This window comes from Shewanella metallivivens, assembly GCF_028750675.1.
Classification (GTDB): domain Bacteria; phylum Pseudomonadota; class Gammaproteobacteria; order Enterobacterales; family Shewanellaceae; genus Shewanella; species Shewanella metallivivens.
Genome location: NZ_JAQQPZ010000006.1, coordinates 61765 through 177107 on the forward strand (window position 1 = coordinate 61765; position 115343 = coordinate 177107).

Genomic DNA, 115343 nt, shown 5'->3' on the forward strand with positions numbered 1-115343 from the left:
CACCGATTATTTGCCAAGCATCTTGGGAAGGCAGTGTTAGCCTAGCACCACAAGGCGATCAAGGTCATGGTTACGACCCGGTATTTATTCCACAGGGGTTTGAGTGCAGTGCAGCAGAGTTAAGCGCCGAGCAAAAGAATGCCCATAGTCATCGTGGTAAAGCCCTTGAGTTATTAATTAACGCAATGAAAGCTAAAGGTGTCATTAATGCACCATCATCAGGCGGCCAATAATGATTTTACAACTGCCACCATTGAGCCTCTATGTGCATATTCCTTGGTGTGTGCAAAAGTGTCCTTATTGCGACTTTAACTCTCATGGACAACATGGCGAGTTGCCGCAGCAACAATATATTGATGCATTGCTTGCCGATCTTCAGGCAGACTTGGCATATGTGCAAGATCGTAAAATTCATACCATTTTTATTGGCGGCGGCACCCCTTCGCTATTTGATGCCAGCCAAATACAGCGTTTACTAGACGGCGCGCGCGCATTAATCCCCTTTGAAGATGATATTGAAATCACAATGGAAGCCAATCCAGGCACACTCGAGCATGATGACTTTAGTGCATACCGCGCTGCAGGAGTCACCCGCTTATCGATTGGTGTACAGAGCTTTTCTAAAGATAAGCTTAATTTACTCGGCCGTATCCATAACGAAGATGAAGCAAAAATCGCGGCGCAAAAAGCTAAACAAGCTAACTATTTAAGTTTCAATCTCGACTTGATGCATGGGTTGCCAAACCAAAGCTTTGCAGAAGCGATGCACGACATCGATACAGCAACTGCATTAGCACCACCGCATTTATCTTGGTATCAATTAACCATTGAGCCCAATACCTTGTTTCACTCAAAACCGCCGCAACTGCCCGATGATGAAAATCTCTGGCAAATATACGAACAAGGGCAAAAGAAGCTTGCAGAATTGGGTTACGAGCAATATGAAATATCAGCCTATGCCAAACCCGGCTTTCAGTGTCGTCATAACTTAAATTATTGGCAGTTTGGTGACTATTTAGGGGTTGGCTGCGGCGCACACGGTAAAATAACGCTACCGCATGACAACCGTATTATCCGGACGGTTAAAATTAAACATCCTAAAGGGTATTTAGCCGCACAAAACTACACCTTTGAAACGGCTGATGTGATTGAAGAAGACCGTCCATTAGAGTACTTAATGAACCGCTTACGGTTAATGACACCCATTGCAAAAACTGAATTTGAACAACGTACTGGTCAATCTGCAGATGTCATTAAGGTTGGCATGCAAAAGTCGATAGAAAGAGGTTTATTAACAGAAACTGACACTCATTGGCAGCTCACCCCCAAAGGCCACATGTTTGTTAACGACTTACTGTCGCAATTTATTTAACCCGCAAACTCGTTTGTACCGATAAATTTGTACGATTAATGTGTATTAAAAGTGCCCATTCACATTCATTGTGGGCACCTACTCTCGCCTAATATTCTCTGCTCGCTCGCTCTCTGAACGACCAATAACAAAATACACACTTTATAACATTTAAATTAACACATTTAGCAAAAGCTTGATTAGGATGTCAGCCTATAAATTGTGTCGTTTAGGAAGATATTGATGTCCCTTAAAACTAAAACAACCTTAATTGCCGTGGCATTATCAAGCTTATTAACCACATACGCTGTTGCGCACTCACCTACTTCAGTCGAGTTGGCCCCACAAAGTAAAGCCGTGACCGCCAACACAGAGTCTGCTAAGGCAAACGCGCTATTTGAAGCCATCTTTATGGAAAACGTGATGGCCAATCCCGTTAACCAAACTTACTTAGGCATTAAGCAAGATTACGATAAATGGAATGATTTATCAGAAGCGGCTGCAGATGCCGACCTTGCTCGCGCTAAAGATCAGCTCGCTCGTATTAATGCCATAGATATTACTCAGCTCGATGAGCAAACCACCTTAAGCTTTGAATTACTCAAAGCACGCATAGAGCAAACGATTGCCGATGATAAATGGCGTTATCACACCTATCCGGTAAACCAAATGTACGGCGTGCATTCTATGGTGGCATCAATATTAATTAACCAGCATCAAATAACCAACGAAAGTGACGCTAAAGCTTATATCAGCCGCCTTAATGCCACCGAAACATTATTGGCTCAATTACAAACAGCACTTGAAATCCGTGCCAGCAAAAAGATTATCGCCCCTAAGTTTGTGTTTGCATATGTGATTGCAGACAGTCAAAACATTATCTCTGGCGCCCCCTTTAACGATACCGATAAAGACAATGCGTTGTGGGCTGATGCCAACCGTAAAATCAATAAGCTCGACATTAGTGAAGACAAAAAGCACGCCCTATTGGCCGAAGTTAAACAAGCCTTAATCACTAAAGTAAAGCCCGCTTACCAGCAGTTTATTGCTTATGCCAAAACCTTAGAAGCCCGGGCTGATACGCGTGATGGTGCATGGAAACTCCCAGACGGAGAAGCCTTTTTTAATAATGCCCTCTCCCGTACGACCACCACAGACATGAGCGCTGACCAAATTCATGACTTAGGGCTAGCTGAAGTAAAACGCATCCACAATGAAATGCGTCTTATTATGGAAAAGGTTAAATTTACCGGTACGCTGCAAGCGTTTTTTGCTTATATGCGTGAGGATAAACAATTTTACTACCCTGAAACCAAAGCAGGTAAACAAGCTTATTTAACCGAAGCCAAAGCATTAATCGACAATATGGAAACTCGCCTAGACGAAGTATTCAAAATAAAGCCCAAGGCGGCATTATTGGTTAAACAAGTAGAAGCTTTCCGTGAGAAATCTGCAGGTAAAGCATTTTACGATCAACCCGCTCCCGATGGCTCTCGACCAGGCACTTACTACGCTAACTTATATAAAATGGAAGCCATGCCACAATATCAAATGGAGGCGCTCGCCTACCATGAGGGGATACCTGGGCATCATATGCAAATAGCCATTGCCCAAGAATTACAAGGCATTCCAAAGTTTCGTAAGTTTGGTGGTTACACTGCGTATGTTGAAGGTTGGGGATTATATTCTGAGTACTTCCCGAAAGAAATGGGCCTGTACGCAGACCCCTATTCAGATTTTGGCCGCTTATCAATGGAGCTCTGGCGTGCATGTCGCTTAGTCGTCGACACAGGTATTCATGATAAAAAGTGGACTCGGGAGCAAGCCATTGCTTATTACGTCAATAACACGCCTAACGCTGAATCTGATGCGATAAAAATGGTTGAACGCCATATTGTCATGCCATCGCAAGCTACCGCATACAAAGTGGGAATGATTAAGATTTTGTCGCTACGTGAAAAAGCTAAAAAGCGACTTGGCGATAAGTTTGATATCCGCGATTTTCACACGCTTGTATTAAAAAATGGTCCATTGCCTTTAGATGTACTTGAAGAGCAAGTGGATAAATGGATTAAGCAGCAAGTTATTTAACAATAAAAATGCAGCGACCTAAGGTTGCTGCATTTTTTTATCTACTTTTTTAAACCACAAAAAAATAACCCCAAGTCAATGCTTGGGGTAACCAAAAAAACTAGGATGATGGTTTCAAAGCCGGCATTGTTTTAGTTTGAAAAAACCGTTGCCAGCACTGATCCAAAATTTGCATGGTTGCCGATTTGGGCATTCAGCTGAAAAGGGGTCATTTCTCAGAAGAATACATATTCAAATCATTTTGAATCAACTAACTACTATTGTATTGATATAAGAACAGACTGCAACAGCTAACCGACTATACTTCAGTAACCCATTGATTAATGGTTCACTAAAAAATGAAACGGTGAACTAACTAAATTACTGATAAATATCAAATAAAAACAAAGCCACAGGCATCCCTGTGGCTTTGTTCTATTATATGAACAATGTTTCCAGATTTACTTACGAAGCTTATATAAATGATCGAACTTAGCATCCCAATACGGCGGGCTACCGATATGGGTCTTTATGAAATCAATAAATGCACTGACCTTGGGAGCCAAGTGTTTACGACGAGGGTAAACGGCTTGCAAAGGTAAGTTATGGGTTAATTGCCAATCAGGTAATAATGGCACTAATGTGCCTTGGGCAATTTCATCTTCCATTAAGTAACTGGCAAGATACACAATACCCAAACCGCTTACGGCTGCAGATTTAAGCGCTGGAGCATTATCAACACGGAAATTACCTGATACCCCGATTTCACAATAATCTTCGCCCTTTTTAAATTGCCACATACTGTGTTCATGCCATTCGCCTTGATACACTAAGCAATTGTGTTCAACTAGTTGTTCAGGACGACTGATATTACCATGCTGGGCAATATAACCTGGTGATGCAACTAACAAAAATTGGCATTTCATTAATGGTCTAGCCACCATACCTAACGGCAATTGCTCGGACATCGTTAACAGTAAGTCTAAACCTTCACTGACGACATCAACTTTATGGTCGAGTAAGCTGACTTGCAACTCAAGCTCAGGATGGCGAGCCATAAAGTCTGGTAATGCCGGAATGATGTGCATAGTACCGAATGATTGCGAGATCCCAACTTTCAATACGCCACGGGTTGCGTCATTTAAGTTATGGACACTGGCAACAGCTTGTTCTGCATCGCGAAGTAACTCTTCACCTTGCAGGTATAACAAGTTACCCGCTTCAGTGAGACTTAAGCTGCGCGTTGTACGCTGAATAAGTTGAACACCAAGTTTATGTTCAAGATCTGCAACTTGGGTACTCACTTTAGATTTAGAAATGCCAAGACGTCTGGCAGCAGCACTAAAACTTCCTGCGCGTGCAACGTGAGTAAAAATTGCGATAGGTTCTAACAGTTCTAACATGAAAGTCGCCTTAAGCTGGTTACGACATTAAAAATTAGGTGTTTGTTGAGTCAGGAATAATATCCGTGTAGTGGCCTATTCCAAATTAAACATTCACGTCAACTCAGCTATATTCGAGGCCGTCTCACCACAAACAATAAGACATAAAAAGTCGCTATAGTTTGCGTAAGTCTATTCCCCTCAATATAACCACCTCTAAAGTAGAGTGCTTTTTTGTTATAATTTTTGTGAGTATAACAAAAAAAACGCCTATGGCTCTATATTTATAATTGACAATTTTTTTATCAGAACAAAGAAATGGCGCTATAGCGGCTGATGAGCGGTTTTAGTCAATAAAAAAAGCCCCTGTGTCTTGAAATAGAAAACAGGGGAAGGTCAGGTGTCTTTCAGGGAGACGGGTTGACTAAAAAAGCTTATTGAGTGGTGTCGCCGAGTTTAGCGAGAGTAAATGGGGCAAGTTCGGGTATGGCTTGGCGCGCTTGATTTTCTAGCACTAATAAACCTTCAAAATTGTTGCATACTTTTGTTGCACGAGCTTCAAGCCCTTGAGATTGTGACTCAAGTTGCTTTTCAATATCGTTGCCAACGTTATCCATTTTTTGTGAGAATGCATTCATCTTCTCTTCAAATGTGCCACCTTCTGATGACATGATTTGGCTGCCTAGCGTCATCATTAATGAACCCAATGAGCTGGTCACCATCTGCTCAATTTCTTGCTCAAACTCTTCATTAAATGTTTTTTCAATGGATGCTTCGGTAGAGCCTAAATAAAATTTATCGCCTTGCTGATATGCCATAGTATCGACACGTTGTTGAATACCAGACATTAATTTATCAATATGGGTGCCAGCAGCTTCGCCCAAAATCGGTGTCAGTGCCATATTGACCGCTTGCGTGGCAATCGATACTACATCGCCCACCAAGTCAATCACATCTGGCACCTGGCTAGAAAGCGCTTCTGAATACTGGGTCAGTAGTTTTTGTTGATTGTCGTTAAGCGTAATTTTTTTACCATCGACATACAGTTGACCTAACTCAACACGATACTTTTCTGTGCCGTTATCACTGATTTGTAAATTAGTGGGTTCAACCGTGACATCGTAATTAAGCGTAACATTACATTTTTCATCATTAAGAGACATTTTTGCCATGGCTGGGGTCCATGCTCCTGCGGTAAACAACACACTAGATAATGCTAAACCACAGATCAGGTTTTGCTTGGTCATGATAAAGATCCTTTTGCAGAATAATTAAGTCGAATATATCACTTACAAAGCACAAGTCATGCCAAAATAAATAAAGCATTGATTTATAACTGATTTAGTAAAAGATAGAAACAAAATAAGGGATATAAGCGATGAAAAACGGCAGTGTATTCGTAAAATAAACCAAAAAGTAGTCTATTTTACGAATCTCAATAATGATTAATTTTCAGTTAGTCTAGAAAATTGAGCGACCAAGTTGTTGGCTAATATGTTCTAGCATAGCGGTACCGGCAAGTGAGTTGCCATTAATATCAAGCTCTGGGGACCACACACAGATCGACATATCACCGGGTATAACAGCGATAATACCGCCACCCACGCCACTTTTGCCAGGCATCCCCACACGGTAGGCAAATTCACCAGCACCATCATATAACCCAGATGTGGCGAGTAAGGCATTTAATTGTCTCGTTTGTACAGGTGTGACTATCTCATCACCCGCGAGTGTTTTACCACGATTAGCTAAGTAAAACATAGCTCGAGATAAATCAGCACAATTCATTTTTAATGAGCAGTAATGAAAGTAGCTTTTCAGCACAGTATCGACATCACCATCAAAATTACCAAACGATTTCATTAAATATGCAATTGACGCATTGCGCGCACTAAACTGAAATTCAGAATCAGCAACGTCTTTGTCATAAGTGACACTTGGGTCTTGGCTTAACTGCCTCACCACTTCTAACATACGATGCTTAGGCGCGCCAAGACGGGCTTGCAGCAAGTCAGCAATAACCAATGCTCCCGCATTAATAAAGGGATTCCGTGGTTTTCCGCGCTCTAACTCAACTTGGACTAATGAGTTAAACGAATGTCCTGAGGGCTCCTTACCGACTCTGTTCCAGATTTCTTCTTCTGTGTATAAGTTTAACGCAAGCGTTAAGCTGAACACTTTGGAAATACTTTGAATAGAAAAAGGTTCAAGGTAGTCGCCTGCGCCAATGGTGGTACCGTCAATCGTCGTGATGGCTATACCGATTTTATTAGGGTTTACAGTAGCAAGGGCAGGAATATACCCTGCCACCTTACCTTTACCCAATAGCGGCCTGACTTTGTCTACCGCTTCTTGTAGTAATAATTGCTCTGGCAATTCAGTTTAACCCCACCAAATGTCATACAAGGCACTCACTTCTATGCCTGATACTGGTTTGCTCTGCCAAAATGCCTTTACTGCAGCGATGTCATCTTCAGTACATTTACCAATAGACTGGGTTGCAATGATGCCTTCCCATTCTTTATGGCCACCACCGTGGAACCCCAATTGGCGAGGTTCAATCACTTCATCAATAAACTGATCAACTAATGCATCAATATCTTGTTCTGAGACGGAACCGTCAAAGGTCCAATTGATATCGAACCCGAGCTCTTGAAACTCATCGACTCGTAGCTTTTTACGTAATCGACGGCTGCGATTTTGCGCCATAATGTGTTCTCCAGTTGCTAAAATTAAGCGATACGCTCAAACATGATATCCCAAACACCGTGCCCAAGACGATGGCCACGCGCTTCGAACTTAGTTAACGGACGGTGGTCAGGACGTTCAACCACAGTACCTGTCGTAGATTGATTTTTATAACCTTCAGCCACATTCATTACTTCTAACATATGCTCGCTGTAGTTTTCCCAATCTGTTGCCATATGGAACACGCCGCCAATTTTTAACTTACGGCGGACTAACTGGACAAAATCGGCTTGCACAATGCGGCGCTTGTGGTGACGTTTTTTATGCCAAGGATCGGGAAAAAACAACTGTAAACGTGCTAATGAGCCGTCAGCAATGCTGTGCTCCAATACTTCCATCGCATCATGATGGTATACACGCAAATTAGTCACATTGGCTTCACCTGCGTCGGCTAAACACGCACCAACACCTGGTTTGTGTACTTCAATACCAATAAAATTTTGCTCTGGTGCTGCGCTAGCCATTTGTACTAGTGATGCGCCCATCCCAAAACCGATTTCAAGGACAGTATCGGCATCACGACCAAACACTTCACTTAAATCAAGTGGTTGTGGCGTATAATCTAAACCCATTGCTGGCCAGTGAGCCTCAATCGCTTGTGATTGGCCTTTGGTTAATCGCCCTTCACGCAAAACAAAACTTCTGATTTTACGAATATACTTACCGTCTTCGTTAAACTCAGCTGTGGTAACGTCGCTCATTTCTGCCTCATTGCTTGCATAATTTATACGATGTAAGTGTTTACCGTTAGCGTACTAACGCCACTATTTACATCCACATTACGCTTTTGCTATCTGTAGTAGATCAATTTAAAATTTAGTTGGGCATTATACCTAAAGTCACAGCACATGTTTACGCTAAATTAGTCATCAACAAGTGATTCTGCTCAAGTGAGTATAAAAGCTAAAAATGGTTTGCCTACTTGTGTAATAAAATGGCTATAGATACACTGCGCCCATGAAAAAAAAGACGACATTTGCCGAGCGTATTATTGCTTGGTACGACCTAAATGGTCGAAAAACACTGCCCTGGCAGATCAATAAAACACCTTATCGCGTTTGGGTGTCGGAAATTATGTTGCAACAAACTCAAGTCGCAACAGTTATCCCTTATTATGAGCGATTTTTGGCAAGATTTCCCACGGTTGTTGAACTTGCCAATGCAGATCAAGATGAGGTGTTACATTTATGGACAGGGTTAGGCTATTACGCCCGAGCCCGAAATTTGCATAAAGCCGCTCAGCATGTGCGTGACACATTTAATGGCGAGTTTCCCACAGACTTTGACGATGTGGTTGCTTTATCTGGCATTGGTAAATCTACCGCTGGCGCAGTGTTGTCATTATCTCTTGGGCAACATCACCCCATTTTAGATGGCAATGTAAAACGTGTATTAGCAAGGCATGGCGCTATTGACGGTTGGCCAGGGGTCAAAACAGTTGAGCAGCAGTTATGGCAATTGACAGAACAATACACACCTGTGGAAGGTGTCGATAAGTTCAATCAAGCCATGATGGATATTGGCTCCAGTGTTTGCACCCGTAGTAAACCACTTTGCGCGCAATGCCCTGTTGCAATTGACTGTAAGGCGCAATTACGTGGTGAGCAAACTCGTTATCCCGGTAAAAAGCCGAAAAAAGTCACCCCAGAAAAGACTGCTTTTATGTTGGTTATGGTTAACCATAAGGGTTCGGATACCACTGTACAATTAATCCAGCGCCCACCAGCAGGTATTTGGGGGGGATTATGGTGTTTTCCTCAATTTGATACTGAAGTTGAGTTAGCTAATTATTTAGCACTTCATAATCTTAAAGTCTCAGAACAAGGTCTTGCTGGCTTTAGGCATACATTTAGCCACTTTCATTTAGACATTCAGCCCGTTTTAGTTGAATTAACATCAACGCCAGCAACGGGGATCATGGAACAAAACGCGACTCTCTGGTATAACATAGACCAACCAGCAAAAGTGGGATTAGCTGCGGCCACAGAGCGTATTTTGTCTAATTTAGCCGTACTTTTCACGACACATTCGTTTTAATCGTAATTAAGTTAGTAAGGAATCACCATGGCTCGCACAGTTCAGTGTCAACACCTTAATAAATCAGCCGACGGTTTGGATTTTCAGCTTTATCCAGGCGAGTTAGGTAAGCGTATTTATGACAATATCAGTAAAGAAGCGTGGGGCTTATGGCAACAAAAGCAGACGATGTTGATTAATGAAAAAAAACTTAACATGATGAATGTTGATGACCGCAAATTCTTAGAAGCACAAATGTTGAGTTTTTTATTTGAAGGTAAAGACGTCGAAATCGAAGGCTACGTTCCACCAGCTGAAGACGAATAACAGACCTAAACTCAGGATAACCATTAAATATAAAGCCGCTTTACTAGGGCCTGTTGATCTTTGCTGGTTGAATTTTGCTCGAGTTAAAAAACGTGTTAATCGAGGCGAATGGATTGATGCCTAGTCATCTAAGCAACTCTTTGTTCGCAAAGACTCATTCAACAAAGAGTAACACGTTTTTAGCCGAACCTTTCAGGCAGCGTTTGTTGGCCTTTTTACTGCGTTATTGACTTTTTATGTAGAATAACGACACCTCAAAGTCTCTGCCTTGTACAATTGGCCAGCAATTCGCTGCAAAAACAACTTTGAAAGATCAACAGGCCCTATCGGCCTTTTTGTTTTTTAAACAACTATTGCTTAATTCCTTCAACGACCAGATCAAGCACAACATTTGCTGATGCAGGGCCTAGATCCATTTTGACACCATAGTCTTTCATTGCAAACGTGGTTTTACCGGTAAAACCTGCACGATAACCACCCCATGGGTCTTTACCCTCACCAATAGCCTTTGCGTCTATGCTCAATGGCTTAGTCACCCCATTAAAAGTAAAGTCGCCATTAATCACAAATTGATTATTGCCATTATCAACAATCGAGGTAGATACAAAACTGGCTTCAGGGAATTTATCGGTATTTAAAAAATCTGCACCACGTAAATGTTTATCACGCTCAGCATGGTTTGAGTCAACACTGGTTGTATTGATTTTGACATTCACTTTAGCGTCGGCAATTTTAGCCTGATCAAAACTGAAGTTACCAGAGAACTCATTAAAACGCCCCACAACAAAACTGTAGCCCAAATGGCTAACACTAAATTGAATTGAAGCATGAGCCCCTTGTGTATCAATAGCATAGTCAGCCGCATTTGCAGATAAAGATAACAATAAAGATGAGCCTATTATTGTTGCAAGTAGATGTTTTTTCATTATAGCGTCCTTAATTGTATAAAATATGAGTTACGTGCCAATCACAATGGGTTATTGCCTTCGCACAGGTTTGAGCATCCTTGTTAACGTGTTGTCTTTATCAACTATGTGATGTTTTATTGCTCCTAAAGCATGAAACACCACCAAAGTGATTAATGTGTATGCAAGATATTGATGTACGATACCAGCCAGATCTGCTTGGTCATCTATAAATGCATTAGGAAATGGCACGGCAAACCAGTCAAAAATCCAAATATCCCGACCGTCTGCAGTTGAAATCATAATGCCCGACACCATGATGAATAACAGCAACATATACAGTAGTCTGTGGATCCATTTGGCTAATTGCTTTTCCCAGGTTTTGTGATGCTCAAGTGCATTGGGTGAAGCAGACAAGCCTCTCCAGACTAATCTGATTAAGATTAATCCCAATAACAGTAGGCCAATACTTTTGTGAATATGTGGTGCGGTTTGATACCAGCTACTGTAATACGTGAGATCGACCATCCAAAAGCCTAAACCAAAGAGTACAAATACAGCGATTGCCGATAGCCAATGCAACAAAATAGCCGTTAAACCATAACCTGAAGATGAATTGCTAAACATACCAATGTCCCTTAAATAGTTAACCCCATTTTAGTACGACTTTTAAAAAAGAAAATCACTTAAATTAGCCAGGTTTATTCTAAAAAGTAGAAAGATTGTAGCAACACAACATTATACGGTTTTACATTAAACCGCTTTGTTGCCATCTAATCGTCATTATGGGTACTGTGTTATACCAATCCGCCATAATGCTCGCCAGCTTATCCAGATAATGACCCTATTAAGATCACCTATCGATTGAGTCAAATAGTGATGGTTATTGCTGTGTATAATTGCAGTTAATTTAGCCATTATGGATATTAATAAATACTGTATTTGCCAAGCTTTGCTTTCACTTGTACAAATAAATGTGTGCTTTTGGGCTAAAAACCAACAAAAGCAGATAAAATTACAGCAGTTTGCACATTAACTAGCCGAACGATGAAAAACTTTTAAAAAGCACTTGCACGATAAAAACCATCACTATATTATGTGCGCACTCCAGACGAGACAGGCACTGATGACCAAGTTAGTCCCTAGTTTGAAGTAGTAAACTAACGCTTAGTTTAGTTGCCCGAATAGCTCAGTCGGTAGAGCAGAGGATTGAAAATCCTCGTGTCCCTGGTTCGATTCCGGGTTCGGGCACCACAATTTAGCCGGCATAGCTCAGTTGGTAGAGCAACTGACTTGTAATCAGTAGGTCCCGAGTTCGACTCTTGGTGCCGGCACCATAAAAAACAAAAAAGCCACTCATTGAGTGGCTTTTTTGTATCTAAAGTTTAAGTGCATTAAATACTCATACAAGTTATCTCATTGAAAATATAAAAAAGGCACTCAGTAGAGTGCCTTAGTTTTGAGTTTAATAAGCTAACGGGTTATTTTCCCTGCATTTCAACTCGAGCAAGACGGTTCACTTGGTTTAACGAACCTAAATGACCGAAGATTGGGCCTAATAAGCCGCGTTTTTTTAAGTCTAAAAACGCTTCGTCACTTAATTCATTTAGTTTTGCTTCATCAATAACATACAGCCCATTGATATTGCGCTTCTCACCTGCAACATCGACCGTTAATGTTTGGTTGATCAATAAACCTTTTTCATTTAAAAAGCCTAAAATACCGCGTGTGGCTTGGTCTTGTTCATAGTGACTAATCAAGGCCTTTTTACGCGTTTCTAATAATGGCGTTTCTTTACCATCGACAAATAATGGTTGACCGTCAGTTTTGCTAACCTCTTTCGCCTCTTCACGAATACCAATCCATACTTTATCTTTTACATCAGGGTTAAGTACTAACCCAAGTGGGTAATCGCGTACTACAGCAGGAATATACAAACCTTGCCATTTGCCGTCTTTAACACTTAAATTTTGGCCTGGCTTTAACCCTAGCATTGCAACTGATTGGAATTCATTGGTGTCGCTATTTTTAACAAACACAATTGGATATTCTGTCGCTGCACGGCTGATCTCATGTAGAGTAACGGGTACGATATGTTGCTCTGCCACATGTGAATAGTCGCTTGGTGTCAGCTTTAAATCACCATGTTTAGTTTGTTCTAATAACGTAATTTGGTTTTGCATCTTGGCTCCCTGAGGCACTGATTATCTTCTTTGACATACGTACAGCTTCAAGTCTATACGAGAGTTAACAACTCATTAATAACTGAAACTACCAAGTTCAATCTTAAATTCAAGTACATTTAGATTAAATTGCACTTATCATCATTAAACGCTGTTTTATTATGCAATATAAAGCCATTAACGAAACAAAACCGCGCTAATGCAATTTAAGCTTAGGTCGCTGCCAACGCAGCAACTTTTGGGCGATACGGTACACTGAAGCTGAAAACCAACCATATAAACTGGCTAAGTGACGTTGATATAACGAGATATACATAAGCCGTGCTACATGTCCTTCTACGAAAAAATCCCCTGAGCGTAAGTTACCCATTAAATTGCCTACGGCAGAAAAACGGCTTAATGAAACTAAAGAGCCATAGTCTTTATATTCAAATGGCTTTTCGGGTTGTGATTTCATTTTTAAACACAGGTTAGCATAAAGGCGGTCGGCCATTTGAGCAGCGGCTTGGGCGCGAGGTGGAACCGGTTTACCTGATGGCAATATTAGCTGTGCACAATCGCCTAGCGCATAGATATCACTGAGCCCTTTAACCCGCATGCACTCATCAACATCAATTTGATTACGCGGTGTTACAGGAAGTTGAGTGAAGCTCTCGAATACTTTTGGCCCTTTAACGCCAGCAGCCCACACTTTAATATTAGCTTTTATCACATCACCTGTTGATGTGACAAACCCTTCTTTAGTCACTTCTTTAACCTGAACACCTAAGTGCAGTTTAACCCCTAGCTTTGATAGTACAGTTTGTGCTCTAGCGCTTACTTGCTCTGGCAGTTGCGGCAAAATTTTGTTTGAGGCTTCGATAAGGTTAATGTCTAAATGATCTTTGCTAATATTTTGATAGCCGTACTCTTTAACGGACTCAATAACATGATGAAGTTCAGCAGATAGCTCGACCCCAGTTGCTCCAGCACCAACGATACCAATGCTAAGTTGATCCTGGGTTTCATTGAGTTGCAGTAAAGCATCCATCAATTTGTGGTGGAATACGTTTGCACTGTCGAGGCTATCTAAAAAGATGCAGTGTTTTTCTGCGCCCGGAGTATTAAAGCTATTTGAAACACCTCCTAACGCCAATACTAAGGTGTCATAAGCAATGTGACGCTCTGCAATGATTTGTTCACCTTCATCATTAAAGACAGGCGCTAATTGAATTGTCTTTGCAATTGGATCGCATTGCTCAATGGCACCACGGATATAGCGATAACCATTTTTAAGGCCATGATCACGGTATTGTAATCCTTCAATCGATTGATCAATAACCCCTACCGCTACCTCATGTAATTTGGGCTTCCAAATGTGTACGGTATTTTTATCAACTAAACTGATATCGACCAAAGAATTGTTACCAAACTTACGCCCTAATTTTGACGCTAATGCCAAACCAGCGGCCCCACCACCAACGATAACAATTCTTTGTTGCATAAATCCCCCAACCAAACATTACTTCACTCATTGAGCACACATAAAAAAAGGCCCTGATGGGCCTTATACTGCTTCGTCGTTTTCTTCACCGGTACGAATACGGATTACTCGCTCTACATCGGTAACAAATATCTTACCGTCACCAATCTTTCCTGTCCGTGCAGTATCAACAATCACATCGATAGCACGTTCTAATAGATCATCTTGGATCACAAGCTCAATTTTCACTTTAGGTAAAAAATCGACCATGTATTCTGCGCCACGATACAGTTCAGTGTGGCCTTTTTGACGTCCAAATCCCTTCACCTCAGACACAGTCATACCTGTGATACCAATCTCAGCGAGTGACTCACGCACATCATCAAGTTTAAACGGTTTAATAATGGCTTCGACTTTTTTCATTACATACTCCTGTCATCGGCAAAATTGTTGGTTAAACGTATGTCATTGTTGACGTTTATAGCTACCAAACTTCCTGCAAATATCTTACTTGAAACCACAACAAAATGTCGCTGCTATTTTGCGTATTTAGAAAAAGATATTTCACAGCAAAAGAATTGTTCATTTTCTATACTATTTAACCCACTGCAGGATGCTGCCTACTTATTTAGGGAAAAGTAACTATGACTCGCTCAACATTCACAAAAGGTTTTGGCCTTATCGAACTCATCGTAACTACGTTAATTATTATGTTGATGTCACTTATTGCAATCCCCTCTTTTACTGAAATACACGAACATACTCGAGCGAAGAGCAGTATTAAAGTCATACAACAGACCATCCAATTTGCCCGTAACATGGCGATAAGCTATGGCACGAGAGTCACAGTCTGTCCGATTGTCGATAACAAATGTACTTCTGACTGGCGAATTGGTCTCAGCGTATTTATTGATCGTGGTACAAAGAATCAACTTGATGCAAACGATAGATTACTACAGCAAACCTCAGCATTTAACGACAACGATTTTGTGGGTTACAACCGAGCAGCTGTTAGATTTCAAGCAGATGGCCTTGCCTCTGGCACTAATGGCACCCTGACCTATTGCCCTAGCACCATTGACAGTCAATATTCAAAAGCGGTGATTGTTAACCAAGCAGGGCGAGCAAGAATGTCCAAGAAGAAAAATATTAAATGTAAGCCAAACTAACTTTTTGTTTTGTCTTTAGTTAATAGTGAGATCGATATTATGAAATGACTGCGCCGCTAGACAATAAATAACCAATTAAACACTGTAATTCGTGCTGTGCTTCGTTATACTCTTCTTTATATAGTTGAGGATACACACATGAAACAATTACAGTCAGGTTTTACCTTAGTCGAGGTGATGGTTACGGTTACTGTAGCAGCTATCCTTCTGGCGGTTGCAGCTCCCTCATTCAATTCGTTATATGAAGGTATTAGAGCTAGAAGTGCCATTAGTACTATTGAATCATCATTTGTATTTGCGCGCAGCCAAGCAGTTAGTTATGGCAGTAGAGTGTCAATTTGCCCAATGACATCAACGTCATGTGGTAGCGATTGGTCTCAAGGTTTTAGCGTGTTTATTGATAATGGTAATGTTGGAACCATGGATACCACGAACGGCATTGCAGATACAGTATTGCGTAAAGTTGATGCGTTTAATAGTAACGACACAATTAAATCTGATCTAACTCGATATAGTTTTAACCCTGACGGCATGGTGACTAATGGCAACAGTGGTATATTTAGATATTGTCCGGGGGCTGCTGACAGCAGTGCTTCTGAAGCAATAAGCATGAACTCATCAGGACGTATTTCTAAAGTAACAACCACAGTAACGTGCAGTTAAAAGGCTTACCAATGGTAAGCCTGTATCCTTTATTAAATAGCTATTGCTATCTTTTTACCTAGTAAGTACGCGCATCATCAAGCTCACGAACTAAAGCGTCTTTAAACACCTTATCTTCAGTGAGGCATTCAACAATTCTTTTCACGATTAATCGCTCATTAGAAATTGTTGGTACATATTCAGCCAATAACGCACTTTGCTCCTCAATCAGTAGCTTAGGATCCCATGAAAATACTGCAATATTTGGCCCATTGGGTGTTTCTATATGGCATTTATACGTGACGTATGTTGTTTTACCAGATGTCGATTCTTCAGCTATAGCATTCATTGATAACAATAATGCTAACAAAGCAGTAAGAGATGTAATTATGTTCATTTCCAACACTCCGTAGGTGATTTGGTGCCTGTTGAAGTTAACGATATTGCAGCGCAAGCACTGTCACGAGTAGCTTGAACCCCCACAGCGGTAGCGGTGACGGTGTAATCATCACCACTTAATGTGGTGTCGACTTTATAATAAGTATTTTCTACGATCCAAGGGTCGGCCGAAAGCCCTAACTTAGTCATATCCGTGGTAAAACTACGATGGTCTAAATAATACTGCTCCTGCAAATTAGCGACATGCATCACTCCAGCTAAACCATCACCTCTAGCACCTTTTGCAACAAACTGTGTGTAGCTTGGGTAGGCAATAGAGGCGAGAATACCGACAATAACCACGGTGATCATCACTTCAATTAAGGTAAATCCTTGTTGCTTTATCATTAGTTTTACTCGTCCCTACTCATCAATATGATAATAAATTCTATTAACACCTAAACCACCACCAATACACTTATTATCACCATCAGCACAGCCATCATCCGGACCATCGACTTTAACCATGTCGTCAGTAGCTGAACCAACACCAATTAAGTACATATAGCTGTCAGATGAACCGTTATCAGGTATTACTAATTGCGGTGTATCGGGTACTCTTGCACCCATGGTTAAGTATTCTTGGGTATACGAACGTGTGCCTTTGTGTAAATCAAAGCCATATAATCGGCCTTCACCATAGGCTAAACATTGATTTGCAGAAGTGATACTGCCTGGTACATAAGAGGTAAAGTAAACCCTTCCTTGAATAATGGTTGAAGCTGATAGGCTTTTTTCACCGCTAGATCCAAAGTTATAGTACCAACCTCGCTTAGCGCCAAATGCAATATTTTCAGCTTCTGTTGTCGGCGCTGCTGACGACACATTATAAAGATTTGATAACTCGAGCGCAGCAGGGATTTCACGACCTGTTGCACCAGTAAATGATTTTGTCACCACATTTCGATCTTGCAACACAAAAAACTTATCAGATCGAGTAGTATCTAAAGGATGTGGTCTATTACCCGAACCCACAGTGACAGCATCATAAGGAATATTCTGATACGTTATACTGGTTGTCGTATTGTTTGAAGCATCGGTTACAGAAACTTGAGAGATATTAGTAAATACAGTCTGAGCAACCGCAGGCTCAGCAAAAAAGCGTCTGTCTGTGGCTTGGGTCGAGCCGCCCAAGCTAGCAAATTTAAATGCCGTCCAAGGGTTAGTTGAGTCAGTTGCAGAAGCGCTAGGTAAATCCATACGCCACACATTAGCCCCTGTATCAGTGGCATATATTCTATCGGTCAAGTTATCATTATTACTGTCTAATATTGCAACGCTATTTGGAATACTGTCTACAATACCTGGCAGTTGGGTTTTATTAGAACCAGATGCAGCGCCAAATTGATGGACTAAAGCGCCTGTTGCAGCATTTAAAATATATACACTACGCGCTGTTGTGTCATCCGTTCCTACACTGGCACCATCTTTATTTGAAGGATTGTAACCCCCACCGATAATCACTACTGGTGTAGCACTTGCCGATGAAGTATTACCGGCAGGAACCCCAGGAATAAGCGTCACTACAGGCTCAGCCCAAGATTGCCCCATATCACTCATACCAGCAGAGCTTGGATCCACTTTCCACATAAATTGGGGAGAATCAGGATTAGTAATATTTAGCGCATAATAAGATTTACCACCACGACGCATACCCACAAATAACCATGCTTTATCGACGGCCCCTGATGCATTACGCTCTACATAAGCCACTGGCGAACTGTCCATACCATAAACAGAGTGAATACCTGTTGGCACGTTAGCCCTGAGTTCACGAAGGTTTGGCAATAACTCTTGCGGCATAAAGGCCCAAGATTCCTCAACCGTATCACCGTTGTCTTTAAACATGTGCAAAAAGCCGGCATTGGTTCCCAATAAAATGCGGATATCTGGTGAGCCATCAGTACCGTAATTGATTGCAAGAGGCTTAGAGTGAAGCGGATCGCCCATAATATCAGCACGTTTGTCAGAGGTTGAATTATCATTATCCTCATCATCCACATCAATGCCCTTTGCCCAATCGAATAATTCGGTTAATTCAGACTTATCGACCCCCATAAAAATGGCTAATTCATTTTCACTCGTGATCCCAGGACTCGAAGCTGCATTTGATTTAGTAAACTCTTCGATTGAGCCATCACTACCAAAATTACCATATAAGGTTCGACTTGAAGTGTTTTGAAGTTGGGTTAGTGCACCACCGACTTCAACATTATTACCATCACCGCCACCACTCGTTGAGCTACATACAGAATTTGATGTCCAAAACGAGCAAGCTGAAGAGGCTAAATTACCATCATCACCAATGGCATCGTTGCCATTTTTATCGACAACATCTCCGCTGCCCGTCACCTTGAACTTTTTCAAGTTACCCACCCAACGTGGGCCTTCATTAGGTAAAAACATCGCATAATAAACTGAGTCTAGGGTTTGGGTTCTATCAAAGTTATTACTGGCAATTGAAGGGGAAGTAAACGTAGAGTTGGTCTCTAAAATATTAGAGAAAATCGTTTGCAATGCTTCTTGTAATTTTTCCGCATCGGAAGCAGTATAGGTATCGCCACCACCACGGGCAGCCGTTTCTTGTAAAAGATCTGCGACTGAATCTGCATCTTCACCAAAACCGATCGTGTAAGTCGATACAGTTTGGGTTCCATCAAGGCCCGTATTGACATCATTAGTGTTTAACCAACCAGCAAGAGCAGGTAAGTAGCTGCCAGAGTATTTATCTGAATTAGAAACACCAGAAAGAGCTTTAACTAAATTATCTGCGCCATCATCTCTAGTTGGCTCTCCATCGGTTATATAAATAACATAAGCTTTATCTTGGCAAACCTTACCCACAAATGGAGAAATATAACTGCCACCAGATTCTATTGAAGTGTCTCGCAAAGGTGTTCTACTTGGGTCATCATTACCGAAATAAACGCCACCACCTGAAAAGTATCGATAAGCCTCATAAAGGGTTTCGCATAATGGTGTCCAAGTTGTTGCAGTAAGTGAACTAATCGTAGACAGTAAATTCGGTTTATTTGTCTCATTATTAGTCGTAATGCCATAGACAATACGTCCACCATCATCGAAGTTAAATACAGACAACCCAAAGTCAACACTTGGCGTTGTTACGATAGTGTCTTCAATAACACGCCTTGCGACTTCTATTCTCGAATAATTGTGTTTCGATTTTGTACTATGATACCAATTTACATATTTTTCAGTAAACAGAGTTACAGGCTGGCCAATTCCAAAGTTAGTCAAAAGGGCTTTTTCTATTGCGGCATCGACTTCAGCGGTAGTAGACGATCCGTTAATCGGCGTATGCCGTTGAGGAACTGCAGATGTACCTAAGCCATCGACAGGAAAACCATTAGTTGCTGCACGGTTGATATAATCTCTTTCGGCAATATCTTCGTAACAATCTGTATATTGAATGCTTGTGCCATCGGTTAATGGCAGTTCTGACCACTCACCATTTTCACCAATATACTTATGCTCACGTATGTAGCCGGTGAACATGCCATAGTCTTCTAAATAACCTTCGGCGGTATTACAGCCATTAATCTCATTTAAATAATATTGGTTGCTTGATGCTAACGGCACATTGCTGGTGCTGCGCGAAAAAAATAGTTTGGTATCCTTCTTCAATCGCCCACTAGAATTGACATTTTCATTGCCACGTTCATAGGGGTCATCTGTATAAAAAGTCGAGCCCATACTTCCTGAAACATCAAAAATAATCAGTACCTGAGGTTTTGAGCCTGAACGCGCTGTAGACTCAAAAACGTATAGCTCAGTATCATCGGCGAAGCTGATGGACGAGTAAGCCAATATTGCAAACAGCAATGTGTATGATAATTGTTTTATAAACATGACTAACTCCCAGTTAACACTTCTTGTTCAATGCCCGCGACTACGGTAACTAATCCCATATCGCTGCGTCCAAATGTTGCAGCACTAGAAACTTCAACTCGACGGCAACTGATTAGATTGCCAGAACTTGCTGTTGCACTGCGTTTGCAACTCACATCGCCAGCATTCAACGGAGTCATAGTGCTTGATACTCCGAGTGCCGCATCAACCGTTGTTGATGCGACTGTCATTGTCGTCAATGTTGTTCCAGTATTGGCCGAAATAACCTTGTCCTGAGCACCTTTAGCTGACGCAACAGCTTCAATTCGTTCAGAACCGGCACCTGCCATTCTTAATGACTGAGTTGAATTAACTGCTAATGCCACGCCAATTAAGGTCATCAGCACTAAGACAATTAATGAAAAAAACAACACTATACCTTGCTGTTTTTTTTGCGATGTAATCATTGTTAACACCTTCTTAAATTAACAGAGCAACACTTCACGTTATAACGCCATATGAAACTAAAGGTTTATTAATATAGGGTTTTCTAAAATTATTGTACTCGACACCACTTTACGACGATATTTGTCATTCAGAGGGCCTATTGTTTTGTCACCTAATTCATAGGTATTATCATTCTTATAACTTTGATCTTCTTCATTTGCACGAACCAATAAAAATACTCTTAGCGCGACTAAACGTTGAAACAGTTCGTTGTCCCACATGAGAGTGGTGACATTTTGTGCTGGCATATAACTATCCGCAGTACCGTCACCATCACTGTCAAACCCATATAAAATACGCATATTTTCAATGCCTTCTACAAGCTGTTCTTCATTGTTCATGCCATTATTGATTGATAATGTACGCCGCCTTAATACGGGAATTGTTCCGTCATCACGAATAAAATAAACATGATGCTGGTATTCCCATACTCTACTATTTAATAAAACGGGAGCCGCACCACTGCCGTCAAAAAACACAATTTCACTCGATTCCGTCGCAGCGTAGTAGCGAGTAGATGTTAAGGTTGTGGCTGGTGGACCAATCAAACGTTTTATTTGGATAACATCAGTGTTGGTATTGGGAGAAACGCAAGCTAATGTTTCAGTACTCACTCCTTGTTCATATCCCCATAAACGACGAAAATGTGAAGGTTGGAGATTAGGAAAACTCGCATTATTCAAGCCTGCGCCAACACAATCTGCAGTAACAGCTGTGGCCGAGATAGTCGTATTGGTTCCAATAACAAAATCAGTACCGGTAATATCCCCCATAAAACCTAACTGGCTTAAATCACGCTCCATGATAGCCAAAGCAATACGGCCGTTTTCTTGTAATTGATTGAACTGACTCGTTGTGGTGACGTTACTCGATGACATACTGAACATGGTAAAAAGACCAGCCGTTAAAAACAAACTGATCAACATCGCCACCATTAACTCAACGAGTGACATGCCTTGTTGCTGTTTTGATACTTTTATCATCTTATAATCGCCGTATTAACGGCTAATGCACGCCGTCTATCACTACTACTGCCACAACTTCTTATAAAAGTAGACTGGCCATCTGTACCGTCTGAGGTCGCTCGCACACCTTTCCAAGTCATCACAACAGTAACATCCGTCCCTACAATGCTGATACAAGCCGTAGCAGAGTCGAGTCCACCTACATTAGTGTTATCGGATGATTTTTCACTTTCACCAGCAAATGCTCGTTCCCATTGAAATAGATCCCAATTTCTAGTTTCGGCATTTGTACATATAGTATTTACACCAACATCGACATCACAGGCTTTGGCGGATGAAATAGATGAACCGGTATAGGTACCAGCATAATTAGCGAGTTCGCTACTGTTGATGCGCATACGGTTGATAATATCGTTAGCGTAATATGAGGCTTGGGTTTGTTGAAAGGACTCAAAACTGCCTTTTTTGGCGACGAGATGCAGGTTAAAAATGCCAATAAGGCCTATCACCAGAATAACTAGTGAAACCATTACTTCGATTAAGGAAAATCCATTCCTTTTTGATGACATTAAGCCAAACCTCCATGAAAAGATAATTAAATCTTGGTCTTACCTTAAAATAACACACTTACAATTACTTTGAGCCATAGATAATCATAGCCGAGCTAAAAGTAATCAGAAAGGAGTAACAATAAATATTTACACTGATTTATAAAGTTACAATAAATTCACACAGTTATCTTATCCGTAACAATTAATCAGTATTATACTCTGTTTATCACACAAGTACAAAAAACCCGCAACTAACTGTAGCTGCGGGTTTATCATTTTAGATCAATCAATTAACTATCTTAATTCTGCAGGAACAGCAAAAACGGTATCTTCTTTTCGGCCTTCAACTTCGGTAATAACACTTGGCGCTAATGTAGCAATGGCATTAACAACTTGTTGAACCAATACTTCAGGAGCTGAAGCACCTGCAGTTACGGCCACTTTGCTCACATTATCAAACCAAATCGCTTCAACATCTGCTGCGGTATCAACCAAATAAGATTGCGTACCTGTTTTTTCAGCGAGTTCACGTAACCGATTAGAGTTAGAACTGTTTTTAGACCCCACAACAATCAATAAATCAACGTCAGCAGACATGCTGCGTACAGCATCTTGACGATTTTGAGTTGCGTAACAAATATCATCTTTACGAGGTCCTTCAATTGAAGGAAAACGTTTTTGTAAGGCTTCGATAATATCTAAAGTGTCATCAACTGATAGCGTTGTCTGGGTAACAAAGCACAGATTGTCTGGATTATTCACTTTCAACCTTTCGACATCTTCTGGTGATTCAATAAGATAAACGCCACCATTGGGGTTATCATATTGGCCCATTGTGCCTTCAACTTCAGGGTGACCTTCGTGGCCAATCAAGATGCATTCAATACCTTTACGGCTCGCACGTGTCACTTGTAAATGCACTTTAGTCACTAAAGGACATGTTGCATCAAACACCTTAAGCCCACGTACTTTAGCTTCTTTTCTTACCGCTTGAGACACACCATGGGCACTGAAAATGACAATACTGTTATCGGGTACTTGCTCAAGTTCATCAACAAAAATGGCTCCGCGCTGTTTTAAGTTTTCAACCACATAACGATTATGCACCACTTCATGACGCACATAGATAGGTGGTTCAAATAGCTCTAATGCACGCTCAACAATGCTTATTGCACGGTCTACTCCCGCGCAAAACCCTCGCGGGTTAGCCAACAAAATGCTTAGCTCAGGAGACGTAGGATCAACTTTCAACATATTCAGCCTTTTATTCCGTTATAACACTGACCACTTCAAGCTCAAATGTAATCGTGTGTCCTGCGAGCGGATGATTTAAATCTACGGTAATAGAATCACCTGCCGTGTCACGCACAACCCCTGGGATCTCACTACCTCCAGGACCTGCGAAGCTCACAATCACGCCTGTTTCAAGTTTCATGTCCGCCGGAAAACGACTTCGGTCCATATAATGGATTGCATCAGGATTAGACTCACCAAACGCATCTTGTGGCGCTAGAGTAAATTGGTGTTTATCACCTTCTTTCAAGCCTTTAAGTTGAGCTTCAAATGCAGGGCTTAAACTATTATCACCAATATTTAAACGAGCAGGTTTACCCGACGCTTTAGTGCTATCGGCTGTTGAGCCGTCTTCAAGCACGATATTCATATGGCATACAAGCGCATGGCTATCGTGTTTAGATAAATCATTCACGGTGAGATTGCTCCTCTGACGCTTTGGCTTCTGGTTTAAACGATTCCCAAATAATTAATATTGCACCAACAAAAATGCCGGCATCGGCGATATTAAAAGCTGGGTAATGGCTAGTTTTCCAGTAAAAATCAATAAAATCCACGACAAAGCCATGCATTAAGCGATCGACTAAATTACCTAATGCACCACCAATGACAAGAGTAAAAGCTAAATTACTGCGCCACATAGTGTGCGACTGTTTACGTAGCCAAATGGTTAATAAGGTACTGAAACCCACCGCAATAACGGTGAATAGCCAACGCTGCCAGCCACCAGCGTCGCTCAAGAAACTGAACGCTGCACCGTAATTTCTTACGTAGGTGAAGTTAAAAAATGGCAGTAGATTAACCGAATCATACAATTCGAAGTTAGTCAGTACCCATTGCTTAGATAGCTGATCGGCTAAAAACACCAATGCAGCTACCCAATACCAACGCAAGCCACTGTCTTTCCAAGTTAATGGCACAGAACTCATTATTAATGCTTCCTTAAGCGAATTCGCGTTGTTCGCCTTCACCTTCAATATTGGTCACACAGCGTTGACACAATGTTGGGTGAGCTTCAATGGTGCCAACTTCTTCACGGTAGTGCCAGCAACGCTCGCACTTGTGCGCATCACTTTTGCTAACCACTAATTTAAGTGAACTAAGTTCAGTTTCAATTGCGTCATCACCGGCGAGTGATATGTCTGCAACAGCCGCTTTAGAAGTCAATAATACAAAACGAAGCTCATCGCCTATTTTGGCTAACTGCGCTGCTAAATCAGCATCAGCAAATAATGTCACTTCTGCTTCTAATGAACCACCAATACGCTTATCACGACGTGCTTGCTCAAGTACTTTGTTTACTTCGTTACGAACCTCTAACAGGTTAGCCCAATAGTCGTCGCTTAAATCTGTGTCTAAGGTGACAGCATCTAGACCTTGGTACCATTCTTGAGTGAATACGTACTTTTCACGTTTACCCGGTAATAACTGCCACACTTCGTCAGCTGTAAAGCTAAGGATAGGCGTCATCCAACGTACCATTGCTTCCGCAATATGGAATAACGCAGACTGGCAACTACGACGCGCATGCCCTTCTTGCTTAGCGGTATATTGGCGATCCTTAATGATATCTAGATAAAAACTACCTAACTCAACTGAACAGAACTGCATCAGTTTTTGAGTCACCTGGTGGAAGTTATATTGATCATATGCTTCGATGATTTCTTTTTGTAACGCTGCTGCACGGCGAACAACCCAACGGTCTAACGCCACCATGTCTTCTGACGCAATCATGTCAGTTTCTGGATTGAACCCGCTCAAGTTTGCCAACAAGAAACGCGCAGTGTTACGAATACGGCGGTATGCATCAGCACTACGATTTAAAATTTCGTCAGATACCGTCATTTCACCGCTGTAATCGGTTGCGGCAACCCATAAACGTAAAATGTCAGCGCCGAGTTTATTGGTCACTTGCAAAGGTGCAATCACGTTACCCACAGACTTTGACATCTTGCGGCCTTTACCATCAACGGTAAAACCATGGGTCAGTACTTGTTTATAAGGTGCTTTACCGTTCATCGCTGTTGAAATCATTAGCGACGACATAAACCAACCACGGTGTTGATCGCTACCTTCTAAGTATAAATCAACTTCATGACCATGAAATTCAGGGCGCGCAGCAACCACTGATGAGAAGGTTGAGCCAGAGTCATACCATACGTCTAAGGTGTCAGTGACTTTACGATACTTATCAGCTTCATCACCGAGTAGCTCGCTTACATCAAGATCCCACCAAGCTTGAATACCTTGTTGCTCAATACGGTGTGCAACACGTTCCATCAGTGACACGCTGTCTGGGTGTAACTCTTCAGTTTCGCGATGTACAAATAAAGTAATTGGTACACCCCAGGTACGCTGACGTGAAATACACCAATCTGGGCGGTTTTCAACCATTTTTTCGATACGGCTTTGACCCCAATCTGGGATCCATTGCGTTTGTTCAATTTCTTTCAATGCTTGCGAACGTAACCCATGGTTATCCATAGAGATAAACCATTGTGGCGTTGCACGAAAAATAATCGGGGTTTTGTGACGCCAGCAATGTGGGTAACTATGACGATAAGGCACATGCAATAATAACGCGCCTTTCTCTTCAAGTAATTCAACCACATTCGCATTGGCTTTAAATACATGCTGGCCGGCAAAGAATTCTGTATCAGGCTTGTAAACGCCATTATCGCCAACAGGGTTTGCCACTTCTAAACCATACTTTTGACCAACCACAAAGTCGTCTTGACCATGGCCAGGTGCGGTATGAACAATACCAGTACCCGCATCCGTTGTAACGTGGTCGCCTAAAATAGCTGGGACGTCGAATGCGTAGAATGGGTGATTAAAGCGCATAAGCTCAAGCTCTGCACCTTTCACTTCACCTAAAATAATATGTGACTCTGCACCATAACGCTCAAGACAAGACTCGACTAACACTTGTGCTAAAACCAATGTGGTTGTTTCACCTTCTTTGGTAAATTCAACCAGGCTGTAATCTAACTCAGGGCTAAGTGATAACGCGCGGTTAGCAGGGAGAGTCCACGGCGTGGTGGTCCAAATAGCCATTGAAACTGGTTTGGCATAGTGTTCAACACCAAATTTAGCTGCCACGGCTGCACTGTCTACAGCAACAAAAGCGACATCGATTGCAGGTGAAGTTTTATCTTCATATTCAACTTCTGCTTCAGCTAATGCAGAGCCACAGTCGGTACACCAATGCACTGGCTTAACGCCTTTATGCAAATGACCACTGTCAATCACTTTTGCCAATGAACGAACGATATTCGCTTCAGTTGAAAAATCCATGGTTAAATACGGATTTTGCCAATCGCCTAATACCCCAAGGCGAATAAAGTCGTCACGCTGACCTTCGACTTGAGTTGCAGCATATTTGCGACATTCTTCGCGAAATTCTGCCGCAGAGATTTTAACCCCTGGCTTACCTACTTTTTGCTCTACTTTGAGCTCAATAGGTAAACCATGACAGTCCCAACCTGGAATATAAGGTGCGTCAAAACCTGACATGGTTTTTGACTTAATAATAATGTCTTTTAGAATTTTATTTACAGAGTGACCAATATGAATGCTGCCATTAGCGTATGGAGGGCCGTCGTGCAAAATGAAAGGTTTACGGCCAGTACGGCTGTCACGGATCTGTTGGTACAGTCCATCTTGCGTCCAGCGAGTTAACATTTCTGGCTCGCGATTTGCCAAATTACCGCGCATCGGAAACTCTGTTTCCGGCAAATTCAAAGTAAATTTATAGTCGCTCATTGATCCCATACCGTTATTAAAGCTGATTAGTTTCAGCTAGCATCGTTGCTAAACAAAGCGCGAGCTTCGTTTGCATCATTTAAAATTTGTTTTTTTAGCGCATCCAATGACTCAAAAGGTTGTTCATCACGGATTTTTGCTACTAACTCGACTTCCACTCGTTTACCGTATAAATCACCGGAAAAATCAAACAAGTGAACTTCTAATCGACAGGTTTGCCCATTCACTGTTGGTCTAAAACCCACATTAGCAACACCTTCATAAATATCACTGTCATCCCAATATAAGCGAACGGCAAACACGCCGCGCACCGGAACCACATTTCTTTTTAACGCAATATTGGCAGTAGGAAATCCAATAGTGCGGCCAATTTTTTGCCCGTGAGCAACACGACCGCTGAGTATGAAAGGATGCCCTAATAAGCGTCTAGCTTGCTCTAGGTTGCCTAATGCAAGCTGCTCTCTCACTGCAGTAGAACTGACTCTAAGTGAGCCCACCATAAAACTTTGCGTGCTCACCACAGTAAAGCCAAACTTTTTACCCGCAGCAACCAACATATTAAAATTGCCGACACGACCTTTACCAAAGCAAAAATCATCACCGACAACCAGATATTTAACACCGAGTTTTTTAACCAGTAAATCTTCAATAAATACTTCAGCGGGTTGATTGGCAAAAGCGGCAGTAAAGTTTATACACAACAATTGTTCGATTTTTAGCTCGTCGAGTAACCGAATTTTGTCACGTAAAAGGCTTAAGCGAGCTGGAGCATCGGCGCCACGAAACCGTTCTTGTGGCTGCGGCTCAAAAGTCATTACAGTGGCAGGCAATTGAAAGTGATGCGCCTTATTCACTAAATTGCTTATCACTTGGGCATGACCACGATGGACACCGTCAAAATTCCCGATGGTTAATACGCAACCATGATGAGAAGGTAAAATATTGTGTATACCGCGGATTAATTCCATTACGCTCAATTACTGCCAATTGTAAATCGGCAGATTATATACCCAAACCAATGTCAGATGCGAGTTTCCACCTCATATAATTCCACTCGTTTTATGGCTAACTCGGCTTGTCGTTTATCAATGCCAATATCAGTTTGACGTTGATTGACGTTTTATTTTCCAAGGTCGAACGCCCATCACAAGTAAACTCAATAAATATACAAAGGCACCGCCGACAATTAACTCTACAAGCATCACCATACGTTCAAATGTATGCCATTGCAGCCATTCATTTATTTGCGGCATAAAATAGATAATCATCATTGTCATTATTGCTGTGGCCACAATCACTTTAGCGGTAAAGAAAAGCGTTTGTCGGCTCATTTTGTACACTCCTGCACGATGAAGACCACGATACAATAAACTGGCATTTAACAATGCAGACAATGATGTTGCCAGCGCTAACCCCACATACCCAAACGGTATAGCAAATATTAAGTTAAACCCCATGTTACTCACCATGGCTATAATCCCGTATTTGACTGGGGTTTTGGTGTCTTGGCGCGAATAATAGCCCGGCGCAAGTACCTTAATCATCATAAAGCTTAACAGTCCACAACCATAAGCAACCAAGCTGTACGACGCCATTTCAACATCATTAATGCTAAATGCGCCGCGCATAAATAACACCATCAACATCGGCTTTGCTAATACTATTAACCCAAGCATTGCTGGCGTGCCTAACAGCAAAATGGCTTTAACGCCCCAATCCATTGTTTGATTGAAACCTGACCCCTCTGCATTCACATGCTTTTGCGATAATGCTGGCAAAATGACAGTCGCGATGGCAATACCAAACAGCCCTAAAGGAAATTCGAGTAATCTGTCAGCGTAATACAACCAACTAATCGAGCCCGTCATTAAAAAGCTCGCAATAAACGTGTCGAATAATAAATTGATTTGTGAGACCGATACGCCAAATAAGGCCGGCACCATTAAAGTGCGAATTTTGACAACGCCAGGGTGATTCCATCCCCAAGAGGGTTTGACTAGTGCTTTTTCGCGAATTAAGAAAGGGATTTGAAATAAAAACTGAATCAAACCGCCAGTAAATACCCCCCAGGCTAAACCAATTTCAGGATTTTCTAGAGTATGGGCATACCACATCGCGACCGAAATAATGGCGACATTTAAAAACACTGGTGTAAATGCTGACACAGCGAAGCGCCCACGGGTATTTAAAATCGAGCCCGCCAGAGCGGTAAAAGTAATAAACCATAAATACGGAAAAGTAATTTTGAGCATTAATGAGGCCAGCTCAAATTTTTCAGCATTGGGGCCATCATTTAACCAGTCTAAAAACCAGCCACCGCCAAAAAGTGCTGCTAACACTGGCGAGCAAATGACGCCAAACAACGTCACAATCGTCACCAACAAGCCCAAAGTACCAGCTACTTTACCGATCAGCTCCCGCGTATCCTCTGGCGTCATTTTTTCTTGATATTCGGTTAAAACGGGTACAAAGGCTTGAGCAAAAGCACCTTCAGCAAATAATCGTCTTAAAAAGTTAGGAATTTTATTCGCAAAGAAAAATACATCTGCGCTGCTACCTGCACCCATTAAGTTGGCAATGACTACGTCGCGAACTAAACCTAATACTCGCGAAATCAGGGTCATAACACTGACAATCAGACCTGATTTAAATAATTTTTTGCTCAAACAGCCCCCAGAGACTCAGTCACTTCAAAGAAAATTAATGGGATTTATGACAAATATTCGATTCTAGCCCTGTCACACCGACTAAAGAGCTGGTAGAATTGCGCCACATATTACACGAGTTGGGTTGAAGATAGGCATGCTAGGTTGGATTAATTTATCTTTATGATGAATATTCAATCGCAGTCGTTGACAAGACGATAAAAAGCAGGCATATTCCTCGGCCTTTAAAAGTATCAAATCCAGTTTTTAGGAGTTGCACCTTGGCTAATAGCAAGTCTGCAAAGAAGCGCGCGCTTCAGTCTGAAAAGCGTCGTCAGCATAACGCTAGCCGTCGCTCAATGTTACGTACATACGTTAAAAAAGTTATCGCTGCTATCAAAAGCGGTGACCATAAAGCGGCTACAGAAGCATTCGCTACTGCACAACCAATTGTTGACCGTATGGCGACTAAAGGTCTTATTCATAAGAATAAAGCCGCTCGTCAAAAGGCACGCTTAAACGCAAGAATCAAAGCATTAGTTGCTTAATTTTTACGATTTAAGATTTTAAAAAACCGGCTTAGGCCGGTTTTTTTATACCTTAAATTTAGCCAACCCCAATTCTACGGTAACATAATACCAATACGCATTAGAATGTGCTCTTTTAGCTAAAATTATCAGTGTGGTATTCGCGGCAGCCTCCTTTTGAGGGCATAATGTGCTCGACAACTATACCTACCATCCTATTACTCGCCTAGAAGACAAGAATTCCCGCTGAATGACCCGATAATGAGTGGAATGGGTAAAATACTTACGATGAGATCAATTGATTATTGCGCCATAAAATCCGTTGAATGTTATGGAATGTATAGGCAAAACGCGAAACGTCTTAATGAGTTTTCATTAAGACGTTCGTGAGGTGGTATTAATGACAATACATATTGTTTAGTACTTGGATCAGCTCTTTTACCTCATCACTCTTCAATGAATAGAAAACCGTTTGTGCTTCCTTTCTAGTACACACTAAATTATCTTTCCGAAGCCATGCCAAATGTTGAGATAAAGCCGATTGGCTTAGCCCTAATTTTTTATTCATCTCTCCGACACACATTTCACCTTCATTAAGAAGGTGACACAAAATAAACAATCTACGTTCATTTGCTAATGCTTTTAGCAACACTACTGCATGATCTGCTTGCTGCTGCATTTTTTCTATATTCATCACGAGTATGTTCTCCTAATCTAACCCCGCTCTAATATAGCGTTCCCTTACAAATAGAGTCGGGACATAAAGCACACTTTTTGGTAGATTGTTTTAAAAAATGAGACTTAGCTAAAATAATCAAAGGAAACTCATGAAACACTATCAAACAGCCAGCCTCGTCGGCGCCATTTTTGTCGCACTTGTTGGTTGCCAAAATATATTGCCAACCCAACCTTCCGCCCCCAAAGTAGTTATTAATAACTCAGATGATGCTCAAATTAGCCAACAACTGGCTAAACAAGCATTATCATCACGTTTGAGCTATGACATTGTTGAGTCGCTTACCGTTGAAGTCGGTCCAAGACTCTCTGGCACAGAAAAAGACATCGTCGCCGTTGAATGGGCCATGGAAAAATTGTGGTTAATGGGTTTTGATAAAGTGTACAAAGAGTCTGTTCAGGTACCTGCATGGTCGCGCGGTACCGCTTACGCGAGTGTTGTATCGCCTTATGAACAACCTTTAGTGGTTACCGCTCTAGGGGGCAGTATTGCAACACCAGTTAATGGTATTCAAGCCCCAATTGTGCGCTTTGAAAGTTTAGAAGAGTTAACCAATGCCTCTCCAGGGCGCATTGAAGGGAAAATTGTCTTTATCGACCATAAAACCGAACGCCACATTACCGGTAAAGGCTACGGAGAGTCCGTTGGCGGCCGTTCTCGAGGGGCGATTGCCGCAGCAGAAAAAGGCGCTGTGGCGATTGTTATCCGCTCTATTGGTACCGACCATGACAGAATGGCGCACACAGGTATGATGCGCTACCAAGAAGGTGTGCCTAAAATCCCTGCTGCAGCAATGTCAAACCCAGATGCTGATTTAATCAATGCCATGCTAAAGCGTGATCCTAAAGTAGTACTGTCATTAAACATGACCTCTGAAAACCAAGGCATAGCCACATCATATAACGTGATTGCTGAGGTGACAGGCAGCAGCAAGCCTGATGAGATTGTATTAATAGGCGCTCATTTGGACTCTTGGGATGAAGGCACAGGTGCAATTGATGATGGTGCGGGTGTTGCCATTGTGACTACAGCCGCCAAACTGATCCAAGATTTACCCCAAAAACCTGCTCGTACAATCAGGGTAGTGTTATTTGCCGCTGAAGAAGTCGGCATCGTAGGTGCGAAAGCTTATGCTGAGCAGCATGCAGACGAACTCGATAAACATTATATTGCTGCAGAATCAGATTTTGGCGCCGGTCCAGTCTATCAAATTGACTTTAACGTTAACCCTGCAACCTATGAGCGAGTAAAACAAGAACACTCTGCCATGACCTTATTTGGTGTTGAAATCGGCAACAACGACGCTTCAGGTGGCCCAGATGTATCAATATTACCAGCCTTAGGCGTGCCTGTGGCTTCGCTCAGACAAGATGGTACTGATTACTTTGATTATCACCACACACCTAATGACACCTTGGATAAAATTGATCCTAAAAAGCTCGCGCAAAGTGCTGCCGCCTATGCGCAGTTTGCTTACATGATGGCACAATCTGAGATTGATTTAAGACCGCTAAAGCAAAAAGAACAACAACACTAAAAATACAAGTGCAATAACGTTTAAAAAGCCCTCAACGACATGTTTCGTTGAGGGCTTTATTATTACCAAGGATAAACCTAAACGGCTCACTCACTTTGTTCAGCACGTAAAAAAACGGGCTCAGTGGGTGTAGATTGCTCTTCACTATAGTAGTAGCCATCAAGATCGAACTGGGTCAGTTGTTCGATACTGTTAGGTTGGGTATCGACAATATAACGAGCCATCAAACCGCGGGCTTTCTTAGCATAAAAGCTAATCACCTTAAATTGGCCCTTTTTACAGTCTTTAAACACTGGGGTAATAAGCGTTCCAGCAAGTTGTTTAACCTTAACCGACTTAAAATATTCGTTTGATGCTAAGTTGACAATAATATCATCGCCCTGTTCTTTTAATGCTTTATTCACTTCTTCGGTTATGGTTTCTCCCCAAAAAGCATAAAGATTGCTACCTTTAGGATTGGCCAGTTTAGTCCCCATCTCTAGACGATATGGCTGAATTAAATCAAGCGGTTTGAGCAAACCATACAAACCAGACAAAATGCGCAAATGCTGTTGGCTAGCGTCAATTTGCGCCTTAGATAAATGATCAGCATCGAACCCTGTATAAACATCTCCTCTAAATGCAAAAATGGCTTGCTTAGCATTATCAAGAGTAAAAGGGGGCTGCCAATCGGCAAAACGCGCGGCGTTTAACCCTGCAATGTTGTCGCTCACCTTCATTAAGCTGGCAATGTCCATTGGGGTTAATTCGCGACAAACTTCTATCAATTCTTGGCTGTGCTTTAATAAAGGAGCCTGAGTAAATGTATTAGTGATTGGAGGATTTTCAAAATCCAATGTTTTTGCAGGTGAAATTAAAACCAGCATAAGTTCGCTCCAAATAAAATCATAGCTTTATGATACTGGACTGATATAAAAAAACCATGCCGCAATGACATGGTTTTTTCGATTATCTTAATAGGAAAATTTTATTTTTTGACTGTTTCAGTGGAATTAGGCCAAATTTTCTCTTCTAACTGTTCGGCTAATTCAGGAAACTTGCTAGTGTCGAACTTAGGATCAATACCCGCATCAATTTGCTCACGGTAATCGTTAATAACTCTAACGGCTAAACCAGATAACAACACCAGTGCCACCAAGTTAACAATCGCCATCAATCCCATCGATACATCCGCTAAATCCCACACTAGGCTAATTTTAGCCATTGAACCAAACATCACCATACCCAAAACCACTAAACGGAAAATTGGTAACGCTTTTTTACTGTTACCAGACAAAAACATCACATTAGTTTCAGCATATGAATAGTTCGCAATAATAGAGGTAAAACAGAACAGCAATATCGCAAAAGCAATAAATGCTCCGCCCCAATCACCAACGTGACTGGTTAAAGCACTAATGGTTTTCGCAATTCCGTCTGAACCTGCTGCGGCATCACCTGATAATAAAATAATCGCAGCGGTGGCGGTACAAATCACGATAGTGTCAACAAACACCCCCATCATTTGCACAAAACCTTGCGATGCTGGGTGATTAGGATTGGGTGAGGCACTTGCAGCAACGTTAGCGGCACTCCCCATACCAGCTTCGTTTGAAAACAGACCACGGGCAATACCAGCTTGCATTGCTTGTGCAACACTATATGCGATACCACCTGCGGCCACTTCTTGCCAGCCAAATGCACTATTTATCACCAACATAAATACATCGGGAAGCTTTTCAATATTCATTGCCACCACCACAAACGCAATGGCGATATAAGCAACAGCCATCACTGGCACAATTAATTCAGAGGCTTTAGCGACTTTCTTCAAGCCACCAGTAATAACGAACGCGCTACAAATAACAATGCCAATACCAATATATAACGGGTCAAAGCCAAAGACTTGAGTCATAGCACCAGTAATCGTATTGGCTTGAACGGCGTTAAAGACTAAACCAAAAGCTAAAATTAAGAAGAATGAAAACAGAATCCCCATCCAACGTTGGCCTAAGCCTTTTTCCATATAATAAGCAGGACCGCCTCGATACTGCCCATCAGAGTCTTTCACTTTATAAACCTGGGCTAAAGTCGATTCAATCATCGCTGTTGCCATACCTAGTACGGCAATCGCCCACATCCAGAATACTGCACCGGGGCCTGCGGTACCAATTGCAACAGCGACACCAGCCATGTTACCTGCACCGACACGGGCAGCCATACTGGTGCAAAACACCTGAAATGATGACAGACCATGTTTACCAGGGCGACGACTGATGGCTAAGACTTTAATACCATGAACAAAGTGCGTTACCTGAATAAAGCCAAGACGTATGGTAAAAAACAGACCCGCACCAACCAGACCGTATACCAATAATTTGCCCCATAGTAGGCTGTTCATGAAGTTAACAATCGTTTCTAACATTGCCATATTGATTTATCTTCCCCGTTATAAGGTTATTTTTCTGTTTCAGATTTATACCTGAATATTTATATCGACATAAACAGACTAAGCACGTCACTGTGCAAACTGCTTTGCGTAAAACGTGTTGCGCATAAAGTTAATTAAACATTATAAAAGCTAAAGTATGTTGATTCATAGGTATTGTTTGCCGGAGAGCTTGAATGCTAAAACCATGTTATCTAATAGCGGTTTTGTTAAAGCAGATAACACGTGAAGGCAACACAATTAAAACAAAACCCACAAGTGAGCACCATCACACTTTACCACTTCTCTAATTAATGCTCTATTTATAAAACACCAATGAATCGTTATTAAATTTCAAGCTATTAGCACTAAAACCTCAAAAAGTGCGATCAAGGCGTAAAAATAATGCGTAAAAATTAGATAAAGGCCACATTATTGTAAGTAAATTACGAATACAGTGTTCTCCAAGAAAGTTAATTAAATATTTTCACTTTTAACCGAGGTCACTATGGCTAACTCAAATGAGATCACCGCGCTAAAGAAATACGTAAGAGCAACCAACTTCCTTGCTACTTCACAAATTTATCTAAAGCAAAACGTTCTATACAAACGTCCTTTACAGCACACAGATATCAAACCACGTCTTCTTGGTCACTGGGGTACCTGCCCTGGTATCAACTTCGTCTATGCCAATGTTAACCGTTTAATTGTTAAACATAAGCGTGAATTTATTTATCTTGTTGGCCCTGGTCATGGCTTCCCAGCAGTACAAGCTAACTTATTTGTTGAAGGTTCATTAAGCCACTTCTATCCAGAAACGATTCCTTATACCGAAACCGGTATTGAAGACATTTGTAAAAAATTCTCTGCTGCGTATGGATATCCTTCACATGCCAACCCTGAAGCACCAGGACAAATCCTAGAAGGTGGTGAGTTAGGTTATTCACTTTCGGTTGCTTGGGGCTCAGTACTTGATAATCCAAACCTTATCGCAGCCTGCTTAATTGGCGATGGTGAAGCAGAAACAGGTCCTTTAGCCGCGTCTTGGTATGCAAACCGTTTAGTCTCTCCAGCTAACAACGGTGCAGTACTGCCAATTGTACATATCAATGGCTATAAGATTTCAGGTCCGACACGCATGGGACGGATGAGCCATGAGGAATTAGATCTTGAGTTCCGTGGTTTGGGTTATCATCCAATTATTGTTGATGACCAGCTAGACACTGACATCTTTGAACAAATGACAGCAGCAATGGACTTATCATATGACATGATTAATGACATTCAGCGCCGTGCACGTTCTGGCGAAGATGTTGTCAAACCTCGTTGGCCTGTGATTTTAATGCGCACAGCAAAAGGTTGGACTGGTACATCTGAATACGATGGTAAAAAACTCGAAGGTAACTGTGAATCGCACCAAGTTATTGTCAATAACTGCGCTAAAGATAAAGGCCACCTTGCCGCACTTGATGCATGGTTAGCCAGCTACAAGTTTGAAGAGTTAGTGCAAACAACTGAAACAGGTGAATTAGTTTTTGATAAAGACATCATGTCGTTAATGCCACCAAAAGATCTGTGTTGTGGTCGCCAACGTTTAAGCTATGGTGGAGAAGTGGTTCGTGCCCTAGCCAATCCAGATTTAGCGAAATTAGGGTACGGTGCAGAAACACCACGTGGTCAACGCGGTTATTCAATGTTAAAAATGGGTCAATGGATGCGTGATGCATTCAAATTGAACCGTGACCAACGAAACTTGCGTATTTTCAGCCCTGATGAAACCTATTCAAACCAGTTACAAGCTGTATTTGAAGAAACAGACCGCGCTTGGCAGTGGCCAATTGAAAGCTGGGATGAAGACATGTCTCGTGATGGCCGTGTCATTGAGCTATTATCAGAAAACTTACTTTTCGGTATGCTACACGGTTACACCGTAACAGGTCGCCACGGCATGTTCCCTACTTATGAGGCATTCTCACAAGTTGTATCTTCAATGGCTGACCAATACTGTAAATATGTGCATGCGAGTCAAGGCATTCACTTCCGTAAGCCTATTCCTGCATGTAACGTAGTACTGTCATCGCTATTAGAGCGCCAAGATCACAATGGTTATTCTCACCAGAATCCATCGTTCCTTGGTGCCATGTTAGAAAAGCACCCAGATATTATCTCTGCCTATTTACCAGCGGATGCTAACAGTACCTTGGTTTATACCGAACGCGCATATGCTGACAGAGACAAATTAAACATTATTGTTGCGGGTAAAAAGTCATTACCGCAGTGGTTGTCATTAGAAGAAGCCCGTAAACAAGCTAAAGACGGCATCATGGTGTGGGATTTTGCCTCTGACGAGAACCCAGATGTTGTACTAGCAGGGTGTGGTGATTATGCAACACAAGAATGTATGGCTTCATTAGTATTAATTCGTGAAATACTACCAAGAGTACGCATTCGTTTTGTGAGTGTATCAGAACTTCACAGTAGCGGTTTAGGTAGCCTTAAATTCCAAAGTAAACCTTGGATGATGGACGAAGTCTTCACTCAAGACAAAGGCGTGGTATTTAACTATCACGGTTATCCAAACACCATTAAAAAATTAGTGTTTGACTATAAAGGCAACCGTCGCTTCCGTATTAAGGGTTACGAAGAAGAAGGTTCAACCACTACTCCATTCGATATGGGCGTACGTAACGGTACTTCTCGTTACCACCTAGTGATTGATATGGCTTATAAGTTGTTCCAACAAGGTGTGATTGATGAAACTCAACATGTTGCGATTACAACAGACATGTTACAACGCTTGGTTGATCACAAGAACTACATTAAAGCCAACGGTGTAGACCCTGAAGAAATTGAAAACTGGGTATGGACTCGTTAATTCAGTCAGTTAGCTAACAAAAATACGCCGTAAAGGCGTATTTTTGTATCTACAGCGTCAGAAAAACGACATTTTTGAAGTGTATTAGATTAACTTGTTAAAAAATAAAGGTTATATTTACTATTGTTCGCCAATCATTCACACGCCAAAACAAACCACGCTAACCATTGTTTTAAAAAGATATTTTGTTAAAAAGTCAATTTTATAACAGTGCCTTTATATTGACCATTACAAAAAATTAATCCTTTTTACTATAGAAAAACATCTAATTACAGACCATAATTGCGCCGCTGGCTAAAATACAAAGAATCACCACACTAAGTGTCAGCAATGCATGACCCTAACAACTCCGTTACATGCATGTATGGTGGAGTAAAATAACAATGGACTAAAAATTATGATGAAGAACACATTAAAAGTAGTATTACTCACCTCAATGTTGCCTTTTGCAGCTTCTGCCGCTGAAGAAATGACTCCTTGGTATATTGGTGGTGGTTTAGGCATTAACGATTACGAACAGAATTGCGACAACGCATTGACATGTGGTGACGATGACCCATATGCATGGGATGTGTTTGGTGGCTATTTATTTAACGAAAACATCGGTATCGAAGTTGGTTACCGTGATCTAGGCAACGCAGAATGGACTGGTACTAACGGCAACATGTATGACGTTGGTGCTACCGGTGTTAGCGTTGGTGTTGTTGGTTTTTATCCATTAGCTGACAAGTGGAGCCTTTCTTCTGAAGTAGGTACTTACAGCTATCTTCTAGAAAACGACAAAAAAATTAACGGCGCAAACTTGAGTGATTCAGGTGTTGGTTTATTTGTTGGTGCAGGTGTTGGTTATAACTTTACTGACAACCTAAAATTACAAGCAAAGTACCGTCGCTATGAAAACATGGATGCTGACGTATTAGATAACCTTAAAATGGAAAGCAACTACTGGGGTTTAGCACTTAGCTACCGTTTTGGTACTGCGAGCCCAGCACCTGTTGCTGCTGCACCAGTTGTTGCCGCTGTTGTTGCCGCACCTGGCGATGATGACAAAGATGGCATAACAAACAACATCGACAAATGTGCAGACACTCCAATGACTCACAAAGTAGATGCTACTGGTTGTACTGTTTATGAAAACGTAACATCTAAGTATGACCTAGGTGGTATTTTATTTGCTAATGATTCAGCTGAAATCCGTGCAGGTTCATTTGCTGATTTAGAAAAACTAGCAGACCACTTAAACAAATACCCACAACACACTGTATCTATCGAAGGCCATGCGTCTAACGTAGGTAAAGCAGAATACAACATGAAGCTTTCTGAGCGTCGTGCTGTTGCAGTAGCAAATGCATTAAACACTAAATATGGCATCAGCTCTAGCCGTATCAGCTCTGTAGGCTATGGCGTAACTAAGCCTGTTATGCAAGGTAGTTCAGCTGAAGCAAACCGTGTAAACCGTCGCATTGAAGCGATTGTGACTGGCACAGAAAAACGTCCAGTAATGCGTTAATAGTCAAAATAATACGCTAGACTTAAAAGTCGCTGCTTGCAGCGGCTTTTTTATTTTCAGAACAACCTAAAAACCAATACAACAGTGATTATCACTGACGTTGCGCTTTCTGAATTATCAATCAAGTTCAGCTTGGTTAACCAATTCTGTCTGTTTAGCAACAATATCAATTAAATTTGAGCGAAAATAATGGGCTTTTTCGTAATTTTTTTACAAATTAAGTTGGAATAATCCCTAAAATCGCTTCTAATAAAGGTATAGATCTATATTAATTGCTTATCGAGAGGAAAATTTCCATGGCCAACACACTCGCGCAACTCAAGTCATTCACTACCATCGTTGCTGATACTGGCGACATAGAGGCAATTAAGCGTTACCAGCCTGAAGATGCCACGACCAATCCATCGTTGATTTTAAAAGCATCTCAGATTCCAGAATACGCACCACTTATTGATGACGCGATTGCTTGGGCTAAAACACAAAGCAGCAGCATTGAGCAACAAATCGAAGATGCTGGCGACAAACTGGCTGTGAACATCGGTGTTGAAATTTTAAAATTAGTACCTGGACGTATCTCTACAGAAGTTGATGCACGCTTATCATTCGACAAACAACGCTCAATTGATAAAGCACATAAACTCATTAAACTTTACCAAGAAGCGGGTATTGATAAGTCACGCATTCTTATTAAGTTGGCTTCGACTTGGGAAGGTATTTGCGCTGCAAAAGAGCTAGAACAAGAAGGCATCAACTGTAACTTAACCTTACTCTTTAGTTTTGCTCAAGCAAGAGCGTGTGCTGAAGCTGGCGTATACCTTATTTCGCCTTTTGTTGGCCGCATTTTAGATTGGTATAAAAAAGACACAGGTCAAGATTATACCGCTGAAACGGATCCTGGTGTGGTTTCAGTGACCGAAATTTATAACTACTACAAGCAGCATGGCTATGACACTGTTGTCATGGGTGCGAGCTTCAGAAACATCGGTGAGATTATCGAATTAGCCGGTTGCGACCGTTTAACCATTGGCCCTGCACTACTTGAAGAATTAGCTAACACAGATGTGACAATTAGCCGTAAATTAGTGGCAGCTACCTCAACTGTTGCTGCGCCAACTGCGCTCACTGAAGAACAATTCCGTTGGGATTTTAATGAAGATCCAATGGCTGTTGACAAGTTAGCAGAAGGTATTCGTAACTTTGCCATCGATCAGGGCAAACTCGAAGTTATGTTAAAAGCAAAATTAAGCTAAACAGTAGGAGACTTTACTCGTGACCACACTCACTCAAAGTACTACGTGGAAGGCACTGCAAGCTCACACAAGTCAATTGCCTCATATGCGCGAACTGTTTGCTCAAAACCCACAACGTTTTGATCAAATGAGTGTTAAGGCGTGTGGGCTGTTTTTAGATTATTCTAAAAATCGCATCAACAATGACACGCTTGAGCTGCTTTTTGCACTGGCAAAAGAAGCCAACTTAACAGATAAAATCGCAGCAATGTTTAATGGCGATGTGATCAACAACACTGAACACCGTGCTGTGCTTCACACCGCTCTTCGCAGTAAAGCGGAACAAGAAATCATTGCTGAAGGCACAAACATCGTTCCTGAAGTACAACAAACACTGGCTAAAATGGCTGGGTTTGTAGAGTCTGTTCAATCAGGGCAATGGAAAGGCTACACAGGTAAAGCCATCACTGATGTTGTTAGCATTGGTATTGGCGGCTCATTCCTAGGACCTAAGATAGTCTCTCAAGCGTTAAGACCTTATTGGCATGCAGGGCTTAATTGCCACTTTGTCGCCAACGTTGACGCGACATCGATTTGTGAAAAGCTTAAAGGCCTTAATGCAGAAACAACCTTATTTGTCATGTCATCAAAGTCATTTGGCACTCAAGAAACACTGACAAATACCTTAAGTGCTAAGGACTGGTTCTTAGCACAAGGCGCGACACAGCAAGATATTGCAAAGCATTTTGTCGCTGTGACATCCAATGTTGCTAAAGCAACTGAGTTTGGAATGGATGCTAACAACATTTTCCCAATGTGGGACTGGGTTGGTGGACGATATTCTTTATGGTCGGCGATTGGTTTACCTATCGCGCTATTAGTCGGTATGGATAACTTTAAAGCCTTACTTGACGGTGCCCACCAAATGGATGAGCATTTTGCCAATACGCCTTTACCACAAAATATGCCAGTGATTATGGCTATGCTGTCTGTGTTATATGGTAATTTCCATGGTTCACAGTCGCATGTCATTTTAACCTATGATCATTATTTACGTGGGTTACCAGCCTACTTCCAGCAGCTTGACATGGAAAGTAATGGCAAATCAGTCACCTTAAATGGCACTGATGTAGATTACAGTACTGGCCCAGTGATTTGGGGCGGCGAAGGCACCAATGGTCAACACGCTTATCACCAATTACTGCATCAAGGCACAGCCTTAATCCCTGCTGACTTTATCATGCCACTTCAAAGCCACAATCCTTTGGGTGAGCATCATGATCAATTAGCTTCAAATTGCTTTGGACAAACTCAAGCATTGATGCAAGGTCGTACGTTTGAAGAAGCATTAGCAGAGCTCAGTAACAGCAAACTTGATGAGCAACAAAAAGCGCTGATCGCCAAACACAAGGTGATGTCAGGTAATAAACCAAGCAATACCTTATTAATGGATAAACTAACCCCTACTACATTAGGTGCATTAATTGCGCTATATGAACACCGCACATTTGTGCAAGGTGCGATATGGCAAATTAACTCATTTGATCAATGGGGTGTCGAACTGGGTAAACAGTTAGGTAATGATGTACTAGAACGCATTGGTGCGGACAAAGATGCAACAGAACTTGACAGCTCAAGCAATGCTTTGGTCAATTTATATCGCCAAGGTAAGCTATAAAAGCCAGCTAGAGTGAACCGATAAGACGCGGTTACTTAAAAATGCCGTTCAACTTGTTTGAACGGCATTTTTGTTTTTTTAGTTCCTTCAATTCACTAAATCGTGATTTTTTAGTAACGTAAATGCAACACAAGTGTTGCACCCTATAGTTGAAATATGATACTTATTTGTTGAGACATCATAATAACAAGGGAGGTTACCATGGATCGATTAGACTATGGTGGTGCGCTAGACGAAGTTGTTGAAAGACCAAGCCGCTCAAAAAGCTCGTCCAAAAAACGCAAATGGCGTGAGATTGAAGCCATTAAAGATAAACAGCGTTTGCTCAAGGAATTACAAGATATCGATAATTCATTCGATTTTGATGTTAATACGTTAGTTCTCTAATCATACTGCTCAATCTTTGATTGTAGCTAACATCACATAAAAAGAGCGCATTTAGCGCTCTTTTTGTTATAAACAAATAAGTATCATTTATATGGTATTTTCAGCTTTCTCGATGTAAGCCCGTAATTCTTCAAACATCGATTTATCATTGTCGTTGAACAAAGGGTCATCGACTAATCGTTGTTGGCATAATACCGCTACTCTATCCCAATCCTTATCGTCGAAGGTTTGCACAAACTTGGGGAAAATCTCACGCTCTTCATATTCCATATGAAGCTGCTGTAGCTGAATATAATCGCGCAAATCGCTAATTAGCTTTTCACGAGAAATCACCACATCAGACAAAATCATATTCAAACTATAAATAAGTGAGCCAGAGGCTTCCGCCAAACGATGATGCTCGTTATACAGCTGACCACAGTTAGCTAAACCCGCTTTATTGCTATAGTAATCAAAAATAATATCTTCAAGTGGATGGTGGCTATGTTCGGCATAACCTTGCATGTACTCAACAATGTCTCTAACAAGATTAAAATTCACCCCGTTTCCATCAGCCAATCGAGTCAACTTATTTGAAAGAATATTCAACAAAATGGCAATATGTTTATGATCGCGCATTAAACGTTGCAACATAACTTTCTCCCGTCATCTAGTTACAAGACACTCTATGTATAAATAATAGTCAAATTTAGCACTTTTACTAATCTACACTGAGATACACATAATGAGGTATGACGAAGATCATAATATTTGAATATAAAAAAACACCTAACCACAACCCTGTTGCGTGTTAGGTGTTAGAAAAGAGCTAAGACATTATTTTAATAAAGAAAACATATGAGTTTTCAGCCGCTCAAAATCGGCGTCTAATTCTGCAGATAATATGGGTTTCTCAACTACAGCGGCTAATTCTGGAGGTAAAGGCAAATCGATCGCTAATTGTTGATCAACCACATCTTTAAATTTAGCGGGGTGCGCTGTCCCCAAAAAGATACCACTTTCGTCACCCGTTAACCCTAGGGTTAATGCTTGCGCAGCAATAGCGGCATGAGGTTCAGACTGATAACCCAGTTGATAGAGCTCTGCTAATGCTGAAGTTGTTTCAGATTCGGATAACGCTACGCCCGTTACTAACGATAGCGGCCAGCCCATTTGCTCACAAATCGCTTCAACGCGCGGCCAATTGCTTGGTTCAGAGACATCCATGGCATTTGACATCGTTGCCACTGTTTTATGTGGTTGCCATGCGCCATCTTGTAAATAACGCGGCACGGTATCATTACTGTTAGTTGCAGCAATAAAACGTTTAATCGGTAAGCCCATTGCTTTGGCAAATAAACCGGCGGTTAAATTGCCAAAATTACCGCTTGGCACTGACATAACAATGTCATATTTGCCCGCTTTTTTCGCTTGAGCAACGGCTTCAAAGTAATAGCAAATCTGGGCTAGCAAACGGCTAATATTGATTGAATTAGCAGAGTTTAACGCTAAACCTTCACGAATATCAGTATCGTCAAATGCTTGCTTAACAAGGTGCTGACAGGCATCAAAATCTGAGTTGACTGCCACTGTATGAATATTCTTGCCCAGGGTAGTAAACATTTTTTCTTGTAGCTCACTGATTTTACCTTTTGGATAAAGCACCATCACATTGACTTTATCTAAACCATAAAATGCATCTGCTACCGCAGCACCAGTATCACCTGAGGTTGCAGTTAAAATGGTCAGTTTTTTATCACCTGCAAGTAAGTTGACACACTGAGCCATAAAGCGAGCGCCAAAGTCTTTAAAAGCTAATGTTGGCCCGTGAAACAGTTCTAAACAAGCGCGTTTATCATCAACATTCGCAAGGGGAACATCAAAGGTAAACGCATTATCAACGAGTTTATCAACACTCTCCTGCCCTAGCTCATCTGCGAGCCAAGCACCCAATACTTTTTTGCTTCGCTCAGCAAAAGGCAGCGCTAATAAGGCATCGACATCCGCTAATACCGGAATTGTCTTTGGGAAAAACAGCCCTCTGTCTTTACCTAACCCCAACTGAACAGCTTGGCTGAAATTTACTTCCTGTGACGGGTGTTTTAAATTATATAATTGCATTACGACTGCCTTTTTCAATTTCAAAATAATAAAGCGAATAGGTGATACTTACACGCAACGGGTGCCTAATTGATCTAATTTACACACATGAGCAAAACCGCCAGACTGAGAAATGTAATGCTTGAGCAACCAATCTTTTGCTTTCTCAGCTGTAGCAAGGTCATCAGTGACACTAAACAATGTCGGACCGCTACCTGATATACCGGTAGTTAACATGCCTAACTCAGCTAATGCTGAACGCGCATCGGTATAACCTGGAATAGCCGCCGCACGATATGGCTCAGCTAATACATCTTTAAGCATTTCAATGGCCAACGCGGCATCTTGCTGATAACTTGCATGTACAAAAGCACTTAAATAACGCCCAAAATCAATGGCAACCGCTTTATCGTATTGTGCTGGCAGTAATTCACGCATTTTCGCCGTAGACAATGAAATACCAGGATAAGCGACAACCCAATACCAATTGTCAAAGCTTGGAATAGCAGCACAAGCTTTATCCTTTGCATTAAGCATTAACTGCATACCGCCTAAATAACAAGGTGCGACATTATCATAATGCACGCTACCTGAAATTTTGCCTTCAAATTCACCCATTAATCCAAGCAAAGCTTGTTCATCAAAGGGGTGACCAAAATGCTCATTTAAGGCATATAACGCTGCAACGACCGAGCTTGCACTAGAGCCTAGTCCGCTGCCAACCGGAAGGTTTTTTTCTAAGCTAATGCTCACACCGTCTTTACGGTCAAGCTTATAGAGAAAGAACTCAGCACATTGGTAAACGATATTATCCTTACCTTCTGCTGGTAACTTATGCGCCCATTCACCTACTTGACTAAAATTAACCCCAGAATCGGCCGCACTAATCATGACTCTGTCACCTAACAGTGAACCATCAATTGGGGCTAATGCCGCACCCAATAAATCAAAGCCGACGCCGACATTACCCATTGACGCGGGGGCATACACGGTAAGCATCTTTTGGCTTACATTTACCGCTTGATTCATAGCCCAACCTCTCGAGTCCAGTTTAAGGTTCTTAATACGTCAGCAAAAGCGCCAGCTGCGGTAACATCTGTACCGGCACCATATCCTCTAAGCACAAAAGGAATAGGTTGATAATAACGGCTGTAAAACGCTAGCGCATTCTCGCCACCCTTAACGCTATATAATGGATTTGTGGCATCCACCTCAACAATTCTGACATGGCATTGGCCATCATCGATTTGGCCAACATAGCGTAACACTTTACCTTGCGCTTTTGCCGCAGCAACACGCTCAGAGATCTGAGCATCTAAGGATGGTAGGTTAGCCATAAATTGATCGACATCGCCTGAATCATCAAACGATGAAGGAAGCACTGACTCAACATTAATATCAGATAGCTCTAACGGTAAGCCTACTTCACGAGCAAGAATTAACACCTTACGCGCTACATCCATACCACTTAAATCCTCACGAGGATCTGGTTCAGTAAAACATTTTTCACGCGCAATACTCGTTGCTTGTGAAAGACTCATCCCTTCATCTAACATCCCAAAAATATAAGACAACGAACCAGATAAGATACCGTTAAATTTATGCAGTTTATCACCTGCATAAAGGAGTTTTTTCAAGTTATCGATAACGGGTAAGCCTGCACCGACAGTGGTTTCATATAAAAATTGACGACGCTGATTTAATGCCGTTTGGCGCAGTGCCTGATAATAAGCATAATCGCGAGTGTTAGCTTTCTTATTTGGAGTCACCACATGAAACCCAGCATTCATAACATCAAGATAGCGGTCAGACACGAGTTCACTTGAGGTACAATCTACCAATACAGGATTTAGCAATTGTTGCTCTTGTCCCCACTCAAGTAGCTTAGCAAGATCATAATCCTGCCCTTGTTGCTCTAATGATGACTGCCACTCATTAAGCTCAATGCCGTCGCTGTTTAATAACATTTGACGAGAGTTAGCAATACCGCAAACACGGATACTGATATGCTGCTCTTTTAGCATCGCAGCCTGTTGTTTGATTTGGTCTAATAAGCCCGCACCAACGTTACCACTGCCGACTAAAAACACATCAAGATATTGCTGAACATCAAAAAAGGCTTGATGACACGCACCAATAGCATGCTTGGTTTTTTTCTGTTGAATGACCGTCGAAATTGAACGCTCAGACGACCCCTGTGCTATTGCAATAATATTGACACTGGCTTTGGCTAACGCACTGAAGAACTTGGCAGCTACGCCTTTGTGCGTCTTCATACCGTCACCAATTAATGACACAATCGCCAAATCTTGGCGTTGCTCAATAGACTCAAGTAATTCATTTTTTAGTTCAAGCTCAAACTCTTGCTCTAATGCCCATTTGGCTTTATTTGCTTCATGAGTGGCAACACAAAAACTGATGCTATATTCAGACGAGCTTTGTGTAATCAATGACACTGAAATGCCACTACGCGAGATTGCTGCAAGCGTGCGGCTTGCCATACCCACCATGCCTTTCATACCAGGACCTGAAACGTTAAACATAGTTTGATGATCTAAGTTAGAAATTGCTTTAACTTGCAAGCCCGTTTGGTCTGCTTCATTTGACACCAAAGTACCAGGTGCCGAAGGATTAAAACTGTTTTTGATATAACAAGGGATATGATATTGAGCAATCGGCGCAATCGTTTTAGGGTGCAACACTTTAGCACCAAAATAAGACAGCTCCATCGCCTCTTGATAACTCAGCTGTGACAATAATTTAGCATCAGCCACGACACGGGGATCAGTATTGTATACGCCATCTACGTCAGTCCAGATTTCACAGCTTGATGCATCTAAACAAGCCGCTAATACCGCTGCCGAATAATCTGAGCCATTACGCCCTAATGTCACGACATTGCCTTGCGCATCGGCCGCAGTAAAACCAGGCATAACCCATACACGGTGATTATCTAACGGTAATAATCCAAAACGAGGTTTGCTAACGCTAATGTCAACAACTGACTCTAACGGTTGTCCGTGGGCAAGAAACAATGCCACAGGGTCAAGCTGCGAAGCTGTTAGGCCTTTAGCCAGCATCACTTGTTCCATTAATGCGGCAGACAAGCGCTCACCAGTTACAACGATTTGAGCTCGGACACTATCAGGGCATTCTCCTAGTAACTTGACGCCATGTAGCTTATCTTGCCAAACCGACATTTGTGCAGCTAACTTAGCGACTAACAACTCAAATTGTTGAGCAGAAAGTAATGAACCAGAAGCTTCAGTAAACAAGCTGGTATAGACCTGTTGAATATGCTCTAAAACCGGTTGGTAATCTTGTTGGCTTACTGCTATATCAACCATTTCTAACAATGCATTGGTGACAGTAGCAGGAGCAGAAAGCACTGTAGCAACAGATTCTACAGATGATGAGTCAGCGATAATATCTGCCGCCATCGAAAAACGTGACCAATTCGCTAGCGAAGTTCCGCCAAATTTCATTACTTTCATCTACATCTCCCTGTCACCACTTGATGACATATAAATTTAAAATCGTTGAATAAGAAATAAAAAAGCCCGCTTCAGTTGTGGGAAGCGGGCTTGTTGTACAAATCTTTTAGGGTGTAATCAGCCCGCCCCCACTCTTGTAATAGTGGTGGTTGTAATAATGGTAATTACAACGAGCATAAGGGTAAGCATCTAGTTAATCTCTTAATCAATTCTTTGAGTTTACTGTTTTAATCCAGCAACCGAATTTGCTGATACACATTGGCTTACAGAATTGCTTTTTTTGCCCAACCTTGTCAACCCCTGCTTACAGTTTATTTTAAAGTTATTTTTATTTGTTAGTTGCTTTATGCGCTTTATGAATATAAGGAGTTTCAAATTACGAACAAAATAAGCAAAATTGAAGTTAACAACAAATATCCTCACCATCAAAATCACTTTCAAAAAATTAAAAAAACAACAAATACATAAACTTAACCAAATGTACAATCACTCGTAGACAGATAACTCATCACATGTTCACCGTAGCATGCATTAACTCGCATATGTTTACTTCAAGTTTGGTCAATACCGTAAGAAACGTGATTTATTTTCAGTATCGCCTCGAAAAAGAGGAAAAGCGTAAGCAGAAATAAAAAAGCTGTGATTGAATAAGCAAAAACTGATGTTTGTCATCGCAGCCAGCTAACAAAATACGGTATGATGCGCTTAACACCAAATTGGAGGCGATATGAAAATTTCAAAACATGCAGCGGTTACCATTCATTACCGCTTGTCTGATGAGCAAGGTGAATTAATTGAAAGTTCATTTGAAGGTGAACCAATGGTTTATCTACACGGAACAGAAAACTTAATTCCAGGTCTCGAATCAGTTTTAGAAGGCAAAACAGCAGGCGAAAAAGTCGATGCTAACATCCCTGCCGATCAAGGCTATGGTGAATACCACCCTGGTTTAAAACAAGAAGTGCCAGTAAGTGCATTTGGTGACATCGAAGATATTATCCCTGGTATGCGTTTTATCGCTGAAACTGAGCTAGGCCAACGCCCAGTGCAAGTTACCGAAGTAAAAGATGATGTGATTGTTGTTGATGGCAATCACCCGCTAGCAGGCCAATCATTAAACTTTAGCGTCGAAGTCATTGCGGTACGTGAAGCAACAGCTGAAGAGCTTGCACATGGACATATTCATGCTGAAGGCGGTTGTGGTAGCCACGGACATGACCATGAACACGGTTCTTGCGGTTCTGAAAAACCAGGTTGTGATGGTAACGGCGGCTGTGGCTGTCACTAAAAACACATAGACTTTTTAATGCTTTTTGCCACTCAACAGTCAGTAAAAAGCATTAAAAGAATTGAAGGCTTTGTCTAAGTTCTAGGCAAGGCCTTTTTTTTTACGTTATAATTGGGAGGTAAATCACACTAATTAGTCAGACTTATTGTCGCTACTGTAAAGGACCACGGTGTAGCGAGAATCCTAACTAATTAGCTTTTCATATAATAATTAATACGTAGCGACGGAGTGCTTATGTTAATTAAACCTGTTTACGAGTTATTGCCTTTTAGCTATATGTTTGTTGGCTCTGTCAGTATTTTTTTGCTCGACCCTAGTTATGCGCTTATCGCATCCATTGTTGTGTACCTTTACGGGGCTCACATTTATAACTTACGGTCAAAAAATCGCCGCACAGACCCAAAAAGAAAACGCAAATCAGGTGGTATGCCAGAAATGCTCTATGGGCTGATGCCTTTCTTGTATGTATTAATGGCGGTAAGTTTATATCGATTTTATCCTAGAGACTCGAGCACCTTATTTTCATTGTGCTTGATCACTTATGGCGGTTATTTATTTTTACGTCGCTCAAGTTATCGACACCATAAATACCCAAAAGGTATCCGCCAATAGGCTGTATAGCTATACTTGCTAAGAGCGTTAGTCCAAAATTAACTTTCGGACTCTCGCTCTTTGGCTTGCGGGCATGTTTTTTAAATAGTTAGAGCATCGAGTAATCGTCGCGATACTCACTTGATGTTCAGCTGCAATCTGTCGCTGACTCAACTCTCCTGCCAGCAATGTTTGAAACACCTGTAGACGACCCGACACCGCACTTCTTTCTTCTTCTGTCAGCAATAATTGAAACAACACTGACAAATCATCCTCATTATTATGAGTGAGTATTTTATCTACGACTAAATTCCAATTGGCACGCATAATTTTATTCTCTTTGTAGTAATGCCGAAACAGTACAAGTGTATCAACTTACCTTAGCGCTTTGCAAAAGACTCGCGTGATAAACATCAATAAAAGATATCGCAAAGTCTTAATAAAATTGTGTAGAATGAATGTGATTGATTGCACGTATACTCAAAAAAACGAGATTTACGTCGTGCTTATGGAACCAGTACCACTACTGATAAAAAGAAGGACTACGATGAAAAAGTTACTATTGACCGTTGCGGCAACCGCAATACTTATTCCGGCTGCGTTCGCTAATAATTTCGAAAAACCAGCTGATGCGATTGAATATCGTCAATCTGCGTTTGGGTTAATCGCATATAACTTTGGTGATATGGGTGCCATGCTCAAAGGTAAAAAGCCATTTGATGCAAGTGTATTTAGCTCACGAGCTGACAATGTTGCCGCACTATCTAAAATACCTCATGAAGGTTTCATTGATGGTACTGATACAGGCGACACCGAAGCATTAGCTAAAATTTGGCAAGATAAAGCTGATTTCGACAGCAAAATGACAGCATTTCAAGATAATGCTGCAGCATTAGCAGTTGCAGCTAAGTCAAGTGATCAAAATCAAATCAAACAGGCTTTTGCTAACACAGGTAAAAGCTGTAAAGGTTGTCATGACGTTTATAAAAAAGATTAATACGCGATAAATTAATCTAAAAAAATAAAGCCCGTCACGATGGGCTTTATTTATATCTTCGCAACAAATGCTGTTCTACAAAAAACTCACTACTGGCTCTAGCAGTAACCACCAAATACCAGCAAACAACAACGCCACTATCACCAATGCTAACCAAGGTGAGCGCAAGGCCGGGGCAGTCACTTGACCACTAACATATTTATAGCCACTGAACATCGCCTTAACTAGATTTTCGCCTTTAACCACATGCACAATCACAGCTGCAACGTGCAATACAACCAACCCTAAAATCACATTAAAATTGGTTTTATGTAACCAGGTTAGCCAATTTGCAGTATCAGAAGACACGAGGTGAATTAATGGCCCTTCAGTAAAAATTTCATCTGTAGCAAATAAGCCCGTTGTTAATTGCAACACTAACAATCCAAGTAACGCAAACACCATATACCCCCCTAAAGGGTTATGACCTAATGATATTGGTTTAGGATTGCTCAGCGCATAATTAATGACTTTTTTAGGCCCAACAAAGAATTGGTTAAATTTAGCCGTTTCACTCCCTATCACGCCCCAAATCAATCTAAACAAAATCAGTGTCATTAACACATAAGCCAGTACTTGATGCCATTGCATCTCACCCATTTCAGCGGTCCACCACAAGCCGCCTAATAAGCCAACCATGGACCAATGAAATAAACGGGTTGGAAAATCCCATACCTTTATTTTGTGTTGTTCTATACTCATTATAAATATCTCATATCATCTGCTTGGCCTGATTATAAGCTAATCATACAGGCGTTAAATCATGTAAGTCAGATTTAACATCATTTAAAAATGCTTAGCAAATTGTTCTGCCAAGACGGTTTTATATTGAAACGTTGAGTTTGACACAAGGCAAGAGTGTTGAGAGCGGTGTTTATTTAGGTAACACAACAAATAGTAAACAAAAGGGTAAAGCAGGATTAGCGTAAGACATAAGACCATTTACGGCGAGAAAACAAGCAAAAATTTTACTTTAGCACCTATTGATCTATTCAAATATGCGCTAATCACTACGGTAAAACAAGTCAATTTTAACTCATTTTCATCAAAAATGTCTAAGCGATCAAATAAGCGGCAGTCGGCAGAGAACACCTATAATAATGTGATTTAGATCACGCTTTTTATGGCTAACCTTGGTAATCTGAAGTTAAGCAAACAACAAGAAGGTTCTAAATATGCTGAAAATCACTAGCAAACAACTTGAAGTCACTGCCCTCATCCGCGAACGTATTGAAGGAAGATTAGAAAAACTATCTCGACACGATGTTCAGTTAATTAATCCGCACGTTATCATCACCCAAGAAAAGCAACTGTTTAAAATTGAGGCTTCAGTTGGATTACCTAGTGGAGATTTATTCGCCCAGGCAAAAAGTGAAAACCTATACGCAGCGATTACTGCAATGGGACAAAAGCTGGAAAAACAGCTAAATCGCCTGACCCAAAAACCCCAGGCTCAGCGCCACGTACCATTAATAGATGATACCGAAAGCGAATTTGAGTATGTTTATAAGGAGGAAAACGCAGCTTGATGTTATTTATCTCTCACCAGCGCACCTTCGGGTGCGCTTTTTTTGTCTGCAATTCACCTTTGATGAATAAAATTACATTGACAGCGGTCACTCAGAGCTTTAAGTTTTAAAGCATGAAAACAAAATTCTACAGCCTTTTTATTTTCTTTTTTATTCAGCCCACCCTCGGAGGCGGATTTTCTGTGTAAAAACGAAAATGAAAATTCAAAAGCCTCCCAATTGGGAGGCTTTTTTGTCTATAAATACTGTTGTATTTACGATACGACAGTCTATTGCGTTACATTGAGGTTAATATGCAAAAACCACCAGAGTTAAGTCAAACTCGTGAGCAGATAACAGCACTCGATAAATCATTATTAGAGCTGTTATCTAAACGCCGCCAATTGAGCTTAAATGTCGCCCGCAGTAAAGAAGTTGATGTTAGACCGATACGTGACACCCAAAGAGAAAAAGAGCTCCTCGAGCGCTTAGTGCAACAAGGGCGTGAACAAGGACTTGATGCACACTTTGTCATTTCGCTCTATCAAAGCATTATTGAAGACTCAGTGCTGTTTCAGCAAACCTATTTACATGGCCGTGCTAATCCTGACACCCAAAAACAACAATATACGGTAGCGTACTTAGGTGCTCGAGGATCATATTCTTACTTAGCCGCAACTCGCTACTGCTCTCGCCGCCAAGTTGCCATGATCGATTTTGGTTGCCAAAGTTTTGATGACATCGTCAATGCTGTTGAATCTGGTCATGCTGATTACGGTTTTTTACCCATAGAAAATACCTCATCAGGTTCAATTAATGAAGTGTATGACGTACTGCAACACACAACATTATCCATTGTGGGTGAAACCACCATTGAGGTCGGCCACTGTTTACTGGCAAAGCCAGATAGCAAGATAAGTGATATCAAAACGATTTACGCTCATCCGCAACCGATTAGTCAATGTAGCCGCTATTTAAGCCAATACCCTCATATCAAGCTAGAATATTGCTCAAGTAGCGCAGAAGCAATGACGAAGGTTATCGAAGCAGATAATAACGCTGTAGCGGCAATCGGAAGCGCTGAGGGCGGTGCACTGTATCAGTTAGTGGCTATCGAAAAAGGGTTAGCTAACCAAAAAATTAACCAAAGTCGCTTTATTGTGGTCGCGAGAAAAGCCTCGGCGGTACCCTCTCAACTCCCAGCAAAAACCACATTAATTATGGCCACCGGCCAAAAGCCGGGCGCGTTGGTAGAAGCACTGTTAGTGCTAAAGGCACATAACTTAAACATGAGCAAACTTGAGTCACGTCCAATACCAGGCACGCCTTGGGAAGAGATGTTTTACATCGACATCGACGGCAACTTAGCCACAACAGAAGTACAGCAAGCGATTAAAGAGTTAGAGCGTTTAACAAGATTTATTAAAGTCTTAGGTTGCTATCCATGTGAGACGGTTAAACCAACTCAATTATCTCAAGCGCAATTATTAATTGAACCCGACAGCTCAAAACATATCGCAGCTAAAACCGTGTCGAATAATCAGGACAAACATTCGCGTGATTACAAATCACAAGATACCCAATTAGTATGTCAAAATTTACATATTGGTGCGGGTCAGTTTGGCGCGCTACAGCAAATTAACTTACCGATTGATAATACAGAGTTAGCGACCCAAGCAAAGCATATTAAAGAGTCAGGATTTCAAGCCATTGTGTTAAATGATTTAAAAAATCAGCTTAACGAGCAACAATTAAAATTACATGCACAAGTGATTGAACAAGCTGGTTTGCTGTGTGTAATGCAAATCGATCAAGAACAAGACTTTGCTTTAGCTAGCCCTATTGCTGATATGCTCATTTTAGCAGGTAAGCAAATGTATAACCCTGATTTGTTAGCACTTATAGGCTCGGTTAACCTACCGGTATTATTAGAGCGTAATACCATGGCCAGTATTGATGATTGGCTTCAAGCCGCTGATACGGTTCTTAGCCATGGCAATCAACAATTAGGCTTATGTGAGTCAGGTGTAAGAAGCTTTACTCACCCAGAGCAACTCGGTTTAGATTTAGCAGGCTTAGTTGAAGTGAAATCACGTAGTCACTTACCTGTTATCGTCAATACCAGCTTTAGCATTGATCCCACACGGTTAGCAACCCATGCCAATGCAGTAAAGCAGCTTAATGCGGATGGTATTATATTATTGAAACAAGATGGAGTATCTCAAGCAGACCTTATTCATAGCCTATATCAGACATAGAATTGGTTTGAAGCATCATAAAAAATGCCGAGAATATTCTCGGCATTTTTTATTGTTAAAGCGCATTGTAACTTATACCGCTAAGCCATCATTTAAACTAATCCAGCCTTTAAAAATGCGATAGCTAAACCAACTTACGCCTATAAGATACATGGGTAAACTTAACCACAGTGGACTAATCCAATAACCCGCAATAAAAAAAGGGCACAGGCCAATAATACTGGTTCGCTGCCAGCGTAAGTGACTGCCTAACACTGACTCTGGATTAACATTTTTTTGAATTAAATTAAACCATAAGCTTAACAGCACAGGGACAAAAAATAGTGGAAACGCACTCATTAAACCATAAAGAAAATGCCCAAGGGAATTGTCTTCAACCTGTTGTTGTACAGGTAGCATATTCGATGGTGTCATCGACATAGTCATCCTCCAAAGGCAAGTTTACAGGGTTTAATGACACGTAAAATAATCGGTCTCATTAATTAAACATAAGCCTTGTGTCACACTTTAGCAATAATAGAAACGATTAAAAAGATTAACCCGCCTTCATATCATTGACCGACTGCAACATTGCACGGCTTTCATGTTGAAACTGCGGTGCAAAATCACCAAACCATTTAGCAACACGTTGAAACTGAGTCACAAACTCTTGACGATTTCCCGACTTAAGCATGGCAAGTGCATCACGATAGTTATCTAAATAATCACTAATCGCATGCTGACTGCCTTGTTGGGCAAAAATTATATCGGCATAAAGTTCAGGATCTTGAGCAAACAGCCTACCGACCATGGCCAGTTCTAAGCGATATATTGGGGAGCTAAATTGCAATAGGCTTTCAATATCGGCTTCCTCTTTGCACAGATTTAAACCGTAAACAAACGTTGAAAAATGACGCATAGCCTGCACCAATTGCATCGCTTTATCATGACGCTCTGCTTCAGCTTCCACAATGCGTGCACCCCAAATCTCCATTTGCTGCAATAGCCATTGATACGCATGCGGTTCGCGCCCATGACACACTACCACGACTTGTTTAGCAAGACTCCCCACATCTGGGCCAAACATTGGGTGTAACCCGACTACAGGCCCTTTATGAGCTTCAAGCATAGCTGCCAGAGGCTTCTGCTTAATCGAGGTTAAGTCTGCTAAAATGCAGTGCTCTGGCAACTGAGTTAATTTGTCTGCGATAACGTCACAGGTAACATTAATCGGTACGGTCACAATCACTAAACCTGCACCATCAAAAATAGCGTCGGCATTTTGCCAATCATTTTTATCAATGCTGTTAACTTTATAACCCGATAATGTCAGCATTTGAGTGAACAATTGCCCCAGCTTACCTTCACCACCCACGATAACAACATGACCTAAATCTTGTTTAACCTGCTTAAAACCAACATCTTTTTCATTAAGATAAGATTCACGCATTAATCGACGTAAAATATCTTCAATTAATTGCGGCGATACATTGATGTTTTCAGCTTCGGCGCGGCGCTTAGCTAGCATAGATGCTTCACGCTGGGGTGCATAAATGGGGACCCCAGCCGCATGTTTTACCGCCCCAACCTGCGCGACTAAATCAAGACGCTTGCGTAATAGGTGTAACAGTTGCTGATCAACACCATCAATTAAATCACGTAGGTTCTCAAGATCAGCAGTAGTCTTTTCGTTCATTTTGTTATTCATTAACCGTTGGCAACCTGCAGTAAATCAAACCGAGTCGGTAATACTGCAGACAACTGGTTAGCGCCTTGTCTTAAAATAGTTTCAGTCGTATCCCAATCAATGCAAGCATCCGTTACAGAAACCCCGTATTTAAGCTCTGTTAAGGGCTTATCTGAACTTTGATTTCCTTCATTGAGGTTGCTTTCAAGCATAACACCAATAATCGATTTATTGCCTGCTTGAATTTGGTTAAATACATCTTCACAAACATTTTTTTGACGTAAATGATCTTTAGACGAATTCCCGTGGCTACAATCAACCACTAAACGTGCACTGAGCTTTGCCTTGTGAATTTGTGCTTCACTTTCTGCCACACTGGTGGCGTCATAATTAGGCGCTGAACCACCGCGTAAAATGATGTGACCATCAGGATTACCCGCAGTTTGCAATAATGCCACTTGGCCTTCTTGGTTAATCCCCATAAAGCGATGACTACTGGCGGCTGATTTTAATGCATTAATTGCCACGTCTAACTTACCGTCTGTGCCATTTTTAAAACCTACAGGCATCGATAAACCTGACGCCATTTCGCGGTGGGTTTGTGACTCAGTCGTGCGCGCGCCAATAGCTGACCAGGTCACTAATTCTGAGAGGTACTGTGGGCTAATGGGATCAAGCGCTTCTGTGGCAATCGGTAATTCAAGCTCTGCTAACCAAATCATGAGTTCACGCGCCATTCTTAAGCCTTTCTCAACATCAAATGACTCGTCCATATCTGGATCATTAATCAAGCCTTTCCAGCCAACCGTTGTGCGTGGCTTTTCAAAGTAAACGCGCATAAGTATGTAAAAATCATCACTGAGTTCGTCATGAAGCTTTTTAAGCTTTAATGCATATTCTTTCGCGGCATCAATATCGTGAATTGAACATGGACCGGTAACGACCAAGACTCGGTTATCACGTTTATGAACAATATCTGCCACCTGTTTACGGGCATTGAGGATATATTGGTAAGCATGAGTCGACAGCGGTAATTCTTGCTTTAATTCTGCAGGAGTCACTAATACTTGTTCTGAACTAATGTGCACATTATTGATGGTATCTTGCTGCATGCTTATCACTCTCTTATGACTTCAGGCCAAAGGCCACACGTAAATTATATTTTGTGAACTGGGTGTATTTTTGTAATGCTACACCATTACACTCTATAAGGAACTATGCCTGTGCTTAGGTTGGAGATCAAGGCTTATTTAAGGAAAAGATTAAAATAATTTAAAATGCAGATGATTTGAAATATAAGCGAAATGAAATAGGACTAAACACACATTTTGTTAACTTTTTTAATTGACCTAGCCTCATATCGTTGAATATGGGATTTATACCCAAAAACAAAAACCCGCCTTTCGGCGGGTTGTTGTGCGAACACTGCATCTTTATTCTGTATCGGTAACTATTACTTAGTTGCCAATTTTTCACGGATACGTGCAGACTTACCTGAACGCTCACGTAAATAGTACAGTTTAGCACGACGTACACGACCGCGACGCTTAACTTCGATGCTAGCAATTAATGGGCTGTGCGTTTGGAAAGCACGCTCAACACCTTCGCCATTAGAGATTTTGCGAACTGTGAATGCAGAGTGCAAACCACGGTTACGCTTAGCAATAACGACACCTTCAAAAGCCTGAAGACGTTCTTTATCACCTTCTTTAACACGAACTTGAACCACTACTGTATCACCAGCACCGAATTCAGGTACGTCTGTTTTCATTTGCTCATCGTTGAGCATTTTAATGATATTGTTCATAACTACTCCGTTCTAGAATTAACTGAGCATTGACTATGCGGACTTGTCCGTTTCATTCACGAACTGCGCTAATAAAGTCGTTTGTTCGTCAGTCAGAGCTAGATTTTCAAATAATTCTGGTCGTCTCAAAAAAGTTCTTCCGATACTTTGTTGCAAACGCCAGAGTCTAATTTTTTCGTGGTCACCACTTAGCAGCACTGCAGGTACATCCATACCATCCAATTGTTCAGGGCGTGTGTAATGAGGACAATCCAGTAAGCCATCAGAGAAAGAATCTTGCTCTGCTGACGCTTGCTTGCCAAGTACACCTGGTACTAAGCGAGCCACTGAATCGATTAATGTCATTGCCGGTAACTCGCCACCCGAAAGTACGTAATCACCAATAGACCATTCTTCATCCACTTCCGTTTGAATAATGCGTTCATCAACACCTTCGTATCGACCACACACTAAAATCATTCGGTCTGATTTAGCCAACTCAGTCACGCCACGCTGATCCAGCTTGCGTCCCTGAGGCGACAAATAAATCACTTTTGCCCCATCACCTGCAGCAGCTTTTGCTGCATGGATGGCATCGCGTAAAGGTTGCACCATCATTAACATTCCTGGGCCACCACCATAAGGGCGGTCATCCACAGTACTGTGTCGATCATGGGTGAAATCACGAGGATTCCACGTTTGCACCTCAAGCAGGCCGTTTTTCACGGCTCGACCCGTAACACCAAAGTCTGTAACGGCACGAAACATCTCTGGAAACAGGGTGATTACCCCTAACCACATATGTTGTACCTCGACTTAGAAGTCAGGATCCCAATCCACTAAAATCTGTTTCCCTTGCACATCCACCTGTTTGACGAATTGCTCGGGGACAAAGGGGATCATACGTTCCGCTTTGCCGAAGGCATCTTTGGCATTAGCTTTAACTAACAGCACGTCGTTTGATCCTGTTTCCACGATCTGGTCAACAATACCCATGTTATAGCCGTTTATATTGGTCACTTCACAGCCGATAAGATCACGGTGATAAAATTCATCATCAGCGAGCTCTTTCATTTGTTCTGGCAAAATCGCAATGTCACAATTAGTGAGCATTTGCGCATGCTCTCGTGTAGTCACACCTTCAAGTTCAGCAACAAGTGCCTTTCCCTGAAAACGCCACTGCGCAACCTTAACTTCACGCCACACGCCTTGCTCTTTAATCAACCAAGGCGAATAATCGAAAATACCTTCAACAGAATCGGCATAGGAAGTGATTTTAAGCCAACCTTTAATACCATGACTGGATCCTAATTTACCCAGTACGATTGGCTGTTGGTTTTCGCTCATCTATCTATACCTTTTAAATACGCAATTAAGCAGCAGCTTTACGCGCGTCTTTGATCAGTTTTGCAACACGCTCAGATGTTGCAGCGCCAGTAGCAACCCAGTGCTCAACACGATCAAGATCTAAACGTAACGTTTCTTCTTGGCCACGAGCCAATGGATTGAAGAAACCAACACGTTCGATGAAACGACCGTCACGAGCATTGCGGCTATCAGCAACAACGATATTGTAAAATGGACGCTTTTTTGCGCCGCCACGAGCTAAACGAATGGTAACCATGCGTTTTATTCCTCTAATGATTTGCTAGAAGCAAAAATAAAAACTGGAACTCCGTGTTCGCGAAGAGTCCCAGAAAGAAAGCCGGAAGATTTTACCTGACTTTTGAACTATTGCAACCAAATCTGATGTTTTTTAGCTCACCGATTTTGTTGCACTAATGTCAAAGATATAACCTAACCAACTGATGAATATATTAATTAACTACGTTTATACTTAAAAGATGACTTAATTATCTTCCAGGAAACTTCATTCCAGGAGGTAACATGCCGCTCATTCCGCGCATCATCTTCTTCATACCACCCTTTGCAGACATCTTTTTCATCATTTTCTGCATTTGGGTAAACTGCTTTAATAAACGGTTAACGTCTTGGATTTGAGTGCCTGAACCTAAGGCGATTCGGCGTTTGCGAGAGCCTTTAATTAAATCTGGGTTTTTACGTTCTTTGGCTGTCATCGAATTAATGATGGCTTCCATTTGACCGGTCATTTTACCGTCTTGAACTTGAGCTAAGGCTTCTGGTGGTAATTGACCCACACCAGGTAACTTTTCTAGCATGTTCATCATGCCGCCCATGTTTTTCATTTGTTGTAATTGCTCACGAAAATCTTCAAGATCAAAGCTGCCACCAGATTTGACTTTAGAAGCAAGCTTCATGGCTTTGTCTTTATCAACGCCACGCTCAACTTCTTCAATCAGTGACAATACGTCACCCATGCCTAAAATGCGAGATGCAATACGGTCTGGGTGGAATGCCTCTAGTGCGTCAGTTTTTTCACCGACACCTAAGAACTTAATAGGCTTACCCGTGATATTACGGATTGATAACGCGGCACCACCACGGGCATCACCGTCAACTTTGGTTAAAATAACCCCAGTTAATGGTAGGGCTTCGTTAAAGGCTTTGGCGGTATTAGCCGCATCTTGACCCGTCATGGCATCAACAACAAACAACGTCTCAACAGGATTAACCGTGGCGTGTAGCGCCTTGATTTCATCCATCATGGCTTCGTCAACGTGCAGACGACCAGCCGTATCGACAATCACCACATCAATAAATTTAAGCTTAGCGTGGCTAATTGCCGCTTTAGCGATATCGACCGGCTTTTGACTGACATCAGATGGAAAAAATTCAACGTCGACTTCTGTCGCGAGAGTTTCTAGCTGTTTAATTGCCGCAGGGCGATATACGTCAGCACTGACGACTAACACTGACTTCTTATGACGAGTGCGCAGCAGTTTACCTAATTTAGCAACAGAGGTGGTTTTACCCGCACCTTGTAAACCGGCCATCATAATCACGGCTGGTGGAGTTGCTGCTAAGTCTAAGGCTTCGTTTGCCTCGCCCATGGCTCTTTCAAGCTCACTTTGAACGATTTTGATAAAAGCTTGCCCAGGGCTTAAGCTTTTTGACACCTCTTGACCCACAGCGCGTTCTTTTACGCTGTTAACGAATTCTCTAACAACAGGTAAAGCGACATCCGCTTCAAGCAGCGCCATACGCACTTCGCGCAGGGTTTCTTTAATGTTGTCTTCTGTTAAGCGACCACGACCTCTAATATTTTTTAGTGTGCGTGACAGTCTGTCGGATAAATTCTCAAACATTGATCAGCTCTTTTAAGCATATCGATAATTGTGGCTATTATACCCAAGCCACTCTAAATTACGATACTTGCGACCACAAGAACGTCAACTGATATCCTGTTTAGGTAAATTATTTGCCGCTAAGGGTAAGATACTGTTAAATTTTGAGCCTCAGGTCACTGCCATAATAGGCCCTGTTCATGTTAATCTAAGACAAACAATGGGATTACAGTATCTGAATGCTATTTTATTGCCTTTATTAACGCATATACTGTTTTCAACGACGCGTTCACCACTCTGATAGGTTGATGTTAAAATGGTTATTTTTTCAGCTGCTGCGATGTTTTTTTATTGCATCGCATTAATTTTGGTCACCAGTAGGCTGTTTCATGCCCAAGGTCCGAACCGTAAAGCGGTCATGGTCGCGTCTAGCATTGCCGTCGTCCTTCATGGCTTTGCACTGTCTAACGCTATTTTTACCCTTGATGGGCAAAACTTCAGCTTAACGAATGTTATCTCATTGGTTAACTGGATTATCGCACTCGCGTTTACCATCACTATGCCGCGTCTTAAAGTGATTGTTGTGGTGCCTGTGGTTTATGCCTGTTCGGTATTGTCGGTTGCCCTACTTTGGCTCTTGCCGCCGCAGTATATGACTCATTTTGATTTACACCCCGAACTGCTTGCTCACGTTGTATTGTCACTGATGGCGTATAGCGCCATGATGATTGCGGCTTTATACGCCATTCAACTTTGGTTTATTCAAAACAAACTGAAAAAGAAGCAAATGATGATGAGCCCCGCAATGCCACCGTTAATGACGGTAGAAAAGCAGCTGTATCATCTGATTATTATTGGTTTTGTATTATTAAGCCTATCTTTAATCACCGGTTTTGTGTTTTTAGAAGACATGTTTGTTGACGGTAAAGGCCATAAAGCCGTGTTATCGATGGTAGCTTGGGTGGTCTATGCCATTATGTTGTGGCAACAATATACCGTAGGCTGTAGAATCCGTACCGCTGTTATCTATAGTTTATCTGGTGCCGGATTACTTTCATTAGCCTACTTTGGCGCAAGAATTGTTAAAGAGCTGATATTAAACTAATTAAGTTATTTATTCTTTAGGTAGCCACTCGCATCTCATTGAATCATCAATAAGATAACTTGACACTAACAGCCATTCATAAATAATGGCTGTTAGGATTATATACATTGGTGTTATTTCACTAATTTTACTGTACTTTAATGGGGCCCTTTTTGGACGCTATATCTACCAGCGCACTCCTTATTTTTCTTCTAGTGTTGATTATCATTTCTGCCTACTTCTCAGGTTCAGAAACGGCAATGATGAGTCTAAACCGCTACCGCTTACGCCATCTTGCAGGCAATGGACACAAAGGTGCTCAACGTGCGTTAAAGATGCTCGACCGCCCAGACAGACTGATTGGTTTAATTCTTATTGGTAATAACCTAGTCAACATTTTAGCCTCTGCTATTGCGACCATTGTGGGGATGCGTTTGTTCGGCGATATGGGAGTTGCGATTGCGACTGGCGTGCTCACCCTCGTAGTATTAGTTTTTGCTGAAGTGACACCAAAAACCTTTGCAGCATTACATCCAGAACGTATCGCCTTTCCTTCTAGTATTTTATTAGGCTGGTTGTTAGTTTTATTATCGCCTTTAGTTAAGATCATCAATTTAATTACCTCTGGCTTTTTACGTTTAATGGGCATTAAAACAGTAAAAACCAGTGATGCATTAAGTCAGGAAGAGCTTCGTACAGTAGTGCATGAAGCTGGTGCCTTGATCCCTCAGCGTCACCAAGAGATGCTCTTGTCTATTCTTGATTTAGAAAAAGTCACCGTCGAAGACATTATGATTTCACGTGCAGATATTTACGCCATCAATGTTAATGATGACTTTAAACTCATTAATAAAATGGTGATTCAAAGTCCTCACACCCGCGTGTTGGTGTATCGTGACAATATTGACGATGCGGTAGGCTTTATTCATTTGCGTGATGCGCTAAGGTTACAGTCCAAAGAGCAATTCAGTAAATCCTCTTTATTACGTGCCGTTAAAGAATTGTACTTCATCCCAGAAGGCACTCCGCTAAACGTACAGCTGTCTAACTTTCAGCATAATAAAGAACGTATAGGCTTAGTGGTTGATGAATATGGTGATATTCAAGGACTGGTGACCTTAGAAGACATTTTAGAAGAAATTGTTGGTGACTTTACCACTTCAATGATCGCGACACCCAGTGAAGACATTAACATTCAGCAAGACGGCAGCTTCTTAATCGATGCGACAATTAACATCCGCGATCTCAATAAAGAAATGAAATGGGACTTACCTATTGATGGCCCCAAAACATTAAATGGTCTGATTATTGAATTTCTTGAAGACATTCCTGCAGCCAGCACCAGCTTACATATAGCCGGTTATCATATTGAAGTTGTAGAAGTGGCTGACAATATGATTAAAACAGCAAGAGTGCTACCCAGCAATCTAGAGCCTGTTGAAACTGATGACGATGAGTAATCACTTTCAATAATTAACTCACAAAAAAGGCGCTTATTGCGCCTTTTTTGTGAGTTAATTATTATACCAATCGGCATTAGAATTTGCTCTTTTAGCGAAAGTTATCAGTGAGGTAGTCGAGGCGGCCTTTTGAGGGCATAGTGACTACATTAAGAAAGGCTAACAAAGAATACCACGCTGATAAATTCGCCCTTCGGGTCTGCGTCACAAACCCCATTACGGCTTCAAATGACTTTGATTTAGAATGACTACACCTGCAGTCATTTTCATTGTACTGGGTCTAGTGACGCAGCCTAAAATAGATCACATTCTAATAAGGATTGGTATTAACCACGAAGTTTTGCTTCGAGTGCGCGACGTTTATCGCGTGCAATAGGTTTAATCTCGGCTTCTAAGTTTTTTTCCCAGCCCAAAATAAAGTACAGCTCAGCCATTAAAAAGAATGGCCCAATTAATAACTGATTGATGTCATCCATAAAAGCGGGTTTGGCTTTTTCATATTTATGGCCAACAAACTGAATAACCCAACCAATCACAAAAATAGTTATCGCAATCAAAAAGGGATGGTCGTTATGAACCACCTGCTCGGTGGTATAAAGAACCGGTAAAATAAACAATACTAGCCCTAATGCTAGGCGGACATGAAGCAACATATAGTATGCAAGTACAACAACGGTGACAACCATTGCCAAACTTATCTGATAATCTTGCCACGTGACTCTTAGCGTGCCTAACATTAAAAATGCTGACCAAATAATCATGGGAACCCCAATAAAATGGGTGCGAATATTGTTAGGATTTAAGTGGACACTTTTATAAGTTGATAATTGCTCTACGGCCGATTTCATTTTGAGTCTCGTTATATTAGTTGTTGTTATATTGTTAATCTAACCTAGTTTAATTGCTTTTAAAAGATACAAAAAAAGGCGCCAGAGCGCCTTTAGCTAATCTAAGAGATGTGTTTTACCGCTCTAAAATCACTGTAGCAACGGCATAATGTTGCTCATCTGCAATGCTAATAAAGCCTTTATTACCACCAAGTTGTGTTAACCGCGCCTGAGCGCCATCGGTAAAACGAATAACCGGGGCGCCATTGGCATCATTATCAATATGAATATGCTGAAACGACACTCCTCGGCCAATACCCGTGCCTAATGCTTTGGCTGCAGCTTCTTTTGCGGCAAATCGCTTTGCTAAAAAACGCTCTGCTTGTGTAGACTGCAGGTATATCGCCAGTTCAGACGCAGTCAGTACCCGCTTAGCTAATCTGTCGCCTAAACGTTCACGCTGCTCATGTATCCGCGCTATCTCAACAATATCGGTACCAATCCCAACAATTGCCATTACTCGCCTCTGCGGCCTTCTAACATCAGCTTCTTCATATCACGCACTGCGGTTTCTAAGCCGTCAATCGCAGCACGCGCTATCACGGCATGGCCAATATTAAGCTCGTACAGTTCAGGAATGGCCGCAATGGCTTTAACATTATGATAATGCAGACCATGGCCAGCATTCACCACTAAGCCTTTACTGTGCGCATATTTAGCCATTGCCGTAATACGCGCTAACTCTTGGGCTTGTTCAGCATCGGTTTGTGCATCTGCATAGCAGCCTGTGTGGATTTCGATGTAAGGAGCACCAACTGCCACAGCTGCATCAATTTGGGTTTCATCTGCATCAATAAATAACGACACTTTAATCCCCTCTGTGGCTAAACGAGACACCGCCGAAGAAATTTTATCTAGTTGCCCTGCAACATCGAGCCCACCTTCTGTGGTAAGTTCTTCGCGTTTTTCAGGAACTAAACACGCATACGCAGGTTTAATATCACAAGCAATAGCAATCATTTCTTCAGTGACTGCAAACTCAAAATTCATGCGGGTTTTAAGGGTTTTAGCTAATAAGTAAACATCGCGGTCTTGAATATGACGACGGTCTTCACGCAAATGAATCGTAATGCCATCGGCGCCAGCATGTTCAGCTACCGCAGCTGCATGTATTGGGTCAGGGTAATTAGTGCCACGAGCCTGACGTAATGTAGCAATGTGATCGATGTTAATACCTAATAGAATTCCGCTCACACCGAGCTCCTTAAAATTAATAAACGAAGAGATAAGCTTAGAGTTAACCGTGTACAAAATGAATTGTACTTGCTTAACGCCATAATACGAAAAGCTTATTGTGCATTTTTAGTAAATAACTGCCGGCTTAACAGCGGCTTGCCACCTAATAAGGGGGTTAATAAATAACGCATCAAACCTTTAGCTTGATTAAGGTGTTCGGTTTGCAGTTGTTGTACAGCTAATGCCGTTAACATTGCACCACTTAACTGGCCTTTACCGTGTGTAAACCCCTCTTTATGCTGCATTACAGGTAAAAAGCCACTTTCGGCAACAAAGCGATAGCTGCAATCAGCAGTTAATGCATTACCGAGCGAGTCATAACTCAATGACGGAAAAGCGCCTAATTCAAGCAGCAATGCCATTTCGAAATAACGTAAATGACTGGAGCAAAAACCTTTGGCAAGTGACATCAACGCGCGGTGATAATCTATAAATAGCCCTTCGGCTTGATGCTCTACTGACAACAATCTCACTAATAACTCATTTAAATAAAAGCCAGAATACAGGCTATTACCCACTAACGGCATTGCAGGTGCAGCGGCTTCTATTTGAGTAATGGTTTTTAAACCGAGATTTTTGGCTTCAGATTGGGCACTGAACTGAATAATGAGAGGTTGAAAAGGCTGTAAAATACTTTTGATTGAACGTTTACCTGTGCCTACTCGCGTTACGGCATCAACACGACCGACGCCTTCTATCAATAAATTGACAATCACACTCGATTCACGAAAAGGACGGTGATGCAACACATAGCCACGTTTCATGGTGGCCATGCCTATAGCATAACGCTAAACAAGGTTGGCGACTTAGTCTTCGCCATAACCTAAGCTTCTTAAGGCGCGCTCATCATCAGCCCAGCCAGACTTCACTTTTACCCAGACTTCAAGAAACACTTTATTATCAAATAAGGTTTCCATATCAAGACGTGATTGAGTTGCAATCGTGCGAATACGCTCGCCCTTATTACCAATCACCATACGCTTTTGCCCTTCACGCTCAACTAAGATCAGTGCGTTAATTTGATAAACACCATTGTCCATCATTTTAAACTGCTCAATCTCAACCGTCGCATCATAAGGCAGTTCGTCACCAAGGAAACGCATGAGCTTTTCTCGGACAATTTCAGACGCCATAAAACGCTGCGAACGATCAGTCACATAGTCTTCAGGGAAGTAGAACGGGGCTTCAGGTAGCGACTCGCGAGCCATATCCAAAATGCGCTGAACGTTAGTGCCTTTGCTTGCTGATATCGGTAATATTTCGTCAAAGTCAAACTTTTGCGCTAACTCCGTTAAATATGGGAACAAGGCTTCTTTATCTTTAATGTTATCAACTTTGTTGATGGCTAAGACAATTTTACGATCGTCATTACGGTGTTGAAGCTTTTTCAATACCATCTCATCGTCAGCGGTCCACGTCATGCCGTCAACCACAAAGATAACCATGGCAACATCAGCTAACGAACTTGCCGCTGCGCGGTTCATTAAGCGATTAATGGCACGTTTTTCTTCAATGTGTAAACCGGGAGTATCAATAAACACAATTTGCTTAGGACCATCAGTATGGATCCCCATAATACGATGACGTGTCGTTTGCGGTTTTTTGGAGGTGATACTGACTTTTTGACCAAGCAACTTGTTCAAAAGTGTCGATTTACCCACATTTGGCCGACCGACAATCGCTACCATGCCACAATAAGTAACATCATATTGTGCGGCGGCAGTTGGCGCTGCTTGGTTCATCCTTGCCAGCAGTTCATCTAAGCTAGGTTCTTGTTCAGTACCCGCTGGCAAGTCTGTTTTTTTTGTCATTTATTCAGTAACTCCAATACCTGAGCAGCAGCAAGCTGTTCAGCTTTTCTTCTAGAACTTGCCACACCAGTGACAACCTCATTTAATTCAGTAATTTTACATTCAACCGTAAAAGTTTGATCATGCGCTTCACCTTCAACGGCCACGACTTGGTAGTCTGGTAACGGTTTTTTAAAGCCTTGGAGGTGTTCTTGTAAAATCGTTTTAGGATCTTTTTGATTTATCCCAGGTTTTATTTTAGCTAAACGTTCAGCATACCAAGTCAGTAATAATTTACGGCATACTTCAAGATCGGCATCAAGGTATATGGCACCAATGATGGCCTCTACGGCATCAGCTAAAATGGATTCACGTCTAAATCCACCACTTTTTAACTCACCAGGGCCTAAATATAAGTAATCACCCAGTTTAAACTCTTTTGCAATTAAAGTGAGCGTGTCACCTTTGACTAAGGTGGCGCGCATGCGGCTTAAGTCGCCTTCAGTCGCTTTAGGGAACTGGTGATATAATGCATCTGAAATGACTATCGATAAAATCGAATCACCTAAAAACTCCAAACGTTCATTATGTTTATTGGCTGCGCTACGATGTGTTAACGCCTGCGCCAACAACTCGATGTTATTAAACTCATATCCTAAAGTGCGGCATAAGCGCGGCAAGTTTTTTATGGGTTCCATCAATGTATTCCACCTGCTCTTTCAAAACGCACACCGGTAGGGACCCAAGTAGGTAACCAATCATCAGGGGTGCGTTCAAACTCAAAACTAATCCAAATAGCCACCGCCTTACCTACGAGGTTTTCTTCAGGCACAAAGCCCCAAAAACGGCTGTCGGTACTATTATCACGGTTATCGCCCATAGCAAAATACATGCCTTTGGGAACCAAGAACTCACCGGCTTGCATGCCTGGTTGAGGATAAAAATGTTGTCTAAAATCAGGGCGTGACGGGTTAATTAAAATATCATGATTAACCTCACCTAATTGCTCATTTAAACGGATCAATGGCACGCCATTTTGGCTAAATTCACCGCGATTAAGCTCTGTGTGTTCAATCAGTTTGGGCGCGGCGCAATCCTTACCCGTATCACACGCTTCTTGAATCATTAACTGCTTGTTACGATATATAATTTTGTCACCTGGAAGACCGACAACCCGCTTAATGTAGTCAATTTTTGGGTTTTCAGGGTATTTGAATACAAATATATCTCCGCGCTCTGGCTCTCCGGTTTCAACTAATTTACTTCGCCATACTGGGTCACGTAAACCATAGCTGAATTTCTCAACCAAAATAAAATCGCCCACTAACAATGTTGGCATCATTGAGCCTGAGGGGATCTGAAATGGCTCGTAAATAAACGAACGCAATATCATCACAAACGCGATCACGGGAAAAATAGAATGGGCTGTTTCGACTAAAATGGGTTCACGGACAATTTTGTCGATGGCTTCTTCGCTTAGCTCACTCGCATTAGCTTGAGCTAATTCGAGTTTCTCACGGCGTTTAGGCGCAAAAAAGATCACGTCAACCAACCAGATAAGACCACTACCTAAGGTTACGAGCACTAAAATAAGTGAAAAATAGGCTGCCATTACTGATTTATCTCCTGCAGGATGTTGGTGTTTGCATTGCTCGGGCTAAGTACCCAAGGTAACTCAATCCAGTATGGTGATTCACTTGCAAACATTCACCCTGTTGAGTGTTACAAAATATATAATAAAAATAACGATAACGCCGCAATACGCGGCGTTATTAAGAAAACTAAATCAATTAATTATTATTAATCGTTTAGTTTAAGTACCGCTAAAAATGCCTCTTGTGGCACTTCAACGTTACCGACTTGCTTCATGCGCTTTTTACCTTCTTTCTGCTTATTTAGCAGTTTCTTCTTACGCGAAACATCACCACCATAACATTTGGCGGTAACGTCTTTACGTAATGCTTTAATGGTTGAGCGAGCAATAATCTGGCTACCGACAGCGGCCTGAATCGCAATATCAAACATTTGGCGCGGAATTAATTCTTTCATTTTTTCAACAAGCGCTAAACCACGATGACGAATGTTAGAGCGGTGAATAATCATCGCTAACGCATCAACACGATCGCCGTTGATCAAAATGTCTAAACGCACCATGTCTGCAGTGTCGAAACGAATAAAGTTATATTCAAGTGACGCATAACCTCGACTGGTCGATTTTAGACGGTCAAAAAAGTCCATAACCACTTCAGCCATTGGCAAGTGGTATGTTACAGCCACTTGGTTACCGTGATACACCATATTAGTTTGCGAACCACGCTTTTCAACACAAAGTGTGATCACATTACCTAGGTATTCTTTAGGTACTAAGATGTTGGCTTCAACGATTGGCTCACGCAGTTCTTCAATATTATTCAGTGCTGGTAAATCCGATGGATTATCAACATAAACGATATCACCATTGGTCATTACGACTTCATAGACTACGGTAGGAGCTGTGGTGATTAAATCAAGATTATATTCGCGCTCTAAACGCTCTTGAACAATCTCCATGTGGAGTAAGCCCAAGTAACCAATACGGAAACCAAAACCAAGTGCGCTTGATGTCTCTGGTTCAAAAAACAGTGATGCATCGTTCAAACTTAATTTGTTTAGTGCATCGCGGAAGTTTTCGTACTCGTCAGTAGAAATAGGGAATACACCAGCATAAACCTGCGGCGTGACCTTTTGGAAACCTGGTAACGGTTTTTCAGCACCATTTTTAGCATGGGTTAAGGTGTCACCTACAGGTGCGCCATGGATTTCTTTAATGCCCGAAATCACATAACCCACTTCACCAGCACGTAGCTCTGGTTCATCTTGCTGTTTAGGCGTGAAAATACCTACACGGTCAGCATTGTAGTTTTGACCGGTTGACATCACTTTAAACTTGTCGCCTTTCTTTAATACGCCGTGCTTAATGCGCACTAACGACACAACACCTAAATAAGCATCAAACCATGAGTCGATAATCAAGGCTTGTAACGGGGCGTTTTCATCACCTTCTGGAGGTGGGATCTTAGCGATAATTTCTTCTAAGACGAGATCAACACCAATACCGGTTTTAGCTGAACAACGCACGGCATCCTTGGCATCAATACCTACAATGTCTTCAATTTCTGCGGCTACACGTTCAGGCTCAGCTTGAGGTAAGTCGATTTTGTTAAGGACTGGCACAACATCTAGATTCATATCTAGTGCGGTATAGCAGTTTGCTAATGTTTGCGCTTCAACACCTTGACCCGCATCAACAACTAATAATGCACCTTCACAGGCAGCAAGCGAACGCGATACTTCATAAGAGAAGTCAACGTGACCTGGAGTGTCAATAAAGTTTAATTGGTAGGTATTACCATCTTTTGCATGGTAATCAAGGGTAACACTTTGGGCTTTAATCGTAATGCCACGCTCACGTTCTAGATCCATTGAATCTAAAACCTGTGCAGCCATTTCACGGTCAGTTAAGCCGCCACATACCTGGATCAGGCGATCGGATAAAGTTGATTTACCATGGTCGATATGGGCAATAATCGAGAAGTTTCTAATGTGTTTCATTATGCTGCAATGACTACTACTAAATTTGATTAAAATTAAGGTGGCAAATTGTACCTGATTAGGGGGGCAATACCAATCAGATTCAGTAATAGTCTCTATTTTGCTCCTAAGAAGGGTTAAAATGCTATGTTTATAAGGGTAATTATAGTACGAATGGGGATCTGATAAAGCAGGATTTTATGGTTAACTAGTCTAAGTCATGGCTGATTTAACCATTGCGAGCACTAATAACACCCACTTCTTGACCTAAATAGGCGATGATCACTGGCGACGCTTGAGCTTCTAATTTTGCGGCTAAGCGTTTGCCAATAATCCACGCAATTGAAGCACCGATCACCGCAAACACCATTGCTGATGTATTGGTATTCATATCTAACCCTACCGCAAGAATATGGCCAAATATCGCAAACATAAACAAACCAAACAACGGCAATAAATACACTAATGCTGCCGCTTTAATAATCACGCTTTCAGGTAAGCCGACTTTAAGTAAATCACCTTGCTGACAAGGTTTATCAGCCGGCAATGAAAAGCGTTGAGTTTTTACTGAAAATGCCTTGGCAATGGTTGAGGTTCCGCAGTTTTCACTACTTGCGCAATGATTACAAGCGCTTTTTAATTCTACTTCGACAGTGGCCCAGCCTTGTTGATAATCAACCACACGGGCAATTTCTTCCATCATTGATGATTGTGAAACTGTTGATTGGCTCATATTTAGACCTATAGCTTAAGATTGTTCAATACTAGCACAAAGTGAAATCACACCGTAGCGCCTTTAGAGTACCCTAGGTCGGTATCTGTGAGACAAGCAGAAAGGAAGCATAAAAAGAAATAATCGGTTAAAACATCATGGTCACCATCATGCTTTAACCTTTTAGGTAGGCTATTTTAAAACCAAACTATTGGCTATTCGCTCTAGTGTTTCAGATGGTACTTTGCCAATAGCAACCACTTCAAGCGCCCCCACTTTAACCACAACCATTGATAGGCCGTTACGGGTCAGTAATTCGTTAGGCATAGGGTTATCACCCGAGCGGGCAACATAAACTGAAATATTCGCTAACCCGTCGGTTAAGGCAATATATTCAACGGGCTCATGAATACCAATCAATCTATGATGGTCACGAACAACAATATCAAATCCTTGTGGTAACCAAGTAAACTGCCAATTTTTACCGTCAGTACGCTCAGCTTGATTGATGATTGCTGGCCAATCTTGCTTAGCGGCTTCAATTAAAATATTAGCGGGTTCAGACAATTCAAAAAGCTCAACCACCATTGTTTGCTCAAGCAGTTGCTTTTCTTGATTTAAAGTATCAAACCTCAGCGGTAAATATGTCTCCATATCGACCCAAACTTGCGCGTCGTAGCGATTTTCATCTTTTGCCAGTAAGCGGATCATTTGCCCAGGGCGTCCAGCAATTCGGCTACGGCCACCTATAACAAACTGATAGCCTTGCTCCAATAGGCTAATATCACCCGCTAAAGCCGCAGGCCACACCCCTTGTATACGCGGAGCACTGACACTATAGGCGGGCTGATCATGTTCGATAAAGGTAACACGACTACCAACACGAATGGCGTTTTTAGGTGGACCATTAAGGTATTCAAGCAACGCAATTTCTTGGTTATCGACAATGCCATGGATATACACCAGCGGACGAATGTGATCGGCTTGGAGTTGTATGATAGAAACTTTGAATTGCTTATCTCGCAAAGCTTGACTCATGTTTTTAAGCCAAGCTTTTGCAGATAAATCTTCTTCAGCGTGTGTAGAAAAGGTTAAAACTAACAGTGCTAGCAGGATAAGGCGCAAGCTAACTCCTAAATTGATAAGCCAAGGTATTGCTGCAGATTATGGATTAACCGCAGCATCTTGATTGCTATTGTCGTCGATAACGACTCCAGGATTCAAGCGTTGTTGCAACATATGGTCCTGAATATAAGCATTAATACGACGACGCTGCTCAATTACTTGATCGTTTGAGTAGTTCTGCTGATTTTGCGCCGTACCTGTTTGATAACTTACAGGAGACACTGTACCCACGAGAGGACGTGTGGTTAAAACCGGTAGTGGTGACTCCGCATCATTTGTTTGATTGTAAGACTGCACACCCACAATCGCAACCATAGCCACAGTAGCAGCAATAGCATATTGACCAAACTGTTTGAAAAATGGCACAACATTACTGGTTTTAGCTGCTGGAGCAACATGTTCCGCAGGCTCTGCTTGCTGAGCTTTAGGCATAATAATTGTTGGTTCAAGGTCAATTGCTGCCATGATATTAGCAGAAAGATCTAAGTCAATGGCTTCAGGCAGTTCGCCGCGCATCGTATCACCAATCATGTGATAACGTTGCCATTGTTCATGTGAATCAACGTCAGCAGAGAGTTGTGCTAATGTTTTATCATCGGCTTCACCATCAACTGCTGCAGATACCCACTCTTGACTTGATTTAAGCATTATTCACCTATTTAGCGTTAAGGCAGTTACTTTTCCAGCAAAGGCTGGAGCTGTTTGTCGATTGCTTCACGAGCTCGGAAGATACGTGATCTTACGGTCCCGACCGGACAATCCATAATATTGGCAATATCTTCGTAACTCATACCGTCTAGTTCTCTAAGCGATATTGCCATTTTTAATTCTTCAGGCAATGTATCGAGCGTATCAAAGATCACTTTACTCATTTGATCTTTCATTAATAAACGCTCAGGTGATGCAAACTCTTTTAGTGCATCACTACCTTCGTAATATTCTGCATCTTCAACATCCACATCGTTTGCAGGTGCTCTGCGCCCTTGTGAAGTCAGATGGTTTTTTGCGGTGTTTACCGCAATGCGGTACAACCAAGTATAAAACGCACTCTCACCACGAAAATTTGCTAACGCTCTATAAGCTTTAATAAAGGCTTCTTGTGTTACATCTTGCACATCCGCTTGGTTGCGAATATAACGAGAAATTAAACTCATCACTTTATTTTGATACTTCAGCACTAACAGGTTAAATGCGTTTTTATCGCCTTGCTGTACTCGCTCAACTAATTGTTGATCACTATATTGTCCACTCATCCGAGCCGACTACTCCTAAATCTGTAATACTGATTTCTCAGTCGCTCGAATCCTGTTCATATAAGTAGACTCACTGATATGAAAAAAGTTCGATGTTGAATTAAAAAAAGTTAATTAATTTGAGATAAAAATAAAATATCTCGTTAAAACCTCAATAAAGCTCGCTGTAAAAGTACCCAGTTAAGATGATTTGATTTACTATGATCAAACCATTTGGCTATACCATGATACCTGATGAAACAAGCAGTTGAACACCAATCTGACATTTTGGTCATCGGCAGCGGTGCTGCAGGACTGACTTTAGCATTACATTTAGCTGAAAAATCAAAAGTAATTCTTCTTTCTAAAGGGCCTTTATCAGAAGGTTCGACCTTATATGCACAAGGCGGAATCGCATCTGTGTTTGATGAAGGCGATACGATTGAGTCCCATGTCAATGACACACTGATTGCTGGCGCAGGATTATGCGACAAATCAGTTGTGACTTACACAGCAGAAAACGCAAAAAGTGCCATGCAATGGCTCATTAATTGCGGCGTCGCATTTGATAAAGAAGAAAATAACACTGCTGATAGCTCTGCTTCAATGCCTTATCACCTCACACGTGAAGGAGGCCACAGTCATCGTCGTATTTTACATTCTGCCGATGCTACAGGTAAAGCTGTACAGACCACTTTGCAAGAATGCGCATTAGCCCATCCCAACATCACCGTTTTAGAACGTTATAACGCCATTGATTTAATCACTACGCGAAAATTAAACCGACCCGGCAACCGAGTGCTAGGTGCTTATGTTTGGAATAGAGATGAAGAACATGTCGAAACAGTCAAAGCAAAATTTGTCGCTTTAGCAACTGGCGGCAGCTCAAAAGTATATCAATATACTTCAAACCCAGATATTGCCAGTGGTGATGGAATTGCCATGGCTTGGCGTGCAGGATGCCGTGTTGCCAACATGGAGTTTAACCAGTTTCATCCAACGTGTTTATTCCACCCAAATGCCAGAAACTTTCTCCTCACAGAGGCATTACGTGGTGAAGGCGCTTATTTACGTCGCCCTGATGGTAGCAGGTTTATGCCTGACTTTGATGAACGTGCAGAACTAGCACCACGCGATATTGTGGCCCGCGCTATCGATTATGAAATGAAACGTTTAGGTGCAGATTGTGTTTATTTAGACATTAGCCACAAGCCTGCCGAGTTCATTATTAAGCATTTTCCAACCATTTATCAGCGATGCCTTGAGTTAGGTATCGATATGACTAAAGATCCGATCCCTGCGGTACCTGCGGCACACTACACTTGCGGTGGCGTGATGACCGATTTACATGGTCAAACTGACATCAACGGTTTGTACGCGATTGGTGAAGTAGCGTACACAGGTTTGCACGGTGCCAACCGCTTAGCCAGTAACTCATTATTAGAATGCTTAGTGTTTGCGCGCGCTGCTTCACACGACATTGAGAGTCAACTGCATAAGGTTACCACCCCTTGCACATTACCGGCATGGGATGAAAGTAAAGTGAGTAACTCAGATGAAGAAGTCGTTATTGCCCATAACTGGCACGAGTTGCGCTTATTTATGTGGGATTATGTTGGCATTGTACGAACGGATAAACGTTTAGAGCGCGCATTACGTCGCTGCTTAATGCTGCAACAAGAAATTGAAGAGTATTACTCAAACTTCCGTGTAAGCAATAACTTATTAGAGTTGCGCAATTTAGTCCAGGTGGCTGAGTTGATCATTCGCTGTGCGATGGATCGCAAAGAAAGCCGGGGGCTTCATTATAACATCGACTACCCTGAGCAAATTGACAACCCCAAACCAACCATTTTACAACCAGGACGCTAAGCAACCTTAAGTTGTAATAATAACCGACACAGAGTGCGATATTCGGTGTCGGTTAACATATCATGCCAAACCCACAGTACTCGCCGCTCTCCCGAATGCATATCTTGTAAAAACATTATACAAAATAAAGGATTTACCAAGGCCCGACGGCAAAAATCGACAAGATAGATTTGCGATGACGGTTCAACAATCTGGGCAAAGCCATGTTTATCAAGACTAAAAATACACTGCCAACGGGTTAATTTTCGCCAACAATAAACCAATAGGCATAGGGTCAAAAAGATGAGGAGCAATTGAGCATAAAAAGCCAATGATGATGCCAAATTTGGCCAAGCAAGAAAACTGCACAGTATCACGGCAAAAAAACACACGAGGGCTAAGCGGGACAAAAACGACGCACTCAACCCAAATTGATAGAGATGAGTGCGGGGAGAAAAATCAGAGACTTGAACAGGCTTAAGGTTCGGCGCGACCACGGACTTTAACAACCATAGTAGCAAGCTGTGGATCTGGGCATTGTTCATGACCCATAAACCAAGCAAATAGCTCTGGATCTTCGCACTCTAACAAGCGAATAAAGGTTTGCTTGTCAGCATCAGCTAATGCTTCATAGTGCGCTTCAACAAAGGGTTGAAACAAAACATCTAACTCTAACATTCCGCGACGGCATGCCCAGCGTACACGAGCAATATTCATTAATTCCAACACAAATCTCCTGATGTCTATAACAGAAAAATACCAATCATATTCACAGCCTAGAGCGTAAAAATGGCTAAAGAAGATCCCGATAGGTATTAGTTTATACGGTGTTCAAAATCTTGTACTTGACGATCTTTACCCGCAAACAAGTCATCAAAATCAGTCGCCAGTAACGATTTAACCGACGGATGTTGAATCATTCGTTCGGCAAACATAACATGATATTCTTCTTTTATATCGGTTGTTTCACCAAGTAAAACCATTCCTTGCGACAGTATATCATGACGATAAATAGACGGTGCGACAAAAATGCCCCGGTTAAAATAACCAAAAGCTTTCATCATTTCGGCGTCATCAAACTCACCTAAAATATTAACATTGAGATTTTTTTCAGCAAACCAGCGATGCAACTGCTGACCAAGTGAAGTACGTTTACCCGGAATAAGTAACTTATGTTCCTCTAAACATGCCGGAAATGGCAACGTTGAAGGCTGCGCGGCAAAGAAACTGATGCCACATTCACCGAGTTTTTTCGACAAAATCTCAGGAAACTTTAATGAACCACCGGCACAATCAGATAAAATCATATCTAATTTATGCTCTCTTAAGCGCTCAATTAGGCTTTCATGTGTAGATTCATAACAAGCCAAGTGCACCGAGCCATCACTTGGGAGCACCGTTAATAATACTCGGCTCACGAGTGCTTTCGATAACGCATCCGCAATCCCCACCTCAAACAACAAAGAGTTATTTTTTTGATAATTGAGTAAGTCGAGCATTTCATAGCCCAAGCTAAACATTTTATCAGCATAACGGAACACCAATTCGCCCAGCTCTGTGGCTTCTAAATTGCGTCCAACACGTTTAAACAAGCTCCCTTTTAAACGTTCTTCTAAGGCACGTATTTGCCCTGTAATCGTTTGCGGTGCAAGGCATAATGCTTCGGCGGCTTTGGTCACTGAGCCTTTTTTTTGTACCATCCAAAAATAATACAGGTGGTTATAATTCAAATGCTGCATATCATTCAGAAACCTAAAGAAATTATTAATCTACTATAGCAAATAACTCACCGAACCCAGCTAAAATACTGGCAAAAAAAACGCAGCCAGAAGGCTGCGTTTTGATAACTTGATGGTTATTTGGGGCGCGGGCAATCCAATATTGTCGTAATGACGCTTTCTAACTCATCACTGTTACTCACATTTTTCAACGCCACTTGCTCCGTGAGTGCCGATACCACCTCTGACTTAACCAATATATGGCTAGAACAATAATTAATATTGGCGATTTGATAACGCTTACCAGCACGATATTTAAGTGCACGCGATTCATAATTATTTGGATCGATGCGCTTTTTAGCCTGATTGTCACGATACATCATTGCGCCATCAACCACACCTTCAAGATAACTTTGGCAGGTCGCAGACTCAGATGATGTTAAACAAACATCAAACGAATTTGCCGACGCTGGAATAACGAAAACACTTAGCAATAATCCTAGGGTTAATTTAATTAGTTTCATGGCTTCCTCCTGAATTAGGCAGTACTTTGGCTAACCAAAAATAACCAATCAGTGCTGCAAATAACGAACCTGTTAAAATACCTAACCTTGCATAATCACCATACTCTGCAGGCGAATGTTCAAATGCTAATGACGAAATAAACACCGACATGGTAAAACCGATACCACACATCACCGCGACAGGCATAATATGTTTCCACCCTATGCCCGGTGGTAACTCAGCTAACTTCAGTTTTACTGCAACGTAACTGAACAACAATACCCCAATGGGTTTACCTAATATTAACCCCATCATAATACCCAATGTAATGGGTTCTGCGAACGATTCGAGTGTCATATTGGTCAATGACAAACCTGCGTTAGCAAATGCGAATACCGGAAGAATTAAAAACGTACTCCACGGATGTAACTGGTGTTCTAAATGTCCTGATGGTGATGTGCCATCTTTCGCTCGTAACGGGATACAAAATGCAATGATGACACCTGCTAAGGTAGCATGAACACCAGACTTTAATACCGCGACCCACAACATAAATCCAACTAAGGCATAGGGCGTTATAGAGGTTACCCCTTTTCGATTCAGCGCCACCATCAACACAATAGACACTGCAGCAATAATCAAACTGGTCATTGATAAATCAGTGCTGTAAAACAGCGCAATAATCACAATAACACCTAAGTCATCAATAATTGCCAAGGCCAATAAAAATACCTTTAACGCCACAGGTACTCGATTGCCCAGTAATGCCATAATACCCAAAGCAAACGCGATATCTGTTGCTGCAGGGATAGCCCAACCCACTTGAGTTTCTGGGTTAGAATAATTAAATGTTAAGTAAAATAGCGCTGGGAATACCATCCCACCAATCGCCGCAAAAGTTGGTAAAGAAGCTTTAGCCACACTCGACAGTGCGCCCTCTAACAACTCACGTTTAACTTCTAGTCCAATCAATAAAAAGAATAACGCCATTAATCCATCATTAATCCATAACAATAATGGTTTATTGATATCCAATTCGCCGACACGCAATTGAACTCCTGTACTCAAGAAGCCCTGATACAAATCCGCTAAAGGCGAATTTGCCAATATCATTGCCAAGGCCACCGCGACCATTAACAAAATACCGCCGGCAGACTCTTGGCTTAAAAAGTTTCTAATTGCACGTTCCATATAACACTCCTAAATGAACAATAGATTGACTCTAACGCATCCATTCAAACAATAATAATCGATTGTTTCTTACCTTAAACTCGGTATTTCCGAGTTATCGATAGTTTTTAAGGAGACACACCTCACAATTAAACATTTCTAGTTTACAGATTTGAACGCATTGATTAGGTATAATCAGATTAAGCAAAAAAAGGAATTGAAATAAATGAAACAGTATTTAGATCTCTGTAAACGCATCGTCGACGAAGGTCAATGGGTGAATAATGCCCGCACCAACAAAAAGTGTCTCACAGTCATCAATGCCGATTTAACTTATGATGTTGGCAACAATCAATTCCCACTTGTTACCACCCGAAAAAGTTTTTGGAAATCTGCCATAGCAGAAATTCTAGGTTATTTACGCGGCTACCAAAATGCAGCTGATTTTAGAGCGCTTGGCACCAAAACATGGGACGCCAACGCTAACGACAACCAAGCATGGTTGAATAATCCAAATCGCAAAGGTCATGACGATATGGGTTTAATATACGGTGCCCTTGGACGCGCTTTTCCTAAACCCAGTGGCGGCCATGTCGATCTGCTTAAACAAATTGTAGAGGATTTGAGCAATGGTATTGATAACCGTGGAGAAATATTAACCTTTTACCATCCTGGCGCATTCGATCTTGGTTGTTTACGTCCTTGTATGTATGAGCATCATTTCTCGCTCCTAGGTGACACCTTATACCTAAACAGCACTCAACGCAGCTGTGATGTGCCTTTAGGGTTAAACTTTAATATGGTGCAAGTGTATGTACTGTTAGCATTAATGGCTCAAATAACCGGTCACAAGCCCGGTAAGGCTTACCATAAAATCGTTAATGCGCATATTTATGAAGATCAACTGGCACCCATGCGTGATATTCAATTAACCCGTGAACCATTTGATCCACCTAAGTTAATCATCAACCCAGAGATAAAGAGCTTAAAAGACATTGAAACTTGGGTCACATTAGATGATTTTAGTGTTGAAGGTTATCAACACCATGATGCCATTCAATATCCATTTGCGGTATAGATAGTCTTAAAGTAAACGCCCTGATTATTAACTAAGACGGGCGTTTTTATTTGGCTATATAATGGATAAATCGTTGGGCTAAGACGAGCAGGTTTAGCAACAACGTAGAAATTCGAGTTAACTTATTCGAGTTAACTTAATAACAGTTTTAAGCCCACTACCACCAATAAACAGGCAAATATTTTTCGCAATACCGGTGTAGGCCATGTGCTCGCAGCTTTTACCCCAAGCGGAGCACACAATATCGAGCTAACGATTATCCCACCTAAGGCTGGTAAATAAATAAAGCCAAATGCTCCCGGCGGTAAGTCAGGTGCATCAAAGCCCGCAATCACATAACCAATGGTGCCAGATATGGCAATAAACATTCCGGTTACCGACGAAAACCCAACAGCTTGACGCATTTGTAAACCGCAATAACTTAAAAATGGCACCAACAATACCCCGCCGCCAATTCCCATCAGACCAGCAATTAACGCGATCAAAACAGAAACCGTAAACAACACCACAAACTTAGGCATATCGTCACCGGTTTTCACTTTTAACGGAAACGCCATTTGTATGGCCATTAACACCACAAAAATAGCAAAGGTTTGTTGTAAGTTTTCTGATGATATTTGTTCTGACACAAATGCTGACGCTAATGACCCTACGACAATTCCAGGCATAATGGGTTTAAACAACTCCCAGGGGACATTTCCACGCTTGTGGTGCGCTGTAGCTGATGACATCGAGGTTAAAATAATCGAAGCCAATGACGTCGCAATAGCTACATGAGTGAGTTGAGCAACACTAATGCCAACAGACGGAAGGATATATAATAATGCAGGTACAATAACCAGTCCGCCGCCAATACCAAGCAAACCAGCTAAAAAGCCCACAATAGAACCCAGCAGTATACAAATAATAAAAACCTGTAGCATGCTATCCATAACGAAATCCTTATTTTTTTATTAACAATATGCTACATATTGGCTAATTGACTTGATCCATATTATGGATTAATCAAATCGGCTAGATCATGTTGCTGTAAAAACTGGCCTAATAATGTTCGTACTTGTTGGCCATTAGATTGGCATAACACAGTACTGAGTAACTCAGATAATTCTTGTTGCGATACTCGTCTGAGCAAAAAGTTAATTTTGGCGAGGCTAGCTTGGTTCATACTGAGCTTATGGTACCCCATAGCCACCAATAACAAAGCGCCATAGGGCTCACCCGCTAATTCGCCGCAGACACTCACATCTAAGTCATATCGTTTACAGTCATCTACTGCCATTTTAAGGGCGCGTAAAATACCAGGGTGATAACTATCAAATAACGAGCTCACACTCGGATTGTTTCGGTCAACCGCCAGTAAATATTGAGTTAAATCGTTACTGCCAACAGAGACAAAGTCCACGCGTTTTGCCACGTCTTGTAATTGATACAATAATGCAGGAACTTCAAGCATCACACCCACTTTAGGTCGAACTAAAATAGTATTGAGTTCTTGGTTTAATTCGGTAAAAGCTTGCTCAAGATATACTAAGGTTTGATCAATCTCATCGAGATTACTCACCATAGGCAGCAAAATTTGTAATTGATTGCCTTTTCCTGCGGCTTGCAACATGGCTCTCAGTTGCACTAAAAACAATTCAGGATGATCAAGTGACAAACGGATACCGCGCCAACCTAAAAACGGGTTATCTTCTTTAATCGGAAAATAAGGTAAGGGCTTATCACCACCCACATCCAAGGTGCGCATTACCACAGGGCGATCACCTGCTGCGCTTAATACTTGTCTGTATACATTGATTTGCTCGCTTTCACTCGGAAAGCGCTGATGTAACATAAACGGAATTTCAGTACGGTATAAACCAATCCCGTCAGCCCCTTCAGCAATTTCAGATGCAATACCACTGAGTAAACCGGCATTAAGATAAAGCTGGATCCGTTGGCCATCAGTGGTCACCGATGGCAAACTTAATTCTGCAGAAAATTGCTTTTGTTTTTCAACGTCAGCATCAAGCAATAATTGATATTCTTCAATGACTGCTGGGGATGGTGACACTAATAGCTGACCGCGAGTGGCATTAAGCACTAACAATTTTTGATCGATATCGGTCGACAAAACATCGTCAGTACCAACAATGGCAGGCACACCTAATGCGCGAGCTAAAATAGCAGCATGGGCGTTTACACCGCCTCGCTCAGTGACAATCCCCGCAAGCTTTTGTCGCGGAAACTCAGCTAATAATGTGGCATCGACTTCTTTAGCGACTAAAATTACCGGTTTGTCTGATTCAACCTCTAAACGCCCAGGCTCAATCAATTGACGCAATACTTTTTGACCAAGCTCGCGAATGTCACTGGCCCGTTCTTTTAAGTATGGATCTTCCATCGCCAAAAATTGATCGATATAACGAAGAGACACCCGACTTACTGCTGATTCAGCTTGCCAACCAAGTGCGACTTCTCGAGCATACTCCCCGCCTAAACTTGAGTCTTCAAGCAACAGTAGAAAGGCAGTAAAGATAGACGCAACATCAGCAGACTTTTCGCTCTCAAAACGCTGAGAAATAGCCGAGAGCATATCCTTACAGCGTTGCATAGCTTGTTTTAGCCTAAGCAATTCAACGTCTACATCATCACAATGACGTTCAGTTTGCTCGAGCGAAATGGCACCACCCAACACTAAGCCGTGAGCAATCGCAATACCACTAGAAGCAGTAATCCCGTTAAACATCACTTGATGTTGTACATTAGTAATGGAGGCTTTGTGTTTAAGGCTACGTACAACCACGGCAAGTTGCGCCGCTAACGTCATTAAAAAGGCTTCTTCACTCTCACTAAATTGCCTTGCTTCAGGTTGCTGAACCACGATAACGCCAACAACCAACTTTTGAAAAATGATCGGTACAGCCAAAAAAGCACGGTAATCTTCTTCAACAGCTTCAGGGAAGAGTTTAAAACGCGGGTGAATTCGTGCATCAGCCAAATTTACGGCTTCCTCACGTTGGGCCACTAAGCCGACAAGGCCTTCAGATAATGGCATGCTAACTCGGCCTACTGCAGACTTTTCAAGTCCTTCTGTGGCCGACAGCACAAGGTTTTGTTGCTCAAGGATATAAATGGAACAACAATGGGTCGCCATCGCGATGCGAGTTTGCGACACCAAAATATTTAATGCACTCTCCAAACTGTTGGCTCTTGCAACCGCTTGAGTGATATCCCTGAGCATGTTTAACACGGTTCCAATCCTCTTTGAAATCAGTTAACTCCGTTGTTTGCTTCGCTTTCTATTAAATTCGCGCGTTTGCAGCGCTAATGTCGTCGATGCGAACTCTTTCATTACTTTTCTATATACATCGCGCTTAAAAGACACTACCTGACGTACAGGGTACCAATAACTCACCCAACGCCAATCATCAAACTCTGGATGACCAGAAGAATTTAAATTAATGGTATTATCGTGACCTTTTAATTGTAGTAAAAACCATTTCTGTTTTTGGCCAATGCAAACAGGTTTGCTTTCTTGGCGCACCAAACGCTTGGGTAATCGATACCTTAACCAAGAACGAGTGGACGTTAAAATTTGTACATGCTCAGGTCTCAGTCCCACTTCTTCATAAAGTTCGCGATACATGGCTTGCTCTGCAGTCTCGCCATCATCTAACCCACCTTGTGGAAACTGCCATGAATGTTGGCCAAAACGCCTGGCCCACATAACTTGTCCAAATTTATTACAGATAATGATGCCCACATTTGCGCGAAAGCCGTCGCTATCAATCACATGGACTCCAAAATTAACCAAATTTTCTATCGTCTGATTGTTTCACAAAGCATGCCTATCGGCAAACCTCTATTTAATGTGGATAATTGAATAACAATGTTAACAGAGCTTATTTATCAACAGCTGTTATGCTTTTCTCTGTAGATTATCCACAAAATCTGTGGATATCTCTGTTCGAAACTTTGGTAATACTCAATTAGTGGGTAAAAACCAACAAATATCAATTTAATAAACTCACCCAACAAACAACTTAAAAACTAATAAATACAACATCTTAACCAATAACCCTGTATTGATAAAATCTCGATCGCTGAGATCGAACAAAAAAACAACGACTCTAGTTAAGATCAACAACTCGATCTACTACGCGTTAAGTTATACACAAATAACAAGACGTTTTTTAAAAAAAACCAAAGAAAAAGCCATTTTATTGCGTTGACTTGCTCTTTTTAATCAGTTAAAGACAAGTATTTTCACAGTTATCCATTAATTCTGTGGATAACTGTGTGTGAAATACTAGGGCAAAACGAGAGTAACTTGGGACAATTCAATATTAAAAACAGCAAAGATTTATAAAAACAAATTAAAACATAAGGTTATAAACTTATTCAATCAAAAAGTTTTACTCACAAATAATGCGCTTATTTTTTGAGCATTAACACTAATGTCAGTAAACTTGTTATTAATATCGAATACTTGCTAGCATATCAGCAGATATTTCCCCGTTTTTCATATTGATCTTTGCGCTTTCATTCACTCAGTAATTTCATTCACTCAGTCAATGTGTAAGGACGCGTCAATATGACGACTAACATCAATTAAAGGTAATGAAAGTGACATGGCTAAATCCTCGCCTAAAGACATTAATGAATTAATGCTACGAGCGCATAATATGGCTGGGATCCGCCTCGCAGACATTGCAATGGACAACCAAATTACTGTTCCGGCAAATTTAAGGCGCGATAAAGGCTGGGTAGGCCAATTGATAGAATCTGAATTAGGTGCATTGGCGGGTTCAAAACCGCAGCAAGATTTCATTCATTTGGGCGTAGAATTAAAAACAATCCCTATCGATAGTCAAGGTAAGCCACTTGAAACCACTTATGTCACAGTTGCTCCACTGGTCAACATTCAAGGGTTAACTTGGCAAAACAGCGTGGTGTATCACAAGTTACAACAAGTATTGTGGGTACCTGTAGAAGGTGAACGCAGTATTCCTGTCGGCGAAAGACGAGTCGGTACTCCTATCTTATGGCAACCTAACGCGCAGCAAGCACAGCAGCTACAGCAAGATTGGGAAGAAATAATGGAGTTAATCGCTTTAGGCAAAGTGGATAAAATTACAGCTCGCCACGGAGAAGTATTACAACTACGCCCAAAAGCGGCAAATAGCCAAGCATTAACCGAAAGCATTGCTGAAGACGGCAGTATCCAGTTATCTAATCCACGCGGCTTTTATTTAAAAATCGATTTTACCCAACAGATTTTAAATAATGCTTTTGGCTAAATTAACATTTTAGCGTAATCACAATCAGTTCCATCGGCTGGGCAAAAGTTTGCACTAGGCCACATTTTTCTGCACTTCTCTTGATCTAAATCACAAATAAACTATCCCTATTCAGCAGAATTTCTATAAACTACACCGCTTATTACTCAGCTATTCGGATATTTTAATTCTCTTGAAAGCGCGCCGCCAGACTCAAAAACTATTGTTCGCTGTGTTTGCTTGGAGCGTCGCCATGGCGTCATTTGTGTTTTTCCGCTATTCACAATCCTCGCAACTTCCAGATTGGGCTGTTGGTAACGCAGATTTAGCTACCTTGGCAGTATTTATGGGGTTTATATTCGGTGGCCTTCACTGGATGTCGAACCTGATTGCCGACTTTAGTGCCATTAGTCGCCTACCCTATTTGTTTTCAGTGGTTTTTAAAGGCTTGTTCTTATTACTTGGCGCAACCACGCTTGCTTATGTTACGCAATTTTTAAACATGTGGGCGATTGATAACCACATGGTCACCTTACGACAAATGCTCAGCGTACATATTATTTATAGCCCGTCATTTCAGGCATTAATCGTTTATTTAGTCGTGGTGCGTGTCAGCTTAGCTTTTATTGAACAAATGGCACTGTTGGTAGGGCCTAAAGTGTTGTTTAATATTGGTTTAGGTAAATACCATAAACCAAGGTATGAACATCAACTCTTTCTCTTTATCGATATGGTGTCATCTACGGCCCATGCAGAAACTCTAGGTGATTATCGCTTTAGTCGACTGATTCAAGACAGCTTTAGCATGCTGGCCGATACAGTTGCAGACAACGAGGCTGAAATCTATCGTTATATGGGAGATGCGGTATTAATCCATTGGCCTTTGGAGCAAGGTATTAAACATGACCGTTGCATGAACATTTACTTCGAGTTTTGTAAGCAACTTAAATGGCAAACTCAATACTTTGAGCAACAATATGGCTTTGTGCCTAAATTTAAAGCCGCTGCACATTGTGGCCAAGTGGTCGCTGCCGTTGTGGGTGTCCACAAACAAGAGATCAGTTTCTTTAGTGATGTGCTCAATACGTTGGCAAGGCTTCAAGACCAATGCAATCCATTGGGTCAACGAATGCTACTATCTGGGGATGTGGTCCATCGGCTTGAACAGCAAAACAGTCAATATGACTTAACCAATTTAGGCCCAATTGTATTAAAAGGTAAGCAGCACCCCATTGAAGTATTTGGCGCTGCACCTATCAAATCACCCCACTTGTAACCCATCTACTTCTTGTTTGGTAACTCTTGAGCGAGTAATTTTTTCTGTATCGCTAACCCTAAGGTTCTAAAGGTTGAAATCCGGCTGGTTGTTTGACGCCAAACTAACCCAATATCACGATACGGCGCTTCACCTGGTGGGTCCATCGTAATTAAATCAGTGTCATTTAATATACCGGTATCTATTGCCATTTGAGGTAAAAAAGTTGTGCCCAGCTTGCTGTTAACCATTTGCACTAACGTATGTAAACTGGTTGCCGCAAAAGGGTTAACCTTAGTACTGTCACCTAACTGGCAGGCAGTAATCGCATGACCTGTTATACAATGTTCTGCTTGCAGTAAAAAAATACTTTCATCAGGCATTTTTTGATAATCGATAGGTTGTATTACATCTTGCGATAACTCTTTGTGCATGACCATCTTGAATGGGTCGATACCCACTTTCATGCTATGGAAACCATTAGTATCGACTGGCAAAGCCAAAATTAATAAATCGAGCTCGCCTTTAGCTAGAGCATCAAGCAGTCTTTCTGTGGTGTCTTCTTTCAATAACAAGCTTAATTTGGGGTAATCTTGCTGACACAATTTGACCACCCGACTCAGTAAAAATGGCGCAATAGTTGGGATACAGCCTAAACGTATTTCACCCGTCATTGGCTCCCCTTGGTTTTTAACCAACTCAACCAAGTCATCAACATTAGTTAAAATATTTCTAGCACGTTCAACGACTTCTTCACCAATTGCGGTAAACATAAATGATTTATGATCCCGTTCGATCAATTGATAACCGAGCTGTTCTTCAAGGTTTTGTATGCCACTAGACAAGGTTGATTGGCTAACAAAACACATTTTAGCAGCACGATTAAAGTTCTGTTCTTGATGTAAATGCACTAAATAATAGAGATTTTTAAGGCTAGGAAGATTTTTCATTCTAACGATTACCCTTACCGATGTTGATTCAAATAATGAATTAAATAGGGCGAAATAACAAGTAACAGATAAGCATTAATGCGACATGCACCCATAAAAAAAGCCTCATTTATAGAGGCTTTTTTTAACTTAAGTGTACTAAAGAGCGATTATGCTTTTGCTTCCAGATACGCTTTAAGTTGTTGTAAATCTTTAGCGGCATGTTCAACGATTTCAGCTAACCACGTTTTATGATCGGCATCCCAATTTGCTTCTTCGCTATGTTGTAACAACTGAGCAAATTGCTGAATACGTTTTAAGCCAACAGAACCTGCCGCGCCTTTAAATTTATGCGCTTCTGCACATAAAGTGTCTTTATCATTTGCATCTTCAGCTTTCACTAAACTGCTGACATATTCAGGCATTAGCTGCTCAAATAGCACTACGCTTTTTAATAACGTCCCAGCACCAATGGCACTGATATATTGCTCAAGGGTGTTGAGATCCAATATTGAGTCTAACTGCGTTGTGGCCATTGTGGCACCTCTGTATTAATTCTAACTCTATAAAATTACAAAACATAATACCGAGTAAAATAGCCTATGCAAGGCTTGAACATGAATAGCACCACATTTATTTTAAATGATAACAAGCCATTAACACCACTTTTTCACTGGCATTACCAATGTTTAAAAAAAGCTCATCTTGAGACTTTTTCAAGCAAGTAGAATATAAAGTAACCATAAGTCCACATTAGGCCGTTTTATAAACGCCATTGAGCGCACTACCTTGGCCACCATATTCTCTTAGTTCATCCACAATGGCGACTAAACCATCCCAGCGAAATGCACACCAATCAGGGGCGAGTAACATCGGTTTTTTGGCATACGCGGTAACTCGGTGGTAAATGATGTGTTCAGGGGTATGACGAATGAGCATTGCTGCTGCAGATGCATATTCATCTAATGTTAATAACTGCATTGGCTTATAATGCCATTGTTTTGCCATGGTACTCCCTTCAACAATGTGTAATGGATGAAGCTTAATTCCATCGACACCAATTCCCAATACCGTTCTTAAACTGTTTAAGTAGTCGGAGTTGGTTTCGCCGGGTAAACCTAAAATCAAATGCGTACATACTTTAATACCACGCGCTCTCGCTGCGATAACTGTTTGACGATATTCCGCCAATTGGTGACCTCGATTAATTTTTTTCAAGGTGTGATTATTACTGGTTTGCAAGCCTAGCTCTAACCAAACATCTAACCCACTTTGTTGATATTCAACGAGTAAATCAAGGACCTCATCTGGCACACAATCAGGTCGAGTGCCAATGTGTAATCCCACCACGTGCTTATCTGCAATCGCAAGGTCGTATTTTTGTTTAAGGCGGTTAAATTCATCGTAAGTGCTGGTATAGGCTTGAAAATAAGCAATGTATTTACTTGATGAAACCGGGGCTGGTCGCGATTTATTAATACAATGCTCTCTCGAATGGGCACGCACTTTACCATCGGCAAGTTGCACAGGGATCGACAATGTTTGCCCTTGTTGAGCATTAAAAGAGGCGACATTACAAAATGTGCAACCTCCAAGCCCCAGCGTACCGTCACGATTAGGGCAGGTAAATTCAGCATCAATTGTCAGTTTTTTTATTCTTTCACCATATTGACGCTTGCAATAAGAACCAAATGTATTAACGTAGTCATCTAAGCCCATCTGGCTACCCTCTTCACCTAAAAGGGCGCTAGTTTATGATTCACTTAAACACCTGTCTCGGTGCTAAATCAATAAAACTGCCATTTAAGCCTAGCAAACACGAAACTCTGCGCTATGTCGCAAAATTGTTTAAAACATCCCAACATGAAATAAATTAATCAAAATGAATATTTACTCATTTTGATTAATTTTTTACCCAACAACTGTATTTGAAATAAAATTCATTATTTTTAATTCAAAAACAATCCATTCCTTTTGTTACTAAAAAGTAGCTATATGTTTGAAATAATATTTAAATTGTTTTTATTCATAAGGTTATAGCGCCAAAACCCCAGTTTACGTTAACGTAAACCTTGTAGGCAAATCCATTTATTTGGTAATTATATTTCAGTTTGTTGCATTTTTTTGGTTTGACCTTTATGCATTCTCAGTTTAATTTGAATGGTTCGGGTGCATATCTATGGAATGTTTCACATTTACCCCGAGTCGTATCTAGTAGAGGTTTAGGGGGTTTTTTGTATGAGCTTGTATCATCCCAGTTTCGAGCGTGACAATTGCGGATTTGGTTTAATTGCACAAATGGACGGTGACGCGAGTCACCGCATTGTGCGTACCGCAATTCATGGTCTCGATCGAATGAAGCATCGTGGTGGTATTGCAGCTGACGGACGCACAGGTGATGGCTGTGGTTTATTAATGCAAATGCCAACTGCTTTCTTTGAAGCTATCGCCGCAGAAAATGATTGGCATTTAAGCCGAAAGTTTGCCGTAGGTATGCTATTTCTCAGCCAAGATGAACAACGCGCTGATGAAGCTAAATTTATTTTAGAAAAAGAATTACAAAGAGAAACACTGAGTGTTGCAGGTTGGCGTAAAGTTCCGGTTAATCCAGATGTTCTGGGGGAGATTGGCCGAGCAAGTTTGCCACAAATTTATCAAGTTCTAATCAACGCGCCAGTGGGGTGGCGTGAGAAAGATCTTGAACGTCGCTTATATATGGCGCGTCGTCGTCTTGAGCAACAGATTACCGATGACAAAGATTTTTATGTCGCCAGCTTATCTGGTCAAGTCATAGTCTATAAAGGCTTAATGATGCCGGCAGACTTGCCATCATTTTATACTGACCTTGCCGACATTCGCTTGAAGAGTGCGATTTGTTTATTCCATCAGCGCTTTTCAACTAACACATCGCCAAAATGGCCATTAGCACAACCGTTCCGCTATTTAGCGCACAATGGTGAAATTAATACCATTACGGGTAACCGTCAATGGGCGCGAGCGCGTGCCTACAAGTTTAATTCACCCTTGTTACCTGACCTACAACAAGCCGCACCGTTTGTGAATGAAACTGGTTCTGACTCATCATCATTAGATAACATGCTTGAGATGTTGTTATCAGGTGGTATGGACTTATACCGTGCAATGCGCTTGCTCATTCCACCAGCTTGGCAATCCAACCCAGAAATGGATGATGAGCTTAAAGCCTTCTATGACTTTAACTCTATGCATATGGAGCCTTGGGATGGACCTGCAGGTATTGTAATGACCAATGGTCGTCATGCAGCCTGCGCTGTTGACCGCAATGGTTTGCGTCCTTCGCGTTATGTCATCACTAAAGACCGGATTTTAACCTTAGCCTCTGAAGTGGGTATTTGGGATTATGCCGCTGATGAAGTCATCGAGAAAGGCCGTGTTGGTCCTGGTGAATTACTAGTACTTGATACCGTAAATGGTCGCTTATACCAATCATTTGAAATTGACAACGATTTAAAACGTCGTCATCCATACAAAGAATGGATGTCAAAAAACAGCCAAACACTTGTGCCCGCTGAAAATATTGAACCGTCTCGTCAAGGCGAAAGTGGTTTTGATTCAAAAACTTTACTGCAATATCAAAAGCAATTTGGCTTCACTCGTGAAGAGCTAGAGCAAGTGATTTGGGTTCTGGCCAGTAAAGGTGAAGAAGCCATCGGCTCAATGGGCGATGACACGCCTATGGCCGTTTTGTCGAAAAAATCACGTTCGTTATATGATTATTTCCGTCAAAAATTTGCCCAGGTCACCAATCCACCTATCGATCCATTACGTGAAAAACACGTCATGTCGTTAGCGACATGTGTTGGCCGCGAACAAAACTTATTTAGCGAAACCACAGGTAACGCTTACCGAGTGATGTTCAACTCTCCAATTTTATTATTCAGTGACTTTAACCAATTACTTGGTTTAGACAGCACTAACTATCGTGCAAATACCGTCGATTTAAATTACGACGGTCATGAAAGCTTAGAACAAGCCATTCATCGTATTACCGATGAAGCTGAGCGTTTAGCACGCAGTGGCACAACGCTATTGGTACTATCTGACCGTGCTGTGGCACAAAATGCCCAGGTGATCCCTGCTGCTATGGCTGTCGGTGCTGTGCAAACTCGTTTAGTGGATAAGAGCTTGCGCTGTGACACCAACATTATTGTTGAAACCGCATCAGCGCGCGACCCGCATCATTTTGCCGTGTTACTCGGTTTTGGCGCCACAGCTATTTACCCATACCTTGCGTATGAGTCGATTTCTGCAATGGCCAAATTACATCAAGTGGAAGACGTCACTCCATTAATGCTTAACTTCCGTTATGGCATTGAAAAAGGCTTGCGTAAAATCATGTCTAAAATGGGGATCAGCACCGTCGGTTCATACCGTTGTAGCCAACAGTTTGAAGCCGTTGGACTTGCGCGTGATGTCATTGAGTTATGCTTTAAAGGCGTAATAAGCCGTATTGAAGGCGTCAATTTTGAACATATCGCCAACGATCAAAAAATACTGCACACTGCGGCTTACCGTGCCCATGTGCCATTACCACAAGGTGGCTTGCTGAAATACGTTGAGGGCGGCGAATACCATGCCTTTAACCCAGACGTCGTTAACACATTGCAAACGTCACTTAAAAACCAAGATTATGCTGAGTACAAAAAGTTTGCTCGCTTAGTGGATGACCGTCCAGTGGCAACCTTGCGCGATCTTATTGGCATTAAAGGCCAGCTAGACGCCGTTGACGCGGACAAAGTCGAAGGTGCAGAAACCTTATACCCACGGTTTGACAGTGCGGCCATGAGTATCGGTGCGTTAAGCCCTGAGGCGCATGAAGCGTTAGCTATAGCGATGAACCGTTTAGGTGGCCGCTCTAACTCAGGTGAAGGTGGAGAAGACGCTAATCGCTTTAACAGCGAGCGTAATTCAGCCATTAAGCAAATTGCATCAGGTCGCTTTGGCGTAACAGCCCATTACCTAGTCAACGCTGATGTATTGCAAATTAAAGTCGCTCAAGGTGCTAAACCAGGTGAAGGTGGGCAGCTACCCGGCCATAAAGTCAGCGTTGAAATTGCCGGCCTACGTCATGCTCGCCCTGGTGTGACCTTAATTTCACCACCACCGCACCACGACATTTACTCAATTGAAGATTTAGCCCAGCTAATTTTCGATTTAAAGCAGATTAATCCAAAAGCACTTGTGTCGGTAAAACTGGTTTCAGAACCAGGCGTAGGCACTATTGCGACTGGTGTGGCAAAAGCCTATGCAGATATGATCACCATTTCGGGTTACGACGGCGGTACTGGCGCAAGCCCAATTACGTCAGTTAAATATGCCGGTTCTCCTTGGGAGCTTGGTTTAGCTGAAGTACATCAATCGTTGGTTGAAAATGGCCTACGCCATAAAATTCGCTTACAAGTGGATGGTGGCTTAAAGACCGGTACTGACGTAATTAAAGCGGCATTGTTGGGCGCTGAAAGCTTCGGTTTTGGTACTGTGCCAATGATCGCGCTCGGGTGTAAATACTTACGTATTTGTCATTTGAACAATTGTGCGACAGGTGTTGCTACCCAAGATAAAAACTTACGTGAAAAACACTATCATGGCCTACCTGAACGCGTGATGACGTACTTTGAGTTTGTTGCTCAAGAAGTACGTGAGTGGATGGCAGCATTAGGTGTCGTCAAGTTTGAAGACTTAGTAGGTCGTAGCGATTGGTTACATGCTATTGAAGGACAAACAGACAAGCAACGTGGTTTAGACCTTACACCGATTCTTTATCAGCCAAAAGTGCAACCAAACTCAGCATTGACTTGGAAAGAAACAAACCCTCCGTCAGATGTCGGTCAGCTTAACCAAACTCTTGTAGCTGATTGTGCTTCTGCAGTGGAGGCTGGTGAACCATACTCATACCAATACTCAATTAACAATACCGACCGCTCTGTTGGCGCGGCATTGTCTGGCTTTATTGCCACTAAAATTGGCGTAAAAGGCACAAAAGAGCCGATTAATCTTGGTTTTAACGGCAGTGCAGGACAAAGTTTTGGGGTATGGAACAGCCCAGGGCTAGAGCTTAAGTTATGCGGTGACGCCAATGACTATGTTGGCAAAGGCATGTCTGGCGGGAAGATTGTGATACATCCACCGATTGGCAGTCCATTCCAAAGCGAGCGCAGTGCCATTATGGGTAACACCTGTTTGTATGGTGCAACCGGCGGTAAATTATTTGCGGCAGGTCAAGCTGGCGAACGTTTCGGTGTGCGTAACTCTGGCGCTATCGCTGTTGTCGAAGGTGTGGGTGATAACGGTTGTGAGTACATGACCGGTGGTATCGTGGTCATTCTGGGTAAAACCGGGGTGAACTTTGGTGCCGGTATGACCGGTGGGTTTGCTTACGTATTCGACCAATTTGGTCGTTTTAATCGCCGTGTTAACACTGAAATGGTTGATACTCAAAAAGTAGAGTCGACCATCCACCAGCAACACTTAAAAGGGTTAATTGAAACTCACTATGCTGAAACCGGCAGTGAACATGCCCATATGATTTTAAGTGATTTTGAAAACTGGTTAGATTGTTTCGTACTAGTCAAACCAAAGAATATTGCCGTTGCTGACCTGCTTAAAATTGAGCAGAAGAGTCCGGAATTAGTTGTAAAGGCAGGATAATCATGAGCAATGACTTTCAATTTATCGAAGTGGGTCGTGCTGACCCCGTAAAACATGAAGCCAAAAAACGCGCTACACAATTTATTGAAATTTATCAGCCGTTTACTCAGCCTGAAGTGAAACAACAAGCCGATCGTTGTCTTGACTGTGGTAACCCGTATTGTGAATGGAAATGCCCATTGCATAACTACATTCCAAACTGGTTAAAACTGGCTGAGCAAGGTCGGATTATGGAAGCTGCAGACTTGGTTCACGAAACCAATACCCTGCCTGAAATATGCGGCCGAGTATGCCCACAAGACCGCTTATGTGAAGGTGCTTGTACCCTAAATGACGACTTTGGTGCGGTCACTATTGGTAACGTTGAAAAATACATTACTGACACGGCTATCTCTCAAGGCTGGCGTCCAGATATGACCAAAGTCACGCCGCGTAAAGAGCGGGTTGCAATTGTTGGTGCTGGTCCTGCGGGTTTAGGTTGCGCGGATATTTTAGCCCGTAATGGCGTACAAGCCGTGGTGTATGATAAATACCCGCAAATTGGTGGCTTACTCACCTACGGTATTCCATCATTTAAACTTGATAAAGACGTTATGGCGACTCGCCGCTCAGTGCTAGAAGGCATGGGAATTAAGTTTAAAATGGGTGTGACCGTTGGTAAAGATGTGAGCTTTCAAAGCTTGTTAGATGAGTACGATGCCGTGTTCCTCGGCATGGGGACTTACACCGCAATGAAAGCCAAACTACCCAACGAAGATGCTCAAGGTGTTATCCAGGCACTACCCTACTTAATTGGTAACACGCATCACTTAATGGGTACACAAGACGATTCAACGCCCTACTTGAGCCTTGAAGGCAAAAACGTCGTGGTGCTTGGTGGTGGTGATACTGCCATGGATTGCGTGCGTACAGCCGTGCGTCAGGGCGCGAAAAGCGTCACTTGTGCATATCGTCGTGACGAAGCCAACATGCCTGGTTCTCGCCGTGAAGTGCAAAATGCGCGAGAAGAAGGTGTTAATTTCTTATTTAACCGCCAACCAGTCGCGATTAAAGCTGAAAATGGTGTCGTGGTGGGTATTGAATGTGTGGAAACCCAAATGGGTGAAGCCGATGCCAGTGGCCGCCAACGTGCTGAAGTCATCGCTGGCAGCGAGCAAGTACTCGAAACCGATGCGCTAATTATCGCCTTTGGTTTTCAGGCAAGCCCTGCAGACTGGTTTAGCGATTTTGGGATTGAAACAAACGAATGGGGCTTGGTTAAAGCCACTAAAGTTGACGATAACCCATTCCAAACCACTAACCCTAAAGTCTTTGCTGGTGGCGATATGGTACGCGGATCTGACTTGGTCGTAACTGCTATTGCAGAAGGACGTGATGCCGCAATGGGGATTTTAAACTACTTAGATTAACAAGTTGCCCCGCATAGCCTGTGATTGATTACAGGCTACTACTGATTATAACGTACCGAGTTTGCTTGTGAATTTTAGCGCATCTATATGATGCGCATTTTTTTGCCCAAAAACAGTAATTATTTATTCGCAGAGTTCACTAAAAAGTGGCTAAACAATTTGTTTTTTAACTCTGGGTGTTCATCCGAAAACCTAACCCCTATTGTCATTTCGCCTTCAAGTTGCTGCACCTTAACCGCGGTTCCGGTCAGAATGCCTGACAAGTTTTCATCAATAGAAATGGCCACATGTATTTCAGCATCTTGCTCAAGAACCATCGATTTAGGGGCTAAAGTGACAAAACACCCTGTCAAAGAAAAATCGAGCATTTTAGCAATGATCTTATTGTCGTTGTGCATAATAAACACATCTTGTTCAATATCGACTCGCAGCTGCTCTCTGACCTTTTTCTTAGTGATCGATTTTGGCACGCTAAGGCATAACATACGCACTGGATGATTCACCATTGATAAAATAGAGGTCTTAAAGGCAATGATGTCTTTAAAGCCACTGTTCGTCATTGCTCTCACCACAATTTCAGCATTGGCTAACATATGCTGGTAAGCTTCAGAAAAATCTTTAGTGGGAAATTCAATCAAAATAAAACGGTTGATTTGATAACCAATCAAACTCGAACGAGATTGGACTTTTTTACCATTAGCAAAATGGATCTCAACAAACAAATCCATACCAATATCAATTAAGCGCAAATCGTCAAGCAACTCGCTCACTGGTGTTTTTATCATAGAACTTTCACCCTGTAAGTGGACGTGATAGAGCTCTGCTTCATCAATCTATTGACCCAAAATTTCATCATTAACATAAAGATAACAGATTTCGTATTGTTCTACCTAGAGCTTGCCAGTCTTTGTGAAAAAGAATTTTGTTTCTTTTAGCCAGAAGCAATAGGAATATGACGCGACATAAACAATCTTAATAGAATAACGCGCTCACCGACAGAGGGATAAATAACCCTAAAACAATTCAGGCCAGCAATGCTGGCCTGAAATACCAATAGTTACATCGTTATTTTACCGTAAACTTAGTATCTTGCTCTCTTAACAAGTACAAGGCAAAGCATGCTGCCCACATTGGCCATGCAGCAAAAAACAATAAATTATTAAACGCATCAATGTATTGATTAAATGCAGATAAGGTTGACGCACCGTGCATTAAGAAAATCACGCCATAGGTTAGGCGTTTTTTAATCCCAAGCACAAAGGCAATCACCAATAATAATTGCAAACCGCCCATGATGTATGCAGCAATTTCATTAACACCACCAATGCCATAAAACTTCTCGAATATTTTCATGCTGTGACCAGGATTAACAAATTTATCCAATGTCCACACGAGCATCACCAAAAATACACCTAAGCGTAAAGACAATAACGACCACTGCAACTTGCTTTCAACATCGCTGGTAAGTGTTGTTTGCATCATAATTCCTTAAAAAATATAAATAAAACTCATTCTGATGAGTGATTAATAAGCTAGACTGAGATTGCCTGACTAAAAAGTTAATCAGCGCCTAAATGACCGAACTTAGTCAGTTTATGTTGCACAACCACTTATTCCATTTAATTCTAAACAAACTAAATTTGGCATAAGATTGTTGTAATAAATTCGTTAATCATGAGGTCTTTTAGGCCAAGTTCATCACAGCAGAAAATATTATGCCTATTCATCGTTACCCAAATCGCTCCATGACAGCTGCAGCTGTTGGCTTAGCCTTATTCTCTTCGTTAACGGTTGCCGCTGATGACACTTCAACGATTGAAGTGATCCATGTGTCAGGCAAAGCGATTAACGATAAAGGTTTGTCACCTAAAAACAGCACCGTTGATGGCCCCTTTGGTGATGGTATTGCATTAAAAGATATTGCTCGTTCGGTCACTCCGATAACCAGCGAAATGATTGAACAGCTTAATATCATCGATTTATCAGATATCCAAAAAGTCAGTCCCAATAGCTACTCAGCTAGCGGCTTTGGCGCGTCAAGCTTACCAACGATTCGTGGCCAGTTAGGCGAGTTATACCAAGACGGTGTGCGTCGCCAGGCAGGTAATAATGGCTTTGGGATCCCAATGTCGTTTAACGCCATTGAGCAAATTGATGTGGTAAAAGGTGCGCCACCTGTCTTGCTAGGTACTAGTCAGCGCAATGGAGGCTTTGTTAATGTGCATTCAAAAGTGGCCCCCACTAATGACAAGTTTACCAACCTCACAGCCTCAGCAGGCAGTTGGGATCATTATCGTGCTCAGATAGATGTCGCGACAGACATTGTAGAAAACCAAAGTGGCGTACGTTTAAGCGCAGAACATATCGACAATGGCAGCTATTATGATTACTCAGGTTTTCAAAGCGACAGCATATTCGTGGCATTTCGCCTATTGCCAGATAATGCCAGCACCTGGGACATCAATCTCGAATACTATGATGTCGATTTTACCGACAACGCCGGGATTAACCGCCCAACCCAAGCATTAATTGATGATGGCTTATATGTTACCGGTCAAGGTGTGCAGCCTAATGGCAGCACCATACCAGGCGCTAATGCCATTGTGTCGCCAACCGGATTAGTGAAAATAGATCGCAGCCAAGTTTTAACCGATCCAGACAACATCAACAACGCGCAAACGTTTATCGTTCACAGTACCTACGTGCGTGAGTTAAGCGATAAGGCCACCGTTAAAAACATTAGCTACTATCAGCATTTAGAGCGTGAAGAAATTGCCCAAAACAGTTTTGTTGAAATCATCGATGGCGCAGATACGGCACAAAACCGGGTTGAGTTAGCCTATCAATGGAATGATGCACAAAGCACCATTGTGGCCGCCGATATCCGTTACAACAAGGTATTAGGTTACAGCCAATTTACCACCGAAGCAGACTTACCCATAGATTTAACCGGCCCCATTGAAAACCGTCGTATTCCGCTAACAGCAGAGCAACAAGCTAGATTAGTTGAGCTTCGCCCAGGGGTGTTTGTGTCACCTGGTGCACAATACGACATTGATGGCGACGGCAGTGGCGACTATTCATTGTCTGACACGACAGACTCAACCAGTTGGCAAACTGGTATCGCGATCCAGCACAACAGCCAATGGACGGACAAGCTGTCGACCAGCGTAGGTTATCGTGCCGATTTTTATGATGTTAAGGCACGCGATGCCATAGCCCCTCAAGGGCAAATCGCCGCCAGTGACGCCATTAATGAAATGCTCGAATCAGGACAAATCAGCATTAGCTATCAGCTTAGCGATTTTATCACCACCTATGCCAGCGCCAGTTATAACGAATCGACCTCAAACAGTATGGCAGGCGGCACCACATTAGGCGCCAATAACCAAATTAGCAGCCAAAACTTTGCTACCGAAAACACCTTAACCGAAGTGGGCATTAAATATGCGCCAAGCGATAGTGCCTGGTATGTCGATGCAGCAGTGTTTGATCAAAAACGCAGTCTGCGAAATCGTGATGGCAGCAATACAGGTATCAGAACTAAAGGCTTTGAGGCGCAAGCCTTTTATGATGCCGACCCTTATTGGTTTAGCGCGGGTTACAGTTACTTAGATGCGCGTTATGATAATTCTGCCAGCAGCCAAGATACGGTACAAGTGGCCGATGCCTTTGATAATTCACGCCCAGATATCATTGCAGGTACGGGAATAGGCGCGCCAAACTTTGCCTCATTTGCACCATCAAACAGCCGCGTACAAGGTCTACCTGAACAATCGCTCACACTTAATGGCGGAATGTCGATTACTGAAAAATGGAAAGCCGGTTTCTCCGGTCTCTATACCAAGAGTTACCCATTAGACTATTTAGCGACTGTGTATATTCGCGATCAATACACGCTTAACATTAACACTCGCTATGATTTTACCGAGCAAACAAGTTTAAGACTGGACGTCAATAACGTGACTAACCAAAAGAATTGGCGCCCGGTGTTTGAAGGCGGTTATTTCGGATCAACCTTGGTTTTTCCTGAACTTCCGGTTAATGCCACCCTAACCTTACAGCATTCATTTTAAGGCGATAAATTATGTTTAAAAAAATTGTGTTATTACTGATTGCAGCGTCATTAGTGGGGTTATTTTTCCACTTTGATTTGCATCAATTATTGACCTTAGAGGGTCTAAAAGGCTCGATGAATGACTTTAGTCAATTACGTGAACAATCACCATTGTTAGTTATTGGCGGGTTCTTTTTATTGTATGTGTCCGTGACCGCATTATCCTTACCCGGCGCAGCGATTCTTACCCTCGCATCAGGTGCGTTATTTGGTATTGTCGAAGGGTTAATTATTGCCTCATTTGCCTCAAGCATTGGAGCAACTCTGGCCTTTTTAGTGTCGCGTTATCTATTACGTGACTCAATTAAACAACGCTTTCCAGAGCGCTTAGCGGCGATTGACGCAGGCATTGAAAAAGAAGGCGGATTTTACCTATTTACCTTGCGTTTGGTGCCAATATTTCCATTCTTTCTAATCAACATGTTAATGGGTGTGACCGGGTTTAAATCGTGGACTTTTTACTGGGTAAGCCAAGTCGGTATGTTTCTGGGCACCTTTGTGTACGTTAATGCTGGTACGCAACTTGCGCAAATTGACAGCCTGTCGAACATTTTATCGTTTAACCTAATTGTGTCATTTGCACTATTAGGGTTATTCCCACTTATCGCTAAGGCCATCGTTAACATGATTAAAAAACGTCGTGTATACAGCAAGTGGACTAAACCCGCTAAATTTGACCGCAATATGATTGTGATTGGTGCAGGAGCGGGTGGACTCGTCACCAGTTATATTGCCGCTGCAGTAAAAGCCAAAGTGACCTTAATTGAGGCCGGAGAAATGGGCGGCGACTGCTTAAATTATGGCTGTGTGCCCAGCAAAGCGATGATTAAAAGTGCCAAAATAGCTGAGCAAATACGTAATGCCCATCATTACGGCCTAGAAGACAGCACACCTGAGTTTTCGTTTAAAAAAGTCATGGCACGTGTACACCAAGTGGTAGCCGATATTGCCCCGCACGACAGTGTTGAGCGTTATACCAATTTAGGGGTTGATGTCGTAAAAGGTTACGGCAAATTAATCGACCCATGGACAGTCGAAATTACCTCCGCAGATGGCAGCACTCGCCGCTTAACCGCGCGCAGCATTGTGATTGCCACCGGTGCTCGCCCATTTGTGCCGCCTCTACCGGGCATAGAAGAAGTCGGTTATGTTACCAGCGATACCTTATGGGACGAGTTTGCCAAACTCGATGCTGCACCACAAAAATTAGTGGTACTGGGTGGCGGCCCAATCGGTTCTGAACTGGCACAAAGTTTTGCCCGTTTAGGCTCGCAAGTCACTCAAGTTGAAATGGCTGAGCGCATCATGATTAAAGAAGATCTTGAAGTGTCTGAGTTTGCAACACAGGCATTACGTAACAGTGGGGTTAATATTTTAACCTCGCATCAAGCACTGCGCTGCGAACTGCGTGAGGGTAAAAAATACCTTATCGTTAAGCATCAAGATCAAGAGCACGCTATCGAGTACGACCAGTTGTTATGTGCCGTCGGTCGCAGTGCACGTCTAAGCGGTTACGGCTTAGAAGAACTCGGCATTGAAACCAATCGCACCATTCAAACCAATGAATATTTAGAAACGCTATACCCTAATATTTATGCGGCAGGCGACATTGTTGGCCCATATCAATTTACGCATGTGGCCGCACATCAGGGCTGGTATGCGGCAGTGAACGCGTTATTTGGTCACTTGAAAAAATTCAAAGTCGATTACCGGGTTATTCCATGGACCACCTTTATCGATCCAGAAGTGGCTCGTGTCGGTATTAATGAATACGAAGCCAAACAGCAAGGGATAGAGTATGAAGTCACACGCTTTGATTTTGCTGAGCTCGACCGTGCCATTACCGACAGTGCCACCGATGGTTTTATTAAAGTGATTACCCCTAAAGGCAAAGATAAAATCTTAGGAGTAACCGTGGTGTCAGAACACGCTGGTGATTTAATTGCTGAGTTTGTATTAGCGATGAAACACGGCCTAGGACTGAATAAGATTTTAGGCACCATACACAGCTACCCAACATGGGCCGAAGGTAACAAGTACGCCGCAGGAGAATGGAAGCGTAACCACGCGCCAGAAACCGTGCTACGTTGGTTAGAGAAATATCACACATGGCGTCGTAGCTAGTCATTTAAAAGACATAAAATGCTGGCAGTTAACTGCCAGCCATTAAATGATGCACGCGTAAATCAATCGTAAACTGCCCGGCAAGGGATACTGCCGATAGCAGTCAGAGAACCCCAAAATGAATAGCATATTCAAGGCATTTATCAAATATGTGGTTATTGCGCCCTTACTCAGTAGCACCTTGCTGTTTAGTCAAATCAGTGTGGCTGCCGATACCATGCCAGCGGTCGTTCAAACAGGGCAGGCCTTGCACCAACAATGGCAAGCACTCGTGAGTCAGCACGTAAAGCCGATTAATCATGGCAGCAGTAGCACGGTAGATTATGCAGCGATGCAGCAGCAACGTACTCAACTGCAAAGCTACCTCAAGCAGCTCAGTAGCATCAGTCAGATGCAATTTGATGCATGGAATAAGGCATCGCAATTGGCATTTTTAATCAATGCTTACAACGCCTGGACGGTTGAGTTCATCTTAACCAAATATCCTGATATTGAATCGATAAAAGATCTTGGCGGATTGTTTAGCTCCCCCTGGGATAAAAGCGTTATTCCTTTACTTGGTAAAAATCGTAGCCTCAATGACATTGAGCACAAGCTTATTCGTGGCAGTGACAGATACAATGATCCGAGAATTCATTTTGCGGTAAATTGTGCCAGTATTGGCTGCCCTGCTCTGCTTGAAGAAGCCTATACCGGTGCTAAGCTTGAGCAACAGCTTGATGCACAAACCAAACGTTTTTTAGCTGACACTAGCCGTAATTATGCCAAAGGTGACACGGTATATTTGTCTGCCATTTTTAAATGGTATGGTGATGACTTTACCCAAGGCTTTGCTGGGGCGGATTCTGTTGAGGCGTTTTTATTGTTGTATCCTAACGCATTACAACTTAATGCAGAGCAGCAAGTTGCGGCAAAAAAACAGCAATTAGATATCGATTTTCTTGATTATAACTGGTCGTTAAATGCGGTTAGATAAGCCAATGTGCTTCAATAAAATTTATCACATCATGCAGCCTATTGTGGCGGCTTTGGCATTGGGTGTCAGTGTATATGCTTGCCTTTGGACGAGCGTAGCTTATGCACAAACCAATGAGCTTGGCGCATGGAAAGAGATTGAAGCGCGTGGCAACAATCAAGATGTGTACTTTCATGCTTGGGGCGGCGATCCGCAAATCAATCGCTATATTCAGTGGGTTGCCGAGCAAGTTAAGCAGCAATATCAAATCAATTTACACCATGTCAAACTCACCGACACAGGCGAAGCGGTCAGCCGAGTGTTAGCAGAAAAATCAGCCAATAACGATAATAACGGCAAAGTCGATTTAGTGTGGATTAACGGCGAAAACTTTGCCGCCATGGCAAAGCATCAATTATTAACACCAAACTGGGTAGCGCAATTGCCCAACTTTGCCTTAACCGACCCAGACAATAACCCTGCCATGAGCCGCGATTTTGGCGTACCGACTCAAGGCATGGAAGCGCCCTGGGGCAAAGCGGCATTGACGTTTTATTATGACAGCCGAGCGACACTATCTACGCCGCAAACCTTGCAACAATTAAGTGCATGGGCCAAACAACATCCAGGGCGATTTACCTACCCTAAACCGCCTGATTTTTTAGCCATGAGCTTTTTAAAATATGCGCTAATCGCGCTTAACAACAGTCAGCCTGATGCCATTAAAAATAGACTTTATCAACCCGCTAGCGCTCAAAGCCAGGCATTGTTATTGCCTCCACTTTGGCAATTCTTAGACGATTTACATCCAAACTTATGGCGTAAAGGACGACACTTTATGTCTAGCGGGTTAGCGCTGCGCCGATTAATGGGTGATGGCGAGTTAGCATTAGCATTTACCTTTTCGGCCGCCGAAGTGCCCGCCGCTGTCGCGCGCTTTGATTTGCCAGACAGCACCCGAAGTTATCGCATGCGTGATGGCAGTTTAAGCAACATCCATTTTATTGCTATTCCTTACAATGCCGCCCACCCAAATAGTGCCAAATTGGTGATTAACTTTTTACTCAGTCCAAAAGCACAGGCCAAAAAACAACAAGCAAGTGTGTGGGGAGATACCAGCGTGCTTGCTATACCGCAATTGCCCGCAACGCAACAGCTGTGGTTTGCTCCACCTACAGAGTCACATCCAAGCGCCAATATTGCTAATCAAGGCAGCAGTCCCGCATTGAGCGAGCCTCACCCAAGCTGGACTAACGTCATTGCAGCGCAGTGGTTACAGCGCTATGGAGTGATGCGGTGATAACAGCAAAAAGTGGTTTTAATACCTTGGTACGCAGTAGCCCATATTTAATGATGGCTTTGCTGGTGCTGCCCGTTATGGGTGGGCTAATTGCAGTGGTTTTGCCCGCTTTGGGCTGGTTTCCGGTACTTGGTTATACTCAATTTAATCTCAATGGCTTTGTAGATTTATGGCAAACACCCGGCATTGGCGATATGGCGTTGCTCAGTGTATCCACCAGCTTTATTAGTACGATATTGGCTTTTGTCATTACCATGTTGATTTTGGGCAGTTACTTTACTAGCCCCTGGCTGGCTTATATTCAACGTTTGTTGGGACCGATTTTAGTTATCCCTCATGCGGCAGCGGCGATTGCTATCGGTTTTTTAATTACCCCTTCGGGGATGTTTTCACGGCTGATGTCACCTTGGTTTAGCGGCTGGGATTCTCCACCCGATTGGCTTTTTCCACATGATGCAATGGGCCTAAGTATTATTTTAGGCTTAACCCTCAAAGAGTTGCCTTTTTTATTATTGATGGCACTGGGTGTACTGGCACAGCCTGAGTTAGGCCATACGCTGCGCGCTCAACATCGAGTGGCATTAAGCTTGGGTTATTGCCCAATGACCGCTTTTTTCAAAGTGGTGTTACCCAGCTTATACCCGTTTTTACGTTTGCCAATTTTAGCGGTACTTGCCTATGCCAGTGCCAGTGTCGAAATCCCATTAATTTTAGGCCCCAATAGTCCGCCGACGCTTGCTGTGGCTATTATGCAATGGTTTCACGATGTCGATTTAAACTTGCGCATTAAAGCCTCCGCGGGTGCCATTGTACAAATAACCCTGACATTACTTTTACTGCTTGGCTGGTGGCTGACAGAAAAGCTCATCAACACCCTGTCTCAATCTATGCTGGTTAATGGAAAACGAGAATATGCCGGTGCCATTATGCAAAACATGACTCACGTGATTACCCTAGTGATGTTAACGGTTATCGGCTTAGCCTTACTTGGTATGGTGTTATGGTCTTTTGCTGGTTTTTGGGCTTACCCTGATGTGCTGCCTCACACTTTTGTGACTCAGCATTGGCAATCGGCGTTGCAACAAATGCGCACGCCGCTACTCGATACAGTGTTAATTGGAGTTAGTGCGACGGGATTAGCGATTGTGCTGACCTTACTGACGCTAGAATCTGAGCAACATACCAGTAAAGCCATCTCAAGATTAACCAGTGTGATCATCTATTTACCTTTGCTTATACCCAGCATTGCGTTTTTATTTGGCTTAGTGTGGTTATTAGAACAAATGAACAGTCACCATACCTTTATTAATGTGGTATTGGCCCATTTACTCTTTGTTCTGCCCTACGTATTTTTATCGCTGGCGAGTAGTTACCGCCGTTTAGACCCACGATTTAGCTATGTTGCCGCCAGTTTAGGGGCAAGTCAGGCAAAAATATTTTGGCAGATAAAATTACCCATGTTGCTGGTGCCAATTTTTATTGCTGTGGCACTAGGGTTAGCCATTAGTTTTAGCCAATATTTACCGACATTATTAGCCGGTGGTGGGCGGATTAATACCATTACCACTGAGGCGGTGACCTTAGCGAATGGCGCGAGTCGACGTACCAGCGCAGTTTACGCCTTAGTACAAATGCTGCTCCCCGCTCTGGTTTTTCTGCTCGCATGGGCGCTGCCTAAAATGCTGTTAACACACCGCGAATAAGGATACATATGCAAAAACACGAACGCACTAGCGCGGCGATGGCTAACACCTCTTCGTTGGTGATTGAACAGTTAACCCTTAAGCGGCAACAGCAGGTATTGTTATCATTAAACGAAACCATTGCTGGCGGTGATATCTTGACCGTTATGGGCCCATCAGGCAGTGGTAAATCGACATTATTGAATTGGCTCACCGGAATGCTGCCAAAGGGGTTTAGTGCCAGCGGAGATATCTACCTAAACGAAAAGAAAATCACTGACATTGCCAGTCATCAACGACAAATAGGATTATTATATCAAGACCCATTGTTGTTTCCGCACCTCACTGTGGCGGGTAATATTAGCTTTGCTATGCCTGCCGAGGCCAAAGCACAACGCAAAGCAACCATTAGCCAGGCATTATCTCAAGTGGGACTAGCCGGATTAGAACAACGCTGCCCGCAAAGTTTATCTGGGGGGCAACAAGCTAGAGTCGCGCTACTGAGAGTGTTACTCAGTCAGCCCAAAGCCATTTTACTTGATGAACCTTTTAGTAAACTTGATAGTCAATTACGCCAAGAAACACGCCAGTTAGTGTTTGAGCAAATTCGCCAACACAAACTGCCGGCGATTATGGTCACTCATGACCAAAGCGATGCCGACGCGGCCCAGGGCAAGATTATTTCGTTGTTTAGCGTGGATTAAATCTGCAATGCTTTTTCGACATATATAAACAACAAATGTATCAATAAATTGGAAAACACAAATGCTAGATAGATTCATAACACCTGTGATCAAGCCGATGCTTAAACCGCTTGTATTGCTACTGGATAAAAAACAAGTGCAACCCGACCAACTTACATTAGTCGGTTTTATCGTGGGTATGATGGCAGTGCCTTTTTTGGCGCTACAGCTATGGTATGTGGCATTATTTTTTATTGTATTAAACCGCGTGCTCGACGGCCTCGATGGTGCGCTTGCGCGTCATCAAAATCACACAACGGCAGCAGGCGGTTATTTAGATATTTGCCTCGACTTTTTATTTTATGCCGCTATTCCTTTGGGGTTTGCGCTCGCGAATCCCAATGAAAATGCACTAGCCGCTGCCGTGCTTCTCACTGTGTTTATCGGTACTGGTTCGAGCTTTTTAGCATTTGCTATTCCGGCTGAAAAAATCAATTTACCGCGACCTCAATTTGTTCATAAAAGTTTTTACTTCTTAAATGGCCTTACCGAAGGTACTGAAACTATAGGATTTTTTGTAGCATTCTGTTTGTGGCCTGCTTACTTTTCAGAGCTTGCTTACACGTTTGCTTTTTTAGGCACGATAACCATTTTTACCCGTGTACATGGGGGCTATAACACCTTAAAAAATCACATGGCGATTCAATCATCTGCCAGTAAGGTCAAGGTCAATCACACCCCTGTTGAGGATCCTAAAGCATGATAGATGACATGGTGACCATTAGATTGGGGGTGTTTTTAACCATTTTGGCACTGATGATGAGCCTCGAAGCCTTGTTTCCTGCCAGAAAGCTCATTAACAGTCCCCAGTCAGCCTCAATGGCAACACGTTGGCTGGGCAACTTTGGCTTACTCGTGATTTCATCGGTTATCGCTAGGTTGATTTTACCGATAGGTTTGGCAGGTTTTGCCTTGTATGCCAGTGCGCAACAATGGGGGCTATTACATTATTTGAGTTTGCCGCTTTGGCTTTATATCGGCGTCAGTGTGTTGTTACTTGATATGTTGATTTATTGGCAGCACAGGTTGTTTCATCGCATTCCTGTATTGTGGCGTTTACATAAAGTTCACCACGCCGACCGCCATGTCGACAGCAGCACCGCACTGAGGTTTCACCCCATCGAAATCATTGCCAGCCTTGGTATAAAAGCCGTCGCCATTGTACTCTTTGGTTTGCCCGCTGAAGCGGTCATCTTGTTTGAGATATTACTCAATGGCTTTGCTATTTTTAACCACGCCAATATTCGCTTACCCGCCAACATTGAAAAACTCGCTCGGTTAGTCTTGGTCACCCAAGTTTTGCATCGCATACATCACAGCCAACTGATGATCGAAAGCAACAGCAACTTTGGCTTTAGTATTATTTGGTGGGATAGGCTGTTTGGCACTTACACTGCACAAGCCAGTAAGCCTGATAATCAAATTGATATTGGCCTAACCCAATACCCTAACGCCAAACAGAATGCATGGCTCGGCGGTTTATTGTGGATGCCTTTTTCCAATAAAAAGTAATCACGCTATCGGTCGCACCAACTCAATCTAACATACTGTTTTTTGCAAGATAAAAAAATCATTCTTGTTAAACGTATACACTTGAAATTAATATTATCTTTATTTGTGATATGTAACGTTTCAGGTCCTTGATTAAACTGCTCATCGTCACCAAAATGATGATTATCGATGCTCACCAATAGAGATAATATGATCGGTTTTACTCAAGGTTTAAAAACGAAAATTGCCGAATTAGAACAATTATTGGCAAGCAAAGAACAGCAACATGCCGATGAGCTAACACAATTACACCACAACATTTCACAATTAACTCAACAGTTAACTCGTTGTGAACAACAATCAGAATACGATACAAATTGCACTAATTTACAGCGGCAAGGTACTTCGATGCTCAATGATATTCGTGATAGTACCCTAGCGAATTCAGTAAAATTAGATGAAGAAAAACAAATGCTCGACGAGGTAGACCAACTCTTTGGCCAAACTCGCGTAGCCATAGATAACTTAAAAGGTCGTGCAGAAAACTTAAACGAACATGCAGAAAAAAGCATGGCAACGGCAGAAGAGTTGAGCCAATCGGCTAATGGTATTAGCCACCTAGTAGCCTCTATTCAACAGATCTCAGAACAAACCAACTTACTTGCACTCAATGCCGCCATTGAAGCAGCCCGGGCTGGTGATGCCGGACGTGGCTTTGCCGTGGTCGCTAGCGAGGTCCGTAATTTGGCCAGTAATGCGCACGATGCCAGTGCCAATATTGAAACATTAGTGGCTAAAGTGATTAAACAAACTGAACAGATTAAACAAGTGGTTATCACCAATCAAACTTGTTCAAGTGACATTGCCGTCTCTTCAGAACAAATCGATCAAGTAGTCTCTGATGTATTACAAACCTCAAGCCAAATGAAACAGGTGATTGGTGAAGCGTCAATGACTGCATTTTTAACCACGGTCAAATTAGATCACAGCGTTTGGAAGAGTCAGGTTTACAGTATCCTTGCCAATAGAAACCACAGTGCCAGTGTCAATAGCCATACCGAGTGTCGTTTAGGTAAATGGTATTATCATGGCGAAGGCCAACAATTTGCCAGTTTGTCGAGCTTTAAAGCCATTGAACAACCTCATAAAGCGGTGCATAGCGCAGGAAAAGCCGCAGTAGTGGCAATGCAATCGGGCCATGAAGCAGAAATGTTAACTCACCTTGAAACCATGGAAAATGCCAGTATTAGTGTGGTACGCGCAATAGATAAATTGCTTGTACAAAGTCAATATTAATAAACGCTTTCGCTTAGTCGCCGCTAAAAAAAATTCGTTAGCCAGTTAACACCTGGCTAGCAGATTGTGCCATGTCGCCCTTATCACTAAAATCTCCCGCGTGTTTTCACAAAATCGCCTGCCCATGCTATATTAGCGCCCATTCGAATTTGTTTAATCAGTTAAGGTTTATCCATGAAGATCGGTATTATTGGCGCTATGGAGCCAGAAGTTGTTCATTTAGTACAAGCCATTGTTGAGCCCGAGCATACTACTATCGCAGGCATCGAATTTATTAGCGGTAATATTGGCGATAAACAAGTGGTTGTCACCCGCTCAGGCATTGGGAAAGTCGCTGCCAGTATTGCTACAACGTTACTGATTGAAAAGTTCGCGGTATCACATGTGATTAATACCGGTTCAGCAGGTGGTTTTGTTGACTCATTGGCGATTGGCGATATTGTCATTTCATCTGAAGTTCGCCACCACGATGTAGATGTCACCGCTTTTGGTTACGAGATTGGCCAGATGGCACAACAGCCGGCCGCTTTTTTACCTGAGAGCACATTAGTCAATGCCGCTAAACAAGCCGTTGCAGAATTAGGGGAAGTGAACGCCATTGAAGGGTTAATTTGTACCGGCGACAGCTTTATTTGCGATCCTGTTCGCACCAAAGTGATGCGCGAAAACTTCCCAACTATGGCGGCATGTGAAATGGAAGGGGCAGCCATTGCTCAGGTTTGTCATCAGTTTAACGTGCCATTTGTGGTTATCCGTTCTTTATCTGACAATGCTAATAATGATTCGCCAGTGGATTTCGACTCGTACATCATTAAAGCTGGTATGCACTCTGCTATGATGGTGATAGCACTGCTACAACAGTTATAACTGTTTCACATGGTTTCAGCGTCGGGTTAAGAGTCGTTGAATCCATGGCTTAACCACTAAAATAAACGACAGCGCCTGTATCCGCTTGCTCTTGTAGCCAAAATATCGAGCCGTTATGATTAATCCATTATTTAATCCACAATTGTTAAGCCAGGACGGTGGACTCTTACAAAGCTTCTGTATTTTATTTTGCGCATTAGTATTAGCTCGATTTGCCCCTATTTCTAGAGATTTACAACCCCTGCTTTGGTTTAATCGCATAGCTGTTTTAATTTCGACTAAGGTCAATCACCCTGAACGCGCTGTCAGCCAACAACTTACCGCTGGTATTCTCGCCACTCTCATTCTTATTGTTCCCTGCGGAATTATTGTGAGTTTTTTACTGAATTTGGCAGCTTACCCATGGTTTTTTGAGCTAATTATTTTATATTTTTGTTTGTGTGACTCCGCTTTTAAACCGGTCGCAGAAAAGGTCGTTGATGCCATTACATCTGGTCATAAACAAGATGCTAAGCAATTGCTCTCGCCTTGGGTAAGTCAAAACACGCAAGTGCTCTCTGAGGTAGGATTGAGTAAAGCCACCATCGAGAAACTGTTTACCACCCCAATATATGGCACCATAGCCACTATTGTATTTTTTGCCCTTGGCGGTGCCACGATGACCTTAGTGGTGAGAATGCTAAGACAGCTTGAACACAGCTGGCCACCTTATCATCCTCATTTTCACGTGTTTTCGAGTTTTATCTGCCAATTCAATCGGGTAATCTTCTTTATCCCTACCTTGCTATGGCATTGCTCATTGGCTATTCAATTTGGACAGCTCGGCTTCAAATCAGTTTGGAGCTCAATCATTCCCCACGCCAACAGCCAACAACTTAATAATCAGTATGGTAGTTATGCTTTAGCGGCTAATTTATTAAAAATAGAATTGGGTGGACCACAACAGTTTATTGAAAACGGCACCAGCATCCGAGTGGATTTAGCCAAAGTAAAAGCCGGCCCACTGCCTGATCATCGCCACATAAACCAAGCGATCACCGTCACGCAAACTGCTAACTTATTTTGGATAAGCTTAACCTTATTACTGCCGTTGATTTGGGTAGGATTAAGATTTATTTAAAACATGTAAATCCTGTTTTAAACGCGTTATTATTTAGCGATAATAGCTAAAATTTGCGGTTAAAGACGCATTGCGATGTAACGTCATAAGTCTTTGTTAATATAAACATCTGGCTAAAGGCTGACATCGTTATAATCGTCCCCCCTCTTTAGTCAGCAACTGTTGATTATTACCAGCGTAAAATCTGCTTAGGAATACCATGTTACTCAATAATTTACATGTATCGTTAACCACTCCGGCACTATTATTTCCGGCAATCTCCTTATTATTGCTGGCTTACACTAACCGCTTTTTCTCTCTTGCTGCGCTCATTCGTAACCTCAGCAGCAATGACAAGCCGGTACAAGATGAACAAATTAAAAACTTACGCCAACGGATTATTATCATCCGTAAAATGCAAGAAGCTGGTGTCAGCAGTTTTGCCTTGTGCGTGCTTTGCATGATATTAATTTATACCGGTTTTAATCAAACGGGTTCAATTGTGTTTGGCCTTAGCTTACTGTTATTACTCTATTCATTGATTTTATCGGTGATTGAAATTCGCATATCTGTTGATGCACTTAACATTCACCTCAAAGAGCTAAGTAAATGAGTCAGTGGATTTATGTTTTCGATTTATGTGGTACCGCAGTATTTGCGCTTTCTGGCGCACTTGCAGCAGGAAAACACCGCATGGATCCGTTTGGGGTGATTGTACTTGCCTCTGTCACCGCCATTGGCGGTGGCAGTATTCGTGACGCATTGATTGGCGCAACACCGGTATTTTGGATCCGAGATCCCAATTACATCATTGTTATTTTAGCAACAGTATTGGCTTGCTTGGTCTTAGTGCGTAAACCGCATAAGTTACCGGCACTGACCTTGCCTGTTGCCGATGCCCTGGGGTTAGCATTATTTACCGTAATTGGTGCAGAAAAAGCGTTATTAATGGGATTGTCAGGCATGATCGCCGTCGTTATGGGGTTAATTACCGGTGTCGGTGGCGGGATTATTCGTGATTTACTTTGCCGCCAAGTTCCTATGGTATTACGAACAGAAATTTACGCTACTGCTTCCATCGTTGGGGGGATCTGTTATACCTTAAGCTTAGTTGTCGGAATGGACAGCATAACTTCGATGTTTATTGCAATGATAAGCACGTTAATCATTCGCTTAAGCGCTATCCGCTGGCATTTATCATTACCGGCTTTCGACTTAAAAACAAAGAGAATTTAATGTGCGAATAATCTTGTTATTGTGTTGTTTGGTATATAGTTTTTCAGCCCATGCCAATATAGGCGACATGCCAAAAGAGCAGCAATTGGCCATGAAGTATATGGAAGCGTTAACTGACCACGACTATTCTGCGCTGCGACGTTTTTATTCTCGTGAAACCATTTTTTACGACAAAACCGCGAATACCACCTACACAGGTAGCCGACAAATTATTGGATTTCTACAACGTGCTCATGAAGGTGTTCTTGAATACCGTTTAAACATAGAACATATGTTTAATACTGGCTCGTTAGTGGTAATTATTGGCAGTTACCGTCTACGAGGCCCAGGTGACCAGTACGGTAAACCGGGCAAAGTGATCGATCTTGCGGTTCCGGGAGTAACGACACTCAAATTTGACAACAATACCGAACGTTTAATTGAGCAAATGGACTTAATGGATTATCAAACCATGTCAGACCAACTCGAATCGCAGTAAATCATGAATCGCAGACATAAAAAAACGGCTTCAGAAGCCGTTTTTTATGGGTGATTAACGTGTTATTTCAAAATCACTTTAGCAAATTTACGTTTGCCTACTTGGAATACAGCTTCAAGACCCGCATTAAAGCTTTGACGGCTATCTTCAACTTTTTCACCATCCATCTTCACCGCGCCTTGCTTAATCATGCGCATACCGTCAGATGTTGAGCCCACAAGGCCAGCATCTTTCAGTAAGTTAGCAATCGCTAAGCCATCGCCAGCTACCAACACAACTTCATCGATATCATCTGGGATCGCGCCTTTTTGGAAACGGTCAATAAAAGCTTGATGAGCAGCTTGCGCTTGTGCTTCGTCATGGAAACGCGCAATGATTTCTTTAGCTAATAAAATCTTAATGTCACGTGGGTTAGTGCCATTTTCAACGTCTAGCTTGAACTGCGCAAGCTCTTCAAGCGGACGGAAAGACAATAGCTCAAGGTAGCGCCACATAAGATCATCTGAAATCGACATGATTTTGCCAAACATTTCGTTAGCAGGCTCGCTCACGCCAATATAGTTATGCGCCGACTTAGACATTTTCTTAACGCCATCTAACCCCTCAAGCAGTGGCATCATAATCACGGTTTGTGGTTTTTGCCCTTCTGCCTTTTGTAACTCACGACCCATCAACAAGTTGAATTTTTGATCTGTACCACCTAATTCAACGTCAGCTTCTAACGCTACCGAGTCATAACCTTGCAGCAATGGGTACATAAACTCATGGATCGCAATCGCTTGGCCTGACGCGTAACGTTTTTTAAAGTCGTCACGCTCCATCATACGGGCAACGGTTTGTTGTGAGGCTAAACGGATCATACCGGCTGCGCCTAATGGCTCTAACCAGCTAGAATTAAATTCGATACGGGTTTTAGCAGGGTCTAAAATTT

General features: G+C 42.0%; 106 protein-coding genes, 2 tRNA genes and 1 other annotated feature (2 of these 109 only partly in view). Of the genes, 43 read left to right on the top strand and 65 right to left on the bottom strand.

The genetic code is table 11. The features are described from left to right. From rdgB to PQR79_RS09665, 3 genes are all read left to right on the top strand, one after another. On the top strand, window positions 1-233 hold the end of the coding sequence (gene rdgB, locus PQR79_RS09655) for an RdgB/HAM1 family non-canonical purine NTP pyrophosphatase (RefSeq protein WP_238102684.1). 400 nt of this gene lie to the left of the window's left edge; 233 of the gene's 633 nt are visible here — the last part of the coding sequence; the start codon falls outside the window, past its left edge; the stop codon is at window positions 231-233. Beyond that, the gene (hemW, locus tag PQR79_RS09660) at window positions 233-1372 is read left to right on the top strand and encodes a radical SAM family heme chaperone HemW (protein ID WP_238102683.1); all 1140 of its coding nucleotides are present in this window, start codon (window positions 233-235) and stop codon (window positions 1370-1372) included. Before rdgB ends, hemW begins: the two co-directional genes overlap by 1 nt. 222 nt (window positions 1373-1594) lie before the next feature. Continuing rightward, window positions 1595-3442: a DUF885 domain-containing protein gene (locus PQR79_RS09665; protein ID WP_238102682.1), complete on the top strand. Its 1848-nt coding sequence runs from the start codon at window positions 1595-1597 to the stop codon at window positions 3440-3442. A gap of 440 nt (window positions 3443-3882) precedes the next feature. Here PQR79_RS09665 and PQR79_RS09670 read toward each other — a convergent pair whose 3' ends face one another. The 5 genes from PQR79_RS09670 to trmB form a co-directional block, all read right to left on the bottom strand. Beyond that, a complete protein-coding gene (locus PQR79_RS09670; RefSeq protein WP_188916701.1) occupies window positions 3883-4824 on the bottom strand; it encodes a LysR family transcriptional regulator in 942 nt (313 codons plus the stop codon). 413 nt (window positions 4825-5237) lie between these two features. Then, window positions 5238-6050 (bottom strand): YggN family protein, encoded by an 813-nt coding sequence (locus tag PQR79_RS09675; RefSeq protein WP_238102681.1) that lies wholly within the window; start codon window positions 6048-6050, stop codon window positions 5238-5240. A 214-nt stretch (window positions 6051-6264) separates the two neighbouring features. Next, the gene (glsB, locus tag PQR79_RS09680) at window positions 6265-7179 is read right to left on the bottom strand and encodes a glutaminase B (protein ID WP_238102680.1); all 915 of its coding nucleotides are present in this window, start codon (window positions 7177-7179) and stop codon (window positions 6265-6267) included. Between the two features lie 6 nt (window positions 7180-7185). Then, complete coding sequence (locus PQR79_RS09685; RefSeq protein WP_238102679.1) at window positions 7186-7512, bottom strand: 50S ribosome-binding protein YggL; 327 nt, start codon at window positions 7510-7512, stop codon at window positions 7186-7188. 23 nt (window positions 7513-7535) lie between these two features. After that, window positions 7536-8252 carry a tRNA (guanosine(46)-N7)-methyltransferase TrmB gene (gene trmB, locus PQR79_RS09690; RefSeq protein WP_238102678.1) on the bottom strand — a complete coding sequence of 239 codons (717 nt, stop codon included), beginning with the start codon at window positions 8250-8252 and terminating at the stop codon, window positions 7536-7538. A gap of 256 nt (window positions 8253-8508) precedes the next feature. Here trmB and mutY point away from each other — a divergent pair, with 256 nt between their 5' ends. Both mutY and PQR79_RS09700 read left to right on the top strand, forming a co-directional pair. Continuing rightward, window positions 8509-9588, top strand: a complete 1080-nt coding sequence (gene mutY, locus PQR79_RS09695; protein WP_238102677.1) for an A/G-specific adenine glycosylase — start codon at window positions 8509-8511, stop codon at window positions 9586-9588. 27 nt (window positions 9589-9615) lie between these two features. After that, window positions 9616-9894, top strand: a complete 279-nt coding sequence (locus tag PQR79_RS09700) for an oxidative damage protection protein (RefSeq protein WP_238102676.1) — start codon at window positions 9616-9618, stop codon at window positions 9892-9894. 350 nt (window positions 9895-10244) lie between these two features. Here the strand turns inward: PQR79_RS09700 and PQR79_RS09710 are convergent, their stop codons facing one another. Both PQR79_RS09710 and PQR79_RS09715 read right to left on the bottom strand, forming a co-directional pair. Continuing rightward, window positions 10245-10820 (bottom strand): YceI family protein, encoded by a 576-nt coding sequence (locus PQR79_RS09710; RefSeq protein WP_238102675.1) that lies wholly within the window; start codon window positions 10818-10820, stop codon window positions 10245-10247. Between the two features lie 51 nt (window positions 10821-10871). Further along, window positions 10872-11426, bottom strand: coding sequence for a cytochrome b (locus PQR79_RS09715; protein ID WP_238102674.1), 555 nt, complete (start codon window positions 11424-11426; stop codon window positions 10872-10874). A 551-nt stretch (window positions 11427-11977) separates the two neighbouring features. On the opposite strand from PQR79_RS09715, the gene PQR79_RS09720 reads away from it, so the two are divergent. Then, window positions 11978-12053: transfer RNA gene (locus PQR79_RS09720), tRNA-Phe, on the top strand. 7 nt (window positions 12054-12060) lie between these two features. After that, window positions 12061-12136, top strand: a tRNA-Thr gene (locus PQR79_RS09725). Window positions 12137-12280: 144 nt separating this feature from the next. Here the strand turns inward: PQR79_RS09725 and PQR79_RS09730 are convergent. The 3 genes from PQR79_RS09730 to glnB all read right to left on the bottom strand — a co-directional run bounded on the left by PQR79_RS09730 (window position 12281) and on the right by glnB (window position 14867). Beyond that, on the bottom strand, window positions 12281-12982 hold the full coding sequence (locus PQR79_RS09730) for a SapC family protein (RefSeq protein ID WP_238102673.1): 702 nt from the start codon (window positions 12980-12982) through the stop codon (window positions 12281-12283). A gap of 196 nt (window positions 12983-13178) precedes the next feature. After that, on the bottom strand, window positions 13179-14465 hold the full coding sequence (locus PQR79_RS09735) for an NAD(P)/FAD-dependent oxidoreductase (protein WP_238102672.1): 1287 nt from the start codon (window positions 14463-14465) through the stop codon (window positions 13179-13181). A gap of 63 nt (window positions 14466-14528) precedes the next feature. After that, window positions 14529-14867 (bottom strand): nitrogen regulatory protein P-II, encoded by a 339-nt coding sequence (glnB, locus tag PQR79_RS09740; protein ID WP_238102671.1) that lies wholly within the window; start codon window positions 14865-14867, stop codon window positions 14529-14531. 221 nt (window positions 14868-15088) lie between these two features. Between glnB and PQR79_RS09745 the strand changes: the two genes are divergently transcribed. Both PQR79_RS09745 and PQR79_RS09750 read left to right on the top strand, forming a co-directional pair. After that, window positions 15089-15613 (top strand): GspH/FimT family pseudopilin, encoded by a 525-nt coding sequence (locus PQR79_RS09745; RefSeq protein ID WP_238102670.1) that lies wholly within the window; start codon window positions 15089-15091, stop codon window positions 15611-15613. A 138-nt stretch (window positions 15614-15751) separates the two neighbouring features. Continuing rightward, window positions 15752-16276 carry a GspH/FimT family pseudopilin gene (locus PQR79_RS09750; protein ID WP_238102669.1) on the top strand — a complete coding sequence of 175 codons (525 nt, stop codon included), beginning with the start codon at window positions 15752-15754 and terminating at the stop codon, window positions 16274-16276. Between the two features lie 58 nt (window positions 16277-16334). On the opposite strand, the gene PQR79_RS09755 is transcribed toward PQR79_RS09750, so the two are convergent. The 12 genes from PQR79_RS09755 to murJ form a co-directional block, all read right to left on the bottom strand. Beyond that, window positions 16335-16652: a TapY2 family type IVa secretion system protein gene (locus tag PQR79_RS09755; RefSeq protein ID WP_238102668.1), complete on the bottom strand. Its 318-nt coding sequence runs from the start codon at window positions 16650-16652 to the stop codon at window positions 16335-16337. Next, window positions 16649-17041 (bottom strand): type IV pilin protein, encoded by a 393-nt coding sequence (locus PQR79_RS09760; RefSeq protein WP_238102667.1) that lies wholly within the window; start codon window positions 17039-17041, stop codon window positions 16649-16651. The genes PQR79_RS09755 and PQR79_RS09760 overlap by 4 nt, the downstream gene beginning before the upstream one ends. Before the next feature lie 15 nt (window positions 17042-17056). Next, a complete protein-coding gene (locus tag PQR79_RS09765) occupies window positions 17057-20563 on the bottom strand; it encodes a pilus assembly protein (RefSeq protein ID WP_238102666.1) in 3507 nt (1168 codons plus the stop codon). 2 nt (window positions 20564-20565) lie between these two features. Next, complete coding sequence (locus PQR79_RS09770) at window positions 20566-21009, bottom strand: pilus assembly PilX family protein (protein ID WP_238102665.1); 444 nt, start codon at window positions 21007-21009, stop codon at window positions 20566-20568. A 57-nt stretch (window positions 21010-21066) separates the two neighbouring features. Next, entirely contained in the window at window positions 21067-22032 is a 966-nt protein-coding gene (locus PQR79_RS09775; protein WP_238102664.1) for a PilW family protein, read from the bottom strand. Beyond that, window positions 22029-22583 carry a type IV pilus modification protein PilV gene (gene pilV, locus PQR79_RS09780; RefSeq protein ID WP_238102663.1) on the bottom strand — a complete coding sequence of 185 codons (555 nt, stop codon included), beginning with the start codon at window positions 22581-22583 and terminating at the stop codon, window positions 22029-22031. The genes PQR79_RS09775 and pilV overlap by 4 nt, the downstream gene beginning before the upstream one ends. 276 nt (window positions 22584-22859) lie before the next feature. After that, window positions 22860-23819: a 4-hydroxy-3-methylbut-2-enyl diphosphate reductase gene (ispH, locus tag PQR79_RS09785; protein ID WP_238102662.1), complete on the bottom strand. Its 960-nt coding sequence runs from the start codon at window positions 23817-23819 to the stop codon at window positions 22860-22862. A 10-nt stretch (window positions 23820-23829) separates the two neighbouring features. Next, window positions 23830-24273 carry an FKBP-type peptidyl-prolyl cis-trans isomerase gene (gene fkpB, locus PQR79_RS09790; protein ID WP_274408466.1) on the bottom strand — a complete coding sequence of 148 codons (444 nt, stop codon included), beginning with the start codon at window positions 24271-24273 and terminating at the stop codon, window positions 23830-23832. Continuing rightward, a complete protein-coding gene (gene lspA, locus PQR79_RS09795; RefSeq protein ID WP_238102974.1) occupies window positions 24266-24778 on the bottom strand; it encodes a signal peptidase II in 513 nt (170 codons plus the stop codon). The genes fkpB and lspA overlap by 8 nt, the downstream gene beginning before the upstream one ends. A gap of 22 nt (window positions 24779-24800) precedes the next feature. Beyond that, window positions 24801-27623: an isoleucine--tRNA ligase gene (gene ileS / locus PQR79_RS09800; protein ID WP_238102661.1), complete on the bottom strand. Its 2823-nt coding sequence runs from the start codon at window positions 27621-27623 to the stop codon at window positions 24801-24803. A 32-nt stretch (window positions 27624-27655) separates the two neighbouring features. Further along, window positions 27656-28591 carry a bifunctional riboflavin kinase/FAD synthetase gene (gene ribF, locus PQR79_RS09805; protein WP_238102660.1) on the bottom strand — a complete coding sequence of 312 codons (936 nt, stop codon included), beginning with the start codon at window positions 28589-28591 and terminating at the stop codon, window positions 27656-27658. A gap of 129 nt (window positions 28592-28720) precedes the next feature. Further along, complete coding sequence (gene murJ, locus PQR79_RS09810) at window positions 28721-30289, bottom strand: murein biosynthesis integral membrane protein MurJ (protein WP_238102659.1); 1569 nt, start codon at window positions 30287-30289, stop codon at window positions 28721-28723. Window positions 30290-30549: 260 nt separating this feature from the next. Here murJ and rpsT point away from each other — a divergent pair, with 260 nt between their 5' ends. Beyond that, window positions 30550-30816: a 30S ribosomal protein S20 gene (rpsT, locus tag PQR79_RS09815; RefSeq protein WP_160053085.1), complete on the top strand. Its 267-nt coding sequence runs from the start codon at window positions 30550-30552 to the stop codon at window positions 30814-30816. A 376-nt stretch (window positions 30817-31192) separates the two neighbouring features. Here the strand turns inward: rpsT and PQR79_RS09820 are convergent, their stop codons facing one another. Next, a complete protein-coding gene (locus PQR79_RS09820; RefSeq protein ID WP_188739374.1) occupies window positions 31193-31489 on the bottom strand; it encodes an ArsR/SmtB family transcription factor in 297 nt (98 codons plus the stop codon). Window positions 31490-31622: 133 nt separating this feature from the next. Here PQR79_RS09820 and PQR79_RS09825 point away from each other — a divergent pair, with 133 nt between their 5' ends. After that, window positions 31623-33068 carry a M20/M25/M40 family metallo-hydrolase gene (locus tag PQR79_RS09825; RefSeq protein ID WP_238102658.1) on the top strand — a complete coding sequence of 482 codons (1446 nt, stop codon included), beginning with the start codon at window positions 31623-31625 and terminating at the stop codon, window positions 33066-33068. Window positions 33069-33154: 86 nt separating this feature from the next. Here the strand turns inward: PQR79_RS09825 and yaaA are convergent, their stop codons facing one another. Together yaaA and PQR79_RS09835 are read right to left on the bottom strand one after the other, a co-directional pair. After that, complete coding sequence (yaaA, locus tag PQR79_RS09830; RefSeq protein ID WP_238102657.1) at window positions 33155-33934, bottom strand: peroxide stress protein YaaA; 780 nt, start codon at window positions 33932-33934, stop codon at window positions 33155-33157. A gap of 101 nt (window positions 33935-34035) precedes the next feature. Then, window positions 34036-35472, bottom strand: coding sequence for an alanine/glycine:cation symporter family protein (locus PQR79_RS09835; RefSeq protein ID WP_238102973.1), 1437 nt, complete (start codon window positions 35470-35472; stop codon window positions 34036-34038). A gap of 511 nt (window positions 35473-35983) precedes the next feature. Between PQR79_RS09835 and PQR79_RS09840 the strand changes: the two genes are divergently transcribed. The 5 genes from PQR79_RS09840 (at window position 35984) to PQR79_RS09860 (ending at window position 43154) form a co-directional block, all read left to right on the top strand. Further along, window positions 35984-38350, top strand: coding sequence for a phosphoketolase family protein (locus tag PQR79_RS09840; protein WP_238102656.1), 2367 nt, complete (start codon window positions 35984-35986; stop codon window positions 38348-38350). 397 nt (window positions 38351-38747) lie between these two features. Next, window positions 38748-39860 carry an OmpA family protein gene (locus PQR79_RS09845; protein WP_238102655.1) on the top strand — a complete coding sequence of 371 codons (1113 nt, stop codon included), beginning with the start codon at window positions 38748-38750 and terminating at the stop codon, window positions 39858-39860. 296 nt (window positions 39861-40156) lie between these two features. After that, complete coding sequence (gene tal / locus PQR79_RS09850; protein ID WP_238102654.1) at window positions 40157-41110, top strand: transaldolase; 954 nt, start codon at window positions 40157-40159, stop codon at window positions 41108-41110. Window positions 41111-41129: 19 nt separating this feature from the next. Continuing rightward, complete coding sequence (gene pgi / locus PQR79_RS09855) at window positions 41130-42767, top strand: glucose-6-phosphate isomerase (RefSeq protein ID WP_238102653.1); 1638 nt, start codon at window positions 41130-41132, stop codon at window positions 42765-42767. 201 nt (window positions 42768-42968) lie between these two features. After that, window positions 42969-43154: a DUF3545 family protein gene (locus PQR79_RS09860; protein WP_238102652.1), complete on the top strand. Its 186-nt coding sequence runs from the start codon at window positions 42969-42971 to the stop codon at window positions 43152-43154. Between the two features lie 87 nt (window positions 43155-43241). On the opposite strand, the gene PQR79_RS09865 is transcribed toward PQR79_RS09860, so the two are convergent. From PQR79_RS09865 to thrA, 4 genes are all read right to left on the bottom strand, one after another. Beyond that, complete coding sequence (locus tag PQR79_RS09865; protein ID WP_238102651.1) at window positions 43242-43787, bottom strand: hemerythrin domain-containing protein; 546 nt, start codon at window positions 43785-43787, stop codon at window positions 43242-43244. A 183-nt stretch (window positions 43788-43970) separates the two neighbouring features. After that, the gene (thrC, locus tag PQR79_RS09870) at window positions 43971-45254 is read right to left on the bottom strand and encodes a threonine synthase (protein ID WP_238102650.1); all 1284 of its coding nucleotides are present in this window, start codon (window positions 45252-45254) and stop codon (window positions 43971-43973) included. Window positions 45255-45302: 48 nt separating this feature from the next. Beyond that, window positions 45303-46262 (bottom strand): homoserine kinase, encoded by a 960-nt coding sequence (gene thrB / locus PQR79_RS09875; protein ID WP_238102649.1) that lies wholly within the window; start codon window positions 46260-46262, stop codon window positions 45303-45305. Next, window positions 46259-48727: a bifunctional aspartate kinase/homoserine dehydrogenase I gene (thrA, locus tag PQR79_RS09880; RefSeq protein ID WP_238102648.1), complete on the bottom strand. Its 2469-nt coding sequence runs from the start codon at window positions 48725-48727 to the stop codon at window positions 46259-46261. Before thrA ends, thrB begins: the two co-directional genes overlap by 4 nt. 727 nt (window positions 48728-49454) lie before the next feature. Between thrA and slyD the strand changes: the two genes are divergently transcribed. Further along, window positions 49455-50015: a peptidylprolyl isomerase gene (slyD, locus tag PQR79_RS09885; protein ID WP_238102647.1), complete on the top strand. Its 561-nt coding sequence runs from the start codon at window positions 49455-49457 to the stop codon at window positions 50013-50015. 234 nt (window positions 50016-50249) lie between these two features. Then, window positions 50250-50627: a hypothetical protein gene (locus tag PQR79_RS09890; RefSeq protein WP_238102646.1), complete on the top strand. Its 378-nt coding sequence runs from the start codon at window positions 50250-50252 to the stop codon at window positions 50625-50627. Between the two features lie 27 nt (window positions 50628-50654). Here the strand turns inward: PQR79_RS09890 and trpR are convergent, their stop codons facing one another. Then, complete coding sequence (gene trpR / locus PQR79_RS09895; RefSeq protein ID WP_188916755.1) at window positions 50655-50933, bottom strand: trp operon repressor; 279 nt, start codon at window positions 50931-50933, stop codon at window positions 50655-50657. A gap of 220 nt (window positions 50934-51153) precedes the next feature. Here trpR and PQR79_RS09900 point away from each other — a divergent pair, with 220 nt between their 5' ends. After that, window positions 51154-51603, top strand: coding sequence for a c-type cytochrome (locus PQR79_RS09900; RefSeq protein ID WP_238102645.1), 450 nt, complete (start codon window positions 51154-51156; stop codon window positions 51601-51603). A gap of 75 nt (window positions 51604-51678) precedes the next feature. Here PQR79_RS09900 and PQR79_RS09905 read toward each other — a convergent pair whose 3' ends face one another. After that, on the bottom strand, window positions 51679-52344 hold the full coding sequence (locus tag PQR79_RS09905) for a cytochrome b/b6 domain-containing protein (RefSeq protein WP_238102644.1): 666 nt from the start codon (window positions 52342-52344) through the stop codon (window positions 51679-51681). Between the two features lie 473 nt (window positions 52345-52817). Between PQR79_RS09905 and hpf the strand changes: the two genes are divergently transcribed. After that, window positions 52818-53171, top strand: coding sequence for a ribosome hibernation-promoting factor, HPF/YfiA family (gene hpf / locus PQR79_RS09910; RefSeq protein ID WP_238102643.1), 354 nt, complete (start codon window positions 52818-52820; stop codon window positions 53169-53171). 120 nt (window positions 53172-53291) lie between these two features. Next, window positions 53292-53408, top strand: a sequence feature (Phe leader region). A 56-nt stretch (window positions 53409-53464) separates the two neighbouring features. Further along, entirely contained in the window at window positions 53465-55408 is a 1944-nt protein-coding gene (locus PQR79_RS09915; RefSeq protein WP_238102642.1) for a chorismate mutase, read from the top strand. Between the two features lie 72 nt (window positions 55409-55480). On the opposite strand, the gene PQR79_RS09920 is transcribed toward PQR79_RS09915, so the two are convergent. From PQR79_RS09920 to ffh, 8 genes are all read right to left on the bottom strand, one after another. Next, entirely contained in the window at window positions 55481-55828 is a 348-nt protein-coding gene (locus tag PQR79_RS09920) for a hypothetical protein (protein WP_238102641.1), read from the bottom strand. Between the two features lie 115 nt (window positions 55829-55943). Then, window positions 55944-57083: a bifunctional chorismate mutase/prephenate dehydrogenase gene (gene tyrA, locus PQR79_RS09925; protein ID WP_238102640.1), complete on the bottom strand. Its 1140-nt coding sequence runs from the start codon at window positions 57081-57083 to the stop codon at window positions 55944-55946. Window positions 57084-57094: 11 nt separating this feature from the next. Next, window positions 57095-58186 carry a 3-deoxy-7-phosphoheptulonate synthase gene (locus PQR79_RS09930; protein WP_238102639.1) on the bottom strand — a complete coding sequence of 364 codons (1092 nt, stop codon included), beginning with the start codon at window positions 58184-58186 and terminating at the stop codon, window positions 57095-57097. Between the two features lie 341 nt (window positions 58187-58527). Next, window positions 58528-58881 (bottom strand): 50S ribosomal protein L19, encoded by a 354-nt coding sequence (gene rplS, locus PQR79_RS09935; protein WP_238102638.1) that lies wholly within the window; start codon window positions 58879-58881, stop codon window positions 58528-58530. Window positions 58882-58914: 33 nt separating this feature from the next. Next, window positions 58915-59661 (bottom strand): tRNA (guanosine(37)-N1)-methyltransferase TrmD, encoded by a 747-nt coding sequence (gene trmD / locus PQR79_RS09940; protein ID WP_188916772.1) that lies wholly within the window; start codon window positions 59659-59661, stop codon window positions 58915-58917. A 15-nt stretch (window positions 59662-59676) separates the two neighbouring features. Continuing rightward, on the bottom strand, window positions 59677-60207 hold the full coding sequence (gene rimM / locus PQR79_RS09945) for a ribosome maturation factor RimM (protein WP_238102637.1): 531 nt from the start codon (window positions 60205-60207) through the stop codon (window positions 59677-59679). Between the two features lie 25 nt (window positions 60208-60232). Beyond that, window positions 60233-60484, bottom strand: a complete 252-nt coding sequence (gene rpsP / locus PQR79_RS09950) for a 30S ribosomal protein S16 (RefSeq protein WP_160053063.1) — start codon at window positions 60482-60484, stop codon at window positions 60233-60235. Window positions 60485-60713: 229 nt separating this feature from the next. Beyond that, on the bottom strand, window positions 60714-62087 hold the full coding sequence (gene ffh / locus PQR79_RS09955) for a signal recognition particle protein (protein ID WP_238102636.1): 1374 nt from the start codon (window positions 62085-62087) through the stop codon (window positions 60714-60716). A gap of 295 nt (window positions 62088-62382) precedes the next feature. Between ffh and PQR79_RS09960 the strand changes: the two genes are divergently transcribed. After that, entirely contained in the window at window positions 62383-63171 is a 789-nt protein-coding gene (locus PQR79_RS09960) for a cytochrome C assembly family protein (RefSeq protein ID WP_238102635.1), read from the top strand. A gap of 152 nt (window positions 63172-63323) precedes the next feature. After that, a complete protein-coding gene (locus PQR79_RS09965) occupies window positions 63324-64610 on the top strand; it encodes an HlyC/CorC family transporter (protein WP_238102634.1) in 1287 nt (428 codons plus the stop codon). 326 nt (window positions 64611-64936) lie between these two features. Here the strand turns inward: PQR79_RS09965 and PQR79_RS09970 are convergent, their stop codons facing one another. The 12 genes from PQR79_RS09970 to rpoE all read right to left on the bottom strand — a co-directional run bounded on the left by PQR79_RS09970 (window position 64937) and on the right by rpoE (window position 75183). Next, window positions 64937-65458: an Mpo1 family 2-hydroxy fatty acid dioxygenase gene (locus tag PQR79_RS09970; RefSeq protein ID WP_238102633.1), complete on the bottom strand. Its 522-nt coding sequence runs from the start codon at window positions 65456-65458 to the stop codon at window positions 64937-64939. Window positions 65459-65573: 115 nt separating this feature from the next. After that, window positions 65574-65954, bottom strand: coding sequence for a holo-ACP synthase (acpS, locus tag PQR79_RS09975; protein ID WP_238102632.1), 381 nt, complete (start codon window positions 65952-65954; stop codon window positions 65574-65576). Continuing rightward, a complete protein-coding gene (pdxJ, locus tag PQR79_RS09980) occupies window positions 65954-66691 on the bottom strand; it encodes a pyridoxine 5'-phosphate synthase (RefSeq protein ID WP_238102631.1) in 738 nt (245 codons plus the stop codon). Before pdxJ ends, acpS begins: the two co-directional genes overlap by 1 nt. A 95-nt stretch (window positions 66692-66786) precedes the next feature. Further along, window positions 66787-67497 (bottom strand): DNA repair protein RecO, encoded by a 711-nt coding sequence (gene recO / locus PQR79_RS09985; protein WP_238102971.1) that lies wholly within the window; start codon window positions 67495-67497, stop codon window positions 66787-66789. A gap of 42 nt (window positions 67498-67539) precedes the next feature. Next, window positions 67540-68544 carry a GTPase Era gene (gene era, locus PQR79_RS09990; protein WP_238102630.1) on the bottom strand — a complete coding sequence of 335 codons (1005 nt, stop codon included), beginning with the start codon at window positions 68542-68544 and terminating at the stop codon, window positions 67540-67542. Then, on the bottom strand, window positions 68541-69221 hold the full coding sequence (gene rnc / locus PQR79_RS09995; protein WP_238102629.1) for a ribonuclease III: 681 nt from the start codon (window positions 69219-69221) through the stop codon (window positions 68541-68543). The genes era and rnc overlap by 4 nt, the downstream gene beginning before the upstream one ends. Beyond that, the gene (gene lepB, locus PQR79_RS10000; RefSeq protein WP_238102628.1) at window positions 69221-70135 is read right to left on the bottom strand and encodes a signal peptidase I; all 915 of its coding nucleotides are present in this window, start codon (window positions 70133-70135) and stop codon (window positions 69221-69223) included. The genes rnc and lepB overlap by 1 nt, the downstream gene beginning before the upstream one ends. A 188-nt stretch (window positions 70136-70323) precedes the next feature. Continuing rightward, window positions 70324-72114: a translation elongation factor 4 gene (lepA, locus tag PQR79_RS10005; RefSeq protein WP_238102627.1), complete on the bottom strand. Its 1791-nt coding sequence runs from the start codon at window positions 72112-72114 to the stop codon at window positions 70324-70326. A 208-nt stretch (window positions 72115-72322) separates the two neighbouring features. Further along, window positions 72323-72796, bottom strand: a complete 474-nt coding sequence (locus PQR79_RS10010) for a SoxR reducing system RseC family protein (RefSeq protein ID WP_238102968.1) — start codon at window positions 72794-72796, stop codon at window positions 72323-72325. 201 nt (window positions 72797-72997) lie between these two features. Then, window positions 72998-73930 (bottom strand): MucB/RseB C-terminal domain-containing protein, encoded by a 933-nt coding sequence (locus PQR79_RS10015; RefSeq protein WP_238102626.1) that lies wholly within the window; start codon window positions 73928-73930, stop codon window positions 72998-73000. A 39-nt stretch (window positions 73931-73969) separates the two neighbouring features. Next, entirely contained in the window at window positions 73970-74578 is a 609-nt protein-coding gene (locus PQR79_RS10020; protein WP_238102625.1) for a sigma-E factor negative regulatory protein, read from the bottom strand. A 26-nt stretch (window positions 74579-74604) separates the two neighbouring features. Beyond that, window positions 74605-75183 carry an RNA polymerase sigma factor RpoE gene (rpoE, locus tag PQR79_RS10025; protein WP_160053050.1) on the bottom strand — a complete coding sequence of 193 codons (579 nt, stop codon included), beginning with the start codon at window positions 75181-75183 and terminating at the stop codon, window positions 74605-74607. Window positions 75184-75417: 234 nt separating this feature from the next. On the opposite strand from rpoE, the gene nadB reads away from it, so the two are divergent. After that, window positions 75418-77034: an L-aspartate oxidase gene (nadB, locus tag PQR79_RS10030; RefSeq protein WP_238102624.1), complete on the top strand. Its 1617-nt coding sequence runs from the start codon at window positions 75418-75420 to the stop codon at window positions 77032-77034. Here the strand turns inward: nadB and PQR79_RS20290 are convergent. The 5 genes from PQR79_RS20290 to nhaA all read right to left on the bottom strand — a co-directional run bounded on the left by PQR79_RS20290 (window position 77031) and on the right by nhaA (window position 80426). After that, window positions 77031-77558, bottom strand: coding sequence for a protein YgfX (locus PQR79_RS20290; protein WP_368389129.1), 528 nt, complete (start codon window positions 77556-77558; stop codon window positions 77031-77033). The genes nadB and PQR79_RS20290 overlap by 4 nt on opposite strands. Then, window positions 77491-77739, bottom strand: coding sequence for an FAD assembly factor SdhE (locus PQR79_RS10035; protein WP_238102623.1), 249 nt, complete (start codon window positions 77737-77739; stop codon window positions 77491-77493). Before PQR79_RS10035 ends, PQR79_RS20290 begins: the two co-directional genes overlap by 68 nt. A gap of 89 nt (window positions 77740-77828) precedes the next feature. Then, complete coding sequence (gene nhaR, locus PQR79_RS10040; RefSeq protein ID WP_238102622.1) at window positions 77829-78752, bottom strand: transcriptional activator NhaR; 924 nt, start codon at window positions 78750-78752, stop codon at window positions 77829-77831. 116 nt (window positions 78753-78868) lie between these two features. Continuing rightward, entirely contained in the window at window positions 78869-79255 is a 387-nt protein-coding gene (locus PQR79_RS10045) for a hypothetical protein (protein ID WP_238102621.1), read from the bottom strand. Continuing rightward, window positions 79242-80426, bottom strand: coding sequence for a Na+/H+ antiporter NhaA (gene nhaA / locus PQR79_RS10050; protein ID WP_238102620.1), 1185 nt, complete (start codon window positions 80424-80426; stop codon window positions 79242-79244). The genes PQR79_RS10045 and nhaA overlap by 14 nt, the downstream gene beginning before the upstream one ends. A 205-nt stretch (window positions 80427-80631) precedes the next feature. On the opposite strand from nhaA, the gene PQR79_RS10055 reads away from it, so the two are divergent. Further along, complete coding sequence (locus PQR79_RS10055) at window positions 80632-81483, top strand: thymidylate synthase (protein ID WP_238102619.1); 852 nt, start codon at window positions 80632-80634, stop codon at window positions 81481-81483. A 131-nt stretch (window positions 81484-81614) separates the two neighbouring features. On the opposite strand, the gene PQR79_RS10060 is transcribed toward PQR79_RS10055, so the two are convergent. The 3 genes from PQR79_RS10060 to rppH all read right to left on the bottom strand — a co-directional run bounded on the left by PQR79_RS10060 (window position 81615) and on the right by rppH (window position 85258). Next, window positions 81615-82415 carry a sulfite exporter TauE/SafE family protein gene (locus PQR79_RS10060; RefSeq protein ID WP_238102618.1) on the bottom strand — a complete coding sequence of 267 codons (801 nt, stop codon included), beginning with the start codon at window positions 82413-82415 and terminating at the stop codon, window positions 81615-81617. 62 nt (window positions 82416-82477) lie between these two features. After that, a complete protein-coding gene (gene ptsP, locus PQR79_RS10065) occupies window positions 82478-84715 on the bottom strand; it encodes a phosphoenolpyruvate--protein phosphotransferase (RefSeq protein ID WP_238102617.1) in 2238 nt (745 codons plus the stop codon). A 24-nt stretch (window positions 84716-84739) separates the two neighbouring features. Next, window positions 84740-85258: an RNA pyrophosphohydrolase gene (gene rppH / locus PQR79_RS10070; protein WP_238102616.1), complete on the bottom strand. Its 519-nt coding sequence runs from the start codon at window positions 85256-85258 to the stop codon at window positions 84740-84742. A gap of 838 nt (window positions 85259-86096) precedes the next feature. Between rppH and mutH the strand changes: the two genes are divergently transcribed. Both mutH and PQR79_RS10080 read left to right on the top strand, forming a co-directional pair. Continuing rightward, entirely contained in the window at window positions 86097-86765 is a 669-nt protein-coding gene (mutH, locus tag PQR79_RS10075) for a DNA mismatch repair endonuclease MutH (RefSeq protein ID WP_238102615.1), read from the top strand. 232 nt (window positions 86766-86997) lie between these two features. Beyond that, the gene (locus PQR79_RS10080; protein ID WP_274408472.1) at window positions 86998-88020 is read left to right on the top strand and encodes an adenylate/guanylate cyclase domain-containing protein; all 1023 of its coding nucleotides are present in this window, start codon (window positions 86998-87000) and stop codon (window positions 88018-88020) included. 5 nt (window positions 88021-88025) lie between these two features. On the opposite strand, the gene oxyR is transcribed toward PQR79_RS10080, so the two are convergent. The 3 genes from oxyR to mnmL all read right to left on the bottom strand — a co-directional run bounded on the left by oxyR (window position 88026) and on the right by mnmL (window position 90647). Next, window positions 88026-88949: a hydrogen peroxide-inducible genes transcriptional activator OxyR gene (gene oxyR, locus PQR79_RS10085; RefSeq protein WP_238102613.1), complete on the bottom strand. Its 924-nt coding sequence runs from the start codon at window positions 88947-88949 to the stop codon at window positions 88026-88028. A gap of 149 nt (window positions 88950-89098) precedes the next feature. Beyond that, window positions 89099-89464 carry an Hpt domain-containing protein gene (locus PQR79_RS10090; protein ID WP_238102612.1) on the bottom strand — a complete coding sequence of 122 codons (366 nt, stop codon included), beginning with the start codon at window positions 89462-89464 and terminating at the stop codon, window positions 89099-89101. Between the two features lie 217 nt (window positions 89465-89681). Continuing rightward, the gene (gene mnmL, locus PQR79_RS10095) at window positions 89682-90647 is read right to left on the bottom strand and encodes a tRNA modification radical SAM protein MnmL/YtqA (RefSeq protein WP_238102611.1); all 966 of its coding nucleotides are present in this window, start codon (window positions 90645-90647) and stop codon (window positions 89682-89684) included. A 519-nt stretch (window positions 90648-91166) separates the two neighbouring features. Here mnmL and gltB point away from each other — a divergent pair. Continuing rightward, window positions 91167-95615, top strand: coding sequence for a glutamate synthase large subunit (gene gltB / locus PQR79_RS10100; RefSeq protein WP_238102610.1), 4449 nt, complete (start codon window positions 91167-91169; stop codon window positions 95613-95615). A 2-nt stretch (window positions 95616-95617) separates the two neighbouring features. Then, entirely contained in the window at window positions 95618-97024 is a 1407-nt protein-coding gene (locus PQR79_RS10105) for an FAD-dependent oxidoreductase (protein ID WP_238102609.1), read from the top strand. A gap of 119 nt (window positions 97025-97143) precedes the next feature. On the opposite strand, the gene PQR79_RS10110 is transcribed toward PQR79_RS10105, so the two are convergent. Further along, window positions 97144-97809, bottom strand: coding sequence for a flagellar brake protein (locus tag PQR79_RS10110; protein WP_238102608.1), 666 nt, complete (start codon window positions 97807-97809; stop codon window positions 97144-97146). Between the two features lie 280 nt (window positions 97810-98089). After that, window positions 98090-98503, bottom strand: coding sequence for a hypothetical protein (locus PQR79_RS10115; protein WP_238102607.1), 414 nt, complete (start codon window positions 98501-98503; stop codon window positions 98090-98092). Window positions 98504-98739: 236 nt separating this feature from the next. Here PQR79_RS10115 and PQR79_RS10120 point away from each other — a divergent pair, with 236 nt between their 5' ends. The 14 genes from PQR79_RS10120 (at window position 98740) to PQR79_RS10185 (ending at window position 114412) form a co-directional block, all read left to right on the top strand. Beyond that, entirely contained in the window at window positions 98740-101100 is a 2361-nt protein-coding gene (locus PQR79_RS10120; RefSeq protein WP_424530056.1) for a TonB-dependent receptor, read from the top strand. 11 nt (window positions 101101-101111) lie between these two features. Further along, window positions 101112-103265 (top strand): dihydrolipoyl dehydrogenase family protein, encoded by a 2154-nt coding sequence (locus PQR79_RS10125; RefSeq protein WP_238102606.1) that lies wholly within the window; start codon window positions 101112-101114, stop codon window positions 103263-103265. 217 nt (window positions 103266-103482) lie between these two features. Continuing rightward, window positions 103483-104241, top strand: a complete 759-nt coding sequence (locus PQR79_RS10130; RefSeq protein ID WP_238102965.1) for a DUF547 domain-containing protein — start codon at window positions 103483-103485, stop codon at window positions 104239-104241. Next, entirely contained in the window at window positions 104228-105520 is a 1293-nt protein-coding gene (locus PQR79_RS10135) for an ABC transporter substrate-binding protein (RefSeq protein ID WP_238102605.1), read from the top strand. Before PQR79_RS10130 ends, PQR79_RS10135 begins: the two co-directional genes overlap by 14 nt. Before the next feature lie 50 nt (window positions 105521-105570). Continuing rightward, complete coding sequence (locus PQR79_RS10140) at window positions 105571-107223, top strand: ABC transporter permease (protein ID WP_238102963.1); 1653 nt, start codon at window positions 105571-105573, stop codon at window positions 107221-107223. Between the two features lie 8 nt (window positions 107224-107231). Next, window positions 107232-107906 (top strand): ATP-binding cassette domain-containing protein, encoded by a 675-nt coding sequence (locus PQR79_RS10145; protein ID WP_238102604.1) that lies wholly within the window; start codon window positions 107232-107234, stop codon window positions 107904-107906. 61 nt (window positions 107907-107967) lie between these two features. Next, entirely contained in the window at window positions 107968-108648 is a 681-nt protein-coding gene (locus tag PQR79_RS10150) for a CDP-alcohol phosphatidyltransferase family protein (protein ID WP_238102603.1), read from the top strand. Then, window positions 108648-109457, top strand: a complete 810-nt coding sequence (locus PQR79_RS10155; protein WP_438270815.1) for a sterol desaturase family protein — start codon at window positions 108648-108650, stop codon at window positions 109455-109457. The genes PQR79_RS10150 and PQR79_RS10155 overlap by 1 nt, the downstream gene beginning before the upstream one ends. 189 nt (window positions 109458-109646) lie before the next feature. Then, window positions 109647-110732, top strand: a complete 1086-nt coding sequence (locus PQR79_RS10160) for a methyl-accepting chemotaxis protein (RefSeq protein WP_274408473.1) — start codon at window positions 109647-109649, stop codon at window positions 110730-110732. Window positions 110733-110906: 174 nt separating this feature from the next. Then, on the top strand, window positions 110907-111599 hold the full coding sequence (locus PQR79_RS10165; protein ID WP_238102601.1) for a 5'-methylthioadenosine/adenosylhomocysteine nucleosidase: 693 nt from the start codon (window positions 110907-110909) through the stop codon (window positions 111597-111599). 115 nt (window positions 111600-111714) lie between these two features. After that, window positions 111715-112719 carry a cobalamin biosynthesis protein CobD/CbiB gene (locus tag PQR79_RS10170; RefSeq protein ID WP_238102600.1) on the top strand — a complete coding sequence of 335 codons (1005 nt, stop codon included), beginning with the start codon at window positions 111715-111717 and terminating at the stop codon, window positions 112717-112719. Between the two features lie 199 nt (window positions 112720-112918). Then, a complete protein-coding gene (locus PQR79_RS10175; RefSeq protein WP_238102599.1) occupies window positions 112919-113311 on the top strand; it encodes a DUF2721 domain-containing protein in 393 nt (130 codons plus the stop codon). Further along, window positions 113308-113934: a trimeric intracellular cation channel family protein gene (locus tag PQR79_RS10180; RefSeq protein ID WP_238102598.1), complete on the top strand. Its 627-nt coding sequence runs from the start codon at window positions 113308-113310 to the stop codon at window positions 113932-113934. The genes PQR79_RS10175 and PQR79_RS10180 overlap by 4 nt, the downstream gene beginning before the upstream one ends. Before the next feature lies 1 nt (window position 113935). Beyond that, window positions 113936-114412 carry a nuclear transport factor 2 family protein gene (locus tag PQR79_RS10185; RefSeq protein WP_238102597.1) on the top strand — a complete coding sequence of 159 codons (477 nt, stop codon included), beginning with the start codon at window positions 113936-113938 and terminating at the stop codon, window positions 114410-114412. Between the two features lie 62 nt (window positions 114413-114474). On the opposite strand, the gene tyrS is transcribed toward PQR79_RS10185, so the two are convergent. Further along, on the bottom strand, window positions 114475-115343 hold the 3' portion of the coding sequence (gene tyrS / locus PQR79_RS10190; RefSeq protein WP_238102596.1) for a tyrosine--tRNA ligase. 328 nt of this gene lie beyond the right edge of the window; 869 of the gene's 1197 nt are visible here — the last part of the coding sequence; its start codon lies beyond the right edge, outside the window — the gene reads right to left on this strand; it ends in the stop codon at window positions 114475-114477.

Excerpts from the sequence above, each read along its gene's own strand:
- hemW (WP_238102683.1), top strand. The coding sequence starts at position 233 with ATGATTTTACAACTGCCACCATTGAGCCTCTATGTGCATATTCCTTGG.
- PQR79_RS09665 (WP_238102682.1), top strand. The coding sequence starts at position 1,595 with ATGTCCCTTAAAACTAAAACAACCTTAATTGCCGTGGCATTATCAAGC.
- PQR79_RS09670 (WP_188916701.1), bottom strand. The coding sequence starts at position 4,824 with ATGTTAGAACTGTTAGAACCTATCGCAATTTTTACTCACGTTGCACGC.
- PQR79_RS09675 (WP_238102681.1), bottom strand. The coding sequence starts at position 6,050 with ATGACCAAGCAAAACCTGATCTGTGGTTTAGCATTATCTAGTGTGTTG.
- PQR79_RS09685 (WP_238102679.1), bottom strand. The coding sequence starts at position 7,512 with ATGGCGCAAAATCGCAGCCGTCGATTACGTAAAAAGCTACGAGTCGAT.
- trmB (WP_238102678.1), bottom strand. The coding sequence starts at position 8,252 with ATGAGCGACGTTACCACAGCTGAGTTTAACGAAGACGGTAAGTATATT.
- mutY (WP_238102677.1), top strand. The coding sequence starts at position 8,509 with ATGAAAAAAAAGACGACATTTGCCGAGCGTATTATTGCTTGGTACGAC.
- PQR79_RS09700 (WP_238102676.1), top strand. The coding sequence starts at position 9,616 with ATGGCTCGCACAGTTCAGTGTCAACACCTTAATAAATCAGCCGACGGT.
- PQR79_RS09710 (WP_238102675.1), bottom strand. The coding sequence starts at position 10,820 with ATGAAAAAACATCTACTTGCAACAATAATAGGCTCATCTTTATTGTTA.
- PQR79_RS09715 (WP_238102674.1), bottom strand. The coding sequence starts at position 11,426 with ATGTTTAGCAATTCATCTTCAGGTTATGGTTTAACGGCTATTTTGTTG.
- PQR79_RS09730 (WP_238102673.1), bottom strand. The coding sequence starts at position 12,982 with ATGCAAAACCAAATTACGTTATTAGAACAAACTAAACATGGTGATTTA.
- PQR79_RS09735 (WP_238102672.1), bottom strand. The coding sequence starts at position 14,465 with ATGCAACAAAGAATTGTTATCGTTGGTGGTGGGGCCGCTGGTTTGGCA.
- glnB (WP_238102671.1), bottom strand. The coding sequence starts at position 14,867 with ATGAAAAAAGTCGAAGCCATTATTAAACCGTTTAAACTTGATGATGTG.
- PQR79_RS09745 (WP_238102670.1), top strand. The coding sequence starts at position 15,089 with ATGACTCGCTCAACATTCACAAAAGGTTTTGGCCTTATCGAACTCATC.
- PQR79_RS09750 (WP_238102669.1), top strand. The coding sequence starts at position 15,752 with ATGAAACAATTACAGTCAGGTTTTACCTTAGTCGAGGTGATGGTTACG.
- PQR79_RS09755 (WP_238102668.1), bottom strand. The coding sequence starts at position 16,652 with ATGAACATAATTACATCTCTTACTGCTTTGTTAGCATTATTGTTATCA.
- PQR79_RS09760 (WP_238102667.1), bottom strand. The coding sequence starts at position 17,041 with ATGATAAAGCAACAAGGATTTACCTTAATTGAAGTGATGATCACCGTG.
- PQR79_RS09765 (WP_238102666.1), bottom strand. The coding sequence starts at position 20,563 with ATGTTTATAAAACAATTATCATACACATTGCTGTTTGCAATATTGGCT.
- PQR79_RS09770 (WP_238102665.1), bottom strand. The coding sequence starts at position 21,009 with ATGATTACATCGCAAAAAAAACAGCAAGGTATAGTGTTGTTTTTTTCA.
- PQR79_RS09775 (WP_238102664.1), bottom strand. The coding sequence starts at position 22,032 with ATGATAAAAGTATCAAAACAGCAACAAGGCATGTCACTCGTTGAGTTA.
- pilV (WP_238102663.1), bottom strand. The coding sequence starts at position 22,583 with ATGTCATCAAAAAGGAATGGATTTTCCTTAATCGAAGTAATGGTTTCA.
- ispH (WP_238102662.1), bottom strand. The coding sequence starts at position 23,819 with ATGTTGAAAGTTGATCCTACGTCTCCTGAGCTAAGCATTTTGTTGGCT.
- ileS (WP_238102661.1), bottom strand. The coding sequence starts at position 27,623 with ATGAGCGACTATAAATTTACTTTGAATTTGCCGGAAACAGAGTTTCCG.
- ribF (WP_238102660.1), bottom strand. The coding sequence starts at position 28,591 with ATGGAATTAATCCGCGGTATACACAATATTTTACCTTCTCATCATGGT.
- PQR79_RS09820 (WP_188739374.1), bottom strand. The coding sequence starts at position 31,489 with ATGAATATAGAAAAAATGCAGCAGCAAGCAGATCATGCAGTAGTGTTG.
- PQR79_RS09825 (WP_238102658.1), top strand. The coding sequence starts at position 31,623 with ATGAAACACTATCAAACAGCCAGCCTCGTCGGCGCCATTTTTGTCGCA.
- yaaA (WP_238102657.1), bottom strand. The coding sequence starts at position 33,934 with ATGCTGGTTTTAATTTCACCTGCAAAAACATTGGATTTTGAAAATCCT.
- PQR79_RS09835 (WP_238102973.1), bottom strand. The coding sequence starts at position 35,472 with ATGTTAGAAACGATTGTTAACTTCATGAACAGCCTACTATGGGGCAAA.
- PQR79_RS09840 (WP_238102656.1), top strand. The coding sequence starts at position 35,984 with ATGGCTAACTCAAATGAGATCACCGCGCTAAAGAAATACGTAAGAGCA.
- PQR79_RS09845 (WP_238102655.1), top strand. The coding sequence starts at position 38,748 with ATGATGAAGAACACATTAAAAGTAGTATTACTCACCTCAATGTTGCCT.
- tal (WP_238102654.1), top strand. The coding sequence starts at position 40,157 with ATGGCCAACACACTCGCGCAACTCAAGTCATTCACTACCATCGTTGCT.
- PQR79_RS09860 (WP_238102652.1), top strand. The coding sequence starts at position 42,969 with ATGGATCGATTAGACTATGGTGGTGCGCTAGACGAAGTTGTTGAAAGA.
- PQR79_RS09865 (WP_238102651.1), bottom strand. The coding sequence starts at position 43,787 with ATGTTGCAACGTTTAATGCGCGATCATAAACATATTGCCATTTTGTTG.
- thrC (WP_238102650.1), bottom strand. The coding sequence starts at position 45,254 with ATGCAATTATATAATTTAAAACACCCGTCACAGGAAGTAAATTTCAGC.
- thrB (WP_238102649.1), bottom strand. The coding sequence starts at position 46,262 with ATGAATCAAGCGGTAAATGTAAGCCAAAAGATGCTTACCGTGTATGCC.
- thrA (WP_238102648.1), bottom strand. The coding sequence starts at position 48,727 with ATGAAAGTAATGAAATTTGGCGGAACTTCGCTAGCGAATTGGTCACGT.
- slyD (WP_238102647.1), top strand. The coding sequence starts at position 49,455 with ATGAAAATTTCAAAACATGCAGCGGTTACCATTCATTACCGCTTGTCT.
- PQR79_RS09890 (WP_238102646.1), top strand. The coding sequence starts at position 50,250 with ATGTTAATTAAACCTGTTTACGAGTTATTGCCTTTTAGCTATATGTTT.
- trpR (WP_188916755.1), bottom strand. The coding sequence starts at position 50,933 with ATGCGTGCCAATTGGAATTTAGTCGTAGATAAAATACTCACTCATAAT.
- PQR79_RS09900 (WP_238102645.1), top strand. The coding sequence starts at position 51,154 with ATGAAAAAGTTACTATTGACCGTTGCGGCAACCGCAATACTTATTCCG.
- PQR79_RS09905 (WP_238102644.1), bottom strand. The coding sequence starts at position 52,344 with ATGAGTATAGAACAACACAAAATAAAGGTATGGGATTTTCCAACCCGT.
- hpf (WP_238102643.1), top strand. The coding sequence starts at position 52,818 with ATGCTGAAAATCACTAGCAAACAACTTGAAGTCACTGCCCTCATCCGC.
- PQR79_RS09915 (WP_238102642.1), top strand. The coding sequence starts at position 53,465 with ATGCAAAAACCACCAGAGTTAAGTCAAACTCGTGAGCAGATAACAGCA.
- PQR79_RS09920 (WP_238102641.1), bottom strand. The coding sequence starts at position 55,828 with ATGTCGATGACACCATCGAATATGCTACCTGTACAACAACAGGTTGAA.
- tyrA (WP_238102640.1), bottom strand. The coding sequence starts at position 57,083 with ATGAACGAAAAGACTACTGCTGATCTTGAGAACCTACGTGATTTAATT.
- PQR79_RS09930 (WP_238102639.1), bottom strand. The coding sequence starts at position 58,186 with ATGCAGCAAGATACCATCAATAATGTGCACATTAGTTCAGAACAAGTA.
- rplS (WP_238102638.1), bottom strand. The coding sequence starts at position 58,881 with ATGAACAATATCATTAAAATGCTCAACGATGAGCAAATGAAAACAGAC.
- trmD (WP_188916772.1), bottom strand. The coding sequence starts at position 59,661 with ATGTGGTTAGGGGTAATCACCCTGTTTCCAGAGATGTTTCGTGCCGTT.
- rimM (WP_238102637.1), bottom strand. The coding sequence starts at position 60,207 with ATGAGCGAAAACCAACAGCCAATCGTACTGGGTAAATTAGGATCCAGT.
- rpsP (WP_160053063.1), bottom strand. The coding sequence starts at position 60,484 with ATGGTTACCATTCGTTTAGCTCGTGGCGGCGCAAAAAAGCGTCCATTT.
- ffh (WP_238102636.1), bottom strand. The coding sequence starts at position 62,087 with ATGTTTGAGAATTTATCCGACAGACTGTCACGCACACTAAAAAATATT.
- PQR79_RS09960 (WP_238102635.1), top strand. The coding sequence starts at position 62,383 with ATGGTTATTTTTTCAGCTGCTGCGATGTTTTTTTATTGCATCGCATTA.
- PQR79_RS09970 (WP_238102633.1), bottom strand. The coding sequence starts at position 65,458 with ATGAAATCGGCCGTAGAGCAATTATCAACTTATAAAAGTGTCCACTTA.
- acpS (WP_238102632.1), bottom strand. The coding sequence starts at position 65,954 with ATGGCAATTGTTGGGATTGGTACCGATATTGTTGAGATAGCGCGGATA.
- recO (WP_238102971.1), bottom strand. The coding sequence starts at position 67,497 with ATGAAACGTGGCTATGTGTTGCATCACCGTCCTTTTCGTGAATCGAGT.
- era (WP_238102630.1), bottom strand. The coding sequence starts at position 68,544 with ATGACAAAAAAAACAGACTTGCCAGCGGGTACTGAACAAGAACCTAGC.
- rnc (WP_238102629.1), bottom strand. The coding sequence starts at position 69,221 with ATGGAACCCATAAAAAACTTGCCGCGCTTATGCCGCACTTTAGGATAT.
- lepB (WP_238102628.1), bottom strand. The coding sequence starts at position 70,135 with ATGGCAGCCTATTTTTCACTTATTTTAGTGCTCGTAACCTTAGGTAGT.
- lepA (WP_238102627.1), bottom strand. The coding sequence starts at position 72,114 with ATGAAACACATTAGAAACTTCTCGATTATTGCCCATATCGACCATGGT.
- PQR79_RS10010 (WP_238102968.1), bottom strand. The coding sequence starts at position 72,796 with ATGATGGAAGAAATTGCCCGTGTGGTTGATTATCAACAAGGCTGGGCC.
- PQR79_RS10020 (WP_238102625.1), bottom strand. The coding sequence starts at position 74,578 with ATGCTTAAATCAAGTCAAGAGTGGGTATCTGCAGCAGTTGATGGTGAA.
- rpoE (WP_160053050.1), bottom strand. The coding sequence starts at position 75,183 with ATGAGTGGACAATATAGTGATCAACAATTAGTTGAGCGAGTACAGCAA.
- nadB (WP_238102624.1), top strand. The coding sequence starts at position 75,418 with ATGAAACAAGCAGTTGAACACCAATCTGACATTTTGGTCATCGGCAGC.
- PQR79_RS20290 (WP_368389129.1), bottom strand. The coding sequence starts at position 77,558 with ATGAACAATGCCCAGATCCACAGCTTGCTACTATGGTTGTTAAAGTCC.
- nhaR (WP_238102622.1), bottom strand. The coding sequence starts at position 78,752 with ATGCAGCATTTGAATTATAACCACCTGTATTATTTTTGGATGGTACAA.
- PQR79_RS10045 (WP_238102621.1), bottom strand. The coding sequence starts at position 79,255 with ATGAAACTAATTAAATTAACCCTAGGATTATTGCTAAGTGTTTTCGTT.
- nhaA (WP_238102620.1), bottom strand. The coding sequence starts at position 80,426 with ATGGAACGTGCAATTAGAAACTTTTTAAGCCAAGAGTCTGCCGGCGGT.
- PQR79_RS10055 (WP_238102619.1), top strand. The coding sequence starts at position 80,632 with ATGAAACAGTATTTAGATCTCTGTAAACGCATCGTCGACGAAGGTCAA.
- PQR79_RS10060 (WP_238102618.1), bottom strand. The coding sequence starts at position 82,415 with ATGGATAGCATGCTACAGGTTTTTATTATTTGTATACTGCTGGGTTCT.
- mutH (WP_238102615.1), top strand. The coding sequence starts at position 86,097 with ATGGCTAAATCCTCGCCTAAAGACATTAATGAATTAATGCTACGAGCG.
- PQR79_RS10080 (WP_274408472.1), top strand. The coding sequence starts at position 86,998 with ATGGCGTCATTTGTGTTTTTCCGCTATTCACAATCCTCGCAACTTCCA.
- oxyR (WP_238102613.1), bottom strand. The coding sequence starts at position 88,949 with ATGAAAAATCTTCCTAGCCTTAAAAATCTCTATTATTTAGTGCATTTA.
- PQR79_RS10090 (WP_238102612.1), bottom strand. The coding sequence starts at position 89,464 with ATGGCCACAACGCAGTTAGACTCAATATTGGATCTCAACACCCTTGAG.
- mnmL (WP_238102611.1), bottom strand. The coding sequence starts at position 90,647 with ATGGGCTTAGATGACTACGTTAATACATTTGGTTCTTATTGCAAGCGT.
- gltB (WP_238102610.1), top strand. The coding sequence starts at position 91,167 with ATGAGCTTGTATCATCCCAGTTTCGAGCGTGACAATTGCGGATTTGGT.
- PQR79_RS10105 (WP_238102609.1), top strand. The coding sequence starts at position 95,618 with ATGAGCAATGACTTTCAATTTATCGAAGTGGGTCGTGCTGACCCCGTA.
- PQR79_RS10110 (WP_238102608.1), bottom strand. The coding sequence starts at position 97,809 with ATGATAAAAACACCAGTGAGCGAGTTGCTTGACGATTTGCGCTTAATT.
- PQR79_RS10115 (WP_238102607.1), bottom strand. The coding sequence starts at position 98,503 with ATGCAAACAACACTTACCAGCGATGTTGAAAGCAAGTTGCAGTGGTCG.
- PQR79_RS10120 (WP_424530056.1), top strand. The coding sequence starts at position 98,740 with ATGCCTATTCATCGTTACCCAAATCGCTCCATGACAGCTGCAGCTGTT.
- PQR79_RS10125 (WP_238102606.1), top strand. The coding sequence starts at position 101,112 with ATGTTTAAAAAAATTGTGTTATTACTGATTGCAGCGTCATTAGTGGGG.
- PQR79_RS10130 (WP_238102965.1), top strand. The coding sequence starts at position 103,483 with ATGCCAGCGGTCGTTCAAACAGGGCAGGCCTTGCACCAACAATGGCAA.
- PQR79_RS10135 (WP_238102605.1), top strand. The coding sequence starts at position 104,228 with ATGCGGTTAGATAAGCCAATGTGCTTCAATAAAATTTATCACATCATG.
- PQR79_RS10140 (WP_238102963.1), top strand. The coding sequence starts at position 105,571 with ATGATGGCTTTGCTGGTGCTGCCCGTTATGGGTGGGCTAATTGCAGTG.
- PQR79_RS10145 (WP_238102604.1), top strand. The coding sequence starts at position 107,232 with ATGCAAAAACACGAACGCACTAGCGCGGCGATGGCTAACACCTCTTCG.
- PQR79_RS10150 (WP_238102603.1), top strand. The coding sequence starts at position 107,968 with ATGCTAGATAGATTCATAACACCTGTGATCAAGCCGATGCTTAAACCG.
- PQR79_RS10160 (WP_274408473.1), top strand. The coding sequence starts at position 109,647 with ATGATCGGTTTTACTCAAGGTTTAAAAACGAAAATTGCCGAATTAGAA.
- PQR79_RS10165 (WP_238102601.1), top strand. The coding sequence starts at position 110,907 with ATGAAGATCGGTATTATTGGCGCTATGGAGCCAGAAGTTGTTCATTTA.
- PQR79_RS10170 (WP_238102600.1), top strand. The coding sequence starts at position 111,715 with ATGATTAATCCATTATTTAATCCACAATTGTTAAGCCAGGACGGTGGA.
- PQR79_RS10175 (WP_238102599.1), top strand. The coding sequence starts at position 112,919 with ATGTTACTCAATAATTTACATGTATCGTTAACCACTCCGGCACTATTA.
- PQR79_RS10180 (WP_238102598.1), top strand. The coding sequence starts at position 113,308 with ATGAGTCAGTGGATTTATGTTTTCGATTTATGTGGTACCGCAGTATTT.